Here is a 115,343-nt window from a genome sequence, read left to right on the forward strand (position 1 = left end):
TTGATACCGCCGACGCTCAAGGTTTGCACACCGTCCAACGCGGTGACGGTGAAGGTGCCGCTCTGGGTCAGCGCCGGTGCGTCCGGGCTGCTGCCGTCGCTGAGGTTTTTCTCCTGGACCGTCAGCTCACCGCCCTCAGTGTCGAGGCCGGTGATGATCACCGGATCGTCATTGTTGTGCACTTGCAGCACCAGGTTCGCGGTACTGGTGTCGCCATCGGCATCGGTCAGGGTGTAGGTGAAGGTTTCGCTGCCATTGCCGCCGCCATGCAAACCTTTGAAATCGGCATCGGCGGTGTTGAGGGTGTAGGTATAGGAGCCGTCAGCGTTGAGCACCAGGGTGCCGTAGGTGCCGGTGAAAGTGCCGGGTGTGATCGGACCGGAGGCCACATGGTCGGCACCCTGGGTGTCGTTGGTCAGCACGCTGCCGGTCAGGGTCAGGTTGGTTTCCGAGGCGGTACTGGCGTTGCTGTCGTCCACGGCTTTTGGCAGGTCGTCGACGATATTCACGTCGAGGTTGCCGTTGGCGGTGGTGCCGTTGTCGTCGGTGACAACCACGGCAAATTGCTCGCTCAGGCTGTTGGCGCCGTTGGCGTTTGGATGGGCTTCATTGTCCAGCAGCGTGTAGCTGTAGCTGACCACGCCTGTGGTGGCGTTGTAGCCGGTGATGGTCAGGGTGTTGCCCAGCGCGGTGGTAATCGATTGTGGGAAACCGGCTGCCACACCGCCGGTGACGACGTTGATGCCGCCGACGCTCAGTGTTTGAACACCGTCCAACGCGGTGACGGTGAAGGTGCCGCTTTGGGTCAGGGCCGGTGCGTCCGGGCTGCTGCCGTCGCCAAGATTTTTCTCCTGGATCGTCAGCTCACCGCCTTCGGTGTCGAGGCCGGTGATGATCACCGGATCGTCATTGTTGTGCACTTGCAGCACCAGGTTCGCAGTACTGGTGTCACCGTCGGCATCGGTCAGGGTATAGGTGAATGTCTCAGTGCCGCTTCCCCCGCCGTGCAATGCGACGAATTGCGGGTCGCTGGTGTTCAGGGTGTAGGTGTATGTGCCATTGGGATTGAGCACGAGGGTGCCGTAGGTGCCGGTGAACGTCCCGCCAATGATCGGTCCGCTATCGGGGCCGATGGGGATCCGGTCGGCGCCCTGGTGATCGTTGGTCAATACGTTACCCGTGAGGGTGACCAGGGTTTCCGAGGCCGTGTTGGCGTGGCTGTCGTCGATCGCCTGGGGCACGTCGTCAGTGATATTGACGTCCAGGGTCCCGGTGGCGGTATCGCCATCGGAATCGACGGCCACGACCGGGAACTGCTCGGTGATGTTGTTGGCGCCGCCACCGGCAGGATGGGTTTCATTGTCCGTCAGGGTGTAGGTGTAGCTGACCACGCCGGTAGTCGGGTTGTAGCCGGTGATGGTCAAGGTGTTGCCCAGCGGCGAGGTGATGGTTTGAGGAAAGCCTGCGGGCACACCGCCAGCAATCACGCTGACGCCACCGATGCTCAGGCTGCTCAGCCCATCGGGGGCAGAAACCGTGAAGGTACCGCTTTGCACCAGCGCACCCGGGTTGCTCGCCGAACCATCGGCCAGATTGGCCTCGTTGGTGGTCAGCTCGCCGCCCTCGACATTGACCCCGTCGAGGGTCACAGGGTTATCCGGCGTTTCAGGGGTGACCGGCGGCACGGTGGCATCGTCGCCCGTGTTATCCGGATCACCGGCCAGGCGCAGTTGTGGGAACTCGGGAATCCCGTTGAACCCGGCCGTCGGGAAACCGATCTGCGGATCGACCTCCCCGCCGACTTCTTCCAGCAGCACAAAACTGTGCCCGCCACCCACGCCCCCCGGGTTGCCACCCTCGGGGCCCGCGGCCGTGGCCTCACCGGTCTGGGTCGGGTCGGCACCGGCGGCGATGGCTTGCTGCAGTTTTTGCACATCGGTCAGTTGCGCGTTACTCGGTGTCAGCGCTTCAGCCGTGTCGACATGGGGCGCGTGGTTGGCGAGCAGCTGTGGGGTGAGGGTCAGGTTGCTTCCGCGTCCCAGGGTCAATTCCTGGCCATTTTGCAGATGCACCGCCACGGCCCCTTCGCCCCCGGTGATCAGGTGTTCACCGGCATAGAGCCGATCGCCTTCGACCAGAGGCCGCCGCAGGCCGCCGGCCGCTTCTGCGAAAACCTGCCCGACCACTTTACTGACGATACCGATGAGCGCTGCCATGTGCATTTCCTCCGTTGCCGACCGCAATCGGCACCTGTCTGGGTGAAGAATCCGTCCTCAGATTGGCGACCAGGAAAGCTGGAAAATCTGCCAGCTTTCGTGAAAGCAGAAGGTGCTGGCAATTAGCCAAAACGACAGAAAACCGTCACTTAAAATTGCCTTCCTCATCGCCCTTTCGGCACTTCTTCACATCGCTTAAAAATCTGCATGGAACTTTTATTGACGCCTAAAAGCCGTCAGAACCCGCTAATTCAAAGGCTTTCGCTTTGAACAATGTGCTGGATTTTTTCAAGCACATAAGTTTTTTTCGGCATAAGGGTTATGAGAAATTCTTCTTAGGTTTTGCGCAGGATGTTCTTAGCTGTGTTGTTACAAGGTTGAAACGGTTTTGATCTTAAATACGTCAATATTTTGGCGACAGCGAAGTACTACAGACCTCAGGAGATGCACCCCATGCGCGTTCTAACCCCCCTCTGCAGCGCGGTTTTGCTGGCCATGGCCTGCTCTTCTCAGGCGCAGGCCATGTCCTTGACCGAAGCGATCCAGAGCACCATCGCTACCCACCCGGAGCTGGCACAACGGGTGGACAGCCGTCTGTCGGCCAATGAAGACGTCAAGGTCGCCAGGGGGGGCTTTTTCCCGTCGGTGGATCTCAATGCCGGTTACGGTCGAGGCTACAGCGACAACACCAACACCCGGGCATTGGGCAACCACCACACCAATATCCTGACCTACACCCAGTCAGAGCTGCGCCTGCGGCAGATGATCTTCGACGGGTTCAACACCGCCAATGAAGTGGAACGTACCCAGGGCGTGGTCAACTCGCGGGCCTATTACGCCCAAGGCACCGCCCAGGATCTGGCGCTGCGTACCATCGAGGTCTACCTGGAAGTGCTCAAGCGTCGCGAACTGGTGACCCTGGCCAAGAACAACCTGCAAGCGCACCTGCGGGTCAACGACCAGATCGGCCTGCGCACGCAACGCGGGGTGGGCAGCACCGCCGACTCCGACCAGTCCAATGCCCGCCGGGCCCTGGCGGAAAACAACTACGACACCGCCCAGGTGGACCTGGCCGACGCCGAGGCGAATTTCTACAGCGTGGTCGGGCGCATGCCCGATGAGTTGGAAATGCCGCCTTCGACCAAAGGCGAAATCCCCGCCGACCTGCGCGAAGCCCAGCAAAGCATGGTGGATAACAACCCGTACCTGAAATCGGCCCAGGCCGACATACAGTCCGCCGAAAGCCAGTACGAAGTGGCGAAGTCGCCGTTCTACCCCCGTTTCGACGCCGAGGCGGCGGTGGGTGCCAATAACAACATCGGTGGCGAAGAAGGCCATGACAACAACTGGCGGGTCGGCGTGGTGATGAACTACAACCTGTTCCGCGGTGGCAGCGACAAGGCGCGGCTGGCCTCCAACGCCCACCAGATCAACCAGGCCATGGACATCCGCAACAATGCCCTGCGCCAACTCAACGAAGACACGCGCCTGGCCTGGAACGCGATGCTCAACGCTCGCAAACAGACGCCCACCGCCCGCGAATACGCCGACACCACCGCCCGTGTACGCGCCGCCTACCAGGATCAGTTCGGTCTCGGTCAGCGCACCCTGCTCGACCTGCTCGACAGCGAAAACGAGCTGTACAACGCCAACCGTCGCTACACCGAGGTGCGTTACACCGAGGAGTACTCGATGTACCGGGTGCTGGCGAATATGGGCCTGCTGTTGCACAAGCAACGGATCGTGCTGCCAGCCGATGCGGTCGCGCAGACCGAAGTCAAGAACCAGGCGCGGCTGCCGGAACTGAAGTAGTCCCCAGGGGAGCGATCAATGTGACCAGCATGGAACCTGCAATCCCCGGCGCTGATCCGCGGCTGAATTTCGATGATCCCTTGCTGGACGGCCTGTTGATCCTCTGCAAACTCCATGGCGCGACGGTCAGCCGCGCCAGCCTCAGCGCCGGGCTTCCTATGGCGCACCAACGCTTGAGCCTGGACCTGCTGCCGCGCGCAGCGGCCCGGGCGAGCTTGCAGGCGCGACTGTTGCGTCGTGAGCTGGTGGATATCTCGCCCCTGAACCTGCCGGTGATGCTGGTCCTGGTGGGCGGCCGCTGTGCGGTATTGCGGCGCTGGGGTGAGGATGGCAAGGCGCTGATCCTGCCCAGCGAAGCCGACGGCGGCGAACAATGGGTCAGTCGCGAGGAACTGACCGCCGATTACAGTGGCCAGGCCTTGTTCGCCCGGCCGCGCCATGAACTCGAGGACCTGCGCTCGCCTTTGGTGCCGCGGGTCGAGGCGTGGTTTCGCGACACCTTGAAACTGTCGCGCTGGCTGTACAGCGACGCGATCCTGGCGAGTTTCCTGATCAACCTGCTGGGCCTGATGGTGCCGCTGTTCGTCATGCAGACCTACGATCGCGTGGTGCCGAACCAGGCCACGTCGACCTTGTGGGTGCTGGCCGTGGGGCTGCTGATCGGCACCGGTTTCGAACTGGTGTTGCGGGTGGTGCGAGCCCATCTGCTGGACACTGCCGGCAAGAAAACCGACGTGGTTCTTTCCGCCACCCTGTTCGAGCGCATCACCGGCATGGCGATGAAGGCCAAGCCAGTGACCATCGGCGGCTTCGCCCAGAGCATCCATGACTTCCAGGGCCTGCGGGAGTTTCTCACCGCCGTGACCCTCACCAGCCTGATCGACCTGCCCTTCGCCCTGTTGATGCTGTTGGTGATCGGCCTGCTCGGTGGCTGGCTGGTGGTGATCCCGGTGGTGGCGTTTCCCATCACCATTGTCTTCGCGATGATCATCCAGGTGCGCCTGCGCGACACCGTGCAAAAAAGCCTGGCCCTGGGTGCCCAGCGCCAAGCCTTGTTGATTGAAACCCTCGGCGGCCTGGAAACCCTCAAGGCCTGCAGCGCCGAGAGCGAGCGCCAGCATCAGTGGGAAAGCACCCACGGCGCCCTCACCCGCCTGGACAGCCATGCGCGCAACCTTTCGGCATTGGCGACCAACGGCACGTTGTTCCTGCAACAACTGGCCGGCATGGCGACCATCGTCGCCGGGGTCTACAGCATCATCGCCGGCAACCTCAGCGTCGGCGCGCTGGTGGCGACTTACATGCTCGGCAGTCGGGTCTTGGCGCCGCTGGGGCAGATTGCCGGGCTGATCACCCGCTACCAGCAGGCCCAACTCACCATGCGCAGCACCGATGCACTGATGGCGCTGCCCCAGGAACGGGACGCCAAGCAGCGGCCATTGGATCGCACCCAATTGCAGGGCGCGCTGGACGTCAACGGTGTGACCTTTCATTACAACGGCCAGAGCTCCCCCGCGCTGGCCAATATCAGTTTCAGCCTCAAGCCCGGCGAACGGGTCGGGATCATCGGTCGCAGCGGTTCGGGCAAGAGCACCCTGGCGCGCCTGGTGATGGGTTTCTACGCACCGGAGGAAGGTCAGTTGCTGCTCGATGGTCTGGATCTGCGGCAACTGGACGTCGCCGACCTGCGCCAACAGATCGGCTATGTCGCCCATGACCTGCCATTGCTGGCCGGCAGCCTGCGGGACAATCTCACCCTGGGCGCCCGTTACATCAGCGATGCGCGCATGCTGGAAGTGGCGGAACTGACCGGCGTCACCGAACTGGCCCGCCAACACCCCCAAGGCTTCGACCGCCCGGTGGGTGAACGCGGGCAGTTGCTTTCCGGAGGCCAGCGCCAGGCCGTGCTGCTGGCCCGGGCCTTGTTGCTCGACCCGCCGATCCTGTTGCTGGACGAACCCACCAGCGCCATGGACAACAGCAGCGAAGACGCCTTGCGACAAAAGCTCCATACCCACGTACAGGGCAAGACCGTGCTGCTGGTCACTCACCGCACCTCGATGCTGAGCCTGGTGGACCGGTTGGTGGTGCTGGATAACGGCCGGATCGTGGCGGATGGGCCGAAGGACGCGGTGATCGATGCGCTGCGCAAGGGACGGGTGGGGTCTGCGGCGGTATAGATGCCAACACATATCCCTTGTGGCGAGGGGATTTAGCGAAACGTCGCACCGCCCCGCTGGGCTGCGAAGCAGCCCTAAAACCAGGCACCTCGGTGTGCCAGACAGATTGGGTCAGCTGTCTTGGGGCTGCTTCGCAGCCCAGCGGGGATAAATCCCCTCGCCACAAAAGCCGCACCAACCTTAGTTATTTAACCAACGGGTACCGCCCCATGTCTGCTCAAACACCGGATTCAGCCGCCCGAAGCTACTTCGGCAGTTTCAGCAAAAGCGCCGAAAGCGAGTTCATGGCGGAAACCGCCGGCGCCACGTTGCAGGACTCGCCGCGCCGCTCGCGGGTCACCGTGTGGCTGGCCGCCGGCTTGATCGTCACCGGGCTGGTCTGGGCCAAACTGGCGGTCTTGCAGGAAGTCACCACAGGCGAAGGCAAGGCGATTCCGTCGAGCAAGGTCCAGGTGATCCAGAACCTGGAGGGCGGCATCGTCACCGAGATTTTCGTCCGCGAAGGGCAGATGGTGAACAAAGGCGACACCCTGCTGCGCCTGGACGACACGCGCTATCTGTCGAACAAGGGCGAGAGCGAGGCCGACCGCTATGCCTTGACCGCCCAGGTCGAACGCCTGTCGGCCGAGGCTGAAGGGCGGCCATTCGCACTCTCGGCAGAGATAACCGCCAAGGCCCCGCAAGTGGCCGAGGATGAACGCTCGCTGTACGAACAACGCCAGCGTCGCCTGGCCAGCGAGCAACGGACCCTGACCGAACAACTGCGGCAGAAGACCCAGGAACTGGCGGAGTTTCGCTCCAAGCAAGGCCAGTTCAGCTCCGCCCTGGCCTTGCTGCAAGAAGAAATGAACATGTCCGCACCGCTGGTGCGCACCGGGGCAGTGTCGCCAGTGGAGATCCTGCGACTCAAGCGCAGTGCGGTGGAAATCCGCGGCTCACTCAACGCCACCACTTTGGCGATTCCCCGGGCCGAATCGGCGATCAATGAAATCAAGAGCAAGATCGACGAATCGGAACAGACCTTCCGCTCCGAAGCGGCCAAGGACCTCAACGAGAAACGCACCGAACTGTCGAAAATCACCGCCTCGAGCATCGCCATCGATGACCGCGTGACCCGCACCACCGTGGTCTCGCCGGTGCATGGGGTGATCAAGCAACTGAAGGTCAACACCATTGGCGGCGTGGTACAGCCGGGCAACGACATGCTGGAAATCGTGCCCCTGGAAGACAACCTGCTGATCGAAGCCAAGGTTCGCCCCCAGGACGTGGCGTTCCTGCACCCGGGCCAGAAGGCCATGGTCAAGTTCAGCGCCTACGACTACACCATCTATGGCGGGCTGAGCGCCAAGCTCGAACTGATCGGCGCCGACACCATCACCGACGACAAGGGCAACAGCTTCTACCTGATCCAGGTGCGCACCGATAAAAACCATTTGGGCGGCGATGCCAAACCGCTGCTGATCATTCCGGGGATGGTGGCTACGGTGGATATCATCACTGGGGAGAAGAGTGTGTTGGATTACTTGCTCAAGCCGGTGTTGAAGGCGCGGACCGAGGCGATGCGTGAGCGGTAGCCCCTGAGCTGAGACTTTCATTGATTGTTCTACCACTATCGCGAGCAGGCTCGCTCCCACAGTTGATCTCCAGTGCATGCACAAATCTGCTAACACCACAGATCCAATGTGGGAGCGAGCCTGCTCGCGATGAGGCCAGCACAGTCACGACCTATTCTCAGCATGGTTACGCTGGAAGGTCTCTTCCCCCATCGCCACAATCTGCCCCTCGATCAGCGCCTCGAACGGCCGCAACAACGGCTCGAAGCTGGCCGGCGCTTCAAGGGTCTGCAACGCCTGGGCAATCGCCTCCACCGTCGACAACGCCCCCGGCCCCGGTGCCTTGCGCAAGCGATAACGGGACACGCCACCTTCGGCCAGGGTCACCCTCGGCAGCGCCGCCAGCAGCGGGTTGAGGTGCAGCAGCTTGCGCGCCTTGCGCCAGGTGCCATCGGGCACGACCAACAGCAGCGGTTCCTCGGACGGAACATAAGCCTGCAACGGCTGCGCCTCGTCGCCGGGAAACAGCAACCGCGTCCGATAACCCGGTGGATTGAGCAACCTGGGCAAATCCTCGAACACTTCGCCCACGATCAACTCGGCATTGTTGAGCCCCAGCGCCGCCAGCCTGGCCGTGTTCAAGGCATGGTTCACTTCGCTGGGATGCTGCAACAGCAAGACCCGGGTGCGGCTGTCGAGGCTGGGGATCAGCGGGCACAGGCAATGGCTTTGCGGTCGTTGGCAGCGCGGGCATTGAGTTCTGGACATGGTCAGGCCTGATTCAGTTGAGCTTTGAGCAAATCACGGAATGTCTGGATCAGCGGTTCGCGGCTGCGACCACGACGCACGATCATCGAAAACGGCGCCTGATAACCGAAGGTCGCCGGCAGCAGCACGCGCAAATCGCCCTTGTCGACCCAAGCCTGGGCATAGTGCTCAGGCAGGTAACCGACGTAGGCACCGGACAACACCAGGATCAACTGCGCCTCCATGCTCTCCACCGTCGCCGCGCTGTGCTTGAAACCATGGCGGGCCAGTTCGGCCTGGCTCCAGTAACCGCGCCCGACCATGCGTTGCTGGGTGATGACTTGCTCGGGGATGCGCCGCTCGTTGAACAACGGATGGCGGTTACTGCAGTACAACCAATGTTGCTCGCGGTACAGCGGCATGTAGACCAGCCCGCTCATGCGCGTGGAAAACGCACCGATGGCCAGGTCCAGACGGTTGTCCTGCACGCCGAGTTGCAGCTCGTAAGGGCTCATGACCGACAGGTGCAAATGCACCGCCGGATGCTCCTGGCTGTAGGCGCCGATGGCTTCGGCGAACGGCAAGGCCTTGTCGCTGACGGTGGAATCGATCACCCCCAGGTTCAACGTGCCGCGCAGTTCACCCTTGAGCGCGGCGGCGTACTGCTCGAACCCTTCGAGTTCGCCCAGCAGACGCAGGGTTTCCTGATGGAACAACTCGCCCTTGCTGGTCAGGCTGAACCCGCCTCGGCCACGATGACACAGCACCAGGCCCAGGGCCGATTCGAGTTGGCTCATGTAGGTGCTGATGGCCGACGTGGAGAGGTTGAGTTCGTGCTGGGCATTGGCGAACCCCTGGTGCCGGACCACGCTGACGAAGATGCGCAGCAGTTTAAGGTCGGGTAGAGCGTTGGCCATCGAGCCTCTCCATACTGGGATCACTGCAAACATTTGTGGCGAGGGGATTTATCCCCGCTGGGGCGCGAAGCGGCCCTAAACCCTGACACCTCGGTGTGCCAGACAGATTGAGTTGACTGTGTCGGGGCTGCTCCGCAGCCCCGCGGGGCGGTGCGACGTTTCGCTAAATCCCCTCGCCACAGGGGGCATCCTGTCCTCCAGGACAGCACTGCTGCGAAGTCTATCGCCCCACCGCGCATTAGTTTAGAAAAATCTGAACTAAGTATTTGCCCCTGGCGATTCTTCCCCTCCCAGGCTTTTCGCAGAATCGGCCCCTGATAAATACAACGATGAGGCCCTACCCGTGGACAAGATTCTTCACCAACCACTGGGCGGCAATGAAATGCCGCGCTTCGGCGGCATCGCCACCATGATGCGACTCCCCCATTTGCAAACCGCCGCCGGCCTGGACGCAGCCTTCGTCGGCGTGCCGCTGGACATCGGCACCTCCCTGCGCGCCGGCACCCGTTTCGGGCCGCGGGAGATCCGCGCCGAATCCGTGATGATCCGCCCCTACAACATGGCCACTGGTGCGGCGCCGTTCGACTCGCTGTCGGTGGCCGACATCGGTGACGTGCCGATCAACACCTTCAACCTGCTGGATGCGGTGCGGATCATCGAGGAGTCGTACCACAAGATCCTCGAACATAACGTCATTCCCCTGACCCTGGGCGGCGACCACACCATCACCCTGCCGATCCTGCGGGCGATCCACAAGAAACACGGCAAGGTCGGCCTGGTGCACATCGACGCTCACGCCGATGTGAACGACCACATGTTCGGCGAGAAAATCGCCCACGGCACCACCTTCCGCCGCGCCGTGGAGGAAGGCCTGCTCGATTGCGACCGCGTGGTCCAGATCGGCCTGCGGGCCCAGGGCTATACCGCCGATGATTTCAACTGGAGCCGTAACCAGGGCTTTCGTGTGGTCCAGGCCGAAGAGTGCTGGCACAAATCCCTCGCCCCGCTGATGGCTGAAGTGCGCGAGAAAGTCGGCGGCGGCCCGGTGTACCTGAGCTTCGACATCGACGGCATCGACCCGGCCTGGGCCCCTGGCACCGGCACCCCGGAAATCGGCGGCCTGACCACCATCCAGGCAATCGAAATCGTCCGTGGCTGCCAGGGCCTCGACCTGGTCGGTTGCGATCTGGTAGAAGTCTCGCCACCGTACGACACCACCGGCAACACCTCGCTGTTGGGCGCCAACCTGCTGTACGAGATGCTCTGCGTACTGCCCGGCGTGGTTCATCGCTGAGGTGCGCCCATGAACGAACAGGATCAAGTGCTCAAGGCCGCCGCACAACTGGTGTCGGCCTTCGCCCGCAATGACCGCGACGCCTATTTCGGCGCGTTCACGGCGGATGCGAGTTTCGTGTTCCACACCCTCGAACAGCCCCTGCTGTCACGCGATGCCTACCAGGCGTTGTGGGACCGCTGGCGCTCCGAGGATGGCTTCGAGGTGCTCTCCTGCACCTCAAGCAACGCCATCGTCAGCCTGCAAGGGGACGTGGCGGTTTTCATCCATGACGTGGCCACCGAGCTGCGCATGCAAGGGGAGCTTCACTTTAGCCAGGAGCGCGAAACCATTGTGTTTCGCCAAGAACAACAAGGCCGATGGCTGGCCTGTCACGAACATTTGTCCGCAATGCCGGAAGGGCTGCCAACCCCTTAGCCAAACAGGCGACGCTCGCACTCGATGAGCGCGCCTTTATGATCGGAGCAGGTCATGAATAACAATAACGACAACAGCCTTACGCAAATCGAAACCTTCGGGGTCGAACAGATCCCGGACCACGAACGCACCGCCGGCCCAAGCGATCTGTTTCGCCTGATCTTCGGCGGCGCCAATACCTTTGCCACCGCCGTGCTCGGCAGTTTCCCGGTGCTGTTCGGCCTGTCGTTCCAGGCTGGGGTCTGGGCGATTGTGCTGGGGGTGTTGGTGGGTTCGATCATCCTCGCGCCGATGGGCCTGTTCGGCCCGCTCAACGGCACCAACAACGCGGTGTCTTCCGGTGCGCACTTCGGCGTGCACGGGCGGATCGTCGGCTCGTTCCTGTCACTGTTGACCGCCATCGCGTTCTTTTCGCTGTCGGTATGGAGTTCCGGAGACGCATTGATCGGCGGCGCCAAGCGGTTGATCGGCGTGCCGGAAACCGATCTGAGCCTGGGCCTGGCCTATGGCCTGTTCGCCTTGCTGGTCTTGACCGTGTGCATCTACGGCTTTCGCTTCATGCTGTGGGTCAACCGCATCGCCGTGTGGGCCGCCAGCCTGTTGTTCCTGCTGGGCATCGTGGCCTTCGCGCCGACCTTCGACAGCCAGTTCGCCGGCACCGTCAGCCTCGGCCAGCCGGGCTTCTACGCGGCCTTCATCGGCGCGGCGCTGGTGGCCATGAGCAACCCGATTTCCTTCGGTGCATTCCTCGGTGACTGGTCGCGCTACATCCCACGCAACACGCCCAAGCGCCGCATCATGCTGGCGGTTGTCGCCGCGCAACTGGCGACGCTGATCCCGTTCCTGTTCGGCCTCGCCACCGCCACCATCGTGGCGATCAAGGCGCCGGACTACATCGCGGCCAACAACTACGTGGGCGGCCTGCTGGCGGTCTCGCCGAGCTGGTTCTTCCTGCCGGTGTGCCTGATCGCGGTGATCGGCGGCATGTCCACCGGCACCACGTCGCTGTATGGCACCGGCCTGGACATGTCCAGCGTGTTTCCACGGGTGCTGTCGCGGGTCAAGGCGACACTGCTGATCGGCGTGCTGTCGATTGCCTTCATCTTCATCGGCCGCTTCGCCGCGAACCTGGTGCAAAGCGTATCTACCTTCGCCGTACTGATCATCACCTGCACCACACCGTGGATGGTGATCATGATCATCGGCCTGCTGGTACGCCGCGGCTTCTACTGCCCGGATGACCTGCAAGTGTTCACCCGCGGCGAAACCGGCGGGCGCTACTGGTTCAGCCACGGCTGGAACTGGCGCGGCCTGGGGGCATGGATCCCCAGCGCACTGGTGGGGTTGTGCTTCGTCAACCTGCCGGGGCAGTTCGTCGGGCCATTGGGCGAACTGGCCGGCGGGATCGACATCAGCCTGCCAGTGACCCTGGGCCTGGCTTCGGTGGTGTACCTGACGTTGCTGGGGCTGTTTCCAGAGCCGGCGGCGGTGTATGGGCCGGATGATCTGCGCAGCAAAAGCCAGCCGAGCACTGCACCTGTGGCGAGGGGATTTATCCCCGCTGGAGCGCGCAGCGCTCCCAAGCCCTGACACCTCGGTGTGCCAGACAGATTGAGTTGACTGTTTTGGGGCTGCTTCGCAGCCCAGTGGGGCGGTGCGACGTTTCGCTAAATCCCCTCGCCACAAAGAGCAGTACGCAATATGGCCCCGGTACTAGCCGACTTCACTATAAAAAAAACAATCGGAGACACGCCATCATGGCTTTGGATTTAATCGTCGTTCTTCTCTACGCCACCGGCATGATCGCTTTGGGCTGGTATGGCATGCGCCGCGCCAAAACCCGTGACGACTACCTGGTCGCCGGGCGCAACCTCGGCCCGGGCTTTTACCTGGGCACCATGGCCGCTACCGTCCTGGGCGGCGCATCCACCATTGGCACCGTGCGCCTGGGCTATGTCTACGGCATTTCCGGGTTCTGGCTGTGCGGCGCCATCGGCCTGGGCATCGTCGGCCTGAGCCTGTTCCTCGCCAAACCGTTGCTCAAGCTCAAGATCTACACCGTGACCCAAGTGCTGGAGCGTCGCTATAACCCGGCCGCACGCCAGGCCAGTGCGCTGATCATGCTGGTTTATGCGCTGATGATCGGCGCTACCTCGACCATCGCCATTGGCACCGTGATGCAGGTGCTGTTCGGCCTGCCGTTCTGGGTGTCGATCCTGGTGGGCGGCGGCGTGGTGGTGCTGTATTCCACCATCGGTGGCATGTGGTCACTGACCCTTACCGACATCGTGCAATTCTTGATCATGACCGTTGGCCTGGTGTTCCTGCTGATGCCGATGTCCATCGTCGATGCCGGTGGCTGGGACGCCATGGTGGCCAAGCTGCCGGCCAGCTACTTCGATTTCACCGCCATCGGCTGGGACACCATCCTCACCTACTTCCTGATCTACTTCTTCGGCATCTTCATCGGCCAGGACATCTGGCAGCGGGTGTTCACTGCCCGCAGCGAAGGCGTGGCCAAAGTCGCCGGCACCGCCGCTGGCCTGTACTGCGTGCTGTATGGCCTGGCCGGCGCTTTGATCGGCATGGCGGCCAAGGTCTTGCTGCCGGACTTGGAAAACGTCAACAACGCCTTCGCCAGCGTCGTCCAGACCAGCCTGCCCAACGGCATTCGCGGGCTGGTGATCGCCGCGGCCCTGGCGGCCTTGATGTCCACCGCTGCGGCGGGCCTGCTCGCGGCGTCCACCACGGTGGTCCAGGACTTGCTGCCACGTCTGCGCCAGGGTCGTGAAAGCGGCAGTGGCGACGTTCACGAAAACCGCATCGCGACCCTGCTGATGGGGGCCGTGGTCTTGGTGATCGCCCTGGTGGTCAGCGACGTCATCAGCGCCCTGACCCTGGCCTATAACTTGTTGGTGGGCGGCATGCTGATCCCGCTGATCGGCGCCATCTACTGGAAGCGCGCCACCACTGCCGGCGCGATCACCAGCATGTCGCTGGGCTTCTTGACCGCGCTGTTCTTCATGCTCAAGGACGGTCTGGACGCGAACACGCCGATCTACTACAGCCTGAGCGTGGCGCTGGTGAGTTTTGTGCTGGTGAGTGTGTTGGCGCCGCGGCCGAGTGTGGTAACCAAGGCGGTTTGATCGAGAACTGAATCAAGCCGAACGCAGTTGTGGCGAGGGGATTTATCCCCGCTGGAGCGCGCAGCGGTCCCAAACGCTGACACCTCGGTGTGCCAGACAGATTGAATTGACTGTTTTGGGGCTGCTTCGCAGCCCAACGGGGATAAATCCCCTCGCCACAGGTCAATCCCCTCACCATGGGGGTTGCCTTGGAAATAAAAAGATCGCAGTTCCGGCCCATCTCAATGAAATGGTCCGGAACTGCGATCTCTCCAAATTCTGCGGTGTATTTACCGGCGGCGCGGTTGGCGGCGGCGTTGCTCGTCATCGGTGCGGATCGGTACCGGCTGCATCGGCGGCTCGATCAGCCCCAGCGCGACACCCAAGTCGTGAAGCCAGTTCTGGATTTTCTCTTTCATCGTGGTGCCCCCTCAGGGTGGTGCGAGCGGCAGACTTCTGTGGCCCCTTCGCACTGATAATAGTCCGATGTTCTACGCAATGCTCGTCTCAGTTTGCAATGATCTGTTACTGAATTGATCCAAATCCACCTCCCGGAGTTCAAGCCGATTGCGCCGTCGCCATGGGCACTCGCGGCCAGGCCTGTTGTTGCAATTCGATCCAGGCGTTCAGGTTGGCCCCGACCATGCCTTTGCGCCACATCAGCCAGGTGGTGGCGCTGGCAAACGGCTCGGCCAGCGGATGCACCGTCACCCGCTCGCGGCCCGGCAGGCTAGCCAGCATCGACTCGGACATCAACGCCACCCCGGACCCGGCGATTACACACGCCAGCATGCCCTGGTAAGACTCGATCTCCATTGCCCGGCCCATGGTCGCATGGTCATGGGCAAACCAGGCTTCCAAGCGCATCCGGTAGGAGCAACCACGCCGGAACGTGAACACCGCGCGGCCCTGCACATCCAGCGCGCTGCGTACCGGCGGATGATCGGCCTCGGTAATCAGCACCAACCGCTCGTCGCACAACGGCACGCCATCGAGCCCCGCCAGCTCCAGTGGACCGTCCACCAACGCTGCGTCGAGACGATTGGTGAGCAGGCCTTCGAGCAATTCGCCACTGGGCCCGGATTGCACTTGCAGGTTCACCGCCGGATACGCCCGGTGATAGGCCGCCAACAGGTCCGGCAAATGCGTCGCCGCCGTGCTGTACATCGTGCCCAATAGAAAATCCCCGGCTGGCTGCCCGCCCTGCACAGCGGCATGCGCTTCGTCGTGCAGGGCAAAAAGCTTGGCCGCATAGTCCAGCAGGACTTTTCCCGCCGGTGACAACTGCAAACGCTGACGCTCCCGCAGGAAAAGGTCCACGCCCAATTGCTCTTCAAGCTGCTTGAGCCGGGTCGAGAGGTTCGACGGCACCCGGTGCAGGCGCTCTGCGGCGCGGGTGATGGAACCTTCCTCGGCCACGGCCTGGAAAATCCGTAATTGGCTGAACTCCACGACATTCTCCAAAAAAGAACAAGTTACTCACTATTATTCATTTTTAATGAAAGTCAATCAGTCCTAGCCTGACGGTCATTCGCCCCGACACCCGGAGAACGACCATGTCACCTCTTACTCGCCTGCTCGGCAGCTTCATCGCCCTGATGATGGCCATGGGCATTGGCCGCTTCGCCCTTACACCCCAGTTACCTCATTTGATCGGCGAAGGTCAGCTCGACTTGACCGCCGCCGGTCTGATTGCCGCCGCCAACTACCTGGGTTACTTCCTCGGCGCGCTGGACGCCATGTTCGCCCGCCGCCCGGAACAGGTCCGGCGACGGTTGCTCGGCGGCCTGTGGCTGTGCGTACTGCTGACCCTGGCGTCGTTCTGGGCCTGGGGTTTCTGGCCGCACTTGGCGTTGCGCTTTGGCACCGGCGTGGCGAGCGCCTGGGTGATGGTGATGATCACCGCCCTGAGTCAACCCTTGGCTGCGACGGCGGGACGGCCACGGCTCGGCGCCTTGGTGTTTGCCGGCCCTGGGTTGGGGATTTTCCTGACCGGTTTGCTTGCCCTGGGCTCGAACCTGTTGGGCCAGACCTCCGCGACCCTGTGGCTGGTGTATGCCGGCGTGGCATTGGCGATGCTGCTGGTGATTCTGCCGATCCTGCCGCAACCCGCCGCAGCCGCGACCGTTGCCGCGCCAGTCAGCGCCTCACCGAACCGTGGCATCGCTCGACTTGGCGTGGTGTACGCCCTGTACGGCGTGGGCTACATCATCCCGGCGACGTTCCTGTCGCAGATGGCCTCGGCGCAGTTCCATGGGCAATGGCAGGCCGACCTGTTCTGGCCCTGCTTCGGCCTGGCCGCCGCCACTGGCGTGTTGCTGGTCAGCTTGCGTCGCCCCAGCCCGAACACCACCGGTCGTTGGCTGATCGGTACGCTCTGGCTGCAAGCCGCCGGGGTGTTCGCCTGCCTGCTGGGCAGCGGCCCGGGGCTGGCGCTGGGGGTGATCCTGTGTGGCGCACCGTTCCTGGCCTGCATGCAGCTGGTGATGCAGCACTCCCGGGAACTGGCGCCCCACGCCACCCAGCGCAACGCGGGCCTGTTGACCGCCTGCTTTGCCGTGGGCCAGCTCAGCGGGCCACTGCTGGCGGCGTTGAGCAGCCATTTCAGCGGCGGCCTGCAGCCGGCGCTGATCATTGCCGGCAGCGGTCTGCTGCTGGCCGGCGGGCTGTTGCTGCGGCCCGCCAACCGGGGCGCGGTGAACCCTTGCGCCCAGACTGCCCTGCGCTGATCAGGCCTGGCCGAGCGATGGGCTCAGGTGCACGGTCGTCTCGCGCCGCGCCAAGGCGAAATACAACACCCCGCCGAGGAAGCAACCGGTGAACCAGGCAAAGTTGGCCATCGGTTGCAGCAGCGGCGTGAAGGTGATCGCCACGCCCATCAGCGTCGCTGGGATCAACGCCTTGACCGCAGCCCAGTTGATACCGCCGCTGTAGTAATAGCGCCCGCTCGGCCCATCATTGAACAGTGCGTCGACGTCGATCTGCTGTTTTTTGATCAAGTAGTAATCCACCAGCAGGATCCCGAACAGCGGGCCGATGAACGCCGCCAGCACGTCCAGGGTGTAGTGGATCACTTCGGGGTTGTTGAACAGGTTCCACGGCGTGATGAAAATCGAGGCCACTGCCGCGATCATGCCGCCGGCGCGCCAACTGATCTTGCTGGGCGCGACGTTGGCGAAGTCAAAGGCCGGGGAGACGAAGTTGGCGACAATGTTGATGCCGATGGTGGCGGTCACGAAGGCAAAGGCGCCCAGCAAGACCGCCACATCGTTGTCGATGCGCGCCACGGTGGCAATCGGGTCATGGAGCATTTCGCCGAACACCGGCAAGGTCCCGGAAACAATCACCACGGTGACCAGGGAGAACGCCAGGAAATTCACCGGCAGCCCCCAGAAATTGCCTCGGCGCACGTCAGACATGCTCCGGCAGTAACGGCTGAAATCACCGAAATTCAGGGTTGGGCCGGAAAAGTACGACACCACCAAAGCCGTGGCCACGATCACCTGGCCGAACGCCTGCCAACCGGACAACGACTTCTCCGCCAAGGTGAAGCTGATATTGCTCCAACCGGCCTTCCAGACGATCCAGCCGGCCAACAGAAACATCACCGCATACACCACCGGCCCGGCCCAGTCGATGAAGCGACGGATCGACTCCATGCCTGTCCAGAACACCAGCGCCTGGACGAACCACAGGCTGAGGAAACCGAACCAGCCCAGGTAGGACAAACCGGCAAAATGCGGCGTTGCATAGACCTCCATCGCAGGAAAAAACCGCAGCACCACGATGATCAGCGCGCTGGAGGCCAGGTACGTCTGAATGCCGTACCAGGCCACGGCGATCAAGCCCCGGATGACCGCAGGAATATTCGCCCCGAACACGCCGAACGCCAGTCGACAGATCACCGGATACGGCACCGCCGCCTGCTGGCTCGGCTTGGCGACCAGGTTGGCGATCAGCTGCACGATGCAGATCCCACCGAGCAAGGCGATCAACACTTGCCAACTCGCCAGGCCCAACGCGAACAGGCTGGCGGCGAAGACATAACCGCCGACGCTGTGCACATCGCTCATCCAGAACGCGAAGATGTTGTACCAATTCCATTTCTGCGGCAGCGGGCCCAAGTCCTCGTTATAGAGGCGGGGGCTGTAGCCGTTGGGCAATTGCTCGGACATTGCGGGGCTCCTTTTGAGTACCGCCGTGCCCCCGGATCGACCTGCTCACCATACTGCGCACGGGAGCCGGCATGGTTTGTATACGCGTTACCACGCAGAATGCGTGCCATAGGCGCGAAATGTGAGACAAACCGGGGTGTGTAGCGGGAGTAAAAGGCGAGCGAGGGCAGACATGCGCCCACGAACAGGGCGCGAGTGCATGCTAAGAGTGCAGGGTTTTGTATACAGCCATAGGGTGACGCAGCTTCTGTGGTGAGGGGATTTATCCCCGCTGGGGCGCGAAGCGGCCCTAAACCCAGGCATCTCGGTATGCCGGATGGATTGAGTTGACTGTATTGGGGCTGCTACGCAGCCCAGCGGGGATAAATCCCCTCGCCACAGAATGACCTGACCATAGGTTCTAAATTGTTCAGCCTGAAGATCAGCTCAATTCAATCCGATCAGCATGAATGACAATCTGCCCATTCTTGTACAGCGCGCCAATGGCTTTCTTGAAGTTGCCCTTGCTCACGCCAAACAGGCTGCTGATCAGCGCCGGGTCGCTCTTGTCGCTGACTGCCAGCGTGCCGTTGTTCTCGCGCAACTTGGCGAGGATCTTGGCGTTCAGGCTGGTGGCGGCTTCCTGGCCCACCGGCTGCAGGCTCAGGCTGATCTTGCCGTCCGGGCGAATTTCCTTGATGAAGCCTTTTTCCTGTTTGCCGGCGCGCATGAACTTGAAGATTTCGTTCTTGTGGATCAGGCCCCAGTGCTTGTTGTTGATGATCGCCTTGAAACCCATGTCGGTGGCTTCGGCGACCAGCAAATCCACTTCCTGCCCTGGCGTATAGTTGGCCGGAGTCTTGTCCAGATAACGATCCAGGCGCGCCGTGGCGGTGATGCGGCGGGTGTGCTTGTCGAGGTAGACATGCACCACGCAGTATTCGCCAGCGGTCATCTGACGCTTTTCTTCGGAATACGGCAGCAGCAGATCCTTGGGCAGGCCCCAGTCCAGAAACACGCCGATGCTGTTGACCTCAACCACTTTCAGGCTGGCAAACTCACCCACCTGCACTTTGGGTTTTTCCGTGGTGGCGATCAGTTTGTCGTCGCTGTCCAGATAAATGAAAACATTCAGCCAATCTTCATCTTCACTGGGAATATCCTTGGGAATATATCGGTTAGGCAGCAGGATTTCGCCGTCCGCACCGCCGTCCAGATATAAACCGAAGTTAGTGTGTTTAACCACTTGCAAACTGTTGTAGCGCCCGACTAAAGCCATTTCCAATACCCTCATTGCGTGGGCGGCATTCTACCCGGTTTTGCAGCGCGATTCGTGGCCGCCAGCAAGGTTTGCCGGCAGAGCCTGGCTCAACCTTTGATTTTCCTGGGTTTTCGTCCAGGGAACGGCCATTCGTCAGGCCGGCGACGCTGCGCACCGCTCGCCCTCAGCGCTCTATTTTTTCCACGGTTGTTATTTAAAACAGAGGCTTAGGGCAATAATTGCAGGATAATCGCGCATTATTCCCGTCACGATAGCGATAATTGAGAAGGATATTTGCCAAGCAATTGTCAAGTATTTACTGTACGATGCCTGGCCCAATTAATTATTTACAGGTTAATGGCCGTCATGCGCGTAAAAGCATCCAACAGCAAATCGAAGCCAGCTCCAGCCGTTGAAACCAGCGAGTCGATCAACGACCAGATCGCTGCGTTCCTCAAGTCCGGCGGTGAGATCCAGCAAATTGCCAAAGGCGTCAGCGGCCAGACATTCGGCCCGTCCAAGCAGATCAGCCTGGGCAAGAAGTAACCTGCGCGTCACTTGGTCCCAAAGCGCTTTGAACTTCGAAGCGCTTGGACTGGAACCTTCCCCCCGCTCCACCCATTTCCCATGAATCGACGAACGGCCTTCGCTGCCGAGCATTCGCCGGTATGCTTTCACCTCTCTAGCTCAAGCGTTTCAGCTTAATACCGATCCTGCTTCTCGCTATTCATGGAGGAAGCATGCGCAGCTCTATTGTTCTGCTGATGATCAGCCTACTGACATGTTCCCTCGCACAGGGGCAGGTGTTCCAACGCGAACTCGGCGACTTCGACCTCAAACTCGGCACCACCCCCAGCCGCAGCATGGCCGAAGGTTTGGTCACGCCGTCGAGCACCGGTTCGTTTCATGGCGGCCTGGACCTGAGCCACGACAGCGGCTGGTACGTCGGCCAATGGTCACCCAGCGCCGGCCTCACACCTTCCACCGAACTGGAAGTCGATTCCTACATGGGCTTTAAACAACCCTTCGACCAGACCCTGGGCTACGAGGTCGGCCTGATCCACTACAGTTATCCCACCGCCGATACCCTCGATAGCCAGGAGTTCTACGGCGGCCTGACCGTGCTCGGCAGCCGTTTCGGCGCGGCCCTGAGCAACGATCCAGACAAACAGAACAGCACGCTGTTTGCCGACCTGGGCGGCAACGTGCCGTTCGGCATTGGCATCAGCGCCAAATACACCACCCACCAGCTCAATACACCGGTCTCGGTCGAGAACGGCTATGTAGGCAGTTTCAGCGACTGGTCATTGAAAATTTCCCGTCCCTGGAAAGGCATCGACCTGGACCTGATCTACAGCGACTCAAGCCTCAGCGGCAGCCGTTGCTCGGCCTACTCCGGCCACAACAGCGAGTGCGACGGCCTGCTGACCCTCAAGATGGCCCATCCTTTTTACTAAACGTTACTTATTCGATCGGCTGAACTGCCGCGCGCCTGCCATGCTCAAACAAAGCACCTACGCCTTCGCAAGGACTCGCTCATGTCGCGCTGGTTGACTCGCACTGCCATGTTCATCGCCCTGCTGCTGACGCTTACCGCCTGCACCCGAATAGGCCTGGCCTACCGTAACCTCGACCTGATAATTCCCTGGACCCTCAACGACTACCTGGAGATCAACGGCGAGAAAAAGGATTGGTTCAACGAGCGCCTCAAGGAGCACCTGAGCTGGCATTGCACCACACAACTGCCCGGCTACCTCGACTGGCTGGACCGCCTCAAGACCATGGTGCAAACCGACCAGGTGACCGACGAAGCGCTGCAACAGCGCACCCGGGAAGCCAAGGCCGCCATCGCCGAGACCGCCCGGGAAATCACCCCCTCGGCCATCGAACTGCTGCAAGGCTTGAGCGACGACCAGGTCGACGACATGGACGCGGCCTTCGTCAAGGACCAGCGCAAACGCCAGCAGCAATACCTCAAGCCGACGTTGCAGGAACAGATCCAGGAGCGCAGCGAACGCATGATCAAACGCCTGGACGACTGGCTTGGCCCGCTCAACGACGCCCAGCGCCAACGGGTAATGGCCTGGTCCACCGCCCTGGGCGACCAGAACCAGCAATGGATCGCCAACCGCGCCCACTGGCAAAACCAGTTCAGCGAAGCCGTGGCCCAACGCCACAGCCCCGACTTCCCCAAACGCATCGAGCAACTGCTGGTCAACCGCGAAAGCCTCTGGACCCCCGCCTACCGCGAGGCCTTCAGCAAAACAGAAGCCCAGGCCCGCAGCCTGCTGGTGGACCTGATGGCCGAAAGCACTCCGGCCCAGCGCGAACGGCTGCTGAAGAAAATCGACGGGGTGAAAAAGGATTTCAGTGATTTGAAGTGCCTGAAAGCGGCACAAAGCTGAATAAGCACGAACTTGAAAACACAGAGATCCTATGTGGGAGCGAGCCTGCTCGCGATAGCATTCCGACAGGCAACTTATCTATGACTGTCAGGCCGCTATCGCGAGCAGGCTCGCTCCCACATCAGGAATCGATGCAGACCTGTCAGGCAATCTGCGCCTTCGAAGCCAAATCATCAAAGGTAAACTCATCCAGCGCATCTTCCTGCTCATCCAACACCTGGCGCGGATGATCATTGCCCGGAATGCTGCTGTCGATCAGGCTCAACAAGCGCGAGCCACGGGGGGTCAGCACAAAGTTCTCGCCATTACCGCCCTCTTCCTCCGGCCGAGGCTCGATATAGTTACGCTCCAACAGCAGCTTTTCGTACTCCCCGGCGATCGCTTTCAGATGATCGAGGTTCTCGATCGGCTCGCCTGCGGCTGCTTTCTCCGCCGCGTACTGCTCCGCATAAGGCCGAGGGGTAAAGCTGTGGCCGGCGCCGTTTTGCACTTCGTGCAACAACCGTTCGATCAAGTCCCAGTTATAAGTCGTCATCCTGGTCCATCCTCCAAAGAGTGAGATGCCTACTTAAGGTGTGACCGAGGCGCTGCGTCGCCGTTCAGCCGGGTTTCCGGGCGGTCTCCGCCTTGAGCCGACCAACGGCCTGTCGAATTCTTCCAAGGCCGAACGACCACCTGTTGAAAGCCGATTTCGCAGCTCAGCCACAGGAGAAATCACCATGAACGTAGAGAATCATCCAGTCGTCTCGCGGGAAGAATGGCTCGCCGCCCGCCGCCAACACCTGGCCCACGAAAAAGCCTTCACTCGCGAACGGGACAAACTCAGCGCCGAACGCCGCGCCCTACCCTGGGTAAAAATCGACAAACCCTATCGCTTCCAAGGCCCCCACGGCGAACTGAGCCTGGCCGACCTGTTCGGCGGTCGCAGCCAACTGATCGTCTACCACTTCATGTTCGGCCCCGGCTGGACCGAAGGCTGCCAAGGCTGCTCGTTCCTGTCCGACCACATCGACGGCGCCAACCAACACCTGGCCCACCATGACGTGGCCGTGGTGGCCGTCTCCCGCGCCCCGTTCGCCGAATTCCAAGCCTTCAAACGCCGCATGGGTTGGGCCTTCGACTGGGTCTCGTCCAACGGCTGCGACTTCAACTACGACTTCGGCGTCAGCTTCAAAACCGAAGACACCGCCACCGGAAAAGCCACCTACAACTACGAAAAAACCGACACCACCGAAGGTGAACTCCCCGGCCTGAGCGTCTTCTATCGCAATGCAGCCGGCGACATCTTCCACACCTACTCCACCTATGCCCGTGGCCTGGACATATTGGTCGGCACCTACAACTACCTCGACCTGACGCCCAAGGGCCGCAACGAAGACGAAATCATGGACTGGGTGCGGCATCATGATAAGTATGAAGAGGCCAAGCCCCATAGCTGCTGTCACAGCTGATGCGCCAACCCGCCCAGTCGAGCGCGATCCCCGTGGCGAGGGAGCTTGCTCCCGCTCGACTGCGCAGCAGTCGCCTGCTTTGCCTGAACCAAAGCCGACAACTGCCAGGCCAAAGGTCCTACATGAAGCTCGGAAAGCGGTGTCTTGTAGCTCAAGAGCGGATCGCCCTATAGTCCCTCGTCGCCCAAAAAGGCGATTCGGGTTTGGCGACTCGATTACAGAGAATGCGAACGCTACCGGCTGATTGCAGGTACCGACGCACCCGCAAAGCCGCTATATTCCACGGCGGCTGTGCGCGGGAGATCTTCGGATCTGCCGGTTTTCTCTGTAACCGGTTCGCCAACCTGCGCACAGCTACCACCCAATCGTTTGGCGACGACTGAGTGATGGCTTTCAGCCCATCAAACAGAGATCTTCAAAATGAATCGTTACATGCCCATCACTGGCATCGACTGCGTCCCCGCAACGTTGCTCATCGATACCGAAGCTCCGCTGGACGTCCTCTTCGAAACCGCCGACTACCGCATCCGCACGGTGACCCAGTTACTGGAAAATATCGCGTTCCGTTCGGATATCAGCTCCGATACGGTGGTGCTTTCAGACTTTTGCAAGATGCTGACAATAGCGTTGCGTGATGGGTGTGATGTGATGGACGTGATTGGGAGGCGGTTGCGGGCACAGGCAGCTGAATAATGAAAACGGGCGACCTCTGGGTCGTCCGTTTTCACAAACATGGAAAGTACAAAATGATTGAGACTTTTACAGAGTTTGACCCCGCGGAATACCTCAGCACTCCAGAGGCCATTGAGGAATTTATGAGAGATGCCCTGGAAACCGGTGATGCAAACTATATCGCCAAAGCAATGGAAGTGGTCGCACGCGCCAGGAAGCACATTATTAATAGCGCACAGCCCCTTAACGCTCATTCAGACCACAGAGAATAACAAAGTCTGAAATCGGCATTTCCACACTACTCTCTTCCCCTGAGCCAAGAACATCTTGAACGACAACCACATCTTTTAAAAAATCAAATTCAATATCAAAGCAATTAAATTCACACTGCCTAGCTAGAATTTTATCGGAGCCAGCTCTTTGCTGAAGAGCCTCCCTTAAAACCTTGCGAACATGGGGACTTAATTCTTGAACGATAAACCGCTCAACCAAACCGTCGTTGACCATAGTCCCTCCATCACTTTGGAAGCGAAAAGGTGCTAAAAAGGGGACTGCTAAAATTGGCACGCTAAACATGTTAAGTAAGTGCCATTCAAATCTATCCTCTTTCCCCAGAATCTGTCCCCTTTTTTTTTCGCGTCCATTAGACGACCATACTTTTTTTATACACCATACCGTCCCCCTCATTGAACGCATAGACGCTATCGTATTGAAAAGAAAGCACAAAGCGCACTGAAGATCTCAAGGATAATTCCTCCATGACATGTCTAATCTCGCGCCAACTCTGCTCCAGTTCATGCAGGGGGCAATGAAATGCCCCCATAACACCGACAAGCCAATCCACAACCCAGCCCTCAGCCGACACGGTAGTAGGCGGCTCAACCAATTCAAAATAAAAAAAGCTGTTCGAATCGGAAAAATAGCCTTCTAACGAGTTTTTCTCCACCGTTACAGCACTGGCGACGTCCTGCACAATATGCCGGATAGTTTCCAGCGTGGCTCCAGTCTCAATTTCCATGAACATAGTGATCGTCATTGCTGGACCTCAATAATCCGTTTGTCGTCACCCTTCATAACAAACAACCGTTTCAGCTTGTCAATAGAATTTATTCAAAGACAAAAGGGGAGACAAAAGGGGACAGATTTATTTTCTCAAATCAATCCTCCGCCTACCCTGACCTCGCCGCTCTTGGCCACGTTGTACAACGTGGTGCGGATGACTTATCCGTCCGTGGAGTTTTTCAGCGTAGCAAAGAATCAAAAAATAAATCTGTCCCCTTTTTCACTTCAATCGATGTTGCTTTTGCGCCTACAAATCATACTCTCGACGACAGTAGACAAAACCTCCCAAGCACTCAAGTCTTCCAATCGGATCCGACTCAAACTTGCATTCCAAATCTATGCGAAGAATTTTGTCTTGACCAATTGAGGCTGAAATATTTGTAGCAACAACCTCTAAGCTTTCCCAGTCAAAGTCTGTAGGTTGCCTGTCAAGGTAGTAGCAAATAAGCAACGTCCGATCATCCGCTAGAGAAAGAGCGATCGCTCTTATTGCAGGATATATCTCACCAATCAGAGCGCGCCAAACACACAAAACCAACCAATCAGGTAAAACTTTCATGGCTCCGCTCCAACAGTAGCAGGGTTTGTCGGAACAATATGCGCTCCGTTCTTGCCTGAATGTATTGTTCCATATCTCGTCGCCAAACCAGAGGAGCCATCAACACCAATGTTTTGACCAAAATCAACTATTGGCTGACCTCGGGAACCATAACCTACGACAGAAAACTCTCCTGCATGAGCACCATTCAACAGTTTTTGAGGATCCACACCCTCATCAAAATAACTGCGTCCGGGAATAAAAAAATTCGGGGACAGACCACTATTAAAATACTAGACTGCTGCCGCCCCCCCTAATCGTGGTCTGTCCCCGTATATTTCGACGGGTTCAACCAGCAGATTGAGATAAAGGGGAACCCTACAGTTAAAAGCTGCAGGGCGAGTTGGCTTTTAGCCTTGACTTGAGAGCCGCTAATGGGTGTCCCCTTTTTACTCTCTTAACATTAACAATCGCTAATATTTTTCACACTCTCACTAGAGCCTACCGACAGCACGTAGATAACATTTAAAATTCCTGCTGGTAGTTCAGATCTCTTTTTACCACTTTTGGGTTTGACGACCAACTTGTACTCACCCCCACTAAAATCGTGACTAAACAGCCCTTTTTTCGCCATAGAAACAAACGACTGCAAGTATCTATTCCGCTGAACTTCAGAGTTGAATACGGGGAGATTCTCTTCGACCACCTCAACCTCAAAACACTCTTTTAACGAATAAAAATACTCATATATCAACTCATACTTAGAAAGCGACTCTCTTATTGACTGCGGAACGTCCCCCTTTCCTCCAGTCGCAAAATGCGCAAGAAACCCATCTTTATACGAAGCAAACCAATCCAAATCATTGACTTCCAAAAACTCATCATCCATTTCCATTATTCCGCTCCAAAAATATTTGTGCAGTTCTCGTGGAAAAGGGGACAGATTTATTTTCTCAAATCAATCCTCCGCCTACCCTGACCTCGCCGCTCTTGGTCACGTTGCACAACGTGGTGCGGATGACTCATCCGTCCGTGGAAGCTTTCAGCGTAGCAAAAGAGAAAATAAATCTGTCCCCTTTTTCGCTCTTTGATTGTAGCCCAAAGCTGATTCAAAGACTTTTGCTTTATTGCCTCCAACTGGATGCTCCGAGTTTAACGCATAAGATGTTATTTTAGTCGGGTCAATAACTGCCTTTTCTGCATTAGCTAACCGACCCGATGCTTGGGTCTGAATTACAGCCTCTGCGTGAGTGTTTTTTTCCAGCTATCCGTTGGACCAGCTAACGGAGTACACGGAGTAGTCCCTAAGGGACAGACCACGTTTTCTATCTAAAAAACTGCACAGATAACGTGGTCTGTCCCTGAGGGATCCATCACAGAAAACGTGGTCTGCTCCCGTTTCATCCTTTTTTAAAATCATCCATCCTCACTAAAAACTTGTCGAATATGCTCTGTTAGGCCTACCAAATCGTCGTAAGCGGTTACCCCAAACTTCGGTTCATATTCGGCAAAATACTCATCCGGGGCTAGCCCCAGCTTTAAAGCTTCCTCGCCAATATCTATGACTCGGCGTGGCTTTATTGTCCAGTTTCTTCCTGACAATCCCTCTCTCTTATGTTCAATCAAACTCCAAGAAACTTTCCCGAGATAGCTCTCTACTGCCAACCTCAGTTTCGCTATAACCACGTCACTCTCAACTACAAATCTAAATGAAATATAGGGTGGATATCCACTGCGGTCTACTTTCTGAAAACGATTTGCGACCCGAATCTCTGGGTACCGCTGTTGATATTTCCGCCACTCCAGCGGGCTGACCTCATAGAGCACATTTAATAAGTCCCCCTCAGGCGCCGTAATCTTATGCACAGTCATTTTAGCCCCTTTAGCTTATTAGAAATGGTGATCCCATCAGGGTTCATTCCCTTAATATGTTTCTCCCAGTCGCCCTTAGGAACTGGGTTAGAGGACAAAGGAGAAAGGGGACAGGAGAAAGGGGACAGATTTATTTTCTCAAATCAATCCTCCGCCTACCCTGACCTCGCCGCTCTTGGTCACGTTGCACAACGTGGTGCGGATGACTCATCCGTCCGTGGAAGCTTTCAGCGTAGCAAAAGAGAAAATAAATCTGTCCCCTTTTTCGTAGAAAACTCAACTATACTCTCGCCTAGAGTATATAAAACCACTAAGCGGATCTAACTCTCGCTTAGAGCCTTCCGCGCAAATGCATTCGATATCAATTCTACTGATAGCCTGTTTTTTCCCTCCCATTGCATCAAGATTTGTAGCTACAACCTCCAAACTTTCCAGATCAAACTCTGTAGGTTCACGGTCAAGATAATATCGAATCAAAACCGAACCATTTTCATTGTATCCGACAGCAATAGCTCTAATATCAGGGTAGATTTCGCCAAGGAGCGCAATCCGAAAACATGCGACGAGCCAATCGGGTAACTGTGCAGTAAATAGCATCTCAATTCCTCGCATCTGGAACAATGTGGGCACCATTTTTCCCATAGTGAATCTGCCCTCTGGTAACTGACTGGCCTGTGCGTCCGTCTACCCCAATTGGCCTTCCAAAATCCACAATTGGGTTACCACGAGCCCCAGCGCCAACAACAGGATATTTACCGCTGTGAACGCCTCCCAAAAGCTCCGTTGGGTCGACGCCATCGTTAAAATAACTACGCCCTTCCTCAAAATTATTGTGACCTTTGACGAAAAAGGGGACAGATTTATTTTCCCAAATTCCCGCTCGGCCGGCCCTGTCCTCGTTGTTCTATTCGTACACCAACAATCCGCTCTACCTCATCCACGAAACGGCTCGTCCCCGTCAACTGACCTCGCTGCAAAGCATCGCGAATTAACCTGATCTCATCCGCCGGAACGGCTTGGCGTACGAACGCCTCATACCGACGACAACGCTCCGCAGCTGTATTACCCAGAGCAACAAAGCATGGATCAGCGTCCAGCCAACGGCCATCTGGCACCTCACCTACCCGGATTCGATAGCTCGACCATGGGTAATCCGCAGCATCAGCCACCATACGAGCCCGTACAGGATTCAATTCAATGTAACGACTACAGGCAAGCAAGTAAGAATCCGACTGCACCACGCTGGATTTGTAACGGCTTTCCCATAAAGTGCCCGAACGCCCCTCCAACCGATTGCGGTAGCGCGTCGCACGTGCCGCTAGAGCCTTCATCAACTGGCCCAACCCCGCGACCGATTCCCCCGGAGCTAGCAACAGATGAACATGATTGGTCATCAGACAATAGGCGTAGACTTTTACGCCAAATGCATCCTTAAGCTCACGCAGATCCGCGAGGTAGCGCTGATAATCATCGGCGACTGCAAACACCACCTGACGGTTATGACCGCGTTGTACGATATGGTGTGGGTAATTCGGTAAAACAATACGTCCCATCCTGGGCATATTTGACTTCTCCTCCGTGGAAGCTTTCAGCGTAGCAAAGAATCAAAAAATAAATCTGTCCCCTTTTTCCCATGTTAGCTCCCAACACCGCTGCTCACTTTAAAAAAAGCGAACTCGCTAACAACTCACTAATCTCCTGCGACCTTTCGGGACAACGCTCCAAAAATTTATCACAAGCAAGTTTTAACCATTCACAAAAAACATCCTCACTCACAATTACTGAGTTATCTTCATCCGAAAGATACCCGTACGAAAATCTCACGCCTTCAAAGTGATCTTCCTGAAAATAACTGTTCATATCTGGAAAATCACAGTGGGCACCATCTGTACCAAACCCCCATCGCTTAACAAGACACCCTATCGCTTTAACAAACAGGCCATCGTCATGCAAAACGTCAAAATAAGCCTTTATAATCCAGTATGGATCTAAAGGATCATAAGACTGCCCAAATAACTCATTCAAGACACACTCCTATACTCATCTTGGGTGAAAATTACGTACTGTGCCTGTAGTAGGATCTAAGATAGGGAAAAGGGGACAGATTTATTTTCTCAAATCAATCCTCCGCCTACCCTGACCTCGCCGCTCTTGGTCACGTTGCACAACGTGGTGCGGATGACTCATCCGTCCGTGGAAGCTTTCAGCGTAGCAAAAGAGAAAATAAATCTGTCCCCTTTTTCGGGTGCGATGAGGTTGGGAGACGGTTGCTGGCGCAAGCTGCGGAACAAATGGAAAATGAGCGATCTTGGATCGCCCATTCGATTCAGGTGCTAAGGCAAACTTGCGACAGGAATACGCCCCTGTGGCTGGGTAACATCGTAGACATGCTGTTCACAACGATCCCCCACAAACTGAAACTCCACCAGATAAACCTTGCTTCGCTCCGGTGTAAAAGTGCTTCTGATCGGACCACAGCGGTACCCAGTCCCGATGCTCTCGCCGCTGGCGTAACCCGACACCTCAAACGGCTGATCAGGGTCAGCTTGTACTTCCAACTGCGGAAAGTGTTTCAAGGTAGCGCTGTGGACCGTTTCGTTGACCTTGGCAATCCAGCCAAACACCTTGCCCCGGCCGGTATCCGCTACGGTTCCCTGAACGTCCATGCGCTGGTCAGGATCGGCTGCGCGCCTGATCGAAAAATCCACCGGATAGGTGGCTCCCGATGCTTTCATGATGACTTTGGCGTGCTGGGCATCGACGGTCACCTTCTTCTGGTGTAGTTGGATTCCTTCGTTGAGCAGGCTCGGAGAAGAGTCTCTGACGTTGGATTTACAGCCTGGTAACGTCAGGATCAGGGTCAACACCATCAGTGAAAGTTTACTCATAAACACTCCATTCGCATGGTCAGATGACCTCATAACTGTTCGACGAGCCGGCCTAGGAGAACGGAGACATATCTCCTACCCTCTATAAACAATCACCCTTATCTACGTCACATTGTTCCAGACCAAACCTATACTCCCAAACATCCCCACCTACCCCCAATTAAAATCAGGTGAAATGACGCAGACCAGCCCAGCCGAAGCAAGAGTATTTCGAACTCGCAAGACCTCCTCTGCCTGTCCGACAAACACGAGAGAACGACCATGCTCCAATGTCTTTCTAGCCATTAAAAAATTACAACCCACCACCTCAGATACAGCTCTAATATGGACCTCATTTTTATAGTCGCCGCTACAGTAAACCTCATACTTCGTCTCATCAACCTTAATATCGGGAATATGTGTCGTCACTACCGACCAGCCGCAACTAGCACACACCAACCCTTGCGCGCTAGCCTCTTCGAAAATTTTCAATTCCCCCCCACATCGTTCACAAGCTATAAAATCTGATCTTTTCATTATGGCCTACCAGGGTTAAATATTTTAGTGAAAAGGGGACAGATTTATTTTCTCAAATCAATCCTCCGTCTACCCTGACCTCGCCGCTCTTGGCCACGTTGCACAACGTTGGTGCGGATGACTCATCCGTGAAAGCTTTGAGCGTAGCAAAGGGTTTAAAAACAAATTCCATTTTTTGCCGTGCCCCACATTTTTCTCGCAGATGTTATAGTTTTTTCGATATACTATACGACAATTAATATTACCAACATGCGACCAACATAATGAACAGCAAGCAACTCACTGAAATTAGCAAATTTATGAGCTATGTCCTGCGCCATGAACCTCAGGCCATTGGAATTCAATTGAGCGCAGAAGGCTGGGTAGAAATTGACTCTTTAATTGAAAAAGCCGTAACAAATGGGAAAATTTTAAGCCACGAACTCATATCAGCAGTTATCAGTAGTAGTGATAAGCAGCGCTTCAATATCTCGGATGATGGTTGCTATATCCGAGCAGCCCAAGGCCACACGATAGATTGCGTAAGCATTCAGCACGTTGAAAAGGAGCCGCCAGAGTTTCTCTACCATGGTACCGCTACGCGCTTTATAGATTCAATTCGACAGTTTGGCTTGATCGCTGGCTCACGTCACCATGTGCATCTATCCCAAGATATATCAACGGCCATTACAGTGGGACGGCGCCATGGAAAGCCCGTGGTACTAAAAATTGAAGCTCTTAAAATGCACCAAGAGGGCTTTAAATTTTATCAAGCAGATAATGGCGTTTGGCTTACAAATAGCATACCCGCCTCCAAGTTGGATTTAGACGCATCCCTACTCCTTTGAAACCTCAATGGATTTGGCAATTACATGTATCGCCTCACCTACTGAATGGAAAAATAATCGATAGTGCCTGTAATCAGTAAACCCCGATCTCTTACGCTCCATTTCCAGCATATCTGAATATTCGTACTCCACCACAGAATTCAATAACGATATTTCTCGATCCCCCTGACAGTTAAAAAAACTAATACCCGGAAATGGTGTTTTAATAAAATATTTAGCTCGTAGAAAGCGAATGCTCGCTTTCATTTCAAGAGCACAACCTTCCCGCTCATAGAACACTTCTACATTCAAGTCTCCACCCGAATAAATGATATCGACCCTCTCCTCACCTTCAAGAGGCAAAAAACAATCCATATCTAAAATTTGTTTTGGCCCGGACAAATTCATTTATTCATTATCTCCTAGCATTCTGAACTGAACCACCATAATTTTTATTAAGCTGATTTAGCACCAACTCATCAAAGCTCACATCACCATAAGCTTTCACGCCAGTTTTATCTCTCCCATACCATTGGCTTTTAGGCACCCCGGCGTTTATAAGTGCAGTGGAGCTCCTCGTATTCGCAATAATCCTTTGACCATCAATCACAACGTAATCAAGGGGCACTTGGCTAGGTTTTATTACCCCCTGCTTCAAAGCCTCAGTGAGATCGTCAACCGTTATTATATCGCGACCCGCAGCTTTCGAATAAATCTCCTGACCTTCCTTACTAAACTCTTTGGTTGATTTAGCCGGTATTTGTGCAAAAGCGGCGTCTTCTAGCGAACCTAAGACCGGGACTCTCTTCGCAACTCCACTGAATATCGTACTCCCCCCCCACGCATTCAGCAGCCCCTGAAGCCCCCACATGAACCGTTCGGTATTGCTGGCCACTTCCCCCGTGATAGGATTCTCACCATCCGCAGCCATGTAGCCTTGGCACCCTATCCCAACCAGACCAGCCCCGCCACAACCAGCCAAGAACAGCTCATTAGAAAGCCCCTGAAGCTGAGCTTTTGTGGTTGCTTCATTCAGACCGCTTCTTACTTTTCCTTCCGTCGCCTGCTCAAACGACGCCGGTTGTAGGATCCACTCCTCACCTCGATCCGTTGTGATCGATTTATCGGTAGCCACGCAATAGCCATTGGGCGAAGTGGCGCAGGAGACCACATCTCCAGGGTTAGTTGTCCAAACAAAAGCACGCGTGAAGTCGCCATCTTCTGCTATCGGCTCGTTCTTGAGAACGCTAAAGCCTTTGGCAATAAGCGCTGCAATGTCATCAGACAGGCCCTGGCAATGACTTGACGTAGAGCCTTTGCACGACGCGTCATACTCTTTCTGGAGCCCCGCAAGCGAGATCCTTTCTATATCGCTCAGATGATTGTTCTCAACGGCATTTTTCGCCGTTCCAGCCCCCAACGCAGCGTCAAAGGCACCGCCTCCAGCAAGCGCACCGGATAACCCACCGGCCAAAGTCGACAGGGCTGCGACGGTTTGCTTTTCCGCGTCCGTCATCTGATCACTGGACTTGCCTGGGTAGAGCTGACGGGCGATCAGCTCACCCGCAGTGGCGCCTGCAGCACCGGCCAGCGCCGAGCCTCCCTGCGCTTTTGCCAAAACAGCACCGAGCACGGCATGTGCCATCAGGTTGGCGGTGTCGTCTCCTTCCGTCAGCTGTTTAACGGCTTGAGCCAGGTAAGGAGCTGCCCCTCCTCCCACGATAGCTCCAATGTCTCCAGTCAGGATGCCTTGGACAATCCCAGCGACCGCCTGGCTGGCCTTTTGAAAACTACTGCCTGTTCCGTAATCACGCTGAACCTGTTGACTGATTTGCTCGGGCGTCGGGTCAGCTACACCGCTGTCGTTCAACTTTTCACGCGCAACCTGGTAGGCCTCGCTATTTGGATCTTGAGCCTCCTTGATTCTCTCCGCAGCAACCACGCTGCTGACTCCTTTCACCAACTCCACCGAACTCTTCACCAGCTCGATGCGCTCATTCATGGCGTCTTCATCAGGCTTGTCGAGCTTCTCGTTGGCATTGGCTGTATCGCGGTTCAACCCGACAACATCCTTGGCGCCCTCCGGGTTGCGAACGATGATCGTGCCGTCGCTCACCGCGCTACGTGTGTGGCTCTTGTCGGATTCACTTAGAGCAATGCCGTACAAACCACCCACCGAGGCGCTCGCCCCAGCACCATCGTAACTGCCCGAGATGCTGATACCTGCGGACTGAGCCTCGATTTCACTGACGTTCTTGATGTCGCGCGCGATGAGTCGGTCGGTGATCAGCGTGTTTTTATCCGCCGAGGCGTCGCTGGCAATCACACCGCCTTCAAGGGTAGTGGTCTTACCGACATCAACGGTGTAGCCACCGGTACCTGCGAACAGGCCGGTTTGCTCGGTGACGCCTTTGTATTCGCTATTCATCTTGCCGGCAGCCAAGTTGGCTGAGGCCGCTACGGTCGTGCCGTAGCAGAACGGTGGAACGCAAATGCTTGCGCCGAAACCGCCGCTGCTTTGCTTGCTTTTCTGGTCCTGGGTGTCCTGACGGGAAATGATGTTGAGGTTGCCGTCGATCAGCGCGTTGATTTCATCAGCATGAACCTGAGCACCCGCCAGCGTGGTGTCGCCGCCGCTACGCAACAGCAGCGAACCGGTATCGACCGTCGTGTTGACCTGCGTGACGGAACTGCCGTTACCCATGCCTTTTGCAAGCTGGGCACCGAGGTCCAGGGTGAAGCCGTTTTGCTGGCCGATGTTGAAGCTGGCACCGATAGCGGTTTTGTTGTTGCTGTTGCGGTTGGACCAGTCAGCGGTGTTCTGCGCACTTTCCAGAATGATGTCGTTGCTGGCAAGCAACGACGTGTTGGCCGCTTTGATGCTGCTGCCGATGACATGTAAATCACCATCGTTTTGCGCCGCGTTGCCATTGGCAATGATGGATAAAGTGGTGCCTGCGTTGAGCGTGCTCTGCTTGGCGGTTTGGCTGGCGTAGTCGCTGGTACTTTTGCTGTGGGTATTAGCCAGCTCGGTGCCAATTTTGATCAACGAACCATTACTGGCGGTGCCGCCCTGCTTGTCGGCGAAGCCGGTTTTCTGATCATTGGCGTCCGATGCCATCCCGCCGAGGTTGTAGGCCGCCAGCGCCGCCTGGGCCAGTTTCACGGCTTTGAGCCGAGGGTCATCGGCGTCCTTCGCGGCTTCGACCGACGAGCGAATGGTGTTGACCGTGTCGATGATCGCACCACCGACGACGCGTCCCACGGCCAAGCTGTTGGATTTATCGACGGTGCTTTGCGCCGCTGTTTCCATGCCCGCAGCGATGGTGACGTTCGAGCCGCGAAGGCTCATGTCCTTGGTGCTGACCAGATCGCTGGCGATGACATTGAGGTCCCCGCCGGCAACAAGACTGACATTGCCTTTGCTGGAGCCGATGGTGCTGCCGGTCAGAGTGGTTTGTGATGCCGTGCCGTTGTGTTTCTGGTTACTGATCGACAGATGCTGGTTGCCAGTGATGTCGTCGAGGCCCAGGTTGTTGCCCGTCAATACGCCCGTCAGGTCCCGATTCTTCTCCTTGTGCATTTGGGTACGGGAGAAAGTGTTCTCTGCCGCGTCGATGGTCAGGTCACGTCCCGCACGTACTGCCAGATCGTTGGTGCTGACCAATGCCGAGCCGGTGACGGTGGCATCGCGTTTGGCGATGACGGCGATGGTGTCACCCGAGATCATGCTGCCGACAGCGGTTGTCAGAGTTTCGGCCAACTTGTCCTGGACTTTGCTCGACTTCAAACCGCCCCAACTGCTTTTGCTCTTGCTGCGTTCGTGGCGAGCGCTCTCGGAGTCGGTAACGGCGACAATTTCCACATCATTGCCGGCATTGAGGCCTACGCCGCCTTTTTCGGAGATTACGTTGCTGCCTTTGATCATCAGATCATTGCCAGCGGTCAGCACGTTGTTGCCTCCGGATGTGACCGAGCTGGCGACATTGGTGACAGAGCTGGCTTCGTCGAGTTGGAATTTCTTCCCTGACGACGACTTCTTGGTCTTGCTATAGAAGCTGTAATCCGAATCCTCAGCCGATTGCAGCACCAGGTTCGCACCCGCTACCAGATAAGCCTCATCCCCCGCACTCACCCGACTGGCAATCAGCCCCAAATCCTTCCCTGCATTCAGCGTCACATTCCCACCGGCTGTCACAACAGTGGACACCTGTCTGACGTGGTCTTCCTGTGTAGTGACCCGTTTGCTTCTACTAAGGGAGTGCTGTTCATCCGCAGCCGAAGCCAGTGTCAAATCATCTTTGGCACTCATGCTGACGTCGCGTTTGGCATCGATCTGACTGGCAATTGCGGCGAGGTCTCGACCTGCGCTTATAGTCAGGTCCCGGCCGGCATCAAGCGTGGAGCCGTATTGAGTGATGCTGGAGGTCTGCTTTCCGAGAGTTGAGCTGTTGCGCTGCTCCGCCGTTGCGATACTGACGTCACGTCCAGCGTTGATGCTAGTGTCTCGCCCACTCACCAATACGCCGCCGTTACTGATGAAGTCCCGGCCGGTTTTGATACTCAAATCATTAGCAGCCTCGATACGCGCGGCACTGTCGACGTACTCTCGATGCAGATGCGTGTTGTCGCCTGTTGCAGTAATGGTGCGTTCATTGACCACATCACCCGCCGTGGTGACCAAGCTCACATCACGTCCAGAAATGACACCTCCTGCCTTGTTAACGATGTTATTACCCGCCAACAAATCCAGCCTGCCCCCCGCTTCGACCAAACCACTGTTCACCAAATCGTTGGTAGCCTTGGCACTGAGGTTATTAGTCGCACGCAAAGTACCGGAGTTTTTCAGATCCTGACCGGCAATCAAGGTGACATCCGCCCCCTGAATCAACGCCCCATTAGGCGCCAGCCGATTGTTGACCTGAGCCATATACAACACCGGCACCAAGACTTTCTCGCCATTCACCACGTGCTCTTCAAGCCAGACAATATCGTGGGTCAGCGCCGCGACTTGCGCTGAGGTCAGCGTCACGCCCATCGACAAGCCGAGCTCTTGCTTGCTGGCGATGGCGTTGTTCATCAGGTACTTGAACATGTCCTCGTTGGAGGTCTGGCCGTCGATGAAGCGCTGGCCGGTGCGGGCGACGACAGCTTCCTGGATCATCTTCTGCTCATAGAAACCATCGCCTAGCCGCTTGGCACTGACATCCGGGTCGTAGCCGAGCTTTTCCAACAGGTAGTCCGAGCTCATGAACGACTTGAGTTCGGTCAGCACCGGGTTGGTTTCGATCAGGTATTTCTGTGGGTTGGTTTTGAACGAGGTGTCCGGCAAGCCCTGAACCCGCGTGACGGTCTGACTGGCCGTAGGCGTGGTGACCACATTCCCCGCCAGCGGGACGAGGTTGGTGGTTGGGGTCGGGCTGGCGCCATCGACATTGACGGCACCCACTTGGGTGACGATGACAGCGCCGCTGTTGTGGGCCGGCATTGGCGTTGAGTGGCCGCTTTCGATGGGCGCACTGACATTGAGGGCACTGGCGCTGACATCGCTGTCGGTGGTTTGACGAGTGGTCGCGGTCAGTTGTCGGTCGCTGGAAGCTACTGGGACGCTCGCACCGATCTGCACGCTACGCGCCTGGGTATTCGGCAAATCCTGCTGACGCTGGGCCGTGCTGATCGAGGCGCTGCTCATGCTCCAGCTTTGTGGCCCGGTGTTGGCCTGGGTCACTTGCTGGGCCGATCCACCTTGACCACTCAAGCGAAACAGGCCGTTTTGCCCGGTGGGTAAGCTGAAGCCCGGCAGGGTCAGTGGGTTGACTTGTTGTTGGGCGAGATTGGGGGGAAGCTGGCCATTGATCTGTATGACTGACGGCGTTACCTGACCGCCGAGTTGGGTGGCGCCGACTTTGGAGGCACCGCCATTTAGAGTGACGCCTTCGCGAACGACACTGTTGGTAAGGTTCTGAGTTGCATTGATATGCACCGTTCCGCCAGCCTGTACAACGGCACTCGCGAAGGTCGAAGGGCCATCGTAGGTGATGGTGTTTTCGAAGAAGGCACCATTCTTGACGAAAGCGGGAGCGTCGGTGCGCACGCCGTCGCTGTAATGTGCAGGGGTAAAACTGTAATGCCCACCATCAAACTCTGCCCATATTCCGCCAAAGTTGAAGTAACGCATCGCTTCGCCCCCAGCGAGGCGTCCTCCTACGCGGGAAATGGACTCGATGCCCTGGCTGTTCCATACATGCAAATTTGGGCTGATAAAATCACCATCCCGATACCCAGCAGCTCCCGAGTCATAGGAAAGGTCATTGGCGGCGTTGTAATCCATGATTTGTCGCCACCGAGACAAATCCTCAGGGGCCGAGAGAGAGCGCCGCACGGTGTAATCGCCCACCGCCGCGCCCTGGTTGGTGAAGCTCTGCAGATTCAACGTCAGGTCGTTACCTGCGCTGATGGTCGAGGCGTTGTTGAGCAGCTCTCGACCGTTGCCCATAAAATTTCGACCTGCGGCCATACTGGCGGATGCGGAGTCCTGAACGATTTGTGAGCGGTAGTTCTCAACCCAAACCAGGTACCCGGGAAAGTGCGGTTGAAAGCCATCAAACGAAGAACACGAGTAACACTGAACCCCGATAGCACCTGATACGAACCCACCCGTAGCCTCGAACACATCCTTACGGTTCTCGATACGATCAGCAGCCAAGGTCAAGTCACCACCGCTCTCAATCGAGGCCGAGATGTTGGCAATCGAAGCACTCCAGCCATTATTGTCATCGCGGCTGATGCTGACGTTGCCAATGCCATAGACATCGGCATAACGGTTGGTGAAGGTGTTGACGCGCAGCGCCATGTCACCGCCGCTGAAGACCAAGCCATTCTGGTTCAGCAGGCTGGACGTAACCAACCGAAGGTTGCCGCTGCTGCCCAGGGTTCCGAAGTTATTGATTGAGCCGGCATCGACGTTCATTCCAGAAGCGGAAGTCATCCGACCATAGTTGTTGAGTTGCCCTCTGACATCGATCGTGGAGGTCCCGCCGCTGGCAAGACTGCCCGCACTGCCCAGGTTCATCGAGGCCGCCGTGAGTGCCAGGTCACCCCGGCTGCTATAGCGCCCATTACCGCTATAACTGCCGCTCAGCGTAAGGCTGGCCGTACCATCACTGGCAATCAGCCCCTCGTTGCTCCAGTTCCCCCCACTGCCCACCAGACTGCTGGATGCCAGCAATTGCCCAGTGCTGGTCTGGCTCAAGTTGTTGACGTTGACAGTCAGTCGCCCCGCCTGGATCACGCTGCTATTGGTCCAGCTATCGGCAGTCAGCGTCAGCCCGCCGCGCGTGACGAGGCTGCCACCGGCATTGGTGATGTTGGCTGTGGAGATGTCAAAGGTGCCGCTGCCTACATGCAACAAGCTACCGCCCAAGTTCTGGAAGCTTGTGGCATTGAGGGTCAGGTCGGTGTTGGCGGTTTCCAGGGTGCCGTTGCGGTTGTCGAACAGCCCACCAATCTGGAAGTTGGTCTTGCCACTGCTGCCCAAGGCACGCAACTGACCGGTCTGGTTATCCAGGCTGGCGGCTTTGATCGCCAAGGTACTGTCGCTTTCGATGATGCCCAGGCGGTTGTTCAAAGCGCCGCTCAGGTTCAGGTCGATCTGACTACCTGCAATCTGACCATCGTTATCACCACTGTTATCGAAATTGGCGCCGGTGACGTTGACCTTGCCCTTGGCGTACAACCCACCGTTGCGGTTGTCGAAGTTGCCGGTGATGACGGTGGCGTCGCCGGTCTGTGCGGAAATGCGTCCGCCGTAGTTATCGACTCCGCCCCGTGCGGTCAGGCTCAGGCGCTGGGCCTGGGTGATGCCGCCCTGGCGGTTGTTGTTCAGGTCGTAGCCGTTTTTCAGCACGCCGGTCAGTTGCGTGGTGAGCAAACCTTGCAGGCTGGCAAGGACGCCGCCACGGTTATCGAAATGGCGGCCCGTTACGGTCACGTCGCCGGCCTTGGCTTGGAGGCGGCCGCTTTGGTTGTCGACATCGCCACTTACGGTGAGCGTCAGATCACCCTGGCTTTGCACCACCCCCTTACCGTTGCCAAGACTGGCCGCATCGATTTGCACGCCACCGTTCTGGCTGTAGATCAGGCCATCGGCGTCGTTCTGCACGGCGCCGGTTGTGTTCAAGACCAACAGATCATTGGCCGCGACAGTGCCGCGATTGCGGTTGTCCAGGCCGCCGGTGAGCAAGGTCAACAGACCTTGGCTGGCGAGTTGGCCGCCCTGGTTGTTGATTTGCGTGGCGCGCTCGACCCGCAGCGGGCCGACGCTGGCGATCTTGCCGTTGGTGTTGGTCAGGGCGCCGAGCAGGTCCAGGGTCACGGCGGCGTTGCCGATCAGGTTGCCGCCGCTGTTGTCCAGGGAGGTGCCGGTGAAGCTCACGGCTTTTTGCGCGTTGACGGTGCCGCCAGCGTTGCCCAGGGTCATGGCGTTCATGACCAGGAGGGCGCCGCTGTCGATCAGGCCGCCTTGGGCGTTGTTCAGCGAACCGCCAGTGACGGTCAGGGTCTGGTCGCTGCCGCTGGACAGAATGCCGCCAGTGTTGTCCAGGCTGGCGGCGCTGACGGTCAGTTTGTTCTGGCCGACCAAGGCTCCGGCACCGCTGTTGAGCAGCGCTCCGCCGAGGGTGACGCCGACGTCACCATTGCGGCTGGAAAGCGTGCCGCTGTTGCGGTTGTCGAGGCTGGTGCCGTTGACCTGAAGCCCTTGCCAGCCGGAGATCAAGCCGTTCTGGTTGACCAACGTGCCGCCGTTAAGGCCCAGGCTCTGGCTGCTGATCAGCTTGCCGCCCGTGTTGTCGAGGGTGCGCCCGGCCAGGGTGAAGCTCTGGCTGCTGGAAACTTCACCGCCCTGGTTGTTCAGGTCACGCAAGCCATTGAGGGTCAGCGGACCTTTGGCGGTGATCAGGCCATTGCGGTTGCTCAGGTCATGGCCGCCGAGGTTCAGCGTGAGGGCTTTCTCGCCCAGCAGGCGACCGCCGTTTTGGGTGAGTGCCGCCAGGGTCAGGTTCATGTCGCCCTTGGCCGACACTTCACCGCCGTTGCTGGAGTCCAGCGAATCGGCGCCAAGGGTGAGGTTCTCCTGGGCATTGATCAGGCCGTTGGCGCTGTTGTTCAGGGCCATGGCATTGAGGACCAACGCGCCGCCCGCCAGCACGCTGCCGCCCTGGTTGTTCAGCTCGCCGCTGTTGAGTGTCAGCCGTTGCGCGGCGCTGATCAGGCCTTGAGCCTGGTTATCCAGTTGCCCAACTGTCGTCAGGTCGAGGTTAGCGCGACTGGTGAGGGTGCCGCCGTTGTTGTTCAGGCTTTGCGCCCGCGCGTCGATGCTGGCCGCGCCGATCAGGCCTTTGACGTTGTTCAGCGCCTGGGCAATGCGCAGGGTCAGGCCCTGGTTGCTGAGCAGCCGGCCGCCATCGTTGTTGAGGTTTTCAGCCGTCAGGGTGAAGGCTTGGACGCTGGAGATTTCACCACCCTGGTTGTTCACGCCGTTGAGGTTGTTCAGCAGCAACGTGCCAGGGGCGTTGATCAAGCCGCCCTGGTTGTTGAGCTGGCCGTTGTTCATGTCCAGGCTCAGGGAGGTGTTGCTGAACAGTTGACCGCCCTGTTGATCCAGGCCGGAAACCGATGCGGTCAACGCGCCTTGGCTGCCGATGCGTCCGCCGTCCTGGTTGGTGACTTGGGTGGCCTGGAGGTTCAGCGTGGCGCCGCTGTTGAGGCGACCGTTCTGGCTGTTGTCAAAAGCACCGGTGGTGACACTCACCGCGCCTTTGCCGCTGAGGTTGCCCTGCTGACGGTTGTCCAGCGCCGCACTGGTGAGCAGCAACGCGCCGTCGGTGACCAGCTCGCCGCCCTGATTGTCGAGACGCCCCAGGCTTTGCACGGTGAGGTCCGCCGCGCTGGACAGGCTACCGCCGGTGTTGGTCAGGTTGGCCGCGCGAACATTCAGCATACCTTCGCTGCTGAGCTGGCCTTGGGTGTTATTCAGGTCGCGGCTCAGGCTGATGCGCTGGTTTTGCTGGCTGACCAGGTAACCGCCGCTGTTGTCCAGGGAACCGCCATCGAGGCTCAGCTGCGTCTTGGCACTGAGCAGGCCTTTGCTGCGGTTGAGCAGTGTATCCACGGTCAGTTTCAGCGCTTGCCCGGCGAACACCTGGCCGCCATCGCTGTTGTCGAGGTTCTGGCCGGCCAGCGTGACGTCGGCATTGCCCGTCAGCTCACCGCCTCGGTTGTCGAGATCGTCAACATCGAGATCCAGCGCTTTTGTCGCGCCGATCAGACCGGCCTGACGGTTGTCGAGGCTGGACGCTTTCAAGGTCAAGTCAGTGGTGCTGATCAGCGTGCCTTGGCGGTTATCCAAGGTGGTGACGGTGACGTCGAGCCCGGCCTTGCCGGCGATGCTTGCGGCGCGGTTGTCCAGGCGATCAGCCGTCAACAGCAGCGCACCATCGGCAATCAGCGAGCCGCGCTGGTTGTCGAACAGGGTTTGCACGTTCAGGTCGAGTTGAGCACGGCTGCTGATCAGGCCATCGCTGTTGTCCAGGCTGGTGCTGCGGCTGTCCAACGACGCTGCGGAAATGATACCCCGGGCATTGTTCAGGGCCTGGGCGGTTCTCAGCACCAGGCCTTGGTTGCTCAGCAATTTACCGCCGCTGTTATCGAGGTTTTGCGCCGCCAGCGTGAAGGCTTGCTGGCTGGAGATTTCACCGTTCTGGTTGTTGACGTCCTTGAGGTTGCTCAGCAGCAACGCACCCGAGGCGTTGATCAGACCAGCCTGGTTGTTCAGTTGGCCCTGGTTCATGTCCAGGCTCAGGGAGGTGTTGCTGAACAGTTCCCCTTGCTGTTGATCCAGCCCGGTGACCGAGGCGGTCAAGGCTTGGCTGCTGGCGATGCGGCCGGCGGCGTTATTTACCTGCGTGGCGTTGAGCTTGAGCGTACTGCCTGAAGTCAGGCGCCCGCCCTGGCTATTGTCGAAAGCACCGGTGGTGATTTGGGTTGCGGCGTTGCCCGAAATCAGGCCCTTCTGGCTGTTGTCCAGGCTGGCGCTTTTGAGGGTCAGGGCGGCATCGGTGCTGATGGAGCCACCCTGGTTGCTCAGCCCGCCACTGCTCACGATCGACAACGCGTCGGCGCTACCCAGGTTGCCAGCGGAGTTATCGACGCTGCCTGCGTTGACGCTCAGTTCACCTTCGCTGCTGATCAAGCCTTTGCTGTTCAACAGCGCGTTATCGAGGGTGATCACCAGGCTGTTGAGGCTAGCGAGCGCGCCATCGGTGTTGTCCAGCGTGCTGCCGCTGAGCGCCACGCGGCCTTGAGCGTGGATCAACCCTTTGCTCTGGTTGATGACTTGAGCGACTTTCATTTCCAGATCGGTGCCGGCAATGAGTTTGCCGCCAACGCTGTTGTCCAGCCGTTGACCGCCAACCTTCACGCCAAGCCCCGCGGACAGCTCACCCGCCCGGTTATCGATCTGCCCGACCTGCAAATCCAGCGCTTTTGTGGTGCCGAGCAAACCGCCGTTGCGGTTATCCAGTGTGCTGCCGGTCAGGCTCAGATTGCCTTGGGCCACCAGCGCACCACCCTGTTGTTGCAGGGTATCGATGACGGCGGTGAGGTCGGTTTGGCTGGAGATGCGCCCGAGACCGTTCTGCACTTCGCCGGCCTTCAAGGTGAGCGGACCTGCGCTTGTCAGCAGGCCGCCGCTGTTATCCAGCCGCGAACCTTCGAAATTGATGCCAGCCTTGCCGGCGATGATGCCGTTGCTACGGTTGTCCAACTGATCAACCGTCAATTGCAGCGTCTTGTCGGCACGGATATTCCCGCCCCGGTTGTCGAGGGAATCGCTGTGCAACGTCAGCAGGTCATTGCCGGACAGGCGACCGCCACGGTTGTCGAGGGCGCCGGTTTGCAGGTCGAGCGCGCCTTTGGCCGCCACTTCGCCCAGGCCCTGATTATCCAGAAGGCCGCGAATACGCGCGGTCAGGGTGCCGTCGCTGATCACTTGCCCGCCATTGCTGTTGTTCAGACTGGCCGCCTGGATATCCACAACCTTGCCTGAACCCAGCACACCCTGGCGGTTATCCAGCGCGCCGCCGAGAGTAATGTTCAAGGCGTTGTCGCCCAGGACTTGGCCGTTACCGTTATTCAGGGCCATCGCGTTGAGCCGGGTCAGGCCCGCGCTGGAAATTTCGCCATTGAGGTTGGTCAGGGTCCCGTCGACATTCACGGTCAGGTCGGCATCGCTGCCCAGGGTGGCGCCGCTGTTGTCCAGGCTGGCAGCGCGTACCTCAAGGCCATTGGCCGAGATCAGGCCTTTGGTGTTGTTCAAGGCCTGGGCAACGACCAGGTTGAGGCTTTGCTTGCTGGCAATCGAACCGGCACTGTTGTCCAGGCTCGTGGCGTTCAGGCTGAAGGCCTGGTCGCTGGAGATCTCGCCATCGCGGTTGTTCACTGCTGCGAGGTTCTTCAGCAGCAGACGGCCCGGGGCATTGATCAATCCGCCCTGGTTGTTCAACTGCCCGTGGTTGAGGTCGAGGGAAAGACTGGTGTTGCTGACCAATTGACCGTTCTGTTGATCCAGACCGCTGACGCTGGCATCCAAGGCTTTAGCGCTGGCGATGCGACCGCCGGTGTTATTCACCTGGCCGGCCTTCAATAGCAGCGTGTCACTGCTGATCAAGCTGCCGCCCAGGTTGCTCAGGGTGGCGGCGCTGTCGATGGCCAGCGCGCCGATGCTGGATAGCTGACCGGCGTCGTTGTCCATCTCGGCCGCTTTGAGGCTGGCCATGGTATCACTTTTCACGCTGCCCTGGGCGTTGAGCAGTTGGCCACGCAGGTCCAGGTTCAAGCCTTGTCGGGCATACAGCGAGCCCTGGCGGTTATCCACTTGGCCCGCGTTGATAGTCAAGGCGGTACGAGTGGAGACCAATCCTCTACTCTGGTTGATCAGGCGTTCGAGCGTCAGGCGCAGGTCGCCATAGGCAATCACTTTGCCGCTGTTGCTGTTGTCCAGTTCGGTGCCGGTCAGCGCCAGGACACCCTGGCTCGACACTTCGCCGCCTCGGTTATCCAGCATGCCTACGCTGAGGCTGGCGGCCTGGGTTGTGGTGACGACGCCGCTCTGCCGGTTGTCCAGACTCACCGCGTTGAGGCTCAGCAGGCCGGCCGATGACAGCAACCCGGCCTGGTTGAGCAACTGCGCCGAGATGCTTGCGGTGAGCGCGCCGTCACTGAGCAAGCGTCCTGCCGTGTTATCCAGCGATCCGGCATTGAACTGGGCGCTCTTCGTTGCAGTGAGACGTCCACTCTGGTTGTTCACTTGGCCGCTGGCGTTGATGCCCAGCCCTTGCCCAGCGGCCACCAGGCCCGTGGTGTTATCCAGGGAGGCCACTGCCAACTGAGCATTCCGGGTGGCGGTGAGACGCCCGCCCCGGTTGTTCACCTTGCCACTGGCGTTGATGTCGAGCATCTGCCCCGCCGCCACCAAACCCGCCACGTTATCGAGAGAAGCGACGCGCAACGTGACATTACTCAAGCTGTTGAGTTCGCCGCTACTGTTGTTCAGTTGCCCGACATTGGCCGTGAGGTTGCCATTGCTGCTGACCAGGCCCTGACCGTTGATGAGCTTATCGGCGGTGACATCCAGGGTGCCGCTGCTCAACACCCGTCCCTTGTTCTGATTGTCCAGGGTCGCGGCTTTTACCGTGCCGGTTTGTCCAGCGCTCAAGGTCCCGCCCTGGTTGCTCAACGTCTGTGCGACATTGGCCGTCAGGTTGCGGCTGGCAATAACGCTGCCGCTGTTGCCGAGGTTCTGCGCCGTCAGGCTCACATCACCGGTTGCGTTACGGGTGTTATCAGCCTTGACCCCGGCTTCGATGATGCCGTTGTTGGTCAGTTGCCCACCCGCGTTCAGGGTGATGCTGTCCCGCGCCGCGAGGGTTTTCTGGTTGTTCAGGTTGCCCTGGGTCTGGGCGCTCAAGGTGGTGCCGGCGTAGACCGCGCCCTGGGCGTCAAGGCTGGCGGCCTTGACGTTGATGGCGCCGCTGGCCGAGGTCTCGGCCAGGCTCAGGCGGCCGTTGGCGTCGAGCTGGATGTCACCACCACTGGCGATCAGCTTGCCGTCCAGCTTCACCCCGACGCCGGCCTCGGTGCCCACCAGTTTGATGGCGCCCGCGTACATGCCGCCCAGGGCCGAGGAGTCGATGGCCAGTTGTGGTTTGGCACCGCCGTCGTCAGCGCGGGCGGTGGCATTCAGGGTGTCGGCGTTGACGTCGTTGCGCCCAGTCACGATGGTCAGGTTTTTCGCCTGGATCTCGGCGTTGATCTTCGCGCTGCGGGTGATGATTTCGAAGTGGTCGACGTTGTTGGCGTTGAGGCCCGCGCCTTCGATGGCGACGCTGCCCTGGTCGACTTGATAACGCTCCAGCCGGCCGTTTTCCACGATCGGTTTGCCGGTGCTCAAGGTCACTTTCGGGCTGTTGATAAAACCGCAGCCGTTACAGGTGATGCCGTAGGGGTTGGCAACAATCACCCGCGCCGATTGCCCCGCCACTTCGGTGTAGCCACGCAGCTGGCTGGGGTTGCCACCGTTGACTTCGTTGAGGATGGTGGAGGCGGCCACGCCGTTGAGGTTCGGGTTGCCGAGGATGATCCCGCCCAGTTGCGTGGACTGGGTGCGGGCGGTGGCGTTGTTGAGGATCACGCCGTTGCTGCCGACGTTGTAATCCGTGAACTGGTTGTGAGACAGACCGTTGCCATTGGGCCTGGCGATATTGACGATGGGCACGCCGTTGCCTGCCCGGTCGAGGCCGGTGCCCGGCGCACTGACTACGATACCGTCGGCCTGGGCCCACATCGGTTGCCAGAACATGACGTTGGCCAACAGGAACGCCAGGCCGCGCTTGGGCATGCCCCAGAACTGCTCGCGGGGTTGCAGGGCAGCGGAGGGTTGGCGGGCCAGGAAAGTGTATTGGCGATCGTCCATGTTCAGGTCTCGTTGCAGCAGAATTTGTTTAAAGGAGTACATCCACGCGGAAGTAGATCGGCGCTTCGCGCTCGGTCAGGGCGTCCGGACGTTCCAGGGAATGGGCAAAGGTGACACTGGCGTTCAGGTGTTGGCCGCGGGCGAACAGCTCCAGCGAGTTGCTCGACATGCGCCCGTGCTGGTCGCCGTTGTAGCGATCACCGCGAATCACACCCTGGTCATAACCGAGGCTAGTGCCGTATTCGCCAAACACCGGGCGCAGCCATTCCAGGGTCACCGGCCGGCTCCAACGCAGGTCGTTGCGCCAGTAGCCACCGCTGTCGCCGGACAGGGATTGGTCCTTGTAGCCGCGAATCGACGACCGCCCGCCCAGGCTCATGCGCTGCGGACTGAACAACACGTCCTCGCTGCGTTGGCCAGTCATCAGGCTGCTGAAGCTGAACGATTCGCCCCACACCTGGAACGGTTGCAGATAGCTGAGGGTGGCGGTGTATTTGCGGTAACGGGCATCGGCCTGGCCGGGCCCCGGATCGTTGTCACCCTGGGCATCGAAGGCACCGATGCCTTGCTGCATGCCCAGGTCAAGGTTGACGAAGGCGCTGCCGATGCGCCGGCCATGGTTGATGCCGAATTGCGCTTCGCTGAGACGGTTACTGCTCACCGCCAGCTTGCTGTCTTCGATGAAGTTATTGGTGCGCAGGTAAGCCAGGCCGGTGTTGAGAGAGGTCTTGCTCAGGGCGTCGCGATGGATCACCCGCTCGACCCGCAGTTGATGGTTCTGGCTATCGCCGGTCTGCTTGAAGTTAAAACCGTTGGCCGGGATCTGCGAGCGGTACTCGCTCTGGCTGTAGGTGTAACTGACGTTCCACCAGCCAAACGGCAGGTTGTAATAAAGCATGGCGTTGCGCGAAGTGTGCTGGTGATCGGTCATCCCATCGTGGCCGCCGCGCAGCATCAACTGGTCGGCCAGGCCCAGCGGGCTGTCCCACTCGAAACTGCTGCCCCACTGCTGCTCGCCCGTGCTGCGCTGGCCGTCGTTGCTGCGCGACAGTCCGGCACGCCAGGGCTTTTGTGGATCATTAGTCACACGGACTTCACTGCCGCCGACATTCTGCCCGGGGGTCAGCTCCATCTTGGCCTGATTCGATGGCAGGCGGTTGAGTTGGTCCACCATCTGCTCGATCTCCCGAAGGTTGACCAGGTCGCCGGTCTTGCCGGGAAAGGCCATTGCCAACTCGCGATCAGACAGCTGGCTGTTCTCGGCGCCCTTCAGGCCTTCCAGACGCCCTTCCACCACCAGCACGCTCAAATGCCCACCGGACAGGTCCTGCTGTGGCAGATAGGCGCGGCTGGTGACCAGGCCCTTTTCGATGTAGTGGTCGGTGATGACTTTGAGCAGTTCGTTAAGCTGCGGCACGCCCAGGCATTGGCCGATGTAGGGCTTGAGCAGTTCCTCGCGCTCGCTGGCGGAAAGACTGTCGGCACCCTTGAGCTCGATGGTCTTGATGGGGAAGCAACGGGTATCGACAGGTGCGCTCGGCTGGGTCGGCTTCGCCTCCTTGCCGGGCAGGTCCTTGAGTTCCTCCAGGCGACGGCGCTGCTCTTCGAGCAAACGGTTCTGGCGCTCGCGGATCAGGTCCGTGTCGCCAGGCGTGGGGGCGGCGTGAGCCTGGGTGAGTGGAGAAAGGCACAGCAAAGCCACGCACAACCTCGCCCAAAAGGCGGGTGAGGACATGTTCGATCCCTCGAGCAGAAAGCGACATCAAAATAGTGGCGCGATATTAATGAGCCATCATTTTGACGTCAACTAAATGGAGTTGGCTTTGAGGCTATTACTGAAACCATTCATCTGAAATCAGACGCCTTCCGTACAAAGGTACGAAGGATCCGGCGCAGAGGTGGAAACCTCCTACCAAAGGGACACATCACTCCTCAGCCAATGAACTTTCCACCCAACACCGGCCTCAACCCATTACCTGCCCAACAAGGATTATGAGGCCCTGCCATGAAAACCCTCCTGAAACTCACCCTCGCCGCCACCCTCACCTGCGCCCTGCCCGCCTGGGCCACTTGCACGCCTGAGGACGCGACCGCCAAGCGTGAGCAACTGGCCCAGGAAGTGACCAAGCTCACCGAGCAGAACCCGGCCAAGGCCAAGGAGATCAACGATGAGTTGCAGAAGATGGACCTGGAGACTGCCAGCAAGGATGTGCCGGATAAGTGCGAGTTGATTGATAAGCGTCTGAAAGAGCTGAAGAACGCAGAAGAGAAAGCCGGGTGATTCCTCAGAGCCAAGCATCGCCAGCCCCTGTGGCGAGGGGATTTATCCCCGCTGGGTTGCGAAGCAGCCCTGAATGCGACAACCCGGTGTGTCAGGCAGATTAAGTTGACTGTTTAAGGGGCTGCTTCGCACCCCAGCGGGGATAAATCCCCTCGCCACAAGTTCTTTTGAGTTCCCATAAAAAACCGGACTCAAGGTCCGGTTCTTTAAAAAACGCTAACGCGGCTTCACTCAGCCGCCGGCGCCTCTGGCTTGCGGCGCTTGAGCGGGGCCATGCCGTCCTTGCTGACCAGCGATGGAGCGTCGCTCTTCGGGCGGTTGGCGGTCTTGCGCTTGGTCGGGGCCTTGGCGCCGGTTTTCTTCTTGTCGCCCTTGCCGTCGACCTTTTTCTTCTTCACGCCAACGGCCTTGCCCGAGGCCTTGACCTTTTTCGGTCCGCCGTAGGTGCCTTTGACTTCCTTGATGGTGCGGCGCTCGAAGCTCTGCTTGAGGTAGCGCTCGATGCTCGACATCAGGTTCCAGTCGCCATGGCAGATCAGCGAGATCGCCAAGCCGTCGTTGCCGGCGCGGCCGGTACGACCGATGCGGTGCACGTATTCGTCGCCGCTGCGGGGCATGTCGAAGTTGATGACCATGTCCAGGCCTTCCACGTCCAGGCCGCGGGCGGCGACGTCGGTGGCCACGAGGATTTTCACCCCACCCTGCTTGAGGCGGTCGATGGCCAGCTTGCGGTCCTTCTGGTCTTTCTCGCCGTGCAGGACGAACGCCTTGTATTCCTGGGCCACCAGGCGGCCGTAGATGCGGTCGGCCATGGCCCGGGTGTTGGTGAACACGATGGCTTTTTCGTAGGTTTCGTTGGCCAGCAACCAGTTCACGATCTGTTCTTTGTGCTGGTTGTGGTCGGCGGTGATGATCTGCTGGCGGGTGGTGGAGTTCAGTTGGCTGACCGCGTTGAGCTGCAAGTGCTCAGGGTTGTTCAGCACCTTGGCGATCATCTCGCGCAGGCCCGAACCGCCAGTGGTGGCGGAGAACAGCATGGTCTGCTGGCGGTTGACGCATTCGTCCACCAGGCGCTGCACGTCTTCGGCAAAGCCCATGTCCAGCATGCGGTCGGCTTCGTCGAGCACCAGCACTTCGACTTCCTTGAGGTCAAGGTTGCCGGCGTTCAACTGCTCGATCATCCGCCCTGGAGTACCGATCAGGATATCCGGCACCTTGCGCAGCATGGCGGCCTGGACCTTGAAGTCTTCGCCGCCGGTGATCAGGCCGGACTTGATGAAGGTGAACTGCGAGAAGCGCTCCACTTCCTTCAAAGTCTGCTGGGCCAGTTCACGGGTCGGCAGCAGGATCAGGGTCTTGATGCTGACGCGGACCTTGGCCGGGCCGATCAGGCGGTTGAGGATCGGCAGCACGAACGCGGCGGTCTTGCCGCTGCCGGTCTGCGCCGTCACCCGCAGGTCACGCCCCTGGAGCGCGAGCGGAATGGCCGCTGCCTGCACCGGCGTTGGCTCGACAAATTTAAGCTCGGCCACGGCTTTGAGCAGGCGTTCGTGCAGGGCGAATTGGGAAAACACGGGTGCTACCTCGAAGAAATGCAAAAAAACAGCTGCATAGGGTAACGGTTTCGAGCGCGAAGGCCGAGTTTCTTTATACAAACGGCGGAAAATCTGTGCATTTTTATCAGCCGTTATTGCATCAACAGTCACTTGACCGGGCTTAAATGCTCTAATCGCCACGTCGCATCTTTATAGAAGAACCGTTTCGTCCATGGACATCAAACAACTCTGGGTCAACATCCAAGACCTCTGGGGTGCCCTTGACCAGCACCCGCTCCTGCATTCCAGCCTCGCCCTGGTGTTGCTGCTGGTCATCGCCCTGGTCCTTGGGCGCGTGGCGCGCTACCTGATCCTCCACGCCGCCAAATTGCTCGGGCGCCAACCGGCCCTGAACTGGGTCAACGACCTGCGCCAGAACAAGGTCTTCCATCGCCTGGCGCAGATGACGCCCTCGCTGATCATCCAGTTCGGCCTGCACCTGGTACCGGAACTGAGCAAGACCAGCATGATTTTCCTCGGCAATGTCGCCCTGGCTTTCACCATCCTGTTCATGGTGCTGAGCCTAAGCGCCCTGCTCAGCGCCATGCTGGATGTATACGCACGCACCGAACATGCGCGTACCCGCTCGATCAAAGGCTACGTGCAACTGACGAAGATGGTGCTGTATGTATTTGGCGCGATCATCATCGTCGCCACGCTGATCGACCGATCGCCCCTGTTGCTGCTCTCGGGTCTGGGTGCGATGTCGGCAGTGATCCTGTTGGTCTACAAGGACACGCTGCTGTCGTTCGTCGCCAGCGTCCAACTGACCAGCAACGACATGTTGCGGGTCGGCGATTGGATCGAGATGCCCCAGGTCGGCGCCGATGGAGACGTGGTGGATATCACGCTGCACACGGTCAAGGTGCAGAATTTCGATAAGACCATCGTCTCGATCCCAACCTGGCGCCTGATGTCCGAGTCGTTCAAGAACTGGCGCGGCATGCAGCAGTCCGGTGGACGACGGATCAAGCGCAGTCTGTTCATCGATGCCAGCGGTGTGCGTTTCCTGCACGACGAGGAAGAGCAGCGCCTGACCCAGGTCCGCCTGCTGACCGACTACATCGGCCGCAAGCAGGCCGAACTCAAGGCCTGGAACGAGGCCCAGGGCAACGTCGCGGCGATGTCGGCCAACCGTCGGCGGATGACCAACCTGGGCACCTTCCGCGCCTATGCCCTGGCGTATTTGAAAAGCCACCCCGAGATCCAGCCGAACATGACCTGCATGGTCCGTCAGCTACAGACCACCGCCCACGGCATCCCGCTGGAAATCTACTGCTTCACCCGCACCACCGCGTGGACCGACTACGAGCGCATCCAGGGGGATATTTTCGATTACCTGCTGGCGGTGATGCCGGAGTTCGGCTTGAACCTGTACCAACAGCCGAGTGGCATGGACTTGCGCTCCGGGCTGCTGCCGGCGGCGCTGGGGGCGAGCCACCTGCCGGAGCCGCAGAAGCAGGTGGTCTGAGCCTCAACCACCCAAGATCCCTTGTGGGAGCGAGCCTGCTCGCGAAAGCGGAGTGCCAGACAACAGATATACCGACTGATATGACGCCTTCGCGAGCAGGCTCGCTCCCACAGAGAGTCAGCGTGTGACTAGCGGCTGGCGCACGCCCAACCGACTGATCCACACCGCCACCAGTATCACCGACCCACCCAGCAGCAATCGCCCCAGTTCCTCATGCTGATTCCAGATCAGCAAATTCACCAGCAACCCCACCGGCACGTGCAGGTTGTTCATCACCGCCAGCGTCCCGCCGTTGACCAGGCACGCGCCTTTGTTCCACCAGTACAGCCCCAGCGCGGTGGAGACCAGGCCGAGGAACACCAGCACGCCCCATTGCAACGGGGCTTCAGGCCAGAAATCCGCCTTGCCGAACAGCAGGAAAGCCGGCAACGCCACCATCAGCGCACCAAGATAGAAATAACCGAAACGCCGGTAATGCGGCAGGTCGCTCGGGTGACGGGCCACCAGGTGCTTGTACAGTACTTGTCCGGCCGCATAGGTGAAGTTGGCCAGTTGCAGCAGCAAAAAGCCCATGAAGAAATCCGGATTGATCCGGTCATAGCGAATCACCGCCGCGCCGGCCACGGCCACCAGCGCCGCGATCAGCGCCCAGGGATTGAAGCGCCGGTTCAGCGCATCTTCGATCAAGGTCACGTGCAGAGGCGTAAGGATGGTGAACAGCAGCACCTCAGGCACCGTCAAGACCCGGAAGCTCAGGTACAGGCACACGTAGGTCACGCCGAACTGCAAGGCGCCGATCAACAGCATGCCGCGCATGAACGACGGCTCTACCTGGCGCCAGCGCGTCAGCGGAATGAACACCAGCCCGGCCAGCAGCACCCGTACCAGCACCGCGAAATAACTGTCCACATGCCCGGCCAGGTACTCACCGATCAGGCTGAAGGAAAACGCCTGGATCAGCGTCACAAAAAGTAGATAGCCCATAAGCCCCTCGTTTCGAATGGCGGCGAAGATAGCGGTTTTGAGGGATGGGCGCGAGCGTGATGGGCCGCTAGTTTCGGGTCACGGGTATGCACAGGAAGGCTGAGCGCAGTACTGTCCGATCAACATCGCTCAAAGTTTCGCCAAGGATAAGGAAGCCTCTCCATGCAACGTATTGAGTTTCGAAAAGTCATCGACCTCAGCCACATCATCAGCCCGGACATTCCACTTTGGCCTGGCGATCCTCCGGTGACGTTCGATGAGGTGGCATCACCGGAAAAGGACGGGTATTACCTGCGCCGTTTCGCCATGGGCGAGCACAGTGCAACCCATATGAACGCGCCGAACAGTTTTCACCCCAATGCCATTGGAATTGACGCCTATGAGCCGGCGTCGCTGGTCCGACCGGCCGTCGTGATCGATCTACGCATCCAGGCGCGGGACAACGCGGATTATGTGATCGGCATCCAAGACATCGAAAAATGGGAACAGGCTCATGGGCCCATCGATCAGGACAGCGTCGTGCTTTTTTACACGGGGTGGCAGGCCCTGTGGGACGACCCCAGGCGTTTTATCAATGCGGATCACAAAGGCCCGCACTTTCCCGGCATAGGTGCCGCAACCACCACATTTCTGCTTGAGCAACGCCGGATAGCTGGCGTGGGTATCGATACCCATGGCGTCGATCCGGGCCAGGACACGGTTTACGCCACCAACAGCCAGATCCTGGCGAAAGATGGCATCGTCCTGGAATGCCTGACCAATCTCGATCAGTTGCCCGCGAAAGGCACAACGCTGGTGATTGGCGTGCTTCGACTGAAAAAGGGTTCGGGCTCTCCTGTTTCCGTAATGGCGTTTGTACCCTGAGCCCAGTCAGGTGCAGACCATCGAGGCAAAAAAAAGCCCGATCTCGCTAACGCGTTCAATCGGGCTGATGCACTCAGGAGCAATAAGTGCAAAGGGAGGTTCGATGCGCAAAACGGTTTGAAGGGAAGCGCCAGGACACTAGACCACCTGGCGATTACCCGAGGATTAACGGATCAGGCGACCTGGGACAGTTTGGCGTTGGCCTGATTCAGGCCCTTCTCCTGGAAGTCGCCGCCCAGGTTCATGCCCTCGGCATGAATGAAAGTCACGTCGTGGATCCCGATGAAGGCCATGACCTGGCGCAGGTAGGGTTCCTGATGGTCAGTGCTGCCACCGGCATGAATGCCGCCACGGGCAGTCAGCACGAAGGCGCGCTTGTCGGCCAGCAGGCCTTGGGGACCGGTTGGGGTGTACTTGAACGTCACGCCGGCACGCAGCACATGGTCGAGCCAGGCTTTCAGAGTGCTGGGGATGGCGAAGTTGTACATCGGCGCAGCCATCACCAGTACGTCGGCGGCCAGCAGCTCATCGGTCAGTTGGTTGGAGCGCTCCAGCGAGGCATTTTCAATCTCGCTGCGCTGCTCGGCAGGCTTCATCCAGCCACCCAGCAGATTGGCATCCAGGTGCGGCACCGGATTGATGGCCAGGTCGCGAACGCTGATTTCGTCGGCCGGGTGTGCAGCTTTCCACTGGCTGATGAAGGTCTGGGTCAGTTGACGGGAAACCGAGTCTTGTTGGCGGGCACTGCTTTCGATGATCAGAACGCGGGACATGGCTTGTAGGCTCCATCTGAGAATGTTGTCAGTCGATGGAGTGAAGGTTAAACGCGAGCTTATCGATGAAAAAGCGCAAATAACTGCTGTAAAGCATCGATAATTTCGTTTATAAGCGGAGCAAGCCATGTCGCTTGCCCCGATGCCGGACTATTTCGGCTGGCAGGTCAGCTTGATGCGCAGCTTGATGATGTTGCGGTTGAACTTGGCCGTGGCGTTCTTGAACTTGCCGGCGGCGACTTCGATCTTGCGGGTACGAGGCGCCTCGGGGCCATTGTTGAAGACCACGGTACAGGCCGCGTCGATGTTGCCGTAGTTGTTCACCTGGATAGAGCCGATGTCGGCATCGGTGTCATAGGCGTTGTAGTCGATGCTCAGGCCGTTGAGGTGTTTTTCCACATCGATCGGGTAGGCAAACGCAGTCAGCGGCAGCAAGGCCAGCACCGCACAACAGATTTTTTTCATTCGGCAGTCTCCACCAAGGGACCGCCAGCTTAGGACAAGAGGAGCTCAATATGAAAGCGCCCCGCGTGACCCTTGATCAATGGCGAACCCTGCAGGCCGTGGTCGACCACGGCGGTTTCGCCCAGGCCGCCGAAGTGCTGCATCGCTCCCAGTCGTCAGTGAGCTACACCGTGGCCCGCATGCAGGACCAACTTGGCGTGCCGTTGCTGCGCATCGATGGGCGCAAGGCCGTGTTGACCGAAGCCGGCGGCGTGCTGCTGCGCCGCTCGCGGCAATTGGTGAAGCAGGCCAGCCAACTGGAAGACCTGGCCCACCACATGGAGCAAGGCTGGGAAGCGGAAGTACGCCTGGTGGTCGACGCGGCCTACCCCAACGCCCGCCTCGTTCGCGCCTTGACCGCGTTCATGCCACAAAGCCGTGGCTGCCGGGTGCGGCTGCGCGAAGAAGTGTTGTCGGGGGTTGAAGAAGTGCTGCTCGAAGGCGTGGCCGACCTGGCCATCAGCGGCTTCAGCATTCCCGGTTACCTGGGCGCGGAACTGAGCGACGTGGAATTCATTGCGGTGGCCCATCCCGAGCATGCCCTGCACCGCCTCAATCGCGAGTTGAATTTCCAGGACCTGGAAAGCCAGTTGCAAGTGGTTATCCGCGATTCCGGCCGCCAGCAACCCCGGGACGTCGGCTGGCTCGGCGCCGAACAGCGCTGGACCGTGGGCAGCCTGGCCACCGCCGCGTCCTTTGTCGGCAGCGGCCTGGGATTCGCCTGGTTGCCCCGGCACATGATCGAACGGGAACTCAAGGAAGGCTTGCTCAAGCGTCTACCCTTGGAACAGGGCGGCAGCCGCAATTCGACCTTCTATCTTTTTTCAAACAAGGAAAAACCCCTGGGCCCGGCTACACAAATCCTGATCGAATTGCTGCGCACCTTCGACACCGCGCCGCTGGATGCGCCATTCGCCGCCCCTGAACAAGCCTGACAAGGACTTCGCCGATGGCCTACTTCGAACACGAAGGTTGCAACCTGCACTATGAGGAATACGGCCACGGCACGCCCTTGGTGCTGGTCCACGGGCTGGGCTCCAGCACTCGGGACTGGGAAAAGCAGATCCCGGTGCTGTCCGCCCAATACCATCTGATCGTAGTGGATGTGCGCGGTCACGGTCGCTCCGACAAGCCACGGGAGCGCTACAGCATCAAAGGCTTCAGCGCCGACCTGAGCGCCCTGATCGAACACCTGGACCTTGGCCCGGTGCACTTGGTGGGCTGGTCCATGGGCGGCATGATCTGCTTTCAACTGGCCGTGGATGAACCCGGGCGGATCAAGAGCCTGTGCATCGTCAACAGCGCCCCTGAAATCAAGGTCCGTACGCCCGACGACTGCTGGCAATGGTTCAAGCGCTGGAGCCTGATGCGCCTGCTCAGCCTGGAAACCATCGGCAAGGCCCTCGGTGCCAAGTTGTTTCCCAAGCCAGAGCAAACCGAGTTACGCCTGGAAATGGCCCGACGCTGGGCAAAGAACGACAAACGTGCTTATCTCGCCAGCTTCGATGCGATCGTAGGGTGGGGCGTTCAGGAACGACTTTCGCAGGTCGCCTGTCCAACCCTCGTCATCTGCGCTGACCACGACTACACCCCGGTGGCGCTGAAAGAAGCCTATGTAAAGCTGCTGCCCGATGCACGGCTGGCGGTCATCGCCGATTCACGGCACGCTACCCCGCTGGATCAACCCGAACGCTTCAACCAGACCCTGCTCGAATTTTTGACCGCAACCGATTCCACCACTCAGGATCACTGACCCCATGCTGAAAAAAATCGCCCTCGCCGCCGGCACCGTACTGTTTGCTGCCAACCTGATGGCCGCCACGCCAGCCAAGGCACCCCATGTATTGCTGGACACCACCAACGGCCAGATCGAAATCGAACTGGACCCGGTCAAGGCCCCCATCAGTACCAAGAACTTCCTTGAGTACGTGGACAGTGGTTTCTACACCAACACGATTTTCCACCGTGTGATCCCGGGCTTCATGGCCCAGGGCGGTGGCTTTACCGCACAGATGCAACAAAAAGACACCAAGGCACCGATCAAGAACGAGGCCAGCAATGGCCTGCACAACGTTCGTGGCACCTTGTCGATGGCCCGCACCTCCAACCCGGACTCGGCCACCAGCCAGTTCTTCATCAACGTCGCCGACAACGCCTTCCTCGACCCGGGCCGCGACGCCGGTTACGCGGTGTTCGCCAAAGTGGTCAAAGGCATGGACGTGGTGGACATCATCGTCAACTCCCAGACCACCACTAAACAAGGCATGCAAAACGTGCCGGTCGATCCTGTGATCATCAAGTCGGCCAAGCGCATCGACTGAAGAGGCACATGGCAAGCCTGGGCGGCGCGGTGTTCCCGCGCCGCCCATAGCAATAGGAGAGCCCCCGCCAGGGCATTTACAGATGGTTTATCGCCGTTTCGAAACACTGATCGATATCTTCCGCGACGCCCCGACTTCGGCCCCCCCGAACCGCGTCCTGCCCTTCTACACGTACTACCTGAAACAAGTCTGGCCCAGCTTCGCCGTGCTGCTGGTGGTCGGCCTGATCGGCGCGCTGATCGAGGTGGCGCTGTTCAGCTACCTGAGCCGCATCATCGACCTGACCCAGGGCACGCCCAATGTCGACTTCTTCAAGATCCATGGCCTGGAACTGGCCTGGATGGCCGTGGTGGCGCTGATCTTCCGCCCCATTTTCGTGGCCCTGCATGACCTGCTGGTGCACCAGACCCTGAGCCCCAGCATGACCAGCCTGATCCGCTGGCAGAATCACAGCTACGTGCTCAAGCAGAGCCTGAACTTCTTCCAGAACGACTTTGCCGGGCGCATCGCCCAGCGCATCATGCAGACCGGCAACTCCCTGCGCGACTCGGCGGTCCAGGCCGTGGATGCCCTGTGGCATGTGCTGATCTACGCCGTCAGTTCCCTGGTGCTGTTTGCCGAAGCCGATTGGCGCCTGATGATTCCCTTGCTGCTCTGGATCGCCGGTTACATCGGCGCCCTTTATTACTTCGTCCCACGGGTCAAGGAACGCTCTGTGGTGTCTTCCGACGCCCGTTCCAAGCTCATGGGACGGATTGTCGATGGCTACACCAACATCACCACCCTGAAGCTGTTCGCCCACACCAACTTCGAACAGCAATACGCCCGCGAAGCCATCGAGGAACAGACCGAGAAGGCCCAACTGGCCGGCCGCGTGGTGACGAGCATGGATGTGGCCATCACCAGCATGAACGGGCTACTGATCGTCGGCACCACGGCGCTGGCGCTGTGGTTGTGGACCCAGTCGCTGATCAGCGTCGGCGCTATCGCGTTGGCCACCGGCCTGGTGATCCGCATCGTCAACATGTCCGGTTGGATCATGTGGGTCGTCACCGGCATTTTCGAAAACATCGGCATGGTCCAGGACGGCCTGCAGACCATTTCCCAGCCCGTCAGCGTCACTGACCGCGACCAGGCCAAGCCCCTGGCCGTGGGCCGGGGCGAGGTACGCTTCGAGCATGTGGATTTCCACTATGGCAAGAAAAGCGGGGTGATCGGCGACCTCAACCTGACCATCAGGCCCGGCGAGAAAATCGGCCTGATCGGCCCGTCCGGCGCCGGTAAATCCACCCTGGTCAACCTGCTGCTGCGCCTCTATGACGTGCAAGGCGGGCGTATTCTCATCGACGGCCAGGACATCGCCGAAGTTGGTCAGGAAAGCCTGCGCGAGCGCATCGGCATGATCACCCAGGACACCTCGCTGCTGCATCGCTCGATTCGCGACAACCTGCTCTACGGCAAGCCCGACGCCACCGATGCGCAACTCTGGGAAGCCGTGCGCAAGGCCCGGGCCGACGAGTTCATCCCACTGCTGTCGGACGCCGAGGGCCGCACCGGCTTCGATGCCCATGTGGGCGAGCGCGGCGTGAAACTGTCCGGCGGCCAGCGCCAGCGCATCGCCATCGCGCGGGTGCTGCTCAAGGACGCGCCGATCCTGATCATGGACGAAGCGACCTCGGCGCTGGACTCGGAGGTCGAGGCAGCGATCCAGGAAAGCCTCGAGACGCTGATGCAAGGCAAGACCGTGATCGCCATCGCCCACCGCCTCTCCACCATTGCCCGGATGGACCGGCTGGTGGTGCTGGAGAATGGGCGTATCGCCGAAACGGGTAGCCATGCTGAACTGCTGGCCCATGGCGGGTTGTATGCGCGGTTGTGGCAGCATCAGACGGGTGGGTTCGTGGGGATCGACTGATCCGGAACGGGGTTTACAGATGGGTCTGCAGGAGAGCGTTTGAGCCCATCACAAAACCTGTGGCGAGGGGATTTATCCCCGTTGGGTTGCGAAGCAACCCCATAACTTGCACCTCGGTGTGTCAGGCCGATTGTATGCAGCTGTTTTGGGGCGCTCCGCGCCCAGCGGGGATAAATCCCCTCGCCACAAAAGCCTACCGCGCAGGGCCTTTCTGAAAAAATCTGTCCAGGATCCATCCTGCGCGCACCACAAAGACATACTCCCCGCCGACCACGGCCAAAACCGCCACAGTCCATGACGCTGGCGGTTTTTTTGTGCCACTGGATTTGTCGATAAACCCTGCTGTACTCAGCCCAGGTTCTGGAGATGAACCTGTCGTAATGCTGCTGGATGCATAACCAATTATCACGACTGTTTTATCAAGGATGCTTATGTCTTTACTCAAACGTTCAACGACTGAGTTGTTGGGTACATTCTGGCTGGTATTGGGCGGCTGCGGCAGCGCGGTATTGGCTGCCTCCGGGATTGGCGTGCTGGGCGTTGCCCTGGCGTTCGGCCTGACGGTGTTGACCATGGCCTTCGCCACCGGCCATATCTCGGGTTGCCATTTGAATCCCGCCGTTTCGCTGGGCTTGTACGTGGGCGGGCGGTTTCCGGCCAGGGAGTTGCCAGCCTACATCATCGCCCAAGTCATCGGTGGCGTGCTGGCCGCTGCGTTGATTTACTTCATCGCCAGCGGCAAGGAAGGCTTTGACCTGGCCACTTCCGGCCTGGCAGCGAACGGTTACGGCGAGCATTCGCCCGGTGGCTATTCGATGGCGGCCGGTTTTGTCACCGAGCTGGTCATGACGGCGATGTTCATCCTGATCATCCTTGGCGCCACCGATAAGCGTGCACCCGCCGGGCTGGCGCCGATTGCCATCGGCCTGGCCCTGACGCTGATTCACCTGATCTCGATCCCGGTCACCAACACCTCGGTCAACCCGGCCCGCAGTACCGGACCGGCGCTGATCGTCGGTGGTTGGGCCATCGAGCAACTGTGGCTGTTCTGGGTGGCGCCGCTGCTGGGCGCGGTCATCGGCGGTGTCTCATACCGCTGGCTGGGCCAGGAAAACCGCTGAGTCATACCTGCGAAGATCAGCACTGCCGATAAGGCAGTGCTGTCTTCGCCTCTTCGGCATATGCCAGCACCCCCTCATGCTCGCGCACGAGGAAATCCGCCACCGCTGCTTTCAGCCCCGGATGACGCAGGTAATGCCAGGAGCGGGTAATCACCGGCTCGAACCCGCGAATCAATTTGTGCTCGCCCTGGGCACCGGCATCGAAACGCTGCAAGCCATGGGCAATCGCGTAGTCCATGCCCTGGTAGAAACAGGTCTCGAAGTGCAAGCGGTCGAACTCCGCCAGGCAGCCCCAGTAGCGCCCGTAGAAACTGTCGCCACCTACCAGGCTGAACGCCATCGCCACCGGCCGCGAACCTTGCTTGGCCAGCACCACGCGAATGGCCTCGGGCATGCGTTCAGCCAGCAGGCTGAAGAATGTCCGGGTCAAGTAGGGTGCCTGCCGTCGTATCGCGTAAGTGTTGGCGTAACAGGCGTAGACAAAATCCCACTGCGCCTCGTCCAACTGATGACCTTCGAGCCATTCGAACTCGATGCCCTGCCCCGCCACCTGTTCACGCTCCTTGCGCATCTGCTTGCGCTTGCGGGAACTGAGCGCGTCGAGAAAATCCTGGAAGTCGCGATAACCACGATTTTGCCAGTGATACTGGCAGCCGATCCGCTGCAGCCAGCCTTCTTGCCCGGCGAGCGCCGCGTCGGTGAAGGCATCGGTGAAGTTGATATGGGCGCTGGAAAGCCCTTCGATTTCCAGATAACCCGGCAGGCTGCCCAGCAACTCCAGACCGTCCTCCACCCGTGCTGCCAACAGCCGCGGGCCACTGACCGGGCTGAACGGCACCGCCGTCAGCAGCTTCGGGTAGTAATCGATCCCGGCCCGGGCGCAAGCGTCGGCCCAGCCGTGGTCGAACACGTATTCACCGTAGGAATGCCACTTGCGGTAACTGGGCAAGGCTGCCAGCAGTTGACCGTCTTCAATGTGCAACAGATGCTCGGCTTGCCAACCGGATTGCGGGCCCAGGCTCGCGCTGTCTTCCAAGGTGCTGAGGAAGGCGTGGCGCAGGAACGGTTGATTGGCGGGCACCAGCGCGTCCCACTCGTGTGGGGCGATGTCGGACAGGCTATCCAAGACGTGAAGCGGCATGCGGTTCCTCGATATCCAGACGGCGGATGGGGCGAGTATCGCCGATCCTGAGCAGCCGGGCACAAAAAAAAACCCCGCCAGAGGCGGGGTTCAAAGGAGCGCTTTAACGGATGAAGTCAGAGCGTTGTATCGAGTCAGCGCGATTTAGAACACGTACTGGGCACGGACAACAAAACCGTCGCCATCGTCATCGCCATTGGCGTTGGTGACTTTGTCGGTCTTGGCCTTGATGTAGGCGCCGGTGATTTTCACCGCTTCGTTGGCGTACCAGTTCACGCCCAGGTTGTGCACCTTGGCTTCGGCATCGCCCACATCGCGAGTCGCCGAGGCGGTGGTGATGTTGTCGTCTTCGACGGTCAGGCTGTCGAAGCGGTAGAACACTTCCCAGGCGCCGATGGATTTGTTCTGAGGCTTGATCGCGTCGAATTTGCCGACTTTGTAACCACGGGACTCACCGGTGATGGTGTAGGCACCCTGAACGTAGAAGCCGTGGCCCTTGATGTCTTCGAAACCATCGGCATCAGCCTTGGTCTTGCGAGTGATGTATTCACCCTGAATCGACGCTGGGCCCATGGCGAAAGCGGCTTCCAAGCCGAATGCGGTGTCGCGGTCATACGAACCGGCTGGCGAGTTGTTGGCGCCGCCCAGTACCGGACGGTTGCCGTTAGGACCGGCATCGTTACCACCCAGGGTTTCAACACCACGCATGCCCAGACGGGAGCGATAACGGGCATCGAACACAGTGTCCGAGACGTCGCGCGAGGCCACGTTCAAACCGAAGTGCAGCACGTTGCCGGCTTCGTGCATCGGGGCGAACACGAAACGACCGTTGACTTGCTTGACGCTGTCGCCGTCGGTGTCGTCGGTGTCCTTGCTGAACACGCCGGCCGAGGCGTAGAACGAATCGGCGAAGGTGCTGGAAGCCTGGATACCCAGGCCGTTCTGATGGCTGTTGGTCCAGTCGATCAGGTCGTAGGCGGCGTTGCGCTCAGGTGCCGTTACCCACTTGGAGCTGGTGGCTTTTTCCAGGCCGAAGTCGGGGTCGAAACGACCGACCTTGATCGACACCGGCTTGAAGCCGTTGTAGGCCAGGGACGCTTCGTCGAAATAGCCGTTATCGGAGTCGCCACTGTTGTGGGACATGTCGTAGTTGATGGTGTAGGCCCAATCCGTGTACAGCACGCCGGACAGTTCCAGGAAGGCGCGGCGGATGTAGGCGGCGTCGGCCGATTTGCCGTTGTCGGTGTAGATGCCATCGAACTGGCTGTAGTCAGCCTGCAAACGACCACCGAGCTTGAAGCTGAACTCTTTGTCAGTGGTAGCGACCTCAAGGCCGCCTTTGGTCTTGACCACGATATCGGCGCCATCGGTGGTGACGGTGCCGGCGAAAGCCTGGGCGGTTACTGCCATTGCCAGTGCGCTGGCGGCAACACCTGCGAAGTGCTTACGGATCATCGAAGAATTCCCCTGTTGGTAGTCTATGCGTTAGAAAACACGCGGAACTGGGCCCGCTGGTGTTGGGAGGGGATCTTGGCGGCCGGTTGTGTCAGGCGAGTTGCTATCACATAAAGATTTTATGACAACGGAACTTTTTACTTCGAATGGGAATAACCAGCGCAAACATAAAACTCTGTGGGAGCGAGCCTGCTCGCGATAGCAGCGGGTCAGTCAACACTACGCTGGCTGATCCGTCGCTATCGCGAGCAGGCTCGCTCCCACAGAGGGTAGGTGGTGGATTGAGGTTTAGCGGATGTCTTTGCGACGCTCGGCGGCGAGTTTCTCGGCGAGGTGATCCAGGTCGGGAATCGGCGGATGCGGCAATTTTCTGAGGGTCGCCTGCATCAGGCGCATCTGGCGGATGAATCGTCGGCAATTGGGGCAGAACATCAGGTGATGGCGCACCATCAGGCGTTCACGAAAGCTTAACTGGCCGTCGAGATAATCGCTGGAGCGCGCCACTTGTTCCTTGCAGGTCAGCATTCGCCGGTTTCCTCGAAATGTTCAACAGTCGCGAAGACCTTCAGTCGGGCGCGATGCAACAGCACGCGGACATTGGAGAGCGAAATGCCCAGCAGATTACAGATTTCGTCCAGTTCCAGGCCCTGTTGTTCCCGCAGAGTCAGCACGCTGCCTTGCAGTTCCGACAGGCTGAGCAACGTGTGCTCCAGGCAATCACGCAACTCACGCTCGGTGAGCAACGCTTCGGGCGTGTCCTGGTGCCAGGCGAACGGTGCCAGCAGCCAATGCCCATCGGCGGCGAAACGATCATCGCCAAGGGTGCCGTGGGGCGACGGCAGATCGTCGAGCAGCACTTCCCGACGGTTCTGTTTGTAGCGGCCCTTGGCGGCATTGGCCGTGATGGTCAACAACCAGGTCTTGAGGCTGGAACGCCCCTGGAAACCGCTGAGATTGCGCACCACCGACAGCCAGGCGTCCTGCACCACTTCGTCGGCATGACGGCTGCCAACAATGGCATAGGCCACGGCACGCATCGGGCTCTGGTAGGCGCTGACCAGCTCCTTGTAAGCCTGCTGCTCACCGGCCATGAGGCGCTGGAGCAGGAGGGTGTCGTCGGTGACCGTCATTCAACGCCCCAAGATCTGGAAGACTGCGATGCTTTTGTGGCGAGGGGATTTATCCCCGCTGGGCTGCGCAGCAGCCCCAAAACATTCCCTGCGGTGTGTCAGCAAGATTGATTTAAACCTCTCGGGGGGCTGCTGTGCAGCCCAACGGGGATAAATCCCCTCGCCACAGAGTCCGCTCGCCGCAACAGTGGATCAACGCTTGCGCAAAATCACGCTGCCAATCGAATAACCGGCGCCGAATGAGCTGAGCACGGCGACCGAACCGCTGGGCAAGTCGTCCTGGTACTTGTGGAACGCAATCACCGACCCCGCCGAACTGGTGTTGGCATAGCGGTCGAGGATCACCGGGGCTTCCTCTTCGGTGGCTTCGCGTCCCAGCAGCTTGCGCACGATCAAATGGTTCATGCTCAGGTTGGCCTGGTGCAGCCAGAAACGCTTCACTTCACCAACATTCAGCTGGTTTTCTTCCAAATGGGCCCCGATCAGCTCGGCCACCATCGGGCAGACGTCACGGAACACCTTGCGACCTTCCTGAACGAACAGCTTGTCGCGGCTGCCGATGCCTTCTTCTGCGGCGCGGTTGAGGAAGCCGAAATTGTTGCGGATGTTGTTGGAGAACTTGGTCAGCAGCTTGGTGCTGACCACGTCGAACTGGTACGGCGAGGTCGCCAGGTCCGCACGCTCGATGATCACGGCGGTGGCCGCGTCGCCAAAGATGAAGTGGCTGTCACGGTCGCGGAAATTCAGGTGACCGGTGCACACTTCCGGGTTGACCATCAGGATCGCCCGGGCCTGGCCCAATTGCACGCTGTTGGCGGCGGCCTGGATGCCGAAGGTGGCCGAGGAACAGGCCACGTTCATGTCGAAACCAAAACCTTCGATGCCCAAGGCTTCCTGGACTTCGATGGCGATGGCCGGGTACGCGCGCTGCAGGTTGGAGCAGGCGACGATCACGCCATCGATGTCGGCGGCGGTGCGACCGGCGCGTTCCAACGCCTGTTTTGCCGCGCCAACAGCCATTTCACACAGTACCGACCACTCGTCGTTGGAGCGCTCGGGCAAACGCGGGGTCATGCGTTGCGGGTCGAGGATGCCGTCCTTGTCCATGACGAAGCGGCTCTTGATGCCCGAGGCCTTTTCGATGAACGCCGCGTTGGATTCGGTCAACGCCTCGACTTCACCGCGCTCGATGGCCTCGGCGTTGTCGGCGTTGAACTGAGCGACGTAGGTATTGAAGGATTGCACCAGCTCTTCGTTGGAGATGCTGTTGGCCGGGGTGTACAGGCCGGTGCCGCTGATGACGACGTTATGCATGGTCGTGTCTCTGATCTGTTCAGGCAGAAAGCATTGGCACCGACGTACCAACACACAAAGGGACTTTTCCCATCCGGGGGAAGCAGTCCTGGCATCGCTTTATTCCGATCCGCCCGGGGCAGTGAAGCTCAAAAACCACGGGACCGGCATTTATAGCCGCGAAGTTTGCCACAAACGCTGGCGTTTGGCCCATTCTCAGTGAGCTACACCAACTAACCCTGTGGGAGCGAGCCTGCTCGCGATAGCGGTGGATTACTCAGTATTTATGTCGACTGACACAACGCTATCGCGAGCAGGCTCGCTCCCACAGGGGTTAGTAGTGTTCATCTGGTTTGTGGCATCAACCCTCCACCTGCCCCCACTGCTTACTCAAGCGCTTATCGGAAATCGGCACCTTGGTCCCCAGTTGCTGGGCAAACAGCGACACCCGGTACTCCTCCAGCCACCAGCGATACAGCTCCAACTGCGGATCGCGCTTGCCTTCCTGGAGGTGTTTGCTGGCACGGGTCTGGTATTGGGCCCAGAGGTTCGAAAGTTCACCGCTCCAGACCCGGTCTTTCTGCACCTGGCTGCCCAGCTTCTCGAAGCGCTGCTCGATGGCCTTGAGGTAGCGCGGCAGTTCCTTGAGCCATTGATGCGGGGTTTCGCGGACGAAGCCCGGGTACACCAGGTGGCTGAGCTGTTGCTTGATGTCGTTCAGCGCCACGGCCTGGGCCAGGTCGATCTTGCCCTTGAAGCGTTTTTGCAGGCCGTGCCAGAGCTTGAGGATGTCCAGGGTCAGCTTCGCCAGGCGTTCGGCGTGTTCGGTCCAGCCGCCACGCTTGCGCTCGGCCAGGGAGGCCAAGGCGGCGCCATCACGGGGCAGGCTCGCTTCGCCTTCGAGCACGCAACTGTCGAGGCTGACCAGCAGAATGTCTTCCACCAGGCTGTCGATGCGGCCCAAATCGCGGTACAACAGGCCCAGTTCCGTCAGGCCGGGCAGCTTGCCGCGCAGGAACTTGGCCGAATCGGCCAATTGCTGCATCAATAAGCGCTGCAAGGCGCGGCGATGCTGGAACTCGGCTTCGGCCGGGGTCGGGAATCGCCCTTCCTTGACCACGCCGCCCTCTTCCACCAGCGCCGGGTAGACCGTCATCGACAGCCCGGCGATCTTCTGTTGGGTTTTCTCCGCCACCGGCGCAAAAACTTTCGCCTCCACTGGCGCCTGGCTTTTTGCCGTTTGCGGTACGGCCAAGGCGGCCTGGCTGGCTTCGGCAAAACGCGCCGTCAGTTCCGCCAGGTCGCGACCTTCGCCGAGGAACTTACCCTGGCCATCGACGATTTCCAGGTTCATGCGCAGATGGCTTTCCACCTGCTGCGCCGCTTCGGCCCAGGCTTCGTCGCTGACCCGCGCGCCGGTCATGCGCAGCAGTTCGCGGCCCAGGGACTGCGGCAACGAGCCCTCGGCGAAGGTGATGCGTTGCAGTGCAGCCTTGACGAAGTCCGGCACCGGCACGAAGTTCTTGCGCAAGGCCTTGGGCAGGTTGCGCACCAGGGCGATGCACTTGGCCTCGATCATCCCCGGCACCAACCATTCCAGGCGCTCCGGCGGCAGCATCGGCAGCAACGGCGCCGGCACTCGCAGGGTCACGCCATCGCGGGGATGGTTGGGCTCGAAGTGATAGCTCAGCGGCAAGGTCAGGTCGCCAACGCGCAACGTGTCGGGGTAATACGCGGCGGTGACTTCACTGGCCTCGCGCGCCAGCACGTCTTCTTCGCGCATGATCAGCAACTGCGGGTCTTTCTGGCTGTTGATCCGGTACCAACTGTCGAAGGTCGCGGTCTGGTGGATCTCTGCCGGCAAGCGCGCGTCGTAGAAGGCGAACAGGGTTTCCTCGTCCGCCAGGATGTCGCGACGGCGGGCCTTGGCTTCCAGTTCGTCGAGCTGTTCAAGCAATTTGGTATTGGCACTCAGACACTTGGCCTTGGACTGGATCTCGCCGCGCACCAACGCCTCGCGGATGAACAGCTCCCGCGACACCACCGGGTCCACCGGCCCGTAGTGCACCGGCCGACGACCGACGACGATCAGCCCGAACAGGGTGATCTGCTCATACGCCACCACTTGCCCACGCTTCTTCTCCCAGTGGGGTTCGAAGTGGTTTTTCTTGATCAGGTGCCCGGCCAGCGGCTCGATCCAGTCCGGTTCGATCTTGGCCACCATGCGCGCGTAGAGCTTGGTGGTTTCCACCAGCTCGGCGGTCATCAGCCACTGCGGACGTTTCTTGCCCAGGCCCGATGACGGATGGACCCAGAACCGCCGCTGACGGGCGCCGAGGTAGTCGCCGTCTTCGGTTTTCTGGCCGATCTGGCTCAACAGGCCCGAGAGCACCGCCTTGTGCAGTTTCGGGTAATCGGCCGGTTCTTTGTTGAGGCTCAACTGCATGTCGCGGCAGATCAAACTCAACTGGCGATGGGAATCACGCCATTCACGCAGGCGCAGGTAATTGAGGAAATTCTTGCGGCACCAGTTACGCAGCGGGCTGGCGGTCAGGGCCTGGCGCTGCTCTTCGAAACCGCGCCACAGGTTGACCAGCCCGGCGAAATCCGAGTCCGCATCCTTCCACTGGGCGTGGGCCTGGTCGGCCGCTTGTTGACGCTCCGGCGGGCGCTCGCGCGGATCCTGGATCGACATGGCGCTGGCGACGATCAGCACCTCCTGCAAGCTGCCCAGCTTCGCCGCTTCCAACAGCATGCGGCCCATGCGCGGGTCCACCGGCAAGCGCGCCAATTGGCGACCGAGTGGGGTCAACTGGCTGTTGCGGTCCACCGCCGACAATTCTTGCAGCAGGTTGAAACCGTCGCTGATGGCCTTGCCGTCCGGCGGCTCGATGAAGGGGAAATCGGTGATTTCGCCGAGGCGCAGGTGCAGCATCTGCAAAATCACCGCCGCCAGGTTGGTGCGCAGGATCTCCGGGTCGGTGAATTCCGGCCGGCCGAGGAAATCCTCTTCGCTGTACAGCCGCACGCAAATCCCCGGTTCGACCCGTCCGCAACGGCCTTTGCGCTGGTTGGCGCTGGCCTGGGAGATGGCTTCGATGGGCAGCCGCTGGACCTTGGCGCGATAGCTGTAGCGGCTGATGCGCGCGGTGCCGCTGTCGATCACGTAGCGGATGCCCGGCACGGTCAGCGAGGTCTCGGCGACGTTGGTCGCCAGCACCACGCGACGACCTGGGTGGGACTGGAAGATCCGTTGCTGTTCGGCCGGCGACAGGCGCGCGTACAGCGGCAGAATCTCGGTGTGCTTGAGCTGAGCCTTGCGCAGCATTTCGGCTGCGTCGCGAATCTCCCGCTCGCCCGGCAGGAACACCAACACATCCCCGGAGCTGCGGCGCTCGCTGCGCTCGTAGGCGGCGATTTCATCGAGGGTGGCGAGGATTGCCTGATCGACAGTCAAGTCGTCCTCGACGCGGTTGCCCTCTTCGTCCTGCTCCAGGGTCAGCGGGCGATACCAGGTTTCCACCGGAAAGGTGCGGCCCGAGACTTCGACGATCGGCGCGTCATCGAAGTGTTTGGAAAAGCGCTCCAGGTCGATCGTCGCCGAGGTGATGATGACCTTGAGGTCCGGGCGGCGCGGCAGCAGGGTCTTGAGGTAGCCGAGCAGGAAGTCGATGTTCAGGCTGCGTTCGTGGGCTTCGTCGACGATGATCGTGTCGTAGCGCTCGAGGTAGCGATCGTTCTGAGTCTCGGCCAGCAGAATGCCGTCGGTCATCAACTTGATCAGGGTGTTGGCGTCGCTCTGGTCCTCAAAGCGCACCTGATAACCCACCAGCGCCCCCAACGGAGTGGCCAGTTCCTCGGCCACCCGACTCGCAACGCTGCGGGCGGCGATCCGGCGTGGCTGGGTGTGACCGATCAAGCCATGCTGGCCGCGACCGATTTCCAGGCAAATCTTCGGCAACTGCGTGGTTTTCCCCGAGCCGGTCTCGCCAGCGATGATCAGCACCTGATGCTTGAGCAGCGCCTGCTTGATTTCGTCGCGCTTGGCGGCAATCGGCAAGTTGTCGTCGTAGCGGATCACCGGCAGGCTCGCCTTGCGCGCCAGCACCTGATCGCACGACGCCTGCATGCGGGTCACCCACTGGGCCAGCTTGGCCTCGTCGGGTTTCTTGCGCAGCTCGAGCAACTGGCGCCGCAACCGGTGACGGTCGGCGAGCATAGCGTGGTCGAGGTTTTTCAGCAGCTTGTCGATAGCGGGGGCTTGGTCAGTCATCAGGTACGCAAGGGTCGTCGGTTTTGTGCAGGGGGCCGATTGTCGCAGATTTGTCCGTACCCCGCTGTTGTGGCGAGGGGATTTATCCCCGCTGGCCTGCGAAGCAGCCCTATTCAAGGCGACGCCAATGAGCTGATTCAACTCGGTCATCTTTGTGGCCGCTGCGCGCCCAAGCGGGGATAAATCCCCTCGCCACAGGGGCCTCGGTTGCCTTCCGTGTTATTCGTTGTCCGGATCCTTGCGCCGATACGGGAACACATCAATCACCTTCCCCGCCCGGATCGCCTCCTGCAGGCCTTTCCAGTAATCGGCGTTGTACAGCTCGCCATGCAACTGGTCGAACAGCTTGCGCTGCCCGGCGTCGGCGAACAGGAACGGTGGGAACTCTTCGGGGAACACGTCCAGCGGGCCGATGGAATACCAGGGCTCGGAGGCCATTTCGTCTTCCGGTGTGCGAGGCTGGGGGATGTGGCGGAAGTTGGCTTCGGTCAGGAAACAGATTTCATCGTAGTCGTAGAACACCACGCGGCCGTGGCGGGTCACGCCGAAGTTCTTGAGCAGCATGTCGCCGGGGAAGATATTCGCCGCCGCCAATTGCTTGATCGCCAGGCCATAATCTTCCAGTGCCTCGCGCACCTGGGCGTCGTTGGCGTTTTCCAGGTACAGGTTCAACGGCGTCATCCGGCGTTCGGTCCAGCAGTGGCGGATCAACACCGTATCGCCTTCCACCGACACCGTCGACGGTGCCACCTCCAGCAGCTCTTCCAGGCACGCCGGCTCGAACTTGCTCAGGGGAAAGCGGAAATCGGCGAACTCCTGGGTATCGGCCATGCGTCCGACCCGGTCGACACTTTTCACCAGACGGTACTTTTCGATCACCGTGGCCCGGTCGACGTTTTTCGACGGCGAGAAACGGTCCTTGATGATCTTGAACACCGTGTTGAAGCCCGGCAGGGTGAACACGCTCATGACCATGCCCCGCACACCCGGGGCCATGATGAACTGGTCGTCGGTGTTCGCCAGGTGATTGATCAACGCTCGGTAGAACTCCGACTTGCCGTGCTTGTAGAAACCGATGGAGGTGTACAGCTCGGCGATGTGCTTGCCCGGCAGGATGCGCTTGAGAAAGCCGATGAATTCCGCCGGCACCGGCACGTCCACCATGAAGTACGAGCGGGTGAACGAGAAGATGATCGAAACCTGCGCCTCGTCGGTGATCAGCGCATCGATCTGGATACCCCGGCCCTCGCGGTGCAACAGCGGGATCACCAGCGGCCATTGGTCGTCGCGGGTGTAGATCCGCCCCACCAGGTAGGCGCCCTTGTTGCGATAGAGCACCGAAGAAAACAACTCCACCGTCAGTTCCGGGTCCTTGCAGACCCAGTCCGGCAGGTTCTCGCGCAACTGCGCTTCGAGGCGTTGCAGGTCGCCCGGCAAATCGGCGTAGTCCTCGCTGAAACGGTAGTCGGCGAACACGCTCGCCAGCATCCGGTCCAACTGCCCCTGGGGCTTATAGGTGCGGGTCTGGGCGGCACGGGCCCGGCGCAGGCTGGGCCGGGTGGTATGGATGAACATGGTGCCGTCGCTGATCAGGTCGTGGCTGAACAACCCGCAGAAGATCGAGTTGTACCAGGTTTCCGACAGCTCATCGTCGAAGCGCAGGTCGATCAGGCTGATGTAGGCGCTTTTGACCAGCGGCCAGCAGCCCACATCCATCAGGGTTTCGGCTTCGAAGGCCTTGTGCAGCTTGGCGACGGTTTCGAAGACTTTTTCTTCGTACAAGTTGATGCGCGCCGCCGACGCCGCTTGCGCCTCCAGCCACAGGGCCTGCTCGAACCGGGCGCGGGCGCCATCGGTGATCTGCCGGAAATGCTCACGATAATCGTCGAAGCCGTCGAGGATCGAACGGGCGATTTCGAGGGCGGGCCATGGCTGCGGCATAGGTAAACCTCGGCGGGTCATGCTTGTTATTGGCGCCTGAGCTTAGAGGCCAATCAGGCGGCAATGCAACCATTGCCATCGCTATTCAGGACGGCGACACTTGCCGCCCAATCAAGGAAGGAATGACTCGTGAACCTCGTCGATATCCTGCGTTTACTGTCACTGGCCGCCATCTGGGGGGCCAGTTTCCTGTTCATGCGCATTATCGCCCCCGTCATTGGCACAATCCCCACTGCATTTTTTCGCGTGTCCATCGCCTTCGTCGGGTTGCTGGTGATCCTGGCCCTGATGCGCGTCGACTGGAATTTTCGCGGCAAGCTCAAGGTCGTGATGGGGCTGGGCTTGATCAACTCGGGCATTCCGGCAACGTTCTATTCATTGGCGGCCCAGGTGCTGCCAGCCGGTTACTCGGCGATCTTCAACGCCACCACGCCGTTGATGGGGGTGTTGATCGGCGGTTTGTTCTTCAGCGAAAAGCTCACCCTGGCCAAGGTCAGCGGTGTCTGCCTGGGGCTGCTGGGTGTTGGCATCCTGACCCGCGCCGGCCCGGTGGCGTTCGACCTGCAATTGTTGATGGGCGCCCTCGCCTGCCTGCTGGCCACGACCTGCTACGGCTTTGCCGGTTTCCTCACCCGTCGCTGGCTCGATCACCAAGGAGGCCTGGACAGCCGTCTCTCGGCCCTGGGCAGCATGTTCGGCGCCACGGTGTTTTTACTGCCGCTGTTTGGCTACAGCGTCATCAGCCAGCCACCGGCCAGCTGGGGTGGCTGGAGCGTCTGGTTGTCACTGCTGGGGCTGGGCCTGGTGTGTACCGCCCTGGCGTACATTCTTTACTTCCGCTTGCTCAGTTCCATCGGCCCGGTCAAATCCATGACCGTGACATTCCTGATCCCGCCGTTCGGCGTGCTGTGGGGGGCGTTGCTGCTGGATGAACCGTTGGGGATGGCCCATCTCTATGGCGGGGTGTTGATTGCGGCGGCGTTGTGGTTGGTGCTCAAGCCTGCGGCTGTGAAACCGGCTGAAGTGTCTGCCCGGTAGTTCATCGGTGCGGCCAAAAATGCCTTCGCGAGCAAGCCCGCTCCCACAAGGCCTGTACATAACCTGTGGGAGCGGGCTTGCTCGCGAAAGCAATGGTGCAGTCACTAAAGATCCAAGGGCTAGCGGCTCTTACGAAACACAAACACCAACCCCACGATGATCAGCGCCATCCCCAGCAAGCTCAACAACGCCAGCCGGTTGCCAAACACCAGGTAATCCATGATCGCCGTCACCGCCGGCACCAGATAGAACAGGCTGGTGACATTCACCAGGTTGCCGCGGGCGATCAGTCGGTACAGCAGCAACGTCGCCAGCACCGACACCACCAACCCCATCCACAACACCGGCACGAAGAACCCCGTGCTGTATTCGAAATGGAACGGCTGGAACGGCACGAACACCGCGCAAAGCAGCAGCCCGGCCAGGTACTGCACCGGCAGCGTACCCAGGGGGTTGTCGGTGATGCGTTTCTGCATGATGGAACCGGCCGTCATACTCACCAACGCCAACAACCCACAGAGCATTCCGGCCAGGGACATGCCCGCCAGGCCAATGCCCTGGTACACGACCATGACCAACCCGACCAAGCCCAGCACCAGGCCGAACATCCTCGACCAGGAACGCTGACGTTCCATGAGCACCACGGTCAGGATCGGTTGCACCCCCATCAGGGTGGCCATGACTCCCGGTGTGACACTCATTTGCAGCGCCAGCAGATAAAAAATCTGGTAGGCGCCCAGCAGCACCAGCCCGGTGGTCACCGCGTAGCGCATTGGCTTGCCGGTCTTGGGCAGCTTTAACTTGAGCAACGGAATCAACAGCACCAGAGCGAACAACGCGATGGCAAAACGGATCAGCAAAAAGGCGAAGGGTGAAGCGTGGGCCAGGCCCAGCTTGGAAAAGATCGCCCCGCTGCTCCACAGCAAAACGAACAGGCTCGTGGAAGCCGCCGCCAATAAGGCGTTTTTGGAAAGGGAAAACATGGATACCACCTGTAGTCAGGCAAAGAGCCAACTCAGCCGAGGCTGAAGTCCAGTAGTTTTTTTCAGGCGGGCACAGGGGATGGCAACCGTTGCCGATCAGCCCTGAATGCCAACACCCGGCGGTGATACGACGGCGTACACCGATGAGCTACGGACAGGTGGAGGGTATTGACCGATCTGCGCAGGCTGCTGGCTCCCACACGGCACGACGCCAGCGTTGAACGCTGGAACCACGACCGCGATGACAGGGGATGCAGGCATGAGCCGATCTCTTGAAGGGTGGGTTCGAAAACCCGAAGAGCGCTGACTATAACCAGCGCCCGAGGGACTATGCAATGTTTAAACGAACAACCAATAACCAAGCGCCGTGAGCACCACCACTGCCAACACGGGCCGCATCACCCGGTACGCCTTGGGATGCTTGCGCTTGAATTGCTTGACCCGGCCACTGATGCCGTCGCTGAACGACTTGCTCCAGGCATACGCCCGGTTGATGCCGCCGACGTGTTCATCGTCCAGGTTCTGCGGCGCGGTGGCGCGGCCCAGGAAAGCGCTGATGGTACGGTTGAGGCGGGTCATCAAGCGGCTTTTCAAGGGCCGCTCGACATCACAGAACAGGATCACGCGGGTCTGCGGAGTTTCGTTCTTGACCCAGTGCACATAGGTTTCATCGAACATGACGTCTTCGCCATCGCGCCAGGCGTAGATCTGACCGTCGACGAAGATCCGGCAATCATCGGAATTGGGCGTGGACAGCCCCAGGTGATAACGCAACGAACCGGCGAAGGGGTCTCGATGTGGGTTCAGGTGGCTGCCACCCGGCAGCAGGGCAAACATCGCGCCCCGCACGTTGGGGATCCGGCTGACCAGCTCGACAGTCCTGGGGCACAGCAACTCAGCCGACGGCAACGGTTTGTCGTACCACTTGAGGTAGAAACGCTTCCAGCCCTTCTTGAAGAACGAGCCAAAACCTGCGTCGTTGTTCTTCTCGGCAGCGCGAATATAGCCCTCGTCGAACAAGTGCATGGCCTCGTCGCGAATGACTTGCCAGTTATCCTTGAGCACATCCAGCTCGGGAAACTTGCTGCGGTCCAGGTAAGGCCTCGAGGGCACGCCGGAGAACAGGTACATCAAGGTGTTATAAGGGGCGAACAGCGCCGAGTGGTTGACGAACTGGCGCAACACTGGCAAACGCGCCTTGCCACGCAAATGCACATAAAGCGTACTGCCCAAAAACAGCAGCAACACTGAGGCTTTGGCGACAAACGAAACGGTCATTTTACAACTCCTTGTCCAAAAACAACTTACGCAACGCCAACTGCCCGACGTAGCCGAGGGCCATGGTAAAGCCTCATCGCCCAGGTAAAAACCGTCTGACGCAACATTCTCTGTTGAGTGAAACGCAATAAACACTTTCTAACAGGGGCCGCCTGAACCTTGGCTGACGCCGGTCAAACAAGCCTTTTCTTAGACCTTGTTATTACCCTGTGGCGAGGGGATTTATCCCCGTTGGGTTGCGAAGCAGCCCCCAAACCTGACACCTCGTCTATCGAGAGTGACTGGTCCTCTGAAGGACTGCTGCGCAGTCCCACGGGGATAAATCCCCTCGCCACAACAAGATCCACTCACCACCGCAGTGAATCCACCGTTACTGCTGAATCTCCTGCTCGGTAAACAGATCACTGAACAACATGCTCGACAAGTACCGCTCGCCTGAATCCGGCAGGATCACGACGATGGTCTTGCCCTGCATTTCCGGTTTCTCCGCCAGGCGCACGGCCACGGCCATCGCCGCGCCACAAGAGATCCCGCAGAGAATTCCCTCCTCCTGCATCAAGCGCAGGGCCATGGCCTTGGACTCGTCGTCGGAGACCCGCTCGACCTGGTCGACAATCGACAGATCGAGGTTCTTCGGCACGAACCCGGCGCCGATTCCCTGGATCTTGTGAGGGCTGGGCTTGATCTCCTGGCCCGCCATCGCCTGGGTAATCACCGGCGAAACCTCGGGCTCGACCGCCACCGACAGGATCGGTTTGCCACAGGTGTTCTTGATATACCGCGAAACCCCGGTAATGGTTCCGCCGGTGCCCACACCCGCGACCAGCACATCCACCGCGCCATCGGTATCGTTCCAGATTTCCGGGCCGGTGGTTTTTTCGTGGATCGCCGGATTCGCCGGGTTATCGAACTGCTGCGGCATGAAGTACTTGGATGGATCGCTGGCCAGGATCTCGGTGGCTTTCTCGATGGCCCCCTTCATTCCCTTCGCCGGCTCGGTGAGTACCAGCTCAGCGCCCAAGGCCTTGAGCACTTTGCGCCGCTCGATGCTCATGGAAGCGGGCATGGTCAGCATCAGCTTGTAGCCACGGGCGGCGGCGACGAACGCCAGGCCGATACCGGTGTTGCCCGAGGTCGGTTCGACAATGGTCATGCCAGGCTTGAGTTTGCCCGAGCTTTCAGCGTCCCAGATCATGTTCGCGCCGATCCGGCATTTGACCGAATACCCCGGGTTACGCCCCTCGATCTTGGCCAGGATGGTTACACCGCGCGGCGCAATGCGGTTGATCTGTACCAGTGGCGTATTACCGATGGAATGGGCGTTGTCAGCGAATATACGGCTCATGGCTGGGTCCTTAATGCGGCGGGAATTTAAGCCTTTAAAGGTATGCCTGTTGCCCATGGGCGTCCAGTTGCACCGAACGTTCCCAATGTTGCGACAGTCAATGGCAGTAGAAGGCGTTCCCCAACAAACGCTGGAGACTGACTGACATGAAGCGTCGATACAGCTGGCCACTGTGGACCCTAGCCGCCATCGTTGCGGTACTCGTGGCCCTGCATTTCACCCTGCCCTATCTGGTGCGCAACTATCTGAACGACAAACTGGCCGACATGGGCGACTACCGCGGTCAGGTTCTCGACGTAGACCTGGCGCTTTGGCGCGGGGCCTACCGGATCAATGGCCTGAAAATCGTCAAGGTCGACGGCAAGGTCCCGGTGCCGTTCGTCGACGCGCCGTTGATCGACCTGTCCGTGAGCTGGCATTCGCTGTGGTACGACCATGCGGTGGTGGCCGAGGTAGAGTTCGCCCGTCCCGAAGTGAACTTCGTCGACGGTGGGGCCAACCGACAGAACTCCCAGACTGGCCAGGGCACCAACTGGCGCGAACAACTGAGCAAGTTGCTGCCCATTACCCTCAACGAGGTGCGGATCAGGGACGGCAAGGTCACCTTTCGCAATTTCAATTCAAAGCCGCCGGTCAACCTGCGGGCCACCGACGTCAACGCCAGCTTCTACAACCTGACCAATGTGGTAGACACCAAGGGCAAGCGCGACGCCCGTTTCGAGGGCAAGGCCCTGGTGGCCGAACATGCGCCCCTGGAGATGCAGGCCACCTTCGACCCGTTGAGCAACTTCGAGGATTTCGATTTCCGCCTGCGGGCCAGGGACATCGAACTCAAGCGCCTGAACGATTTCGCCGCGGCCTATGGCAAATTCGACTTCAATGCCGGCCACGGCGACCTGGTGATCGAAGCTGAAGCGGACAGCGCCAGGCTCAGCGGCTACATCAAGCCGTTGCTGCGTGATGTCGATGTATTCGACTGGCAGCAGGACGTGGAAAACAAGAACAAAAATATCTTCCGTTCAGTCTGGGAAGCGCTGGTCGGCACAGGCGAAACAGCCCTCAAGAACCAGCGCAAGAACCAGTTCGCCACCCGAGTGGAACTCAGCGGCAATGTTCACCAGCAGGACATCAGCGCCTTCGAAGCCTTCCTGCAAATCCTGCGCAATGGTTTCGTCCAGGCGTTCAACGCCCGCTATGAGCAGCCGCCACCTTCAAACGATTAAGATTTGCGCGTAATGGTATAGCGACCCGTTTTTTCCGCCGCCGCTATTGCCGTTCCGCGCTGCAGCGAGTCCCAACCCAGGCAAGCCAGGGCCAGCGAACGCGGCACCGCCTCGCGACCACTGCTGTAGCGAGTGATGCTGCGAGCGCTGACCCCCAACGCTTCGGCGGCTTTGTTCAACGGCAAGCCGGTGCGGGCACGCCAGTCGATGAAGATGCGGGTGTTTTCATCCACGGCATTTTGCGCCAACGCATCCAGATAAAGGGTATCGGCACCGATCTGGATATCCAGTTCGGGCCATTCCACGCTCCAGCCATCATCCCCCAGGCTCGCGCCTCCAAACGCGCCCTCTTCAAGCAAAGGCTGCAAGCCCGGATAACGTTGCACATCGGCGCTCATGTCCAACGTCAGCCGCTGCCCGTCAATGAACGTCAGTTCGAGCCTGAAAGGCGATAAGGCCTGCACGGCCAATAGCCGAGGCCGTTTCATGGGTAACATCGTTGCCAATCCTCCAACAGTTGCACCTGATGGGCCCTGACCCAGTCCAGTGCCTCCTTAATGATCAACGGCGGCGCCCGCCCCATCATCACTTCGACGGTTTCCAGGCTCAGCACCACATCCAGCCCGCCACCGGTGAGGTGAACATGGGGCGGCGGATGGCCCCTTTCGCGCAGTTGAATACGGTAGGTATCTCTGAATCGATATTTAGTAGACATGCACTCAACATATCGCCAAATTGGCGATATGCAATACTGGCAAGGCGCCGAGACTGAGTCAACATGTGACGCTCCATTCAGAGACTGAATACAGCGTCTGCGTTCACAGTCGGCGGGGCGTCGCGTTATAGTCGGGCACGATATTTATTTCGCGCGCCCCGCCTCGCCGGGCCGGCGACACGTTCGAGGAAATTGCAGATGAAGTTCGAAGGCACCAGCGCCTACGTGGCCACCGATGACCTGAAACTGGCCGTGAACGCCGCCATCACCCTGGAGCGGCCGCTGCTGGTCAAGGGCGAACCGGGCACCGGCAAGACCATGCTCGCCGAACAACTGGCCGAGTCCTTCGGCGCGCGGCTGATCACCTGGCACATCAAGTCCACCACCAAGGCTCACCAGGGCCTGTACGAGTACGACGCGGTCAGCCGCCTGCGGGACTCGCAGTTGGGCGTGGACAAAGTCCACGACGTACGCAACTACCTGAAGAAGGGCAAGCTCTGGGAAGCCTTCGAGTCCGAGGAGCGGGTGATCCTGCTGATCGACGAGATCGACAAGGCCGACATCGAGTTCCCCAATGACCTGCTGCAAGAACTCGACAAGATGGAGTTCTACGTCTACGAGACCGACGAAACCATCAAGGCCAAGCAGCGGCCGATCATCATCATTACCTCCAACAACGAGAAGGAACTGCCCGATGCGTTCCTGCGCCGTTGCTTCTTCCACTACATCGCCTTCCCCGACCGCGTCACCCTGCAGAAAATCGTCGATGTACATTACCCGGACATCAAGAAAGACCTGGTCAGCGAAGCGCTGGACGTGTTCTTCGACGTGCGCAAGGTGCCGGGCCTGAAGAAAAAGCCTTCCACCTCCGAACTGGTGGATTGGCTCAAGCTGCTGATGGCCGACAACATCGGCGAAGCAGTGCTGCGCGAGCGTGATCCGACCAAGGCCATTCCGCCGCTGGCCGGCGCCCTGGTCAAGAACGAACAGGACGTGCAATTGCTCGAGCGCCTGGCGTTCATGAGCCGTCGCGGCACTCGCTGATCCTCTTCGTTTAACAAGAGCGAGGGCGATTGCCATGCTGCTTAACCTGTTCAATGAGATGCGTGCCGCCAAGGTGCCCGTGTCGGTGCGTGAACTGCTGGACCTGATCAACGCGCTGAAACAGCGGGTGACCTTCGCCGACATGGACGAGTTCTATTACCTGTCCCGGGCGATCCTGGTGAAGGACGAACGGCATTTCGACAAGTTCGACCGGGCGTTCGCCGCGTACTTCAATGGCCTGGAAAAACTCGACGATCATCTCCAGGCCTTGATTCCCGAAGACTGGCTGCGCAAGGAGTTCGAGCGCTCGCTGACCGATGAAGAGCGGGCGCAGATCCAGTCCCTCGGTGGCCTGGACAAGCTGATCGAAGAATTCAAGAAACGCCTGGAAGAACAGAAGGAGCGCCATGCCGGCGGCAACAAGTGGATCGGCACCGGCGGCACCAGCCCGTTCGGCTCCGGCGGCTTCAACCCCGAGGGCATCCGCGTCGGCGACGCCGGCAAACGCCAGGGCAAGGCCGTGAAGGTCTGGGACCAGCGTGAGTACAAGAACCTCGACGACCAGGTGGAACTGGGCACCCGTAACATCAAGATCGCCCTGCGCCGCCTGCGCAAGTTCGCCCGCCAGGGTGCGGCCGAAGAGCTGGACATCGACGGCACCATCGACCACACCGCCCGGGACGCCGGCCTGTTGAACATCCAGATGCGCCCGGAACGACGCAACACCGTCAAGTTGTTGCTGCTGTTCGACATCGGTGGCTCGATGGATGCCCACGTGAAGATCTGCGAAGAACTGTTCTCGGCCTGCAAGACCGAGTTCAAGCACCTGGAGTACTTCTACTTCCACAACTTCATCTACGAATCGGTGTGGAAGAACAACCTGCGCCGCACTTCCGAGCGTACCTCGACCCAGGATTTGCTGCACAAGTACGGCGCCGATTACAAAGTGATCTTCATCGGTGACGCCGCCATGGCGCCCTATGAAATCACCCAGGCCGGCGGCAGCGTCGAACACTGGAACGAAGAAGCCGGTTATGTCTGGATGCAGCGCTTCATGGAGACGTACAAGAAGCTCATCTGGATCAACCCTTACCCCAAGGACACTTGGGGTTACACCGCCTCGACCAATATCGTGCGCGAGTTGGTGGAAGACCGGATGTATCCACTGACCTTGCGGGGGTTGGAGGAAGGGATGCGGTTTCTTTCCAAGTAAGATTTATTGGTGCCCTTCAGGGCCTCATCGCGAGCAGGCTCGCTCCCACAAGGGGTCTTGTGTACGACGAAGATCCAGTGTGGGAGCGAGCCTGCTCGCGATGCTTTTAGCGATTTAACAGCCCCCGCAGGCACTCCACCTGCTGCCGATGCGCAACCTCCTGCACCACTGGCCGCAAACGCACCTGCGTCCCCGGCAAGCATTGCGCCAGCCGGGCCAGGGCCAACGGGGTCAAGGCGCCCAGGCGTGGGTAGCCGCCGATGGTTTGCCGGTCGTTGAGCAGCACGATCGGCTGGCCGTCCGGCGGCACCTGCACAGCGCCCAGGGGGATGCCTTCGGAAATCATCGCCGGCCCCTGGTATTCCAGGGCCGTGCCGAGCAAACGGATGCCCATGCGGTCGGCGCGACTGTCCAACGTCCACGGGGTGTTGAACGCATCGAACAGGCTGCGGCCACTGAACGCTCCGTTCTGCGCTCCCAGGATCAGGTCCAGCGGCTGCGCGGGCTGGAAATCCGGAATCCGCGCGTGCGGCATGGGCCGAGGCGTCGCCGAGCCTGAATAGCTCAAGTGCGCGCCGCGACTCAGCGCCCGCCCTCGCCCATCCAGGCCACCAAGCTCCTCACGCAGCACCGTCGCCCGGCTGCCCAACACCGCTGGCGCATTGAAACCGCCGGGAGCTGCCAGGTAGGCCCGGGCACCGAGCACCGGCTGGGTGAGCGCCAGCACCTGGCCTTTGCGCAAGCTGAAGAAGCGCCACGACGCCACCGCCTGGCCGTCTATCCGTGCCCCCAGGTCCGCACCGGCCAGCGCCAGCACGCAGTCCTCTTCAGCCACCACGGTGAAACCGCCGAGGGTAATCTCCACCACCGTCGCCCCCAGGGCATTACCGAGCATCCAGTTGGCCCAGGCCATCGACAACCAGTCCGCCGCGCCGCCCTGGGTCACGCCCAGATGCCTCACGCCAAAACGACCGGCGTCCTGCAACAGGCACAGCGGTGTGCTGGCCTCGATCAACAACCGGCTCATGCCTGGGCCTCCAACGGTGTGTCGTCGCCACCCAGGGCGATGAATTCGGCGTGGTCCACGGGGGCAAATCGCACCGTGTCCCCCGGCTGCATCAGGCTGTAGCCGTCGCGCTCGCGATCAAACAGTTTGGTCGGGGTGCGACCGATCAGGTTCCAGCCGCCGGGCGACACCACCGGATACGCCGCAGTCTGGCGCTCGGCGATGCCGACGCTGCCCGCCGCCACGCGTTTGCGCGGCGTGTCTAAGCGCGGTGCGGCCAGTTCCTCGTCCACCAGCCCCATGAAGGCGAAGCCAGGGGCAAAACCCAGGGCGAACACCTGGTACTCGCGCTCGCTATGGCGGCGGATCACCTGGGCGACCGTCAACCCGCTGCGGTTCGCCAGCAGCTCCAGCTCCGGCCCGACGCTGAGGTCGTACCACACCGGCAGCACGTGGCATTGGCCGGCGGACTGGGCATCGGGTGAAAGATTATTCAGCGCCTCGCCGACCAGGTCACGCGCCTGCGCTGGAGTCAAGGCGAGCAAATCATAGTGCACCATCAACGTGGTATAGGACGGCACCAGGTCGATCAGATGCTCGGCAAACACCGCCCGCAGGCGTTCGCTGGCGGCGAGCATCCAGGGCATGTTGGCCTCGGCGATCTCATCGAACAGGCGCACCATCAGGCAGTCCACCGCCACCACTTCCAAGCGTGGTTTCATGGTGCACTCTGCCGGTCCAGGGCTTCGCGGATGCGTTGCACGGCCGCCACGGAGCTGGCGTTGTCACCGTGCACGCACAGGGTGTTGGCCTTCAGGTGCAAGGCGCTGCCATCACTGGCGGTCAACGCATCGCCGCGGGCGATGGTCAGGGCCTGCCCGATGATGACCTCGGGCTCGTGGTGCACCGCACCCGGCGCCTGCCGTGAAACCAGGCGACCGGCACTGTCATAGGCGCGATCAGCGAAGGCCTCGAACCACAGGGTCAGGCCGTATTCGTCGCCCAGGGCCTGGGCGGCGCTGTTGTCCCGAGTCGCCATGAGCATCAGCGGCAGCTGCCGATCATAGGCGGCGACAGCCTGGATCACCGCACGCAGTTGCGCCGGATTGGCCATCATGTCGTTGTACATCGCGCCATGGGGCTTGACGTAGCTGACCCGTCCGCCCTGGGCCCGGCAGATGCCGTCGAGCGCGCCGATCTGGTAGTGCAGCAAGTCCTGCAATTCCTGGGCGCCATAGGCCATGGAGCGGCGGCCGAAGCCCGCCAGGTCCTGATAGGCCGGGTGCGCGCCGATCCGCACGCCGTGGCTCAGGGCCAGGCTGACGGTCTTGCGCATGATGCTCGGGTCGCCAGCATGGAAGCCGCAGGCAATGTTGGCGCAATCGATGAAGGGCATGACCTCGGCGTCCAGACCCATGGTCCAGCTGCCGAAGCTTTCGCCAATGTCGCAGTTCAATAGCAGGCGGCTCACGGTGAACGCTCCTGTAGGTTATGTCTTCGTTTAACTGTGGGACATGTGCCCGCAGGTTATCAGTTACTCAGCTTCCAATTGCTTGCCTTGGGTTTCCGGCAAGCTCAGGGCCGCCAGGATCACCACGCCATAGGACACCGCCGCAAATGCACCGATACCCACGCTCAGCGGCACCTTCTGGCTCAAAATACCGATCAACAGCGGGAACAATGCCGCCACCGCCCGGCCAATGTTGTAGCAGAAACCCTGGCCCGAACCACGAATGCGTGTAGGGAACAGTTCGGTGAGGAACGAGCCCATGCCGCTGAACATCCCCGACGCGAAGAACCCCAGGGGAAAGCCCAGCCAGAGCATCACGTTATTGCTCACCGGCACCTGGGTATACAGGAGGACGATGGTGAACGAGCCGATGGCGTACAGGACGAAGTTCTTTTTCCGACCCAGGATATCCGACAGGTACGCGCTGATGACGTAACCCACGTAGGAACCGACGATCACCATCGCCAGGTAGCCACCGGTACTCAATACACTCAATCCACGTTCATTCTTGAGGAACGTCGGCAGCCAGGACGTGATGGCGTAGTAGCCGCCCAGGGCACCGGTGGTCAGCAGCGAGGCGCGAAGGGTGGTAAAGAGGATGCCGGGGGCAAAAATCTCGTAGAACTTCGCGGGGTTTTCCGGCGTCAACCGGGCCTTGGTCTGGTTATAGACTTCCGGATCCTTGACCAGCCGGCGAACGAAAATCACGAACACCGCCGGGACAATGCCAAGGATGAACAAGGCACGCCAGGCATCCTCCGGTGGCAGCACCGAGAACAGCAGCGCATATAAAATCGCCGTCATGCCCCAGCCCAGCGCCCAGCCCGACTGCACCATGCCCACTGCCTTGCCGCGATCCTTGGCGCGGATCACCTCGCCCATCAACACCGCGCCGGCGGTCCATTCGCCGCCGAAGCCGAAGCCCATCAGCGTGCGGGCGATCAACAGTTGTTCATAACTCTGGGCAAAGCCGCAGAGGAAGGTGAAGAAGGCGAACCACAGTACGGTCAGTTGCAACGTCCGCACTCGACCGATGCGGTCGGAAAGAATCCCCGCCACCCAGCCACCGATGGCCGAAGCGATCAGGGTGCTGGTGTGGATCAGCCCTGCCTGCCCGGTGGTGATGCCCCACATCGCGATCAGGGTCGGCACCACGAAACTGAGCATCTGGGTGTCCATGCCGTCCAGGGCGTAGCCGATCTTGCAACTCCAGAAGGTGCGACGTTCCTGCTGGTTGATGTTGCGGTACCAATCGAACGGGCCGGAACGGGCCTGGGTCTTGGGGTCGCCGAGCATGTCGGGTGCACTCATGGTGGTTCTCCACGGCTTTATTGTTTTTGAGTCTCGACGACGCTGACGTGGAGACCGTTGCCCCGATTCTTGAGCGCACGGCCGATCCCGTCCAACGAATAAAACCTTGGCCGGGTCATAAGAAAAACTTGATTGGAGGAGCAGGGATGAAGAAATGACATTGCCGGAACTGAATGAACACAGTTGTGGCGAGGGGATTCATCCCCGCTGGGCTGCGAAGCGGCCCCCCATTGCAGTCAATTGAATGATCCAGCCTGATACATGAGGCGGCCTTGTTGGGGGCCGCTTCGCGACCCAGCGGGGATAAATCCCTTCGCCACAGAGGTTCGCTGCGGCGCTACAGCCCTCGAAGGTCACGCTCTTCAATCGGCCGCCCCTGGCGCAGGCGCTTGCCGCCCAACACTACCCAGTCGATCAGGCGGAACAGGCATTCCAGGCCGAACGACAGCAACATCGCACCGCCGATGCCCCAGATCATCGCCTCGGGGGTCAGCAGGATCTGGTAGCTGTAGCCGTTCCAGGTTTCCTTGCGAATATCCGGGTCGGCAGCCAGCGCTACTTGCAGAAAGCGGATGTACCACGGGCCTTGCATCGCCTGGAATTGCTTGTCCAAGGCCTGCTGGCGCACGAGCAAGGTGTTCAGGCTGTCGGCATCGCTGCGGAAGATCGGGTCCTCGCTGGCGCGGTAATGGGCCACCAGGGCCTGCATGTCGCCCTTGAAGAACTGGTTGGCGGTACCCTGGAACCCTTGCAGGCCGGTTTGCGCCTCGATCAGGTGAGCCTCGACCCGCTTGGCGTAATCATTGATGAAGCCCGGCACCTGGACCCCAACCAGCAGGCCCACCGCGAACAACACCAGGCGTAGATAACTGAGCAACATAACGTGACGTCCTTATTCGGTCCGACCGTGACTGACGCATTCGCCGCGTCGCCACAGGCTCCATTGGCCCGGTTCGTAGCGGGTCCAGGTTTCGTTTTCGGTCAAGGGTTCGGTGGCGATCACCGTGACCACGTCATTGGGCGTGGTTTCAGCCTGGAAATCGACAATCACATCCACATCCTTGAGCCGTGCCGGGCCGAACGGCGCGCGACGGGTGATCTGGGCCAGTTTGGTCGAGCAATAACAGAACAGCCAGTCGCCATCGCTGAGCAGGCAGTTGAACACGCCCTTGCTGCGGTATTCGGCGCAGGCCTGGATCAACGACGGTAGCAACAGTTCCACCTCCACCGGCTCGGGGAAGGCCTGGCGCACGCGGTTGAGCAGATCGCAGAAGGCCGCTTCGCTATCGGTGTCGCCCACTGGCCGGTAGAAACTGACCTCAGGCTGGAAGTCGGCGAGCTGGCCGTTGTGGGCAAAGCACCAGTTACGCCCCCACAACTCACGCACGAACGGGTGCGTGTTGGACAGGCAGACCTTGCCGACGTTGGCCTGGCGAATGTGCCCGATCACCACTTCGCTCTTGATCGGATAGCGCTGCACCAGGTTCGCCACTTCCGACTCGCTGCTGGCGGCCGGGTCCTGGAACAGGCGCAGGCCGCGGCCTTCATAGAAGGCGATGCCCCAACCGTCCCGGTGCGGCCCGGTCTTGCCGCCGCGCTGCATCAGCCCGGTAAAGCTGAACACGATGTCGGTCGGCACATTGGCGCTCATGCCCAATAACTCACACATGCTCGAACTCTCGCTTCAAAGGGCAGGCCCGGTTACAGGCGCGGTTCGATACGCGAACGCTGGGGGTTGCTCGGCACGGGCGGGCGACCGTAACGGTCATCACCGGCCACGCCGAACGGCGGCTCATCGTCGGGTTCATCGGCCGCAGCGGCGGCTTTTGCGGCGGCGGCCCGTTCCTTGCGAGCGTTGGCGGAACGTTCGATGGGGAAGCGGATCAACACGATCACCAGGTAGAGGCCGAAGGCAATCATGCCGTACATGAGCAGATCGGACGCTGCTCGCCAGACGTTGTTGCCGACCTTGAACAGTACGTCCAGGGCGACAATGGCCAAGGCCGGGGCAACTTTGTCCTTCACCGGGTCGACGATGGTGGGGCTGAACAGCAACACCGCCATCAGCAACCGCAGCGGTTCGCGCAACCAGCGCCACATCCAGCGGGTCATGCGCATCCACACCAGCAGGCAGCCCAGGGCGGCGAAGGCATAGAGGCCCCAGGCGATCAGATAGTCATTCTCGGTCATGGTGTCCATGGCAAGGCAGGCAAAGAGACGCTTATAGTAACGGCTTTTCGCTCGTCAGGCTGCCCCGGCGTCTGGCGAATGGCCTGTGCGGTTGCTGTGCCCAGGCCACGCGCCCCTTTTCGTACAACGTTCGAGAGCCTTTCATGTCCCTATCTGCCCACGTTTCCAACGCCCCGATTGCCCGCAGGGACCCCGGTGTTGACCCGTACGCCTGGTTGCAGGAACGCGACACCGACGCCGTGCTCGACTACCTCAAGGCCGAAAACAGCTACCAGCAGGCGCAACTGGCCGATCAGGCCGAGCTGCGCGAAACCCTGTTCCAGGAGATCAAGGGCCGGATCCTCGAGACCGATCTGTCGCTGCCCTCGCCCTGGGGTCCGTACCTGTATTACACCCGCACCACGGCCGGTGACGAGTACCCACGCCATTACCGCTGCCCGCGCCCGGCCGATGACAGCCTGACCGTGGATGAAAGCCGCGAACAACTGCTGCTGGACCCGAACGCGTTGGCCGGCGGCGGTTTCTTCTCCCTGGGCGCCTTCAGCATCAGCCCCGACCATCAGCGCCTGGCCTACAGCCTGGACACCACGGGCGACGAGATCTACACCCTGTTCGTGAAGGAATTGTCCAACGACAAGGTCAGTGAACTGTCCTTCGATGATTGCGACGGCAGCATGACCTGGGCCAATGACAGCCTGACGCTGTTTTTTGGCGAGCTGGACGACACCCATCGCCCGCACAAGCTCTGGCGCTATCGCCTGGACGGCACTGCCGCCGAAGAAGTGTTCCATGAGCCGGACGGGCGCTTTTTCCTGCATTGCTATCGTTCGAGCTCGGAAAAGCAGTTGATCCTGTCCCTGGGCAGCAAGACCACCAGCGAAGTCTGGGTGCTGGACGCCACGCAGCCGCAACAGCCCTTCACCTGCCTGGCGCCTCGGCGGGAAGACCACGAGTATGACGTCGACCATGGCCTGCTCGATGGCCAATGGACCTGGTTGATCCGCAGCAACCGCGACGGGATCAACTTCGCCCTGTACCAGGCCGCCGACACTGGCGTCGCGCCGACCGAGGCCGACTGGCAGAACCTGATCCCCCACAGCGACACGGTGATGATCGACGGCCTGAGCCTGAACGCCAGAGCCATGACCCTGAGCCTGCGTGAAGGTGGCCTGCCGATCATCGAGGTTCACCCCCAGGGCTTGCCGGCCTATCGGGTGCAATTGCCGGACGCGGCCTACAGCCTGCATGTGCAGAACAGCCTGGAATTCATCAGTGATCGCATCCGCCTGCGCTACGAGGCCCTGAACCGCCCGGCGCAGATCCGCCAGTTGGACCTGGCCAGCGGCACCCAGGTCGTGCTCAAGCAAACCCCGGTGCTGGGCCCGTTCGATGCCGATGCCTACGTCAGCCAACGGCTTTGGGCGACAGCACCGGACGGCACCCAGGTGCCCATCAGCCTGGTGGTCAAACGCGAAGCCCTCGGCCAACCGGTGCCGCTGTATCTGTACGGCTACGGCGCCTATGGCGAAAGCCTCGATCCCTGGTTTTCCCATGCGCGGCTGAGCCTGCTCGACCGCGGCGTGGCGTTTGCCATCGCCCACGTGCGCGGCGGCGGTGAACTTGGGGAAGCCTGGTATCGCGCCGGCAAGCAGGAACACAAGCACAACACCTTCAGCGACTTCATCGCCTGCGCCGAACATTTGATCACCAACGGTTTCACCACCGCTGAGCAACTGGCGATCAGCGGCGGCAGTGCCGGTGGCCTGCTGATTGGCGCGGTACTCAATCAACGCCCGGAGCTGTTCAAGGTGGCGATTGCCGAAGTGCCGTTCGTCGATGTGCTCAACACCATGCTCGACCCGGACTTGCCATTGACCGTCACTGAATACGATGAATGGGGCAATCCCGAGGAGCCTGACGTTTATGATCGGATCCGGGCCTACGCCCCGTACGAAAACGTCAGCGTCCAGGCCTATCCGGCGCTGTTGGTGATCGCTGGCTACAACGACAGCCGCGTGCAGTACTGGGAGGCGGCCAAGTGGGTGGCGAAATTGCGCGCCACCAAGACCGATGACAACCTCTTGCTGCTCAAGACCGAATTGGACGCCGGCCACGGCGGGATGAGTGGGCGCTACCAGGGATTGCGTGACGTAGCGCTCGAATATGCATTTGTCTTGAAAGTTTTGGGGTTGGGTTGAGGAACTCCATCGGATCGCCGGGTCTTAGCTCCATGCGCCTGGCCCATACATGGCGCTGTCCCAGTGTGGGAGCGGGCTTGCTCGCGAATGCGGTCTGTCAGTCAACATCTAAGTTGAATGTAGGTCCGCTTTCGCGAGCAAGCCCGCTCCCACAGAGGATCGCCTTAGATTCAAGACAATCCAAAACCGCAGAAAACGACAAAAAAAAGACCGTGACAACATGTCAGAACCGACCTTACTGAACAAAGAAATCCGCGACTGGCTAATGGACTGCGGCCTGTTCGACCAGTTGCTGCCCGTCGACTTCGCTGCGGCATCGGGATATTTCAGTATCAGCGCCATTGCCCAGGGCGAGGCGATTTTCCATGAGGGTGATGCTGGCAGTTTCATGTGCATCATCCACACCGGCCAGGTGGCCGTGCAAAAAACCGGGCCCGACGGCCAACCCGTGACCATCGCCACGCTGCGCAGCGGCCGGGCCTTCGGCGAAATGGCCGTGCTCGACGGCGAACGACGCTCGGCCAGTTGCATCGCCGCCAGTGATTGCCAGTTGCTGAATTTGGGCAAGGATTCCCTGGAAAAAATGCTCAACGACGCCCCGAAGATCGCCGCCAAGATCATCCGCGCGCTCGCCGTCTCCTTGTCCAAGCGCCTGCGTATGGCCGATGGGCAACTGCTGTCGCAACAGGTCTAGCTCACCTCCAGTTGAAATACAGAATCTGTGGGAGCGAGCCTGCTCGCGATAGCGTCGGATCAGCCAGTATCCATGTTGACTGGTATATCGCTATCGCGAGCAGGCTCGCTCCCACAGGTTTTTGCCATTCAGTTGTTTCACCGACTGACTACAAGCCTATCCCCCCGGCGACTTGGCCTTCACCGGCTTCGGCTCCAGGCCCGGTATCGGCTGGTCCTTGGGCGGCTTGGGCATTTCGATCGGTGGCAGCAACGGCGGCCCGCCACTTCCGGCACCAGGTTTGGGTATACCGTTGGGCGTGACCGGCGGATACGGCATCGGGGTCGCGGTGCCAGGCGACCCGGGGATACTGGGTGGGTTGACCGGAATCGTCGGTTGTTGGGCCTGGGCGCAACTTATTGAGAGCGCCGCCAGGGCAATGGCCGTTAGAATGATGTACTTCATCAATGGCTCCGTGGCTATTGTCTGCTTTAAGGCTAGTCGTTACCGCGCCGGTTCGCCCTCCTACGAGATTTCCATGAAACGTTTCGTCCTGCTCGACACCACGCCCATCCCTGATAACGGCGGTGCCCTGTGCCTGTTCGAGTACGGCGAAGACTTCGTCATCAAGATCCAGGGCGGTGACGGCGGGCAGTTGATGAACACCCGCATGCACGGTTCCGAAGACGCCCTGGCGGAAATTCCCTGCCGCAAGGTCGCCGGCCGCCCCGGCTCGCGCGTGCTGATCGGCGGCCTCGGCATGGGTTTCACCCTCGCCTCGGCCCTCAAGCACCTGGGCAAGACTGCCGAAGTGGTGGTGGCTGAACTGGTGCCCGGCGTGGTGGAGTGGAACCGTGGTCCCTTGGGCGAAAAGGCCGGGCGGCCGCTGTCGGACCCACGCACGGTGATTCGCATGGAAGACGTGGCCAAGGTGCTGCAAGCCGAGCCCCAGGGTTTCGATGCAATCATGCTGGATGTCGACAACGGCCCGGAAGGCCTGACTCAGAAAGCCAACAGTTGGCTGTATTCGACCGGCGGCCTGGCTGCCTGCGCCAAGGCCCTGCGGCCCAAGGGCGTACTGGCGGTGTGGTCGGCCAGCGCTGACCGGCAGTTTTCCGACAAGCTGAAGAAAGCCGGCTTCAAGGCCGAAGAGGTGCAGGTGTTCGCCCATGGCAACAAAGGCACCCGCCACACCATCTGGATTGCCGAGAAGCTCAAGGGCTGAGCTAAACTCTGTCCAACCGTCATCAGTCTTTTTTTACAAAGGTGAACCCATGAGTTCGTCAACACCACCGTCCAACACCGCCAAGCTGGACCGCATCCTCGCCGATGCCCAGCGCGACCGGGAGATGGGCTACCGTGACAAAGCGCTGAAAATGTATCCCCACGTCTGCGGCCGCTGTGCCCGTGAGTTTTCTGGCAAGCGCCTGAGCGAACTGACCGTTCACCACCGCGACCACAACCACGACAACAACCCGCAGGACGGTTCCAACTGGGAACTGCTGTGCCTGTACTGCCACGACAACGAGCACTCGCGCTACACCGACCAGCAATACTTCGGCGACGGCTCCCTGAGTACACCGAAAATCGCCAAGGCCACCCACAACCCCTTCGCCGCGCTGGCCGGGTTGATGAAGAAAGACGAATAGTCAGCCATTGCGGCGAGGGTGTTTATCTTGCGCTGCAACGTTTTGCGCCCAGATAAACCCTTCGCCACACGTGGCCCACTCGACTGCCCATGCCGCTCGCATGGACCCGCTGACAAATCTGCAATGTCCCCGTCAGGTCGCTGACAGCCTCGCACCTTTAGCATGCCCGTTGCTTCCCTCATTCAGAGGTGAAGTAAGCCAAGGTTGATGAATATCAATCTGCCAAAGCACGCCCTGCCTATGCTGTGGCTATGGGTGGCTCGCCCGGCCTGAAGGAGCGATACCATGAACACTCATCAACCCCCATCTGCTGGCGCAACGCCATTCTGGCGGAACAAGACCGGCATTGTATTGATCATGCTGTTGGCCATCGGCCTCTTCTATCTGGCGCGAGAACACTTCAGCCACATCGCGGGGAATTGGCCGTACCTGATTCTCCTGATGTGTCCCTTGATGCATGTCTTCGGACACGGCCATGGCGGTCATGGACGACATGACGAGCCACCCGTAGACCGCAAGGATGAGGGAGGCCGCTGACCATGTCCGACACTCCCGCGCACCTTCACCACAGCTCCGCAGCGCTCAGCGGCGACATGGCGACTGAATACACCTGTCCCATGCACCCGGAAATACGCCAGCCCAGCCCCGGCACCTGCCCCAAGTGCGGCATGACGCTGGAGCCGGTGATGCCCGCGCTGGAAGAAGAGGACAATCCAGAACTCAAGGATTTCACCCGCCGCTTCTGGTGGTCCCTGCCGTTGACGGTGATCGTCACCGTGCTCGCCATGGCGGGGCACGCCTTGTCGCTGTTCCACGGTGTCACGCAAAATCTCGTCGAGTTTTTTCTGGCCACGCCAGTGGTCCTGTGGGCAGGCTGGCCGTTTTTTGTGCGGGGAGTGGCCTCTGTTCGCCAGCGCAGCCCGAACATGTGGACCCTGATTGGCCTGGGCACTGCGGCGGCCTATCTCTACAGTGTCGCCGCCACGTTTTGGCCTGGAGGATTTCCCGCCACGTTCATGCAAGAGGGGCGTATCGGCGTCTACTTTGAAGCTGCCGCGGTGATCATCTCCCTTACATTGCTGGGGCAGATGCTGGAGCTCAAGGCTCGCTCACAGACGTCGGCCGCCATCAAGTCGCTGCTGGGGCTGTCACCCAAGACCGCGCGCCGGATCAATGCCGATGGCCAGGAGCAAGACATCCCCCTGAGCCACGTCCATCGGGGTGACCACCTGAGGATCAGGCCCGGTGAGAAGGTCCCGGTTGATGGTACGGTGCTCGAAGGCGAAAGTGCCGTTGACGAGTCGATGCTCACCGGCGAGCCGGTTCCGCTGATCAAACGCGCCGGGGACAACCTGATCGGGGCCACGATCAACACCCATGGCAGCTTGGTGATGACGGCGCAGAAGGTCGGTGCCGAGACCGTCCTGGCGCAGATTGTTCAGATGGTCGCCCGGGCCCAGCGCTCGAAAGCACCGATGCAGCGCATGGCCGACGTGATCGCTGGTTATTTCGTCATGGGCGTGATTGCCATCGCCGTACTGACCTTTTTCGGCTGGGGGCTGTTGGGTCCCGAACCTGGCTGGGTCTTCGGGCTGATCAATGCCGTCGCCGTGCTGATCATCGCCTGCCCCTGTGCGTTGGGGCTCGCAACGCCCATGTCGATCATGGTGTCCACCGGCAAGGCGGCCAGCCTGGGCGTGCTTTTCCGGGACGCCAGCGCCATCGAGAACTTATGCAGGATCGACACGCTGATCGTCGACAAGACCGGCACCCTGACCGAAGGGCGCCCGGCTTTTCACAGCGTGAAAGCCACCCAGGGCTTCGACGGCCGCCAAGTGCTGCTGTTGGCCGCCAGCCTCGACCAGGGCAGCGAGCATCCCCTGGCCCACGCCATCGTCGATCACGCCCGATCCGAGCATCTTGAACTGATCAAGCCGGCTTCATTTGAATCCGCCAGTGGCATCGGTGTCAGTGGCCGGGTGGACGGCAAGCTGGTCCACTTGGGCAATACCGCGCTGATGAATGCCGTCAGCATCAGCGTTTATCCATTGCAACAACAGGCCGAGCAGCTACGCGCCCAAGGCATCAGCATTATCTACATGGCGATCGACGGCGTGCTGGCCGGGCTACTGGCCGTCTCGGACCCGATCAAGCCGACCTCCAGGGAAGCGGTCAACCGCCTCAAGGCTCACGACATAAAAATCATCATGGCCACCGGCGACGGCCTCACCACTGCACGCGCCGTGGCCATGGAGATGGGCATTGAAGAGGTCCATGGCGAAGTCAAACCCGAGGACAAAGAGCGCCTGGTGGCGGACCTGCAGCGCGATGGCCGCCAGGTCGCGATGGCGGGTGACGGGATAAACGACGCACCGGCCCTGGCTCGGGCGAACGTAGGCATTGCAATGGGGACAGGCACGGACGTCGCGATGAACAGCGCCCAACTGACCTTGGTAAAAGGCGATTTGATGGGGATCTTGCGAGCCCGCACCCTTTCGGTGGCAACCGTCAGGAACATGCGCCAGAACCTCGGCTTTGCCTTCCTCTACAACTCGATGGGTATTCCGTTGGCTGCCGGCCTGCTGTACCCCCTGACCGGTCACTTGCTCTCGCCCATGATTGCCGCCATCGCCATGAGCGTAAGTTCGGCATCGGTGGTGTTCAATGCCTTGAGGTTGCGTAACACGCCAGCACAATAATCCGGCGCACATAAAAAACAGGCGCCACCAGGGCGCCTGACCGTCTCAAAACCAAAGGAGAACAAACGAGACGGTAATCAGCCGCCCTTCGGACAGTTATCACCCAGGAGCCTGTATTCCACGGTGTTGAGCTTGCCGTTCGAATCTTCGTAAGTCATGCGCGACGGTCCGACACCACAGCCTTTATTGGCCGGTGTAATGCTCACCACTTTTTTTACATCGAGTTTCATGCCGTATTCGTAATGAACGATTTCGGCGACGGCTTTGCCGTTTTCGGCGGCGTATTGGGCCATGGCTTGTTGATTGTTCTGGATCATCCGGCCATAAACCCGGTCACCTCCTCCTTCCGCCAAGGCAAGGGAAGAAAGGGACAGGATCGAAACGGCGAGCAAGGCATCAAGGGTCTTCATGAGGAACTCCGGCAGTCATTTGTCAGGCAAACCATAACGACTGGCGCCTTTCACGACGCTGGCGGGGACGTTACCGATTGGTCAGGTTCGTGATAGGTAACCGACCATCAGCCCCCACTCACAAACTGAACACGCAGCCCCATTCCCCGTATAATCGCGCCTTTTCCCAAAGGCACCCCGTCCGTGGCCAACAAACGCTATAGCTGCATCGGTCTGTTCAACCCCAAGTCACCGGAAAACGTCGGTTCGGTCATGCGTGCCGCCGGCTGCTACGGCGTGGCGTCGGTGTTCTACACCGGCAAGCGCTATGAGCGTGCCGCCGACTTCGTCACCGACACCAAGAAAGTCCACTACGACATCCCGCTGATCGGTATCGACGACCTGAAGAAGATCCTGCCCCTGGGTTGCGTACCGGTGGCCGTGGAACTGGTGGAAGGCGCTCGTCCGCTGCCCGAATACACCCACCCGGACCGGGCGTTGTACATCTTCGGCCCCGAGGACGGTTCGCTGGATAAAGACATTCGCGATTGGTGCGAGGACGTGGTGTACATCCCCACCACTGGCTGCATGAACCTGGCCGCCACGGTCAACGTCGTGCTGTATGACCGCATGGCCAAAGGCAACAACACCCGTTCGGGCCCGCAATTCCGCTGATCGGTGTGCAATTGGATTGAACAAGGGAATCGCTCGGGCAGTCAGTTTTATACCAACCCCACACCGGAGACAGATCATGAGCGATAACAACCCGTTCGAGCCGATTGAGGCCACCCCTTTCCAATCTCATCCGCCGCAAAACGTGCATGGTTGGGAACGCATTGGCTCACTGGCCGGCGGTGTCCTGATGATGGGCAAGGGCTTGCGTCGTGGTGGTGTGATCGGCCTGGCCCAACTGGCGATCGGCGGCATGGCGCTGGCGCGGGGGATCACCGGGCATTGTTCGGCCAAGGCCTTGCTGGAAAAGAACCGTCAGAACCTCAGCGACGCCCGCGCCCGCATCGAGCAGGCCGGTGATGAGCTGAGCCGCCTGAAGGCCAATGCCGAGGCGGCGACCGGTACGGCCACGGTGACGGGGAATGATTCGCTGGTTTCACCCAAAGTTGGGCTTTGATTTTTGCGGTGATATCGATGGGCTCATCGCGAGCAGGCTCGCTCCCACACTGGATCTTTATTTGTGTACGACATCGATCAATGTGGGAGCGAGCCTGCTCGCGATGGCGGTGTCACTGAAGTAACCGACTATCCAGCACTGTGGAAGCCCCACCCAGGACACTTTCACTGAGCTGCACAAACTCCTTGGTATCGACCGTTTCCAGGCGCATCGCCCCCTGCAACACATCATCCAGCGAACGCTTGTTACGGGTTTTCAGGCGAATCTCGCGATCCAGTTCCTGCAGCAACAATACCGCCTTGGCCACCGTCGCGGTGCCGACCTGCTCACCGCGCAAGGTGGTGACGCCTTTGCTGTCACGGGCGAGGCGGTCATTGAGGGCCTGATAGCGCTCATCACTCAGGCCGCCAGCGCGGCGCAGCAGTTCGATGGCGTAGTACTCGGTCAGCCCCTCGCTGATCCAATCGCTACGATCATGGTCGTTGACACGGGCAAGCGCCTGCACCAACTCGCGCAACAACGGGCTGCTGCCCCGTTCGCTGACCAGCGGCGGACGGCTGTGCAGATAAATCGAGTCATGCCCGGCCCGGGCACCACGCCACATCGGATCACCGGCACCGACAATCAGCAACTTGGCAGGATGGCGCGGCACCAGCGCTTGCACCTGCGGCCAGACAAAAGTCAGCAACGTCAGCACATCCATCCGGCGCATGCCCTGGCCTCGGGGCGAGGCCACTGTCACTTCGGTTTCGCCCAGCCGTGTGCGGCGGCTACCCAGTTTGCCGGCGAGTATCCAGCCGGTGGGACGGTCGAACAGCCGCGAGGGGTTGTCGATGCGAAAGCGTTGCTTGCCAACACGCGGCCACGGCGTTTCGATGCTTTTCCAGCCGGCGGGCAACTCCACTTCCAGATGAGCAACCAGATCGACGCCATCCTGCTGATCGAGCTTGGCCGACGGCACCAGGTCATCGCCGCGCAGCAAAGCCCAGCCAGGGGTCATGCGGGCGTCGAAAGTGCCCGTCTTACGGGCCTGGCTGATGCGCACGCGGTAGCTCAGGCTGGCCTTGTCGGCGGCCGGGCGCCAGACGCCACGCGCCTCCTTGCCGGGGGTGAGCAGCCATTGGCCGTCGGCCTTGAAGTCGCTGTAGCGGCTGCCGTCGCCGAGGTCGAAATCCAGGCTGCGCACCGCTGAACCCCGGGCCAGGGTCAGGCGCACCTCAGCCTGATCGCTCTGCGGCAGCAGGTGCACGTGATAATCCAGGTCGACTTTCTGCGCCGCCCACAGCGGCCCGCACATTGCCAGCAGCCCGACTGCCAGCATCCGTTTCAATCCTGCCGCCATGGGGTCTCCCTGAGGGTGCGATGCCCGGCGGTTCAGCCGGCGCGGAAAATCAGATGATCTTCCCAATCTTCTTCCGGCACGCTGCCTTCGGCCAGCATACGCCCGGACTGGGAAATGCGTTCGTGGTGCACGGCATCGCGATCACCGCAGACCAGGTGGTGCCACAACGGCAAGTCCTTGCCCTCGCTGACCAGCCGATAACCGCAGGTCGGCGGCAGCCATTTGAACTCATCGGCCTTGCCCGGCGTGAGCTGGATGCAATCGGGCACGAACTCACGGCGGTTGGGGTAGTCGCTGCACTGGCAGGTTTTCAGGTCCAGCAGTTTGCAGGCGATGCGCGTGTAGTAGACGCTGTTGTCGTCTTCGTCTTCGAGTTTTTGCAGACAGCACAGGCCACAGCCATCGCACAGCGATTCCCACTCCTGCTGATCGAGCTGATCGAGGGTTTTGCGTATCCAGAACGGTTCGACTTTGGCGGCCATGGCTCGAGCATCAACATCAGGTGGTGAAAAGGCCGACAGTCTAGTGCCGGGGCCTCTTCAGGCCAAGCGTTGGCGACTGTCGGTAGACTGGGGGCTTGTCAGGCTGGGCGCCGGGACGTAGGTTGCTTTATCCACTTCCCCTACCCCTCCAAGGTAATCCAATGAGCGCCAATCCCCGCATCGCCGATTACGCTATCCACCCTCAGTTCATCGAACGCTGGTCGCCCCGGGCCTTTACCGGCGAGAGCATTGCCGAAGAAACCCTGCTGGGCTTTTTCGAAGCCGCCCGCTGGGCACCGTCGGCCTACAATTCGCAACCGTGGCGCTTCCTGTATGCGCGCCGCGATACGCCGAACTGGGAGCGGTTCCTGGGCCTGCTCAATGAATTCAACCGTGGCTGGGCCCAACACGCCTCGGCATTGGTGATCGTCGTTTCGAAAACCACCTTCGCCGTGCCCGGCGCCACTGAAGAAACCCCGGCACAGAGCCACACCTTCGACACGGGCGCGGCCTGGGGCCACCTGGCGCTGCAAGCCAGCCTCAGCGGCTGGCACACCCACGGCATGGCCGGTTTCGACCAGGAACTGACTCGCAAGGAACTGAAGATCCCACAAGGCTATGACCTGCACGCCGCCGTGGCGATTGGCAAGCTGGGGGACAAGTCGACACTGGCCGAGTACCTCCAGGCCCGTGAAGTCCCAAGCCCGCGCCGGCCGTTGAGCGAACTGGTGGCGGAGGGTGATTTCAGCCTGTAGCCCCAACTTTGTGACCGCTGAAGATCAACTGTGGGAGCGGGCTTGCTCGCGAAAGCGTCGGATCAGTCGGCATTGATGTCGACTGACACACTGCCTTCGCGAGCAAGCCCGCTCCCACAATTTAATCGGGGTGGCTTCAGTAACCCCGGCTGAAGTCCACTTCCCCGCGCAGCGCTTCACCCGTCTGGTAGGCCCGCAGGTTTTCCAGGAACAGTTGCACCATCATCGGTGGCGAGGTCGGTGCCGAGCTGTGGCCGGTCAGCAGCAGGCCCCAGGCGGTCCAGAAAGGGTGACGCTGCGGCAGCGGCTCCTGGCGGCAGACGTCGATTACCGCACCGGCAAGGTGCCCGTCCTTCAGGGCTTGTACCAGGTCCGCATCCACCACCGCCACGCCGCGACCGACGTTGATAAATAACCCGGTCGGCTTGAATTGCTTGAACAGCGCCGCGTCGTAGAGATCATGGGTGTCGGGTGTGTTGGGCAGCAGATTGATTACGTAATCCACCTCGCCCACCAGGCGCGGCAGATCCTTCAGGGTCCCGACCTCGATGAACGGCGCCAATGCCCGCGCCTCGCTGGCAATGCCATACAACTGCACACCGAACGGCACGAGGAACTGCGCCACACGCTGGCCGATATCACCCGTCCCGACGATCAACACCTTGCGCCCGGCCAGGCCTTGCCCCTGGCGGTTGTCCCACTTGCGCTCGACCTGACTGACCAACCGCGCCAGTACCTCGCGCTCATGGCCGAGCATGTAGGTGAGCACGTACTCAGCCATCACCTGGCCGAAAATGCCTACCGCACGGGTCAGGCGGTAATTGCGCGTCAAGCCCTCGGCCAACAGCGGCGTGATGCCCGCCCAGGTCGATTGCAGCCAACGGGGTTTATGGCCTTGACGCAGCAGAGTGGCCAGCAGATCAGGCTGGCCGAGCCAGACCGGGCAATCGGTGGCCAGTCGCGACAATTCGGCGGAATCGCCGCTGGTCAGCACTTCAATATCGGGGGCAGCCTGGCGCAGAAGCTGGGCATACACCGCGTGATCGTGTTCGGCAATCAGAACGCGCATGAATCAAACCTTTCAAAAACAGTGCAGACGACCGCCGACAGAGTGTCGCTCCATCCATGCGATCGTCGTCAATAAACCATTCCAGTGTGTTTCAAGAGGCGCCCAGAACAGGCGCCTCCGATTACCGTCAGACCGGGTCGTTGCGGCGCAGCAACTCTTCGGGCAAATGCTCGATGTACTCCTCTTCAGGCGGCGGCATCTGCAAGTGATAGCCCTGGGTGTCGAGGTTCTCCAGCACCTTGTTGATGTCTTCCCGGGACAGCTCCCGCTCGGGGCTCAATACCAGGTCAAAGGCATGGATCGCCTTGCCAAAGGCAGCCATCAGGGGCTCCGGCACACGCTTCAAGGCATCGCTCTTGAGCACATACAGGTACATCTCGTTTTTCTTCGAGCTTCGGTAGATGGAGCAAATACGTTTCAAGGCTGTTCTCCGGCAGTGGCCAGGCTGTCGAGCAGCGCCTGGCCCATCAATTCGCGGCGCCAGCCACGCAGCGAATCGGGCAATTGGTAAGGGCCCTCGGGAAAGCCGCTCTTGATCAGCGCTTCGAGGGTTTTCTTGCGCAGCATCAACTCCGGGGCGATCCCCAGGCGCTCGGCTTCAGCCTGCCCCAGCGCCTTTAGACGCTTGACCAGCGCCGACGCCTCGATGGGCAGCGGCTCGGCCACGGCCGGCGGCCATTGCTCGGGCGGCACGCTGGCGGCGCGTTGGATCAGGTCCAGCAGAAACTGGCCGTCCTGGCGCACGGTGCGCGGGTGCATGTCTTCGATTTTCGCCAGCGCGCCGAGGTTATCCGGCTGGGTGCGGGCCAGGGGCCACAACGAATGCTCGCGAATGATGCGATTGCGCGGCAGGTCACGGGCCCGCGCCTCGCGTTCGCGCCAGGCGCACAGCTCGCGCAGCACGGCCAATTGGGCGCGGGACAGTTTCCAGGCGAGCTTGGCCTCGCGGTAGACCTCGTACGGGTCGACTTCGCGACGCAGGTTGGCCACCAGTTCGGCACCATCCTCCAGGACCCAACTGTATTTTTCGTCGGAAAGCTTCGGGCGCAGTTGTACGAAAACTTCTGCCAGATGCACGGCATCCTCTGCCGCGTAGCTGATCTGCGTCTCGGACAGCGGCCGTTGCAACCAGTCGGAACGGGTCTCGCCCTTGGGCAGTTCGATACCCAGTACTTCCTGCACCAGCCGCGAATAGCCCATGGAGAAACCCAGGTTCAGGTAGGCGGCAGCCAGTTGAGTATCGAACAGCGGCGCAGGCAGGCTGCCGGTCAAGCGCAGCAGCACTTCAAGATCTTCGCTGCAAGCGTGCAACACCTTGAGCACCGCCGGGTTTTCCAGCAGTGCGGCCAAGGGTTGCCAATTGTCGATGGTCAAGGGGTCGATCAGGTAGGCACGCTTGCCGTCGCCGATCTGCAATAAACCGGCAATAGGGTAAAAGGTGTCGACCCGCATGAATTCGGTGTCGAGGGCGACGAATGGCAACTGCTGCCACTCGGCGCAAAACTGACCGAGGCTATCGTTGTCGCGAATCCAGTGAATATCGATGGCCACACGGCTCTCCCTTGAAGAATGGCGCGCAGTATATATCGCCGCTGGCGATTGCGAGCATCCATAGAGCGGCAGCCTAAGAGAAATCGCCTGCGGAAAAGCAAGAATAGTCCTACATCAGGAATTAACTGGTCTTACGCAGTACATAAACACGCGTCAACGCAAAACCGGGCAGGAAATCCTGATACCAGAGCACGCTAAAACCGGCCTGGCGAAACTCGGCTTCGACATCGGCCTTGTCGGCCAGGCTTCGTTGCGGCGCCTGGCCAATCTTGAGACGCCCTTCGATTTGCAGCGAAACGATTACCGTATCGCGACTGACCCGATGAAATTCGCGCAACAGCGCCAGGCGATGTTCGCTGGCGTTGACATGACGGAACAGTTGCAGACAACAAATACAATCCACCGCGTTGGCCGACAGCCCGATGGTGAACGCCGAACTCGGGAAGGTCTTGACCCGCTGGAGCAGCGCGCCGCCATGGTGAGTGAGCGCGTGTTCGAGCATGTCCGGCGACGGGTCCGCCGCCAGGATCACCCGGTTGGCGTGCTCGGCCAGCACCGGCCAGAACCGCCCCGCCCCACAGGCCACATCCAGCACCAACCCAGGCTCGCCCGCCACTTTCAGGGCGTTGCGCACCATTTGCTCGTCTCGCCAGAACGCCAGGCGCAACCGCCGAGGCGCCGGCTGGCAGCAGATCTGCGCATGTTCCTGGTCATGCTGCCTGGCGAACTCAAGCTCGACGGTGGAAGGGGGTAGCCTGGACATACAAACGGCTCTTGGAAAAGATTGGATGACAGGTTAATCAACGCCGCGTGAAAAAAAGGTCCAGGCCATCACTCCCGCGCCAGGACACCGTCGATCACCGCGCCGCGACAGTTGGCGAACAGGTCCAGGTCCCGGTTGTAGACCTGGCTGTTGACTTCCAGCAACCCAAGCATCGAGTGAAACAGGTTGTCCTGGCTCAGGGGCTTTTCCCGACTCAGTTGCAGGCAATGGGTATCGACCGAGAAAGACTTCTGATAACTGTCGGAAAACCAGGCGAGCATCGCCACATGCTTTTGTTGCTCCGGGGCGAGCATGTAGGGCGTGCCGTGGAGAAACAGGTTGTATTCACCCAGGGACTCGCCGTGGTCCGACAGGTACAGCATGGCCGTGTCGACCTTGTCCTGGTTGGCCCGCAGCAGATCGATCAGGGTCGACAGCACATGATCGGTGTACACCAGCGTGTTGTCGTAGCCGTTGACGATGCTTTCGCGACTGCAATTGTTCAGCGCGTTGCTTTCACACACCGGGGTGAAATGTTCGTACTCCTTGGGATAACGCTTGAAATACTCCGGCCCATGGCTGCCCATCTGATGCAGCACCAGCACCGTGTCTTTGTCGAGCGTGTCGATGAAATGCTGCAGCCCCTGGAGCAAGATCTCGTCGCGACACTCACTGTTGGCGCACAAGTCCGGGTCCTTGAGATTGCTGACATCCTGCAACGTGACCCGGTCGCAAGTGCCCTTGCAGCCAGACTGGTTGTCCCGCCAGATCACCTCCAGCCCGGCACGCTTGAGCACATCCAGCAGGCCTTCTTCATTCCTGGCCTTGCTGGCGTCATAGTTCTTGCGCCCCATGTTGGAAAACATGCAGGGCACCGACACGGCGGTTTCAGTGCCGCAGGAGTGCACGTCGGTGAAGGCGATCAACCCGGCCTCTTTATCCAGTGTCGGCGTGGTATCACGGTTATAGCCGAGGATGCCGAAGTTCTCGGCCCGGGCGCTCTCGCCCACCACCAGCACAGTCAGGGATTTGCGACCATGGGTTTGCCAGGCCGGGTTGCGACTTGCGTCCTCGCCCAGCGTGATGAATGGCTGCTTGGCCGACGCGACCTGCTCACGCAAGTACCCGAGCGAAGCACCGATGTAATTGCTCGGCACCACCATCAAGCGCAACTCGTGGTGGTTACGAAACAACGACGACAGGCCTTGGTAGTTGGCCAAGGCAACCATGCCTATCACCGCAGCCGAGGCCACGCCGACCACCAACTTACTTATTAACTCCTTGGGCCAGCGACGATAGTTGATCGGAGTCTTGAACAACAACCAGCAAGGCAACACGCCCAATAACCCGAGGTAGATAAACAACTTCAGCGACAATAGGTCGCGGACTTCCGTGGCATTGGTTTCAGCAAAGTTGCGAAACATGCCGGCGTCGATCAATACGCCGTACTGGGCCATGAAGTAGGCCACGCCGGCACTGATCAGGAACAGCAGCATCAACACCGGTTTGAGCAACGGACGGAAAGCCACGAGCGTCAATACCAGGTTGAACGCGCAGAAGATCATCACGCCGAACGCCGCGCGCATCAGCAGGCCCTGGGCGTCACCCGTCGTGATCGCCAGCAAGTGTTGCCAGAGAACGAGGTTAAAGCCCACTAATAAAAAGGCACTGGCGGCCAGCGTCACCCACTCGGGGCGCACGGCTTTAATAGTCAGCATGATGGTTGACGGCTTCCTGAAAGTTGCTCTTTGAAAAAGAAGTGCCGCAGGAAATGTGAAAATTTCATTCCTACGGCAGCACAAACTTTAGGTAGCTCACCATCAATTTTTCGTGAAAAAGTTGCTACTAAATAATTATTTAAGAAACAGGCGGCCAGCCGGCTTCAAGCCTGATTCAGATACCAGCGCCAGTCCTGCTCCCCGACTTCCCCCATGAATTGACGGTATTCGGCGCGCTTGACCGCCAGATAAACGCCAAGAAACTCAGCGCCGAATGCTTCCCGCGCCCAGGCCGACGCTTCGAGGGCATGCAGGGTGGTGAGCCAGTCGGTGGGCAACAGCTCAGTCGCCTGGGCGTAGCCGTTGCCTTCGACAGGTTTGCCGGGGTCGCACTGCTCACGTATGCCGCGATGAATGCCGGCCAGTATCGCCGCCGCAGCCAGGTAAGGGTTGGCATCGGCGCCGCAGATGCGATGCTCGATATGCCGCGAGAACGCCGGGCCGCCCGGCACTCTCAGGCTCACGGTGCGATTATCCACGCCCCAGGTCGCCGCCAGCGGTGCATAGCTGTTGCTTTGGAATCTCCGGTAAGAGTTGGCGTTCGGACAAAACATCAACAGCGAATCGAGCAAGGTGTCGAGCATCCCGCCCACCGCCTGGCGCAACAGCGGCGTGCCGTCGCCGGCCTCACTGGCGAACAGGTTGTGGCCATCGCGGTCCGCCAGGCTGACATGCATGTGCATGCCGGAGCCCGCCAGGTGATCGAACGGCTTGGCCATGAAGCACGCCTGCATGCCGTGCTTTTGCGCCACCCCCTTGACCAGGCGCTTGTAACGCACCGCTTCGTCCATGGCCTGCAATGCATCGCTGCGGTGTTCGAGGGTGATCTCCACTTGCCCCGGTGCGTATTCGGAAATGGCGGTCCGGGCTGGAATGCCTTGCAGCTTGCACGCGGCGTACAGGTCGGCCAGGAACGGCTCGATCTGCTCCAGCTCGCGCAAACCGTAGACCTGGGTAGCGCGCGGTCGGCCGCCGTCGGCGTCCCGCGCCGGCTGTGGCCGGCCTTGGCTGTCGCGTTGCGCGTCCAACAGATAAAACTCCAGCTCCGCTGCCATCACCGGGTAATAACCGTCGGCCTGCAAGGCCTCGATCACCTGGCTGAGCAGATAACGCGGATCGGCGATCGCTGCGGGCATTCCCTCCCGGGGATGCATGCCAACCTGCACGGCGGCCGTGGGAATCAACCGCCACGGCATGCGCTGCAAGCTGCCGCTGATGGGATAGGCACGACAATCGATGTCACCGACGTCCCACACCAGCCCGGAATTTTCCACATCGTCGCCATTGATGGTCAGCCCGAGAATCGTACTGGGCAGCGGCCGGCCACTTTCGAAGACCGCCAGCAACTCGTCCCGATGCAACAACTTGCCCCGGGGCACGCCGTTGTTGTCGAGAATGAACAGCTCGAACAGCTCAATATCGGGGTTCTGGGCAAGGAACGCCTGGGCGTGTTCCACGGGTGCGAAAGAAATCTTGGCAAGGCTCATGAGAAGGCTCGTATTTCCATGTCGGACGGGCAACAAGGCGCCGTCAGTCTGTGCTCGTCATTGCGCGAGCACCGTGAATGTTCAACAGGAAATGCGGATATCTGGAGGACGCGCGTGCCGGCAATGCCAGAGCGCCCAAAAGGCCAGCTCGGAGGGCAACGTACTGAGGGTCGGGGCCATGGCAGGCGTGAACCTGCCGACCGGATCGACTGCGGCGGATGAAGGGTATCGCACTGCCAGGGGCCAACCGTCCATGAGCGCATCACAGGAAACACATCAGGCAAGCGTCCCACGGCATCCTGGGAGGTTAAACCTGGATTTGATGGAGTTTGGATCGCAGCGAACTAAACATAGGCCAACGAATCAGTCGTTGATCGAGACGTCGTGTTCGCTACATTATCTGTCCCGTTCCCGACCATGAAAGCGCCCGCCCGGCATTCTCTTGGCACGATCGTTCCGCTAGGATCGTCAGCCTGGTTTGCGCAAAATCCGCGCAAGGAGCAAAGCGAGAGACAGAACGGATGCTGAACAGTAACTCCCTCAGAAAGCTCGACATGCAAGACCTCATGGTGTTTAGCGCCGTGTACGAGCAAAGCAGTGTCACCGGTGTGTCCGAGGCATTGTGCGTCAGCCAGTCAACCGTCAGTTATTGCCTCAAGAAATTGCGAACCTGTTTCGAAGACGAGTTGTTCATCAACACCCGTACTGGCATGCGCCCCACCTACAAGGCCGAGGGCATGTACGATCACGTGCGCGCCATTTTGCAAAGCATCAACCTGTGCCATGCCGGTACGCCAACCTTCGATCCAACCCGGCAAGCCATTACCTTCAACATCTGCGCACCGGAATATTTCGAACAACTGATCCTGCCGTCACTGCTGCAAAGCTTCGATTACGCCAACTTGCCGGTGGTGGTGAACGTGCACAAGCTCGAAGCTGACATTCCCGCCGAAGAACTGCGCGACGGCAGCCTGGACCTGGTGATCTGCTTCGGCCCGAATTTCCACAGCAACCATGCCGATTTCAAATCCCGGCAGTTACTGGAGGAGGACCTGGTTTGTGTCGTGGATAAACGGGCGACACCACTTGAGCCGCAACTGAGCCTGCAATCTTTCGTACAGCGCCGACACGTGTTTCCGACACCCTGGACGTCAGCGACCAACATGGTGGACGGCTGGCTGTCGCAGCAGGCGCACCAACGCCAGATTGCCGCGCGCGCCAACAGCTACAGTGCCGCACTGAAGATGATCACCGGCACCGACTTCATCCTGACCCTGCCCCGCCGCATCCAGAAACTACTGGCCAACGAGGCGATCTTCAATCACCACGAAGTGCCCAAGGGTCTGCCGGGGTTTACCTTGAACATGCAATGGAGCCTGGCCGTCGATCAGGACAGTGCCAACGCCTGGCTGCGCGAACAGATCATCAAGGCCTGCGCGGCCCGCGACGTCTGATCGTCATTAACCGATCAAGGCCTTGACATAGGACTCTCGGTCGATGTCGAGGATCTCCACGCACAGCTGCACACTGACTCCGGCCGGCCATGGCCCAAGGTCCTTGATCACCGCCAGCAGGCTATCGGCCAATTGTTTCTTGATTACCGGCGGGCGTCCGCTGAGCAAGGCCAGCTTCACGTGCACGAAACCCCGTTCGCTCATCCCTGTGCCTACCCGGAAAGTCTCGTGCTTCACGGCCCGGCTCTTGACATCCAACTCGGCGCCGAATTGACCGGAGGCCACCAGCGCATTGTTCAGGCGCATCAGTGCGGAATCGGCCTTGAGCTCGGTCAGGTTGGCGGTGTACTCCATGTGCAGGTGAGGCATGTGTTCGACTCCGATTCGAAAATATGACGAGGTGATGTCAGCCGTCACAACCTTACCTCGACTTTCTTGATTGAGGCAGGTTTTGTTTCACCACGGGCCGGTATCAGGCGTGCGCCGAGACCCCACGCTCGCCCATGAAGGCCTCCAACCGCGACCGCAACCAGCGTTCGGCCGGGTCACTGTCGACATGGCTCAGCCAGACCATGGACAAATCCAGGGTCGGAGTCTTGAAGGGGAAGGGTTCGTTGAACAGTTGCCCCGAGGCGGCCATGGCGGCGGCGGTATAGTCCGGCAGGCTGGCGATCAAGTCTGTGCCGGCCAGCAACGCCGGCAATGCGCTGTATTGCGGCACCGACAGCACGACCTGGCGCGAGCGTCCGATCTCGGCCAGCCATTCGTCAGCAAAACCGGCGACGTTCGCGGTATGGGACACCAGCACATGAGGCCGCGCGCAGTATTCGTCCAGGCTCAGCGGTGTGTCCGACGCATCGGCACGCAGCACACGGGGCTGGATGTGTCGCAACAGCTTGCGCTTGGCATTGGCCGGCAGCCCGCGAGTCTGGCTGATGCCCACAGTGATGTCTCCTGAGGCCAGTAAATCGGGGATGCGCCAGTAATCGACATGCTGGACCACGAACACGATTTGCGGTGCCTCTTGCCGCAGGCTGCTCAACAGGGGTGGCAGCAGGCCGAACTCGACGTCGTCCGACAGGCCGATGCGAAACGTCATGGTGCTGCTGGCGGGGTCGAAGTCGTGGGTCAGGCTCAAAGCCACCGACAGCGAATCGAGCGCTGGGGATAGATGCCGGATGATTTCCTCGGCCCTTGCCGTCGGTTCCATGCGGTGGCCGACGCGAATGAACAGCGGGTCGTTGAACATCTTGCGTAAACGGTTGAGGGCCGAGCTGATGGTCGGCTGGCCCAGGAACAGTTTTTCCGCCACCCGTGTCACGTTACGCTCAAGCATCAGCGTTTCGAAAACCACCATCAGGTTGATGTCGGCCTTGCGCAATTCGTTGCGGTTCATCCATCTGCCCCTGATCCCTTGATGGGATGCAGTGTAGAAACGCCAGGGGCCGCACGTCTATGCGCTAAAAGGCGAAGCACGTGTGCAATTCCATCCAAAGAGTTGGAGGAAGCACCCTGCTTTTGTGGCGAGGGGATTTATCCCCGTTGGGCTGCGCAGCAGTCCTAATGCCTGTCACTGCGCTATATCAGGCGATCTGCATGCGGTTTTTGGGGCTGCTACGCAGCCCAACGGGGATAAATCCCCTCGCCACAATAATCATTGCGCCTGCTAGCGGTTTCAGGCTCCCCTATAAAGAATTACTTCACGGTCAATGATTTCAAGCCCAGCCCCATGACTCGCTCGTCGCTCCCCAACCCCAGCGCCTTGGGACTGATGGCATCGGGTAATTGGAACTGCACGCGCAACCGCCCATCCGCGCCAATCGTTTCACGAATGGCCGGAGTCAGGAACAGTTCAAGGGTGTTGTCTTGCAAGCGCGTGAACTGCATCGACAGCGCCTCGACACCGTTGATCGAGACCTTCACCCGCTGACGCATGTGCGAGGGCTGCACGAACGCCGCCGCTTCGATCGAGATGGCGCGCGCCTCTGGCGGTATGCGCAAAACAACCTCAGCCTCGGTTCCTTCCGACCAGGTGCCCCACTCCTCGACGCGTCCCCAGCCGTCGGCCAACATGGCGTTGATTCGGCTGAACACTTGGCGCTCACCGATCTTCACCTGCATGTCCAGCGTCTCGTCGGCAAACGGCGGGCATTGGGCGCAAGTTTTCCAGCCCGGCGCCAGCACTACGAGGCCATCGATACGGGTCAACAGGTCGGTTTGGCGGTTGACGGTTTTCGCCGCCTGAAGCGCGGCGCGAGGGTCGAGGATGTACAGCGAATCCGCCGCGTACTGGCCGCTGGCGAGCATCTGCTCAGTGTGTCGCTGGGCCTGCTCGATCGCCCGGTCGCTCATGCGTCCCAGGTACACGCCATCGGTTTCCAGGCCATGCGTCAGGGCGTATTGACTGGTCAGCAGCCAGTTGTCCGGCTGGTTCTGCGGCAACAGCGTCCGGACTTTCGAATAATGTCGGGCCGCGCTGGCCCAGAACGGATCATTCATGGACGTGGGCCAACTCGAGGCGACCGGCGTCATCCGACTGTGACGCAGGCCGGCCCATCCCGCGCGGGTGTCCAGGACTTGTACCACCAGCGCGATAGCCAGCAGACACGCCGCTGCCCGTGGCTTGTTGCCGCGGATCACCGCGAAGATGACGACAAATACGATGGCGTAGAACACCGGCCAGAACATCCGGCCAGCCGCGCGAAAGACGTTTGCCAGAAGCTCGAGGGGCTTGGGCAGCCAGTAATGCATATTCTGCATGCCGATGCCGAGGTGGTTGGTCAGCGAGAACAGCGTCAGTCCGATCAATGCCAACAGCAACAGTCGCCGGTGGCGCACGGCCTTCGCCAGACCGGTATTGCCCTGCAGCAATGCCACGCCGGCGCAGATCGCCAGCAGGAGGACGCCCAATCCCAGGTAATTGAAACCTTCGTAGTCCCCGGGGCCCTGGGGCATGTCGCGCAAGGTGTAAGACCAGCCGCTGGGGTTGACCAGCGACATGACGTTCAGGCGATACAACCCATAACCGCCCGCCACAGTCCCGCCGCCCACGCTGAAATAACCCGCCTGCCAGCAGCAGAACGCGACGAGCAGAAACAAGCCGCACAACTCGACCAAGGCGTTGCGCCGGGATAACCGGGCCTTGACGGTCCGGCTGGCAAGATCGGCCAGCCAGATCAACGCCACCATGGCCAGCAGGTACGCATGCACCAGCGCCGTAGCAGCCAACAATGCGCCCCAGGCCAGCCAACGCTTCTCCAGGCCGGGCCGCAGCGCCAGGTACAGGGCCGCCAGGATCAGGAAGTGCCCGGACAGCGACAGATGCCCGCCCATGCGCAGAAACATCGGCGGCGAAAACACAAACAGGCCTGCCCCCAACAACCTGATCCACGCCGACGGTGTCAGCAGGCCGACGAGCTTCCAGGCGAACCAGGCTTGCAGGATGAAACAGGCCAGCAACCAGAGACCGAAATACTGGAATGTCTCGGGAAGCCAGGCATTGAAGGGTTTGAACACAAACGCCAGCAGCGGATTGGAATCGGAAAAAATGATGCCGTTGCCCAACTCCAAGCCATAGGACGGGTTCATGCCCAACGGAAAGGTCCAAGGCGAACCGCGGAAGAACGCCCAGCCCATATAGTGGGTCGCCGCATCGCCCTCCCCCAGCCAGGCGATGTTCGTCGGGTCCAGGACCCGCGGGCCGATCACCAACAGAAACGCCAACGCGCCCAACAGTATGGGCAACAGGGAAAGCGCGTAATGCTTGCCGCGAGCGGTCATCGATACGTCCAGAAATTATGCAGGATGAAGGTGAACACCGGGATGATCAGCGCGACGGCCGCGATGCCGGCCAGGTAACCCAGGCCGAGGCCCTGGGCCACCCAGGCCACCAGCATTGCCAGCCAGAACCCACCGACCGAGACCACCAGGAACCGGCCAAGAGTCCGCCCATGCAAGCGGCTGGAAAAACTCCAGAGGGTGTTGATCAGGTACGACACCACGGTTGCCACGATAAAAGCGAAACCATTGGCCAGCGGCGGATTTGCCAGGATCAGGTGCACGAACAGCACGGCAGCCACCACATGGACTGCGGTGACCACCAGGCCCGTCATGGCAAAGCGCAAGGCACGTCGCAACAACGGCGAGTGCATCCAGGTCACGGCTTCTGCGCCAGGCAGAACACCGTCAGGCCGGCAATACGATTGGCGCCCATGATCGGACGCTCCAGGCTGCACAGTGACCTCAACACGCCATTGACCAGCGGATGATGCCGCGACAACTGCGATTTGGCCGGCGCCTTGGAGGCACGGCGCTGCAACAGTCGCAGGCCGGCGGCAATGGGGAATACCAGGCCGAAGTAATAGGCGCCCTGCTGGACCTGCAAACCGGCCTGTGCCACGACGGCCTCCAACTGTTTGAGGGTGTAACGGCGCTTGTGCTCGAGAAAATCGTCATGGCCGCTCCAGAGGAACTGGAATGCCGGCACGGTGATCAGGAAGCGGCTGCCGGACGGCACTTTATCGACATAAGACTTGAGCAGCCCCACGTCATCGTCCACGTGCTCCAGCACATCCATCAGCAGCACCAGGTCGGCGTCCAGCGAATCCACCGCTCGACGATAACGCACCGGTTTCCCGGCAGTGCTGGCATCGGAGTCGGTCGGGTAACTGATGTCTACGCACCAGGCCTGGGCCGTTGCGGTATGGGTCAGCAGGTGATGGGAAAAAAAACCCGACCCGGCGCCCACGTCCAGTAGCGTATTGGCTGAAGTGCCCTTGAGCATGTGCAGCATGGCGCGCGCTTTCGACCGGTAGTACCAATGCTGCCCGATATCGGGGCCCAGGATGTCGGTTTCCTTGAGGTCCATGGTCAGTCCTTGGCGTCATAGATGCGCCGCACCAGGAAAATCGGTCGGCGCTTGGATTCGATATAGGTGCGGCCCAGGTATTCACCCAGTACGCCGATGCCGATCAGTTGCAACCCGCCCAGGAAGGTGACCGCCACCATCAGCGAGGCATAACCTGGCAGGTCAACCCCGGAAATCAGGGTTCGCAACACGATGAAGATGGCGAACGCAAAGGACACCAGGGAGACGCAAAGCCCCAGGTAGGTCCAGATACGCAGCGGTTCGGTGCTGAAGCTGGTGATGCCTTCAAGGGCAAAATTCCACAGGCGCCAGCCATTGAACTTGCTTACGCCGGCCGCCCGTTCAGGTCTGACGTAGTCCACGTAGGTGGTCCGGAATCCGACCCAGGCGAACAGCCCTTTCATGAAGCGGCGCGATTCAGGCAGGGTTTGCAACGCATCGACCACGCAGCGATCCATCAAGCGAAAATCGCCGACATTTTCCGGCAACTTGTGATCGGCGATTTTATTGTGCAGCCGGTAAAACCCGTTGGCGGAAACCTGCTTGGCCCAGGAGTCGGAGTCGCGGTTGATCCGGTGCCCCAGCACCACTTCAGCACCGTTGCGCCAATGGGCGATCATTTCCAGGATCACTTCGGGAGGGTCTTGCAAATCGACATCGATCGGCACCACCGCCTGACCACGGGCGGCTTGCAGGCCGGCACTCAACGCCGCCTCCTTGCCAAAGTTGCGACTCAGGTCGACGATCCGGATGCGCGGGTCGGTCTTCTGCCGTTCCAGCAGCAGCACCAATGTGTCGTCCACACTGCCGTCGTTGACGAACACCAGCTCCAGGTCCACCAGCGATTCACGGGCAAAGACCTGGTCGATCCTGGCCATGAACACATCGATGGACTGGGCTTCGTTATAGACCGGAATGACAAGCGAAAGCGCTAGACGACCTTGTAGATCCGCTCCTGGATATTCAGTCACTTGATGGCTCTTTTTCTTATAGTGTTTTCAGTCCCATCGGGCTTCCGGCCCTTGGCGTCGAACCGTATTAAGCAGGACCGGAGAAGGCAACGCAAGGATCAAGCTGGAACTTCAGCGGACCGTCCGTTCGCAACATGACTTTTTTCCCACAGAAAGTCGAATACTCGATCCGGAGTCATACCCAGCAATATTTGATAACCAATGGAAACGAATTTCCCGTAGCCAAAACCACCCACTTGGATAGGCTTGCAGCCACATGTCCAACGCATGTCTTGACTGAATGAATCGCAGGGAGCGAACCCATGTATTTTGAAATCTATCGACAGACCCGAGGCACCCCCAGCACCGGAAAAGGCCAATGGCGCTGGCGCTTGCGAGCCGGCAACCACGAAACGATCGCCAGTGGCGAATCTTATGTGAACAAGAGTGACTGCCTTCACGTCATCGGGCTGATCAAGAATGTCCAGGGTGAAACGCCGGTAAAAGAGATCTGAACTGTGCTGTGTGGGATTGGCCGACAAGCTGCTCGACGAACAGGCAGCTTGCGGGCTCGACCTGAGCTCATCTTCACCGGCTTGTCTGATCATTGTGGCGAGGGGATTTATCCCCGCTGGGCTGCGCAGCAGCCCTAAAGCAGTGAACTCAATCCTCCTGGCACATCGAGTTGCCTGGTTTGGGGGCCGCTGCGCAGCCTAACGGGGATAACCCCCCTCGCCACAGGCTCAATCGCCTCAAGTGAACAGGCGGAGTTTTTTTGCTGTGACGAAAGTTTCCAGGCAGGTAGGGTATACGGACAACAGCAGGAGGCCGGTGCAATGACTCGATCAACCCTCAACCGCGACTGGCTGGTGCGGGCGCCCGAGTCGAGGAACATGGAACGCATCGAGGCCTATTTCAGCGGGCATGGCTATACCACCCATCGCCATGACACCTACGCCATCGGGATTACGCTTTCGGGCGTGCAGAGCTTCAACTACCGCCACAGCAAACGCCACAGTCAGCCCGGCGGAACCATCGTCCTGCACCCGGATGAGGTACACGATGGCGAAGCAGGGACGAGCGAGGGTTTTCGCTACAGGATGTTCTACATAGAACCGTCGGTGATCCAGCAGGTGCTGGGTGGCAGGCCATTGCCTTTCATCGAAGGCGGATTGTCCAGCGACCCGCGCCTCAACATCGCGACACGTCGGCTATTGAACGGCATGGATCATCCCCTCGATCCGCTGGAGGAAGAGGATGCCATCTACGATGTGGCCCAGGCACTCGACATCGCAGCGGGCAACAGACGTGGACGGCGGCTGATCGATTACCCGGCGGCGGAGCGTGCCCGCCTGTTCATCCATGATGCCCTCGACCAGGCGATCACATTGGATGACCTGGTGCAGGCAAGCGGCAGGGATCGATGGAGCCTGTCTCGGGATTTTCGAGCGTTGTACGGCACCAGCCCCTATCGCTACATCACCCAGCGTCGTTTGAACCAAGCCCGTCGCCTGGTATTGCATGGCCTGCCATTGAGTGAAGTGGCCCTGGCCTGTGGCTTTTTCGATCAGAGCCACATGACTCGACTGCATACCCAGGCCTTTGGTATTTCACCGGCACGCTGGCTGAAGATGTTGCGCTGAACACACAGGTTGTACACCGCAAAAAGCTGCACGATCATCCAATACGCCACCTGGCTCTGACAGTAAGGTACAGCTCTCCAACCCCATGAGGAGCTGCCTCGATGCCCCACTACGCCCCCATCAACTTCGCTCAAAAATACGCACTGTTCCACGAACAGTGGGCACCGAAAGTCGTGGCCGAAATGAACGACTACCAATTCAAGATCGCTCGCCTGGAAGGCGATTTCATCTGGCACGCCCACGTCGATACCGACGAAACCTTCATCGTGCTGGAGGGCGAACTGCGTATCGACTTTCGCGACGGTGCGGTGACGATTGGCCCGGGTGAGATGTACGTGGTCAAAAAAGGCGTCGAGCATAAGCCCAGCGCCGCAGAGGAAGTGAAGCTGCTGCTGATCGAGCCACGGGGCGTGCTCAATACCGGGGAAGAAACCAACGAGCGAACGGCGGTCAATGATGTGTGGATCTGATTGAGCCAGGCTCAATCGTATTCAGCTTCCTGGTGATCGCCCAACAATCGCCGCTGGCGCGGTGTCGCGGCCGCCAGAACATCAGGGTTGAACTGCCAATGCAGATAGGGTGAGAACTTCTGCGCAACCATCCGCCGGCCATAGTGCACCTGGAGCAGGTATCGGGTGCGGTCGGCGGTCCGGTTGTCGCTACCGGCGTGCCATAACTCACTGCGCAGTATCAGCACATCGCCCGCCCTGCACAGCACCGGCTGCGCGGGGTGCCCTTGCCATTGCGTTTCGCCCTTCACCGGCGCCCGGCCGGCCTTGTGACTGCCAGGAATGACCTGTGTCGGACTCAAGTCGGCGTCGATGTCATCCAGGTAGAACTGCGCCGTGAAAATCTGCATCGGCAGTTCAAAGGCCGGGTCGGCCAACAGGTCTGGCGGCAGCTCCATCACCAGGTAATCCAAATGCAACGGCGCCCCCCTAAAACCGGGATGGCAGCGCCAGGCCGTCTGACCGATGACATGGCAATCATCGCCCAGGGCCGCCTCGGCCAGTTCGATCACCCCGGCCACGTCCAGGAACGACAGCCAGAACGGATCACGATTGAAGACACATTTGTAATGATCGATGACGCCGCTGTAGTCCCAATGCTGGGGCTTCAATTGGTCGATGGCGTGGCGCAGGTCGGCAACCTGTATGGCGCTCAGTACCGCGGGCAGCAGGACGAAACCGTCCTGATGCAGCGCTTGGAGACTGTCGTTGGTGGCCACCACGCACCTGCCTCAGGTGCGGAAGCGGCCGATCAACCCTGCCAGGTTTTGTGACAGGGTGGAAAGCTGTTGGCTAGCCTGCATGCTCTGGGCGGAATTCGCTGCCGCTTCGTTGGACAAGTCGCGGATGTCGGAAATGTTGCGGGCAATCTCCTCGGTGACGCTGCTCTGCTCCTCACAAGCGTTGGCGATTTGCGCGGCCATGTCATTGATCCGCTGGATCGAGCCGCTGGTGCCACTGAGCACCTGATCGACGCCCGCGGCGCGCTCGACACTGTCACGGGCCTTGCTGCTACCGACTTGCATGGCTTGCACGGCCTTGGCGACACCGCTTTGCAGGCGCTCGATGCGAACCTGGATGTCCTTGGTCGAATCCTGGGTACGTGCCGCCAGGGCCCTGAC

General features: G+C 59.9%; 103 protein-coding genes and 1 pseudogene (1 of these 104 running past the window's edge). 40 read left to right on the plus strand and 64 right to left on the minus strand.

Annotated elements, in window-relative coordinates:
• A partial coding sequence (locus tag AC30D9_RS25590; protein ID WP_490145111.1) for a retention module-containing protein occupies positions 1-2,216 on the minus strand: 2,216 nt, incomplete at its 3' end.
• A gap of 453 nt (positions 2,217-2,669) precedes the next feature.
• Between AC30D9_RS25590 and AC30D9_RS25595 the strand changes: the two genes are divergently transcribed.
• From AC30D9_RS25595 to AC30D9_RS25605, 3 genes are all read left to right on the plus strand, one after another.
• The gene (locus AC30D9_RS25595; protein WP_307571545.1) at positions 2,670-4,028 is read left to right on the plus strand and encodes a TolC family outer membrane protein; all 1,359 of its coding nucleotides are present in this window, start codon (positions 2,670-2,672) and stop codon (positions 4,026-4,028) included.
• A 20-nt stretch (positions 4,029-4,048) separates the two neighbouring features.
• A complete protein-coding gene (locus AC30D9_RS25600; RefSeq protein WP_307571546.1) occupies positions 4,049-6,208 on the plus strand; it encodes a type I secretion system permease/ATPase in 2,160 nt (719 codons plus the stop codon).
• A gap of 209 nt (positions 6,209-6,417) precedes the next feature.
• Positions 6,418-7,782 carry an HlyD family type I secretion periplasmic adaptor subunit gene (locus tag AC30D9_RS25605; RefSeq protein WP_134923266.1) on the plus strand — a complete coding sequence of 455 codons (1,365 nt, stop codon included), beginning with the start codon at positions 6,418-6,420 and terminating at the stop codon, positions 7,780-7,782.
• Between the two features lie 144 nt (positions 7,783-7,926).
• Here AC30D9_RS25605 and AC30D9_RS25610 read toward each other — a convergent pair whose 3' ends face one another.
• Both AC30D9_RS25610 and AC30D9_RS25615 read right to left on the minus strand, forming a co-directional pair.
• Positions 7,927-8,529, minus strand: a complete 603-nt coding sequence (locus tag AC30D9_RS25610) for a tRNA-uridine aminocarboxypropyltransferase (RefSeq protein WP_307571547.1) — start codon at positions 8,527-8,529, stop codon at positions 7,927-7,929.
• A gap of 2 nt (positions 8,530-8,531) precedes the next feature.
• Positions 8,532-9,425 carry a LysR family transcriptional regulator gene (locus AC30D9_RS25615; RefSeq protein WP_003184133.1) on the minus strand — a complete coding sequence of 298 codons (894 nt, stop codon included), beginning with the start codon at positions 9,423-9,425 and terminating at the stop codon, positions 8,532-8,534.
• A gap of 343 nt (positions 9,426-9,768) precedes the next feature.
• Between AC30D9_RS25615 and speB the strand changes: the two genes are divergently transcribed.
• The 4 genes from speB to AC30D9_RS25635 all read left to right on the plus strand — a co-directional run bounded on the left by speB (position 9,769) and on the right by AC30D9_RS25635 (position 14,282).
• Positions 9,769-10,719, plus strand: coding sequence for an agmatinase (gene speB, locus AC30D9_RS25620; RefSeq protein ID WP_003198979.1), 951 nt, complete (start codon positions 9,769-9,771; stop codon positions 10,717-10,719).
• Positions 10,720-10,728: 9 nt separating this feature from the next.
• Positions 10,729-11,136 carry a YybH family protein gene (locus AC30D9_RS25625; protein WP_490145112.1) on the plus strand — a complete coding sequence of 136 codons (408 nt, stop codon included), beginning with the start codon at positions 10,729-10,731 and terminating at the stop codon, positions 11,134-11,136.
• Between the two features lie 54 nt (positions 11,137-11,190).
• Positions 11,191-12,726 carry a purine-cytosine permease family protein gene (locus tag AC30D9_RS25630; protein ID WP_490145113.1) on the plus strand — a complete coding sequence of 512 codons (1,536 nt, stop codon included), beginning with the start codon at positions 11,191-11,193 and terminating at the stop codon, positions 12,724-12,726.
• A 167-nt stretch (positions 12,727-12,893) separates the two neighbouring features.
• Complete coding sequence (locus tag AC30D9_RS25635; RefSeq protein ID WP_490145114.1) at positions 12,894-14,282, plus strand: sodium:solute symporter family protein; 1,389 nt, start codon at positions 12,894-12,896, stop codon at positions 14,280-14,282.
• Between the two features lie 269 nt (positions 14,283-14,551).
• On the opposite strand, the gene AC30D9_RS25640 is transcribed toward AC30D9_RS25635, so the two are convergent.
• A complete protein-coding gene (locus AC30D9_RS25640) occupies positions 14,552-14,680 on the minus strand; it encodes a PA1414 family protein (protein ID WP_003198971.1) in 129 nt (42 codons plus the stop codon).
• A 139-nt stretch (positions 14,681-14,819) separates the two neighbouring features.
• Positions 14,820-15,713, minus strand: a complete 894-nt coding sequence (gene ptrR / locus AC30D9_RS25645) for a putrescine utilization regulator PtrR (RefSeq protein ID WP_134923262.1) — start codon at positions 15,711-15,713, stop codon at positions 14,820-14,822.
• 104 nt (positions 15,714-15,817) lie between these two features.
• Here ptrR and AC30D9_RS25650 point away from each other — a divergent pair, with 104 nt between their 5' ends.
• Entirely contained in the window at positions 15,818-16,990 is a 1,173-nt protein-coding gene (locus tag AC30D9_RS25650; protein WP_490145115.1) for an MFS transporter, read from the plus strand.
• Here the strand turns inward: AC30D9_RS25650 and AC30D9_RS25655 are convergent, their stop codons facing one another.
• The gene (locus AC30D9_RS25655; protein ID WP_490145116.1) at positions 16,991-18,436 is read right to left on the minus strand and encodes an NCS1 family nucleobase:cation symporter-1; all 1,446 of its coding nucleotides are present in this window, start codon (positions 18,434-18,436) and stop codon (positions 16,991-16,993) included.
• A gap of 421 nt (positions 18,437-18,857) precedes the next feature.
• Complete coding sequence (locus tag AC30D9_RS25660) at positions 18,858-19,694, minus strand: CvfB family protein (RefSeq protein WP_109755810.1); 837 nt, start codon at positions 19,692-19,694, stop codon at positions 18,858-18,860.
• Positions 19,695-20,033: 339 nt separating this feature from the next.
• On the opposite strand from AC30D9_RS25660, the gene AC30D9_RS25665 reads away from it, so the two are divergent.
• The 3 genes from AC30D9_RS25665 (at position 20,034) to AC30D9_RS25675 (ending at position 22,081) form a co-directional block, all read left to right on the plus strand.
• A complete protein-coding gene (locus AC30D9_RS25665) occupies positions 20,034-20,222 on the plus strand; it encodes a PFL_1563 family small protein (RefSeq protein ID WP_025212437.1) in 189 nt (62 codons plus the stop codon).
• 194 nt (positions 20,223-20,416) lie between these two features.
• Positions 20,417-21,133 carry a TorF family putative porin gene (locus AC30D9_RS25670; protein ID WP_134923259.1) on the plus strand — a complete coding sequence of 239 codons (717 nt, stop codon included), beginning with the start codon at positions 20,417-20,419 and terminating at the stop codon, positions 21,131-21,133.
• A gap of 81 nt (positions 21,134-21,214) precedes the next feature.
• Positions 21,215-22,081: a DUF6279 family lipoprotein gene (locus AC30D9_RS25675; RefSeq protein WP_490145117.1), complete on the plus strand. Its 867-nt coding sequence runs from the start codon at positions 21,215-21,217 to the stop codon at positions 22,079-22,081.
• A 142-nt stretch (positions 22,082-22,223) separates the two neighbouring features.
• Here the strand turns inward: AC30D9_RS25675 and AC30D9_RS25680 are convergent, their stop codons facing one another.
• Positions 22,224-22,616, minus strand: a complete 393-nt coding sequence (locus AC30D9_RS25680) for a transcriptional regulator (RefSeq protein WP_490145118.1) — start codon at positions 22,614-22,616, stop codon at positions 22,224-22,226.
• Positions 22,617-22,800: 184 nt separating this feature from the next.
• Here AC30D9_RS25680 and AC30D9_RS25685 point away from each other — a divergent pair, with 184 nt between their 5' ends.
• From AC30D9_RS25685 to AC30D9_RS25695, 3 genes and pseudogenes are all read left to right on the plus strand, one after another.
• A complete protein-coding gene (locus AC30D9_RS25685; protein ID WP_490145119.1) occupies positions 22,801-23,532 on the plus strand; it encodes a DUF899 domain-containing protein in 732 nt (243 codons plus the stop codon).
• Positions 23,533-23,952: 420 nt separating this feature from the next.
• Positions 23,953-24,225, plus strand: coding sequence for a hypothetical protein (locus AC30D9_RS25690; RefSeq protein WP_265072814.1), 273 nt, complete (start codon positions 23,953-23,955; stop codon positions 24,223-24,225).
• A gap of 53 nt (positions 24,226-24,278) precedes the next feature.
• A pseudogene (locus AC30D9_RS25695) lies at positions 24,279-24,419 on the plus strand (helix-turn-helix domain-containing protein); the annotation flags it as partial.
• Between the two features lie 28 nt (positions 24,420-24,447).
• Here AC30D9_RS25695 and AC30D9_RS25700 read toward each other — a convergent pair.
• The 12 genes from AC30D9_RS25700 to AC30D9_RS25755 form a co-directional block, all read right to left on the minus strand.
• Positions 24,448-24,711, minus strand: coding sequence for a hypothetical protein (locus tag AC30D9_RS25700; RefSeq protein ID WP_305489011.1), 264 nt, complete (start codon positions 24,709-24,711; stop codon positions 24,448-24,450).
• Between the two features lie 136 nt (positions 24,712-24,847).
• A complete protein-coding gene (locus AC30D9_RS25705) occupies positions 24,848-25,240 on the minus strand; it encodes a hypothetical protein (protein WP_490145120.1) in 393 nt (130 codons plus the stop codon).
• Positions 25,241-25,513: 273 nt separating this feature from the next.
• Complete coding sequence (locus tag AC30D9_RS25710) at positions 25,514-25,825, minus strand: MafI2 family immunity protein (protein WP_080396596.1); 312 nt, start codon at positions 25,823-25,825, stop codon at positions 25,514-25,516.
• The gene (locus AC30D9_RS25715) at positions 25,822-26,082 is read right to left on the minus strand and encodes a polymorphic toxin type 50 domain-containing protein (protein ID WP_490145153.1); all 261 of its coding nucleotides are present in this window, start codon (positions 26,080-26,082) and stop codon (positions 25,822-25,824) included. The genes AC30D9_RS25710 and AC30D9_RS25715 overlap by 4 nt, the downstream gene beginning before the upstream one ends.
• 185 nt (positions 26,083-26,267) lie before the next feature.
• Positions 26,268-26,699, minus strand: coding sequence for a hypothetical protein (locus AC30D9_RS25720; protein WP_490145121.1), 432 nt, complete (start codon positions 26,697-26,699; stop codon positions 26,268-26,270).
• A gap of 147 nt (positions 26,700-26,846) precedes the next feature.
• A complete protein-coding gene (locus AC30D9_RS25725; RefSeq protein ID WP_490145154.1) occupies positions 26,847-27,068 on the minus strand; it encodes a DUF6883 domain-containing protein in 222 nt (73 codons plus the stop codon).
• 152 nt (positions 27,069-27,220) lie between these two features.
• On the minus strand, positions 27,221-27,676 hold the full coding sequence (locus AC30D9_RS25730; protein ID WP_490145122.1) for a hypothetical protein: 456 nt from the start codon (positions 27,674-27,676) through the stop codon (positions 27,221-27,223).
• A gap of 276 nt (positions 27,677-27,952) precedes the next feature.
• Positions 27,953-28,273, minus strand: coding sequence for a MafI2 family immunity protein (locus AC30D9_RS25735; protein WP_210643370.1), 321 nt, complete (start codon positions 28,271-28,273; stop codon positions 27,953-27,955).
• Between the two features lies 1 nt (position 28,274).
• A complete protein-coding gene (locus AC30D9_RS25740) occupies positions 28,275-28,550 on the minus strand; it encodes a polymorphic toxin type 50 domain-containing protein (protein ID WP_490145155.1) in 276 nt (91 codons plus the stop codon).
• Positions 28,537-29,238 carry a transposase gene (locus AC30D9_RS25745; RefSeq protein WP_419418194.1) on the minus strand — a complete coding sequence of 234 codons (702 nt, stop codon included), beginning with the start codon at positions 29,236-29,238 and terminating at the stop codon, positions 28,537-28,539. Before AC30D9_RS25745 ends, AC30D9_RS25740 begins: the two co-directional genes overlap by 14 nt.
• 94 nt (positions 29,239-29,332) lie before the next feature.
• Entirely contained in the window at positions 29,333-29,701 is a 369-nt protein-coding gene (cdiI, locus tag AC30D9_RS25750) for a ribonuclease toxin immunity protein CdiI (RefSeq protein ID WP_490145123.1), read from the minus strand.
• 308 nt (positions 29,702-30,009) lie between these two features.
• Positions 30,010-30,564, minus strand: a complete 555-nt coding sequence (locus tag AC30D9_RS25755; RefSeq protein ID WP_490145124.1) for a hypothetical protein — start codon at positions 30,562-30,564, stop codon at positions 30,010-30,012.
• 779 nt (positions 30,565-31,343) lie between these two features.
• Between AC30D9_RS25755 and AC30D9_RS25760 the strand changes: the two genes are divergently transcribed.
• On the plus strand, positions 31,344-31,907 hold the full coding sequence (locus tag AC30D9_RS25760; RefSeq protein ID WP_490145125.1) for an RNA 2'-phosphotransferase: 564 nt from the start codon (positions 31,344-31,346) through the stop codon (positions 31,905-31,907).
• Here the strand turns inward: AC30D9_RS25760 and AC30D9_RS25765 are convergent.
• From AC30D9_RS25765 to AC30D9_RS25775, 3 genes are read right to left on the minus strand one after another with little or no spacing between them, the layout of a single operon-like run.
• Entirely contained in the window at positions 31,896-32,294 is a 399-nt protein-coding gene (locus AC30D9_RS25765) for a hypothetical protein (protein ID WP_210643377.1), read from the minus strand. The genes AC30D9_RS25760 and AC30D9_RS25765 overlap by 12 nt on opposite strands.
• 7 nt (positions 32,295-32,301) lie before the next feature.
• On the minus strand, positions 32,302-46,917 hold the full coding sequence (locus AC30D9_RS25770; protein WP_490145126.1) for a two-partner secretion domain-containing protein: 14,616 nt from the start codon (positions 46,915-46,917) through the stop codon (positions 32,302-32,304).
• 28 nt (positions 46,918-46,945) lie between these two features.
• Entirely contained in the window at positions 46,946-48,652 is a 1,707-nt protein-coding gene (locus AC30D9_RS25775) for a ShlB/FhaC/HecB family hemolysin secretion/activation protein (protein WP_490145127.1), read from the minus strand.
• A gap of 270 nt (positions 48,653-48,922) precedes the next feature.
• Here AC30D9_RS25775 and AC30D9_RS25780 point away from each other — a divergent pair, with 270 nt between their 5' ends.
• Positions 48,923-49,198 carry a hypothetical protein gene (locus tag AC30D9_RS25780; RefSeq protein WP_490145128.1) on the plus strand — a complete coding sequence of 92 codons (276 nt, stop codon included), beginning with the start codon at positions 48,923-48,925 and terminating at the stop codon, positions 49,196-49,198.
• A 227-nt stretch (positions 49,199-49,425) separates the two neighbouring features.
• Here AC30D9_RS25780 and AC30D9_RS25785 read toward each other — a convergent pair whose 3' ends face one another.
• Positions 49,426-50,772: a DEAD/DEAH box helicase gene (locus AC30D9_RS25785; RefSeq protein ID WP_134923247.1), complete on the minus strand. Its 1,347-nt coding sequence runs from the start codon at positions 50,770-50,772 to the stop codon at positions 49,426-49,428.
• A gap of 193 nt (positions 50,773-50,965) precedes the next feature.
• On the opposite strand from AC30D9_RS25785, the gene AC30D9_RS25790 reads away from it, so the two are divergent.
• Positions 50,966-52,264, plus strand: a complete 1,299-nt coding sequence (locus AC30D9_RS25790) for a mechanosensitive ion channel family protein (protein ID WP_490145129.1) — start codon at positions 50,966-50,968, stop codon at positions 52,262-52,264.
• A gap of 117 nt (positions 52,265-52,381) precedes the next feature.
• Here AC30D9_RS25790 and AC30D9_RS25795 read toward each other — a convergent pair whose 3' ends face one another.
• Positions 52,382-53,248, minus strand: coding sequence for a carboxylate/amino acid/amine transporter (locus AC30D9_RS25795; RefSeq protein WP_109755821.1), 867 nt, complete (start codon positions 53,246-53,248; stop codon positions 52,382-52,384).
• 162 nt (positions 53,249-53,410) lie between these two features.
• Here AC30D9_RS25795 and AC30D9_RS25800 point away from each other — a divergent pair, with 162 nt between their 5' ends.
• The gene (locus AC30D9_RS25800) at positions 53,411-54,112 is read left to right on the plus strand and encodes a cyclase family protein (RefSeq protein ID WP_307571561.1); all 702 of its coding nucleotides are present in this window, start codon (positions 53,411-53,413) and stop codon (positions 54,110-54,112) included.
• 173 nt (positions 54,113-54,285) lie between these two features.
• Here AC30D9_RS25800 and AC30D9_RS25805 read toward each other — a convergent pair whose 3' ends face one another.
• Together AC30D9_RS25805 and AC30D9_RS25810 are read right to left on the minus strand one after the other, a co-directional pair.
• Complete coding sequence (locus tag AC30D9_RS25805; RefSeq protein WP_490145130.1) at positions 54,286-54,885, minus strand: FMN-dependent NADH-azoreductase; 600 nt, start codon at positions 54,883-54,885, stop codon at positions 54,286-54,288.
• A 150-nt stretch (positions 54,886-55,035) separates the two neighbouring features.
• Positions 55,036-55,350 (minus strand): 3-phosphoglycerate kinase, encoded by a 315-nt coding sequence (locus AC30D9_RS25810; RefSeq protein ID WP_134923243.1) that lies wholly within the window; start codon positions 55,348-55,350, stop codon positions 55,036-55,038.
• A gap of 50 nt (positions 55,351-55,400) precedes the next feature.
• On the opposite strand from AC30D9_RS25810, the gene AC30D9_RS25815 reads away from it, so the two are divergent.
• From AC30D9_RS25815 to aqpZ, 5 genes are all read left to right on the plus strand, one after another.
• Positions 55,401-56,324, plus strand: coding sequence for a PA3225 family LysR-type transcriptional regulator (locus AC30D9_RS25815; protein ID WP_109755825.1), 924 nt, complete (start codon positions 55,401-55,403; stop codon positions 56,322-56,324).
• Between the two features lie 14 nt (positions 56,325-56,338).
• Complete coding sequence (locus tag AC30D9_RS25820; protein ID WP_490145131.1) at positions 56,339-57,142, plus strand: alpha/beta fold hydrolase; 804 nt, start codon at positions 56,339-56,341, stop codon at positions 57,140-57,142.
• 4 nt (positions 57,143-57,146) lie between these two features.
• A complete protein-coding gene (locus tag AC30D9_RS25825) occupies positions 57,147-57,710 on the plus strand; it encodes a peptidylprolyl isomerase (protein ID WP_109755827.1) in 564 nt (187 codons plus the stop codon).
• A gap of 82 nt (positions 57,711-57,792) precedes the next feature.
• Positions 57,793-59,625, plus strand: a complete 1,833-nt coding sequence (locus tag AC30D9_RS25830; protein ID WP_176688456.1) for an ABC transporter ATP-binding protein — start codon at positions 57,793-57,795, stop codon at positions 59,623-59,625.
• Between the two features lie 431 nt (positions 59,626-60,056).
• Positions 60,057-60,746: an aquaporin Z gene (gene aqpZ / locus AC30D9_RS25835; RefSeq protein WP_490145132.1), complete on the plus strand. Its 690-nt coding sequence runs from the start codon at positions 60,057-60,059 to the stop codon at positions 60,744-60,746.
• A 16-nt stretch (positions 60,747-60,762) separates the two neighbouring features.
• On the opposite strand, the gene AC30D9_RS25840 is transcribed toward aqpZ, so the two are convergent.
• The 7 genes from AC30D9_RS25840 to aceK all read right to left on the minus strand — a co-directional run bounded on the left by AC30D9_RS25840 (position 60,763) and on the right by aceK (position 71,979).
• Complete coding sequence (locus tag AC30D9_RS25840; protein ID WP_134923239.1) at positions 60,763-61,887, minus strand: GNAT family N-acetyltransferase; 1,125 nt, start codon at positions 61,885-61,887, stop codon at positions 60,763-60,765.
• Between the two features lie 144 nt (positions 61,888-62,031).
• On the minus strand, positions 62,032-63,342 hold the full coding sequence (locus AC30D9_RS25845; RefSeq protein WP_134923238.1) for an OprO/OprP family phosphate-selective porin: 1,311 nt from the start codon (positions 63,340-63,342) through the stop codon (positions 62,032-62,034).
• Between the two features lie 288 nt (positions 63,343-63,630).
• On the minus strand, positions 63,631-63,867 hold the full coding sequence (locus tag AC30D9_RS25850) for an anti-sigma factor family protein (RefSeq protein ID WP_134923237.1): 237 nt from the start codon (positions 63,865-63,867) through the stop codon (positions 63,631-63,633).
• Positions 63,861-64,472, minus strand: a complete 612-nt coding sequence (locus AC30D9_RS25855; protein ID WP_307571566.1) for an RNA polymerase sigma factor — start codon at positions 64,470-64,472, stop codon at positions 63,861-63,863. The genes AC30D9_RS25850 and AC30D9_RS25855 overlap by 7 nt, the downstream gene beginning before the upstream one ends.
• Before the next feature lie 192 nt (positions 64,473-64,664).
• On the minus strand, positions 64,665-65,786 hold the full coding sequence (locus AC30D9_RS25860; protein WP_109755834.1) for a beta-ketoacyl-ACP synthase III: 1,122 nt from the start codon (positions 65,784-65,786) through the stop codon (positions 64,665-64,667).
• Positions 65,787-66,126: 340 nt separating this feature from the next.
• Positions 66,127-70,038, minus strand: a complete 3,912-nt coding sequence (hrpA, locus tag AC30D9_RS25865) for an ATP-dependent RNA helicase HrpA (RefSeq protein ID WP_490145133.1) — start codon at positions 70,036-70,038, stop codon at positions 66,127-66,129.
• A gap of 219 nt (positions 70,039-70,257) precedes the next feature.
• Positions 70,258-71,979: a bifunctional isocitrate dehydrogenase kinase/phosphatase gene (gene aceK / locus AC30D9_RS25870; RefSeq protein WP_307571569.1), complete on the minus strand. Its 1,722-nt coding sequence runs from the start codon at positions 71,977-71,979 to the stop codon at positions 70,258-70,260.
• Positions 71,980-72,108: 129 nt separating this feature from the next.
• On the opposite strand from aceK, the gene AC30D9_RS25875 reads away from it, so the two are divergent.
• The gene (locus AC30D9_RS25875) at positions 72,109-73,017 is read left to right on the plus strand and encodes a DMT family transporter (protein ID WP_134923232.1); all 909 of its coding nucleotides are present in this window, start codon (positions 72,109-72,111) and stop codon (positions 73,015-73,017) included.
• 119 nt (positions 73,018-73,136) lie between these two features.
• Here the strand turns inward: AC30D9_RS25875 and AC30D9_RS25880 are convergent, their stop codons facing one another.
• The 3 genes from AC30D9_RS25880 to cysK all read right to left on the minus strand — a co-directional run bounded on the left by AC30D9_RS25880 (position 73,137) and on the right by cysK (position 76,623).
• Positions 73,137-74,000, minus strand: a complete 864-nt coding sequence (locus AC30D9_RS25880) for a DMT family transporter (protein WP_134923231.1) — start codon at positions 73,998-74,000, stop codon at positions 73,137-73,139.
• 339 nt (positions 74,001-74,339) lie between these two features.
• Positions 74,340-75,278: an aspartyl/asparaginyl beta-hydroxylase domain-containing protein gene (locus tag AC30D9_RS25885; protein ID WP_307571571.1), complete on the minus strand. Its 939-nt coding sequence runs from the start codon at positions 75,276-75,278 to the stop codon at positions 74,340-74,342.
• Between the two features lie 370 nt (positions 75,279-75,648).
• Entirely contained in the window at positions 75,649-76,623 is a 975-nt protein-coding gene (gene cysK / locus AC30D9_RS25890; protein ID WP_109755841.1) for a cysteine synthase A, read from the minus strand.
• Between the two features lie 146 nt (positions 76,624-76,769).
• Here cysK and AC30D9_RS25895 point away from each other — a divergent pair, with 146 nt between their 5' ends.
• Positions 76,770-77,846, plus strand: a complete 1,077-nt coding sequence (locus AC30D9_RS25895) for a DUF748 domain-containing protein (protein ID WP_490145134.1) — start codon at positions 76,770-76,772, stop codon at positions 77,844-77,846.
• Here the strand turns inward: AC30D9_RS25895 and AC30D9_RS25900 are convergent.
• Together AC30D9_RS25900 and AC30D9_RS25905 are read right to left on the minus strand one after the other, a co-directional pair.
• A complete protein-coding gene (locus AC30D9_RS25900) occupies positions 77,843-78,343 on the minus strand; it encodes a DUF2442 domain-containing protein (RefSeq protein ID WP_134923229.1) in 501 nt (166 codons plus the stop codon). The two genes, AC30D9_RS25895 and AC30D9_RS25900, sit on opposite strands and share 4 nt — an antisense overlap.
• Complete coding sequence (locus AC30D9_RS25905; protein WP_490145135.1) at positions 78,331-78,561, minus strand: DUF4160 domain-containing protein; 231 nt, start codon at positions 78,559-78,561, stop codon at positions 78,331-78,333. Before AC30D9_RS25905 ends, AC30D9_RS25900 begins: the two co-directional genes overlap by 13 nt.
• A gap of 198 nt (positions 78,562-78,759) precedes the next feature.
• On the opposite strand from AC30D9_RS25905, the gene AC30D9_RS25910 reads away from it, so the two are divergent.
• Both AC30D9_RS25910 and AC30D9_RS25915 read left to right on the plus strand, forming a co-directional pair.
• Positions 78,760-79,605 carry an AAA family ATPase gene (locus AC30D9_RS25910; protein WP_003184225.1) on the plus strand — a complete coding sequence of 282 codons (846 nt, stop codon included), beginning with the start codon at positions 78,760-78,762 and terminating at the stop codon, positions 79,603-79,605.
• Positions 79,606-79,639: 34 nt separating this feature from the next.
• Positions 79,640-80,818 carry a vWA domain-containing protein gene (locus tag AC30D9_RS25915; RefSeq protein ID WP_134923228.1) on the plus strand — a complete coding sequence of 393 codons (1,179 nt, stop codon included), beginning with the start codon at positions 79,640-79,642 and terminating at the stop codon, positions 80,816-80,818.
• 106 nt (positions 80,819-80,924) lie between these two features.
• Here AC30D9_RS25915 and AC30D9_RS25920 read toward each other — a convergent pair whose 3' ends face one another.
• The 7 genes from AC30D9_RS25920 to AC30D9_RS25950 form a co-directional block, all read right to left on the minus strand.
• The gene (locus tag AC30D9_RS25920) at positions 80,925-81,845 is read right to left on the minus strand and encodes a 5-oxoprolinase subunit C family protein (RefSeq protein WP_134923227.1); all 921 of its coding nucleotides are present in this window, start codon (positions 81,843-81,845) and stop codon (positions 80,925-80,927) included.
• On the minus strand, positions 81,842-82,546 hold the full coding sequence (pxpB, locus tag AC30D9_RS25925; RefSeq protein ID WP_490145136.1) for a 5-oxoprolinase subunit PxpB: 705 nt from the start codon (positions 82,544-82,546) through the stop codon (positions 81,842-81,844). Before pxpB ends, AC30D9_RS25920 begins: the two co-directional genes overlap by 4 nt.
• On the minus strand, positions 82,543-83,295 hold the full coding sequence (locus tag AC30D9_RS25930) for a 5-oxoprolinase subunit PxpA (protein WP_134923225.1): 753 nt from the start codon (positions 83,293-83,295) through the stop codon (positions 82,543-82,545). Before AC30D9_RS25930 ends, pxpB begins: the two co-directional genes overlap by 4 nt.
• A gap of 63 nt (positions 83,296-83,358) precedes the next feature.
• Complete coding sequence (locus AC30D9_RS25935) at positions 83,359-84,645, minus strand: MFS transporter (protein WP_134923224.1); 1,287 nt, start codon at positions 84,643-84,645, stop codon at positions 83,359-83,361.
• A gap of 337 nt (positions 84,646-84,982) precedes the next feature.
• Complete coding sequence (locus tag AC30D9_RS25940) at positions 84,983-85,525, minus strand: DUF2937 family protein (protein ID WP_134923223.1); 543 nt, start codon at positions 85,523-85,525, stop codon at positions 84,983-84,985.
• Between the two features lie 12 nt (positions 85,526-85,537).
• Positions 85,538-86,314, minus strand: coding sequence for a class II glutamine amidotransferase (locus AC30D9_RS25945; RefSeq protein ID WP_134923222.1), 777 nt, complete (start codon positions 86,312-86,314; stop codon positions 85,538-85,540).
• Between the two features lie 32 nt (positions 86,315-86,346).
• Entirely contained in the window at positions 86,347-86,844 is a 498-nt protein-coding gene (locus AC30D9_RS25950) for an MFS transporter (RefSeq protein ID WP_109755851.1), read from the minus strand.
• 134 nt (positions 86,845-86,978) lie between these two features.
• Here AC30D9_RS25950 and AC30D9_RS25955 point away from each other — a divergent pair, with 134 nt between their 5' ends.
• Both AC30D9_RS25955 and AC30D9_RS25960 read left to right on the plus strand, forming a co-directional pair.
• Entirely contained in the window at positions 86,979-89,033 is a 2,055-nt protein-coding gene (locus tag AC30D9_RS25955) for a S9 family peptidase (protein WP_490145137.1), read from the plus strand.
• A gap of 220 nt (positions 89,034-89,253) precedes the next feature.
• Entirely contained in the window at positions 89,254-89,727 is a 474-nt protein-coding gene (locus AC30D9_RS25960; RefSeq protein ID WP_063325148.1) for a cyclic nucleotide-binding domain-containing protein, read from the plus strand.
• A gap of 156 nt (positions 89,728-89,883) precedes the next feature.
• Here the strand turns inward: AC30D9_RS25960 and AC30D9_RS25965 are convergent, their stop codons facing one another.
• Positions 89,884-90,171 carry a hypothetical protein gene (locus AC30D9_RS25965; protein WP_490145138.1) on the minus strand — a complete coding sequence of 96 codons (288 nt, stop codon included), beginning with the start codon at positions 90,169-90,171 and terminating at the stop codon, positions 89,884-89,886.
• A 73-nt stretch (positions 90,172-90,244) separates the two neighbouring features.
• Between AC30D9_RS25965 and AC30D9_RS25970 the strand changes: the two genes are divergently transcribed.
• The 4 genes from AC30D9_RS25970 to AC30D9_RS25985 all read left to right on the plus strand — a co-directional run bounded on the left by AC30D9_RS25970 (position 90,245) and on the right by AC30D9_RS25985 (position 94,054).
• The gene (locus AC30D9_RS25970) at positions 90,245-90,931 is read left to right on the plus strand and encodes a spermidine synthase (RefSeq protein ID WP_109755854.1); all 687 of its coding nucleotides are present in this window, start codon (positions 90,245-90,247) and stop codon (positions 90,929-90,931) included.
• Positions 90,932-90,980: 49 nt separating this feature from the next.
• On the plus strand, positions 90,981-91,355 hold the full coding sequence (locus tag AC30D9_RS25975; protein ID WP_003184246.1) for a YajD family HNH nuclease: 375 nt from the start codon (positions 90,981-90,983) through the stop codon (positions 91,353-91,355).
• Between the two features lie 285 nt (positions 91,356-91,640).
• On the plus strand, positions 91,641-91,892 hold the full coding sequence (locus AC30D9_RS25980; RefSeq protein ID WP_307571578.1) for a DUF2933 domain-containing protein: 252 nt from the start codon (positions 91,641-91,643) through the stop codon (positions 91,890-91,892).
• A 2-nt stretch (positions 91,893-91,894) separates the two neighbouring features.
• Complete coding sequence (locus AC30D9_RS25985) at positions 91,895-94,054, plus strand: copper-transporting P-type ATPase (RefSeq protein WP_490145139.1); 2,160 nt, start codon at positions 91,895-91,897, stop codon at positions 94,052-94,054.
• A gap of 77 nt (positions 94,055-94,131) precedes the next feature.
• Here AC30D9_RS25985 and AC30D9_RS25990 read toward each other — a convergent pair whose 3' ends face one another.
• Complete coding sequence (locus AC30D9_RS25990; RefSeq protein ID WP_307571579.1) at positions 94,132-94,464, minus strand: DUF2790 domain-containing protein; 333 nt, start codon at positions 94,462-94,464, stop codon at positions 94,132-94,134.
• Between the two features lie 183 nt (positions 94,465-94,647).
• Here AC30D9_RS25990 and AC30D9_RS25995 point away from each other — a divergent pair, with 183 nt between their 5' ends.
• Together AC30D9_RS25995 and AC30D9_RS26000 are read left to right on the plus strand one after the other, a co-directional pair.
• Positions 94,648-95,118: an RNA methyltransferase gene (locus tag AC30D9_RS25995; RefSeq protein ID WP_003198862.1), complete on the plus strand. Its 471-nt coding sequence runs from the start codon at positions 94,648-94,650 to the stop codon at positions 95,116-95,118.
• Between the two features lie 76 nt (positions 95,119-95,194).
• Entirely contained in the window at positions 95,195-95,572 is a 378-nt protein-coding gene (locus AC30D9_RS26000; protein WP_490145140.1) for a YgaP family membrane protein, read from the plus strand.
• A 112-nt stretch (positions 95,573-95,684) separates the two neighbouring features.
• Here AC30D9_RS26000 and AC30D9_RS26005 read toward each other — a convergent pair whose 3' ends face one another.
• Positions 95,685-96,914, minus strand: coding sequence for a hypothetical protein (locus AC30D9_RS26005; protein ID WP_134923216.1), 1,230 nt, complete (start codon positions 96,912-96,914; stop codon positions 95,685-95,687).
• A gap of 32 nt (positions 96,915-96,946) precedes the next feature.
• On the minus strand, positions 96,947-97,396 hold the full coding sequence (locus tag AC30D9_RS26010) for a YcgN family cysteine cluster protein (protein WP_307571581.1): 450 nt from the start codon (positions 97,394-97,396) through the stop codon (positions 96,947-96,949).
• A gap of 161 nt (positions 97,397-97,557) precedes the next feature.
• Between AC30D9_RS26010 and AC30D9_RS26015 the strand changes: the two genes are divergently transcribed.
• Positions 97,558-98,151: a nitroreductase family protein gene (locus AC30D9_RS26015; protein WP_307571582.1), complete on the plus strand. Its 594-nt coding sequence runs from the start codon at positions 97,558-97,560 to the stop codon at positions 98,149-98,151.
• Between the two features lie 136 nt (positions 98,152-98,287).
• Here AC30D9_RS26015 and AC30D9_RS26020 read toward each other — a convergent pair whose 3' ends face one another.
• The 6 genes from AC30D9_RS26020 to AC30D9_RS26045 all read right to left on the minus strand — a co-directional run bounded on the left by AC30D9_RS26020 (position 98,288) and on the right by AC30D9_RS26045 (position 104,799).
• Positions 98,288-99,220, minus strand: a complete 933-nt coding sequence (locus tag AC30D9_RS26020; protein ID WP_490145141.1) for a D-2-hydroxyacid dehydrogenase — start codon at positions 99,218-99,220, stop codon at positions 98,288-98,290.
• Positions 99,221-99,347: 127 nt separating this feature from the next.
• The gene (locus AC30D9_RS26025; protein WP_134923213.1) at positions 99,348-99,641 is read right to left on the minus strand and encodes a YcgL domain-containing protein; all 294 of its coding nucleotides are present in this window, start codon (positions 99,639-99,641) and stop codon (positions 99,348-99,350) included.
• Positions 99,638-100,771: a ribonuclease D gene (gene rnd / locus AC30D9_RS26030; RefSeq protein WP_109755863.1), complete on the minus strand. Its 1,134-nt coding sequence runs from the start codon at positions 100,769-100,771 to the stop codon at positions 99,638-99,640. Before rnd ends, AC30D9_RS26025 begins: the two co-directional genes overlap by 4 nt.
• A gap of 121 nt (positions 100,772-100,892) precedes the next feature.
• The gene (locus AC30D9_RS26035) at positions 100,893-101,534 is read right to left on the minus strand and encodes a class I SAM-dependent methyltransferase (RefSeq protein WP_307571583.1); all 642 of its coding nucleotides are present in this window, start codon (positions 101,532-101,534) and stop codon (positions 100,893-100,895) included.
• A 68-nt stretch (positions 101,535-101,602) separates the two neighbouring features.
• Complete coding sequence (locus tag AC30D9_RS26040; RefSeq protein WP_134923210.1) at positions 101,603-103,252, minus strand: phosphoethanolamine transferase; 1,650 nt, start codon at positions 103,250-103,252, stop codon at positions 101,603-101,605.
• A gap of 164 nt (positions 103,253-103,416) precedes the next feature.
• Positions 103,417-104,799, minus strand: coding sequence for a glutamine synthetase family protein (locus AC30D9_RS26045; RefSeq protein WP_490145142.1), 1,383 nt, complete (start codon positions 104,797-104,799; stop codon positions 103,417-103,419).
• Positions 104,800-105,320: 521 nt separating this feature from the next.
• On the opposite strand from AC30D9_RS26045, the gene AC30D9_RS26050 reads away from it, so the two are divergent.
• Complete coding sequence (locus AC30D9_RS26050) at positions 105,321-106,253, plus strand: LysR family transcriptional regulator (protein ID WP_134923208.1); 933 nt, start codon at positions 105,321-105,323, stop codon at positions 106,251-106,253.
• A 6-nt stretch (positions 106,254-106,259) separates the two neighbouring features.
• On the opposite strand, the gene AC30D9_RS26055 is transcribed toward AC30D9_RS26050, so the two are convergent.
• The 6 genes from AC30D9_RS26055 to AC30D9_RS26080 all read right to left on the minus strand — a co-directional run bounded on the left by AC30D9_RS26055 (position 106,260) and on the right by AC30D9_RS26080 (position 112,091).
• Positions 106,260-106,622, minus strand: a complete 363-nt coding sequence (locus tag AC30D9_RS26055) for a 5-carboxymethyl-2-hydroxymuconate Delta-isomerase (protein WP_134923207.1) — start codon at positions 106,620-106,622, stop codon at positions 106,260-106,262.
• Positions 106,623-106,725: 103 nt separating this feature from the next.
• Positions 106,726-107,649 carry a LysR family transcriptional regulator gene (locus AC30D9_RS26060; RefSeq protein WP_134923206.1) on the minus strand — a complete coding sequence of 308 codons (924 nt, stop codon included), beginning with the start codon at positions 107,647-107,649 and terminating at the stop codon, positions 106,726-106,728.
• A gap of 299 nt (positions 107,650-107,948) precedes the next feature.
• Entirely contained in the window at positions 107,949-110,033 is a 2,085-nt protein-coding gene (locus AC30D9_RS26065; protein ID WP_490145143.1) for a DUF6311 domain-containing protein, read from the minus strand.
• The gene (locus AC30D9_RS26070) at positions 110,030-110,404 is read right to left on the minus strand and encodes a GtrA family protein (RefSeq protein ID WP_490145156.1); all 375 of its coding nucleotides are present in this window, start codon (positions 110,402-110,404) and stop codon (positions 110,030-110,032) included. The genes AC30D9_RS26065 and AC30D9_RS26070 overlap by 4 nt, the downstream gene beginning before the upstream one ends.
• Before the next feature lie 5 nt (positions 110,405-110,409).
• Positions 110,410-111,120: a class I SAM-dependent methyltransferase gene (locus tag AC30D9_RS26075; protein WP_307571587.1), complete on the minus strand. Its 711-nt coding sequence runs from the start codon at positions 111,118-111,120 to the stop codon at positions 110,410-110,412.
• Between the two features lie 2 nt (positions 111,121-111,122).
• Entirely contained in the window at positions 111,123-112,091 is a 969-nt protein-coding gene (locus AC30D9_RS26080) for a glycosyltransferase family 2 protein (protein WP_490145144.1), read from the minus strand.
• Between the two features lie 302 nt (positions 112,092-112,393).
• Between AC30D9_RS26080 and AC30D9_RS26085 the strand changes: the two genes are divergently transcribed.
• From AC30D9_RS26085 to AC30D9_RS26095, 3 genes are all read left to right on the plus strand, one after another.
• On the plus strand, positions 112,394-112,585 hold the full coding sequence (locus tag AC30D9_RS26085) for a YegP family protein (protein WP_014337049.1): 192 nt from the start codon (positions 112,394-112,396) through the stop codon (positions 112,583-112,585).
• A gap of 321 nt (positions 112,586-112,906) precedes the next feature.
• Positions 112,907-113,713, plus strand: a complete 807-nt coding sequence (locus tag AC30D9_RS26090; protein ID WP_134923202.1) for an AraC family transcriptional regulator — start codon at positions 112,907-112,909, stop codon at positions 113,711-113,713.
• 101 nt (positions 113,714-113,814) lie between these two features.
• Positions 113,815-114,183, plus strand: a complete 369-nt coding sequence (locus AC30D9_RS26095; protein ID WP_134923201.1) for a cupin domain-containing protein — start codon at positions 113,815-113,817, stop codon at positions 114,181-114,183.
• Between the two features lie 11 nt (positions 114,184-114,194).
• Here the strand turns inward: AC30D9_RS26095 and AC30D9_RS26100 are convergent, their stop codons facing one another.
• Together AC30D9_RS26100 and AC30D9_RS26105 are read right to left on the minus strand one after the other, a co-directional pair.
• Positions 114,195-114,941 (minus strand): phytanoyl-CoA dioxygenase family protein, encoded by a 747-nt coding sequence (locus AC30D9_RS26100; protein WP_307571591.1) that lies wholly within the window; start codon positions 114,939-114,941, stop codon positions 114,195-114,197.
• Positions 114,942-114,953: 12 nt separating this feature from the next.
• Positions 114,954-115,343, minus strand: the 3' portion of a protein-coding gene (locus AC30D9_RS26105; RefSeq protein ID WP_373459154.1) for a methyl-accepting chemotaxis protein. Its footprint extends 399 nt past the window's final position; 390 of the gene's 789 nt are visible here — the last part of the coding sequence; its start codon lies off the right edge, out of view; it ends in the stop codon at positions 114,954-114,956.

Source organism: Pseudomonas sp. DF11 (assembly GCF_058148565.1).

What these genes read in the sequence shown, in the direction of transcription:
- AC30D9_RS26005 (WP_134923216.1), bottom strand. Translation starts at nt 96,914, where the DNA reads ATGGCGGCAGGATTGAAACGGATGCTGGCAGTCGGGCTGCTGGCAATG.
- AC30D9_RS25765 (WP_210643377.1), bottom strand. Translation starts at nt 32,294, where the DNA reads ATGAATTTGTCCGGGCCAAAACAAATTTTAGATATGGATTGTTTTTTG.
- AC30D9_RS25780 (WP_490145128.1), top strand. Translation starts at nt 48,923, where the DNA reads ATGAAAACCCTCCTGAAACTCACCCTCGCCGCCACCCTCACCTGCGCC.
- AC30D9_RS25990 (WP_307571579.1), bottom strand. Translation starts at nt 94,464, where the DNA reads ATGAAGACCCTTGATGCCTTGCTCGCCGTTTCGATCCTGTCCCTTTCT.
- AC30D9_RS25760 (WP_490145125.1), top strand. Translation starts at nt 31,344, where the DNA reads ATGAACAGCAAGCAACTCACTGAAATTAGCAAATTTATGAGCTATGTC.
- AC30D9_RS25770 (WP_490145126.1), bottom strand. Translation starts at nt 46,917, where the DNA reads ATGGACGATCGCCAATACACTTTCCTGGCCCGCCAACCCTCCGCTGCC.
- AC30D9_RS25700 (WP_305489011.1), bottom strand. Translation starts at nt 24,711, where the DNA reads ATGGTCAACGACGGTTTGGTTGAGCGGTTTATCGTTCAAGAATTAAGT.
- AC30D9_RS25745 (WP_419418194.1), bottom strand. Translation starts at nt 29,238, where the DNA reads ATGCCCAGGATGGGACGTATTGTTTTACCGAATTACCCACACCATATC.
- AC30D9_RS26015 (WP_307571582.1), top strand. Translation starts at nt 97,558, where the DNA reads ATGAGCGCCAATCCCCGCATCGCCGATTACGCTATCCACCCTCAGTTC.
- hrpA (WP_490145133.1), bottom strand. Translation starts at nt 70,038, where the DNA reads ATGACTGACCAAGCCCCCGCTATCGACAAGCTGCTGAAAAACCTCGAC.
- pxpB (WP_490145136.1), bottom strand. Translation starts at nt 82,546, where the DNA reads ATGAAACCACGCTTGGAAGTGGTGGCGGTGGACTGCCTGATGGTGCGC.
- AC30D9_RS25655 (WP_490145116.1), bottom strand. Translation starts at nt 18,436, where the DNA reads ATGTCCGAGCAATTGCCCAACGGCTACAGCCCCCGCCTCTATAACGAG.
- AC30D9_RS26060 (WP_134923206.1), bottom strand. Translation starts at nt 107,649, where the DNA reads ATGAACCGCAACGAATTGCGCAAGGCCGACATCAACCTGATGGTGGTT.
- aqpZ (WP_490145132.1), top strand. Translation starts at nt 60,057, where the DNA reads ATGTCTTTACTCAAACGTTCAACGACTGAGTTGTTGGGTACATTCTGG.
- AC30D9_RS26065 (WP_490145143.1), bottom strand. Translation starts at nt 110,033, where the DNA reads ATGACCGCTCGCGGCAAGCATTACGCGCTTTCCCTGTTGCCCATACTG.
- AC30D9_RS25965 (WP_490145138.1), bottom strand. Translation starts at nt 90,171, where the DNA reads ATGAAGTACATCATTCTAACGGCCATTGCCCTGGCGGCGCTCTCAATA.
- AC30D9_RS25910 (WP_003184225.1), top strand. Translation starts at nt 78,760, where the DNA reads ATGAAGTTCGAAGGCACCAGCGCCTACGTGGCCACCGATGACCTGAAA.
- AC30D9_RS26040 (WP_134923210.1), bottom strand. Translation starts at nt 103,252, where the DNA reads ATGCTGACTATTAAAGCCGTGCGCCCCGAGTGGGTGACGCTGGCCGCC.
- AC30D9_RS25825 (WP_109755827.1), top strand. Translation starts at nt 57,147, where the DNA reads ATGCTGAAAAAAATCGCCCTCGCCGCCGGCACCGTACTGTTTGCTGCC.
- AC30D9_RS25775 (WP_490145127.1), bottom strand. Translation starts at nt 48,652, where the DNA reads ATGTCCTCACCCGCCTTTTGGGCGAGGTTGTGCGTGGCTTTGCTGTGC.
- AC30D9_RS25705 (WP_490145120.1), bottom strand. Translation starts at nt 25,240, where the DNA reads ATGACGATCACTATGTTCATGGAAATTGAGACTGGAGCCACGCTGGAA.
- AC30D9_RS25880 (WP_134923231.1), bottom strand. Translation starts at nt 74,000, where the DNA reads ATGTTTTCCCTTTCCAAAAACGCCTTATTGGCGGCGGCTTCCACGAGC.
- AC30D9_RS25955 (WP_490145137.1), top strand. Translation starts at nt 86,979, where the DNA reads ATGTCCCTATCTGCCCACGTTTCCAACGCCCCGATTGCCCGCAGGGAC.
- AC30D9_RS25915 (WP_134923228.1), top strand. Translation starts at nt 79,640, where the DNA reads ATGCTGCTTAACCTGTTCAATGAGATGCGTGCCGCCAAGGTGCCCGTG.
- AC30D9_RS25815 (WP_109755825.1), top strand. Translation starts at nt 55,401, where the DNA reads ATGAAAGCGCCCCGCGTGACCCTTGATCAATGGCGAACCCTGCAGGCC.
- AC30D9_RS25795 (WP_109755821.1), bottom strand. Translation starts at nt 53,248, where the DNA reads ATGGGCTATCTACTTTTTGTGACGCTGATCCAGGCGTTTTCCTTCAGC.
- AC30D9_RS25670 (WP_134923259.1), top strand. Translation starts at nt 20,417, where the DNA reads ATGCGCAGCTCTATTGTTCTGCTGATGATCAGCCTACTGACATGTTCC.
- AC30D9_RS26070 (WP_490145156.1), bottom strand. Translation starts at nt 110,404, where the DNA reads ATGCACTCGCCGTTGTTGCGACGTGCCTTGCGCTTTGCCATGACGGGC.
- AC30D9_RS26000 (WP_490145140.1), top strand. Translation starts at nt 95,195, where the DNA reads ATGAGCGATAACAACCCGTTCGAGCCGATTGAGGCCACCCCTTTCCAA.
- AC30D9_RS25895 (WP_490145134.1), top strand. Translation starts at nt 76,770, where the DNA reads ATGAAGCGTCGATACAGCTGGCCACTGTGGACCCTAGCCGCCATCGTT.
- AC30D9_RS25635 (WP_490145114.1), top strand. Translation starts at nt 12,894, where the DNA reads ATGGCTTTGGATTTAATCGTCGTTCTTCTCTACGCCACCGGCATGATC.
- AC30D9_RS25755 (WP_490145124.1), bottom strand. Translation starts at nt 30,564, where the DNA reads ATGAGTAAACTTTCACTGATGGTGTTGACCCTGATCCTGACGTTACCA.
- AC30D9_RS25885 (WP_307571571.1), bottom strand. Translation starts at nt 75,278, where the DNA reads ATGACCGTTTCGTTTGTCGCCAAAGCCTCAGTGTTGCTGCTGTTTTTG.
- AC30D9_RS25960 (WP_063325148.1), top strand. Translation starts at nt 89,254, where the DNA reads ATGTCAGAACCGACCTTACTGAACAAAGAAATCCGCGACTGGCTAATG.
- AC30D9_RS25860 (WP_109755834.1), bottom strand. Translation starts at nt 65,786, where the DNA reads ATGCATAACGTCGTCATCAGCGGCACCGGCCTGTACACCCCGGCCAAC.
- AC30D9_RS25920 (WP_134923227.1), bottom strand. Translation starts at nt 81,845, where the DNA reads ATGAGCCGGTTGTTGATCGAGGCCAGCACACCGCTGTGCCTGTTGCAG.
- AC30D9_RS25940 (WP_134923223.1), bottom strand. Translation starts at nt 85,525, where the DNA reads ATGTTGCTCAGTTATCTACGCCTGGTGTTGTTCGCGGTGGGCCTGCTG.
- AC30D9_RS25805 (WP_490145130.1), bottom strand. Translation starts at nt 54,885, where the DNA reads ATGTCCCGCGTTCTGATCATCGAAAGCAGTGCCCGCCAACAAGACTCG.
- AC30D9_RS26090 (WP_134923202.1), top strand. Translation starts at nt 112,907, where the DNA reads ATGACTCGATCAACCCTCAACCGCGACTGGCTGGTGCGGGCGCCCGAG.
- AC30D9_RS26020 (WP_490145141.1), bottom strand. Translation starts at nt 99,220, where the DNA reads ATGCGCGTTCTGATTGCCGAACACGATCACGCGGTGTATGCCCAGCTT.
- AC30D9_RS26050 (WP_134923208.1), top strand. Translation starts at nt 105,321, where the DNA reads ATGCTGAACAGTAACTCCCTCAGAAAGCTCGACATGCAAGACCTCATG.
- AC30D9_RS25985 (WP_490145139.1), top strand. Translation starts at nt 91,895, where the DNA reads ATGTCCGACACTCCCGCGCACCTTCACCACAGCTCCGCAGCGCTCAGC.
- AC30D9_RS25665 (WP_025212437.1), top strand. Translation starts at nt 20,034, where the DNA reads ATGGCCGTCATGCGCGTAAAAGCATCCAACAGCAAATCGAAGCCAGCT.
- AC30D9_RS25790 (WP_490145129.1), top strand. Translation starts at nt 50,966, where the DNA reads ATGGACATCAAACAACTCTGGGTCAACATCCAAGACCTCTGGGGTGCC.
- AC30D9_RS25845 (WP_134923238.1), bottom strand. Translation starts at nt 63,342, where the DNA reads ATGATCCGTAAGCACTTCGCAGGTGTTGCCGCCAGCGCACTGGCAATG.
- AC30D9_RS25830 (WP_176688456.1), top strand. Translation starts at nt 57,793, where the DNA reads ATGGTTTATCGCCGTTTCGAAACACTGATCGATATCTTCCGCGACGCC.
- AC30D9_RS25970 (WP_109755854.1), top strand. Translation starts at nt 90,245, where the DNA reads ATGAAACGTTTCGTCCTGCTCGACACCACGCCCATCCCTGATAACGGC.
- AC30D9_RS25685 (WP_490145119.1), top strand. Translation starts at nt 22,801, where the DNA reads ATGAACGTAGAGAATCATCCAGTCGTCTCGCGGGAAGAATGGCTCGCC.
- AC30D9_RS25660 (WP_109755810.1), bottom strand. Translation starts at nt 19,694, where the DNA reads ATGGCTTTAGTCGGGCGCTACAACAGTTTGCAAGTGGTTAAACACACT.
- AC30D9_RS26055 (WP_134923207.1), bottom strand. Translation starts at nt 106,622, where the DNA reads ATGCCTCACCTGCACATGGAGTACACCGCCAACCTGACCGAGCTCAAG.
- AC30D9_RS25605 (WP_134923266.1), top strand. Translation starts at nt 6,418, where the DNA reads ATGTCTGCTCAAACACCGGATTCAGCCGCCCGAAGCTACTTCGGCAGT.
- AC30D9_RS25935 (WP_134923224.1), bottom strand. Translation starts at nt 84,645, where the DNA reads ATGAGTGCACCCGACATGCTCGGCGACCCCAAGACCCAGGCCCGTTCC.
- cysK (WP_109755841.1), bottom strand. Translation starts at nt 76,623, where the DNA reads ATGAGCCGTATATTCGCTGACAACGCCCATTCCATCGGTAATACGCCA.
- AC30D9_RS25595 (WP_307571545.1), top strand. Translation starts at nt 2,670, where the DNA reads ATGCGCGTTCTAACCCCCCTCTGCAGCGCGGTTTTGCTGGCCATGGCC.
- AC30D9_RS25945 (WP_134923222.1), bottom strand. Translation starts at nt 86,314, where the DNA reads ATGTGTGAGTTATTGGGCATGAGCGCCAATGTGCCGACCGACATCGTG.
- AC30D9_RS25680 (WP_490145118.1), bottom strand. Translation starts at nt 22,616, where the DNA reads ATGACGACTTATAACTGGGACTTGATCGAACGGTTGTTGCACGAAGTG.
- AC30D9_RS25710 (WP_080396596.1), bottom strand. Translation starts at nt 25,825, where the DNA reads ATGAAAGTTTTACCTGATTGGTTGGTTTTGTGTGTTTGGCGCGCTCTG.
- AC30D9_RS26075 (WP_307571587.1), bottom strand. Translation starts at nt 111,120, where the DNA reads ATGGACCTCAAGGAAACCGACATCCTGGGCCCCGATATCGGGCAGCAT.
- AC30D9_RS25980 (WP_307571578.1), top strand. Translation starts at nt 91,641, where the DNA reads ATGAACACTCATCAACCCCCATCTGCTGGCGCAACGCCATTCTGGCGG.
- AC30D9_RS25610 (WP_307571547.1), bottom strand. Translation starts at nt 8,529, where the DNA reads ATGTCCAGAACTCAATGCCCGCGCTGCCAACGACCGCAAAGCCATTGC.
- AC30D9_RS25950 (WP_109755851.1), bottom strand. Translation starts at nt 86,844, where the DNA reads ATGGACACCATGACCGAGAATGACTATCTGATCGCCTGGGGCCTCTAT.
- AC30D9_RS25905 (WP_490145135.1), bottom strand. Translation starts at nt 78,561, where the DNA reads ATGTCTACTAAATATCGATTCAGAGATACCTACCGTATTCAACTGCGC.
- AC30D9_RS25615 (WP_003184133.1), bottom strand. Translation starts at nt 9,425, where the DNA reads ATGGCCAACGCTCTACCCGACCTTAAACTGCTGCGCATCTTCGTCAGC.
- AC30D9_RS25675 (WP_490145117.1), top strand. Translation starts at nt 21,215, where the DNA reads ATGTCGCGCTGGTTGACTCGCACTGCCATGTTCATCGCCCTGCTGCTG.
- AC30D9_RS26045 (WP_490145142.1), bottom strand. Translation starts at nt 104,799, where the DNA reads ATGAGCCTTGCCAAGATTTCTTTCGCACCCGTGGAACACGCCCAGGCG.
- AC30D9_RS26095 (WP_134923201.1), top strand. Translation starts at nt 113,815, where the DNA reads ATGCCCCACTACGCCCCCATCAACTTCGCTCAAAAATACGCACTGTTC.
- AC30D9_RS25720 (WP_490145121.1), bottom strand. Translation starts at nt 26,699, where the DNA reads ATGGAAATGGATGATGAGTTTTTGGAAGTCAATGATTTGGATTGGTTT.
- AC30D9_RS25690 (WP_265072814.1), top strand. Translation starts at nt 23,953, where the DNA reads ATGAATCGTTACATGCCCATCACTGGCATCGACTGCGTCCCCGCAACG.
- AC30D9_RS25735 (WP_210643370.1), bottom strand. Translation starts at nt 28,273, where the DNA reads ATGCTATTTACTGCACAGTTACCCGATTGGCTCGTCGCATGTTTTCGG.
- AC30D9_RS25640 (WP_003198971.1), bottom strand. Translation starts at nt 14,680, where the DNA reads ATGAAAGAGAAAATCCAGAACTGGCTTCACGACTTGGGTGTCGCGCTG.
- AC30D9_RS25850 (WP_134923237.1), bottom strand. Translation starts at nt 63,867, where the DNA reads ATGCTGACCTGCAAGGAACAAGTGGCGCGCTCCAGCGATTATCTCGAC.
- AC30D9_RS25810 (WP_134923243.1), bottom strand. Translation starts at nt 55,350, where the DNA reads ATGAAAAAAATCTGTTGTGCGGTGCTGGCCTTGCTGCCGCTGACTGCG.
- AC30D9_RS26010 (WP_307571581.1), bottom strand. Translation starts at nt 97,396, where the DNA reads ATGGCCGCCAAAGTCGAACCGTTCTGGATACGCAAAACCCTCGATCAG.
- AC30D9_RS25730 (WP_490145122.1), bottom strand. Translation starts at nt 27,676, where the DNA reads ATGACTGTGCATAAGATTACGGCGCCTGAGGGGGACTTATTAAATGTG.
- AC30D9_RS25630 (WP_490145113.1), top strand. Translation starts at nt 11,191, where the DNA reads ATGAATAACAATAACGACAACAGCCTTACGCAAATCGAAACCTTCGGG.
- AC30D9_RS25855 (WP_307571566.1), bottom strand. Translation starts at nt 64,472, where the DNA reads ATGACGGTCACCGACGACACCCTCCTGCTCCAGCGCCTCATGGCCGGT.
- AC30D9_RS25650 (WP_490145115.1), top strand. Translation starts at nt 15,818, where the DNA reads ATGTCACCTCTTACTCGCCTGCTCGGCAGCTTCATCGCCCTGATGATG.
- AC30D9_RS25800 (WP_307571561.1), top strand. Translation starts at nt 53,411, where the DNA reads ATGCAACGTATTGAGTTTCGAAAAGTCATCGACCTCAGCCACATCATC.
- AC30D9_RS25900 (WP_134923229.1), bottom strand. Translation starts at nt 78,343, where the DNA reads ATGTTACCCATGAAACGGCCTCGGCTATTGGCCGTGCAGGCCTTATCG.
- AC30D9_RS25820 (WP_490145131.1), top strand. Translation starts at nt 56,339, where the DNA reads ATGGCCTACTTCGAACACGAAGGTTGCAACCTGCACTATGAGGAATAC.
- AC30D9_RS25840 (WP_134923239.1), bottom strand. Translation starts at nt 61,887, where the DNA reads ATGCCGCTTCACGTCTTGGATAGCCTGTCCGACATCGCCCCACACGAG.
- aceK (WP_307571569.1), bottom strand. Translation starts at nt 71,979, where the DNA reads ATGCCGCAGCCATGGCCCGCCCTCGAAATCGCCCGTTCGATCCTCGAC.
- AC30D9_RS26035 (WP_307571583.1), bottom strand. Translation starts at nt 101,534, where the DNA reads ATGTCCAGGCTACCCCCTTCCACCGTCGAGCTTGAGTTCGCCAGGCAG.
- AC30D9_RS25625 (WP_490145112.1), top strand. Translation starts at nt 10,729, where the DNA reads ATGAACGAACAGGATCAAGTGCTCAAGGCCGCCGCACAACTGGTGTCG.
- AC30D9_RS26085 (WP_014337049.1), top strand. Translation starts at nt 112,394, where the DNA reads ATGTATTTTGAAATCTATCGACAGACCCGAGGCACCCCCAGCACCGGA.
- AC30D9_RS25975 (WP_003184246.1), top strand. Translation starts at nt 90,981, where the DNA reads ATGAGTTCGTCAACACCACCGTCCAACACCGCCAAGCTGGACCGCATC.